The sequence below is a fragment of the Microbacterium phoenicis genome (genome assembly GCF_047302325.1).
Lineage (GTDB): Bacteria > Actinomycetota > Actinomycetes > Actinomycetales > Microbacteriaceae > Microbacterium.
This window is the reverse complement of sequence record NZ_CP154849.1, coordinates 2,875,279-2,988,159: the sequence shown is the minus strand read 5'-3', so window position 1 is coordinate 2,988,159 and position 112,881 is coordinate 2,875,279. Positions and strand designations below refer to the sequence as shown.

The window sequence follows — 112,881 nt, the reverse complement described above, 5'->3', positions numbered from 1 at the left end:
CGCCCAGCCCGGGAACGTGCTCGCCGCGGAGGTTCCGGTCGGCGAACGCTACGCAGGCGTCTGATCCCGGGCGTCCGCGCGTCGGCGTCGGGTACGCCACGCTGTCCACGCGCCTGTCGACCACAGGGCGATGATCACGAGCAGCGGTTGGAAGAGCAGACGGATGCCGCGGGCGAGGTCGGTGTCGAGCCCGAACGCGTCGGTGCCTCGCACGAACTGCTCGATGTTCCCGGGGAAGATCGCGATGAAGAACGCCGCGACCGTCCATCCGACGGCGACGCGATGACGTCCGACGAGCAGCGCGAGGCCGAGCGCGATCTCGACGATTCCGGAGGCGACGACGACGAGGTCGGTGGGGAGCGGCAGCCACCGCGGGACCTGGGCGACGAATTCCGCGCGCGCGAAGGTCAGGTGAGCGGTGCCGGTGAACACCAGCCCCGCGCCGAGGAGCAGACGGGCGATCGTTCGCGGCGCGCTCACGGCTCGAGCATGCCGAAGCGCTGTCCGCGGAGGCCGTCGGCTGCCGTAGACGCGACGGCGGGAGTCGAACCCGCTGCACATCCGGTATGACCCGGTGCCCGGGACCACCCGGACCGTCGCGATGTTGTCACGCTAACCCGGACGGCGGACGTCGCCGCAGGGGATGACCGCAGATGACGCGGCGTGTCGGCGTGTGACGAGCTCACTGATCTTTCTTGCCGTTGCCGTTGCCGTTGCCGTTGCCGTTGCCGTTGCCGTTGCCGCTACTGCCGTTGCCGTTGTTCTTGCTGTCGTGGACGGCGGAGTTTTCGTTCGCACGCTCCTTGGCCCTCTGGCTCGCGTTCTCCTGAGCCGGCTGGCCGGGGGCTTCAGTCTCGGCATCCACGGGGGCGGGGTCGGCTTCGCGCAGCGTCGATTCCTCTGCGGTCTCGTCGGTCGAGGTGTCGACGGTCACGACGGCCTGCTCGCCGCCGTCGACGACGAGCTCCGCAGGGGCGGGCGACGTCGGCTCGCTGATGGTCTGTTCGGGCGCCGGACGGCCCCCGGGGGTGCCGTCGGCCCACCATGAGCTGAGGAGGACGATGTGGATCGCGGCGATGACACCCACGGCGCCGGCGACGATCCACCCGCGCGAGCGGCGGGTGCGCCTGCGCGACCGGGTCGCCCGGCCGGAGGCTCCGCGTGTGATGACATCGGGTGCCGACGCGCTCACCGCCCGCGTCACGGGCTCGGCGCTCGCCGGGGCGATCTCGAAGGGCTGCGTCGCCTGGTCGAGGGTCGACGCGGCGGGACGCGGCACACGGACGACGTTCGTCGGAAGGGACCGCGCACGCAGCGCGACGTCACCCGCGGTGGGGCGGTCGCCGGGGTCCCGCGCGATCATGTCGCCCAGCAGCGAGGACCACTCCGGACCGAGCCACGTGGGGATCTCCGGCGTCTCGACCAGGCGCGCCATGACGCGGCCGATGCCCGACGCCTCGGGGAAAGCGCGATCGCCCGTGATCGTCTCGAGCGCGAGGAGCCCGAGCGCGTAGACATCCGCGGGCGGACCCGCGAGCTCGCCGCGCACCTGCTCGGGGGCGAGGTATGCCGCAGTGCCGATGACCGTCCCCGGCGTCGTGTGGCGGGTGCTGTCGGCGAGGTAAGCGACCCCGAAGTCGGCGAGCTTCGCCCAGAATCGGCGGCCGGGGAGTGTGGAGGGCGCGAGGAGCACATTCGACGGCTTCACGTCCCGGTGCACGATCCCGGAGCGGTGGACGACATCGAGTCCCGAGGCGAGCTCGCCGATGAGGCCCGCCGTCTCGTCGGCATCCAGCGGTCCGCTCTGCAGAGCGGCGGCGAGCGACTCGCCCTCGATGAACTCCATCACCAGGTACTCGGGTTGCCCCGGAACGATCTTGGCGTCGTAGAGCGTGACCAGGGAGGGGTGGTTCAGCGAGGCGAGCAACGACATCTCGGTGCGCGCGCGGGGGAGGATCGCCGGGTTCTCGGACTCGGCGCGCATGATCTTGATCGCGACCGTACGGCCGAGGACGACGTCCTCGGCGCGATATACCCGCGCCATCCCGCCCTGGCCGACGCAGGGACCGAGGACGTACCGTCCGTCGAGCATGCCCGACGTGACGGGCTTGTCGGACGGTTCAGTCACGGCCACTCCTGCGGATATCTCGGACACGAGTGTCCGCCCTACGCCGCCCGGCAAAAGCGACACCACGAACGTAGAGGGTCGATCGCGTCAGGTCCGGCGGGTTGACTCGCGCGTGGATTGGTGTAAGCGCCGATCCGCGAGAGATCGCTGCGCCGCACGGAGAAGACCTGCGACGCCGGCGATGGCCACGAGCCCGCCGATCACGAGCAGGCCGATCGCGACAGCGGGCCCGATCTTCGCATCCGCCACCGTATCGATCAGCGTGCTGGTCGCGCGGGTCGAGGAGGTGACGCCGTACCCCGCGGCGGCGATCGCTGCAAATGTGAGGCCCCACACAATGGCTGCCCAACGGGTCCGTGGTCCGGCGGTTCGAGGAGCGGATGCCGCGGCTTCGTCGACGGTCGGAGGCTCCAGGTCGTCGAGCGGGGTCATGGGTGCGTCGGTCATGACGGGTTCCCTTCGGAGTCGAGCCTGATATTCGATTCGATCTGGATGTAGCCGGAGTCCTGCTCGAGAACCAGCTTCTGCGTCGTTCGCGGCGCCTCGGTATCCCCCAGGGAGGCGGTGTAGCGGGTCTGGCCATCCGAAAGCGGGGTGATGATCATTCCTTCGATGTCGCTCAACCCGACGTAACCATCGGCGACGTACATGCCGCCGGTCGCGTCGGTGGTGACGATCTCGAGATCCACGCGCACTCCGTCGGCCACTGAGACGAATGTCGTACCGAGGCGCTTCTGGAGGTGAATGACGCCGCTGCGACCGGTGTCTTCGAGGCCGACCCATAGCGTGCCCCAGGGCTGCCTGAACGTGTCGGCGGGGGAGTCGCGGTTCGACAGGCTTCCCGTCCAGACGTGCAGCTCCCGCGCGACGGTGACTCCCGTGGCCGCGGCGCCTCCGAGGAGTGTGACGGCGGTGACGAAGGCGAGGAAGCCGCTGCGGCGTCGCAGAGCTCCGGAGACGGTCGTGGCGCCGGCGAGGACCAGGGCACCCGCGAACAGCCCGGCGGCGATCGGATCGCCTCCGGCCGTCGACAGTGCGACGATCGTCCCCACGATCACCGCGACGCCGACGGCGAGCGCCACGAACGCGAGCGGGGCTCGGGGAGCGGTCGCGTGCCGCTCCCGCCGCTTCGCGGCCGCCTCCGCCGCGAAAGCCGCCGCGGACTCCTGGCGCTCGCGGCGCAGCTGGTCACGGGCGGCGCGCGCGGCATCCTGCTGCTCCCGGCGCCACGCCTGATCCTGTTCCTTCCAGGCGGCGTGCTGCTCGCGCCACCGGGCGAGGTCGTCCTGCGTCGCGGCGCCGGCGGGTGTCTCGGGCTCGGCTGGGGCGTCCCGGTCCTGAGGTGGATCGGAGACGGCCGGCTCGGCCGCATCCGACTCGGTCGGGTCTGCGGTCGCCGCCCGGACGCGCCGCGCACGCCACGGTGCGGCGACCAGCACGGCGACGACCGAGAACACGATCGCCGCAGCGGCGAGGAGGATGACCACGACCCCGACATCCCCGAGGTAGGCCCCGCCGAGGACGGCGAGGCTCGGGATGCCCAGGATGAGCGGAAGCGGTGCGGGGACGAAGGATGCCGCGATGAACAGGAGTGCTCCGACTTGGCCGGCGTGGAATCGGCGGTGCCAGGCCTCCTGGGCCGGGATCCGCCCCGCGGTGTCGGGGAGGAAAGCCCACGCCGCCCCGTAGACCAGCGCCACCGGAAACCCGATGATCGCGAGGACCACGAGGATGCCGCGCACGATCAGCGGATCGACTCCCCACCGCGCGGCGGCCCCGGCAGCCACCCCTCCGAACCAGCCGTCCATGCGCATGACGCCGAGGGTCGAGGTCCACTCGAAGAAGCGGTCGCTCCCACCGGGCACGGAGGAAGGCTGATCGACGGGCTGTGCGCTGGTCTGCGGCGAAGGCATGTTCCGAGCATGGTCGGGGCGGCGTCGGGCTGCCATCAGGGGACACCCTGATCCGTCCCTGATACCTCTTCCGGAGGATGTCCGGGGGTGAGGCGCGGTGGTTTGATGTGGACATGTCCTCCCTTGCGACCGCGCCGGATGCCGCGGCCCGCCCGGTCCGCCCGGTGCGTCCGATGCGCAGGCCCGCCCGCCCGCCGCTGGCACGGCCGCGGACGATGGCGGTGACGGGTGTCGCCGCAGGCCTCGCCGACCACCTCGGCGTCTCCTCGACGCGCGCGCGGGTGCTGCTGGTGGTCGCCACCCTCGTCGGCGGCGCGGGCGTGGTGTTCTACGTCTGGTGCTGGATGTTCACGCCCATGAAGCCCGGCGAGGAGACAGCCACGCGGCGGGTGCCCGTGGCATGGCTGCTGATCGGCGGCGCGGGAGTCGCGGTCGCGGGGGTGCTCGCCGCGGCGCAGCAGGACGCGGTCGTCCGCGTCGATCTCCCGCCCGCAGGAGCGCACGGATACACCTGGGTGTTCTGGTCGATCGAGCCCTGGGTCGCCGCGGCGACGATCCTCGCGGCCGCGGCGGGCGTGTGGGCCGGCGCTATCGACCGCGTCGACCCTGCGCGCGGTCCTCGCCACGCGATAGTGGTCCGCGTCCTCGCCGCCGTCGCGCTCGCGCTCGTCTTCCTGACCGTCCTTCCGCTGGCCGACGTGCGCGGTGCCCGCGCGGTCCTGGGCGAGCTCGCTCTGCCCCTGTTGGGTGCGGTGATCATCGCGGCATCCGCGCTCCTTCAGGCCTGGCGGCACCTCGTCGACGATCGCATCGGCCGCGTGCGCGAAGAGCAACGGGCGGCCATGGCGGCCCACCTGCACGACTCGGTTCTGCAGACGCTCGCGCTCATCCAGAACCGCTCAGAGGCGTCGAGCGAGGTGTCGCGCATTGCTCGAGCCCAGGAACGCGAGCTGCGCGCCTGGCTCTACGACGGCGATGCGCCCGCCGACAGCGACCTCGTGACCGACGTGCGCGACTACGCAGGAGCCCTCGAGCTCGACTACCCGGTTCGCATCGAGGTCGTCTCCACCGGCACGTCCACTGAGCGGGCGAGCGGCGAGCTGGCGGCCGCGGCGCGAGAGGCGATGCTCAACGCCGCGCGGCACGCGGGCGGCGAGATCTCGGTGTACATCGAGGGGGCGGCATCCGCCGTCGACGTCTTCATCCGCGACCGCGGCGCCGGGTTCGACCCGGCCGCAGTCCCGGCGGATCGCTGGGGCGTGCGTGAGTCGATCATCGGGCGGATGCGACGGACCGGCGGGACCGCGGTCATCCGATCCGCTCCCGACGTCACGGGCACCGAGGTACGGCTGAGCCTGCCGACAGGAGGTCGGCATGAGTGACGCGTCGCGCGGCGGCGAACCCGTCCGGGTCGTCATCGTCGACGACCACTCGATCTTCCGATCCGGGCTCCGGGCCGACCTCGACTCCTCCGTCCGCGTCGTCGGCGAGGCGGCGGATGTCGACAGTGCCGTGGCGGTCATCGCTGCGGAGCGGCCCGATGTCGTCCTGCTCGACGTGCATCTACCCGGCGCAGAGGGCGCCGCCCATTCGCTGGGCGGCGAGGCGGTCATCCTCGGCTCGATGGGGACGTCGACGCGCTTCCTCGCGCTGAGCGTGTCGGATGCCGCCGCCGACGTCGTCCGGGTCATCCGCGCCGGGGCGCGCGGGTACATCACGAAGGGATCCTCGGGAGCGGACGTGAGCCGCGCCGTCCACGCGGTCGCGGGCGGGGACGCCGTGTTCTCACCGCGGCTGGCGGGGTTCGTCCTCGATGCCTTCGGCGCCGCGGCGGGAGAGACGGCCTCGGTCGACGACGAACTCGACCGCCTGTCCGGGCGCGAGCAGGAGGTCATGCGGCTCATCGCCCGGGGGTACGCCTACAAGGAGGTGGCGCGGGAGCTGTTCATCTCGGTCAAGACCGTCGAGACGCACGTGTCATCGGTGCTGCGGAAGCTGCAGCTGTCGTCCCGCCACGAATTGACGGCGTGGGCGTCGGAGCGGCGCCTGCTGTGACACGTCCGACGGAGCGGGCCGCGGCATCCCGGAAAAAGCATTCTATGTATACATATACTCCGTACGTGATTTCGCGATTCCGGAACCGGGTCTCGACCGTCGCGGTCGTCGCCGTCTGGTGCGCGCTCGTCGTGCCCGCGGTCCTGTGGGCCCTGGCGGAGGGGACCGCGCTCGCGATGTCCTTCGCCATCGCGAGCGCCGTCACGTGGATCGCGGGCGGACGCGCGGCGGGGCTCTGGTGGCGTTCGTCGATCGCGCGCAGTACGCCGGTCGAGCCTGCGGCGAGGGGAGCCGAGCGGATCGCCCTGCTCGTGTGCATCTGCGACGACCTCGACGAGGCGGCGATCATCCGCAGTTCGCGTCAGGACGTCCCGGTCGACGTCGTGCTGCTCGACGACTCTGCAGGCGCCGACGTGAGGACACGCGTCGATGCGCTCGCCGCCTCGCGCGGATGGCAGGTGATGCGCCGTGAACACAGATCCGGGTTCAAAGCCGGCAACCTGAACGCCGGGATCGCACGGCTCCGCGGCCGCTACGACGCCTACCTCATCTGCGACAGCGACGTCGTCCTGGACGCCGGAGTCGCACGGGTCTGCGGGGCGGAGCTCGCCGACCCGACGGTCGCCGTCGCACAGGCCTCGCCCTCGGCATCCGTCGGCAGGAGCCGCTTCGCCCGCTACTTCGGGCCCCTGCTCGCCACCCACCTCGGTGTCACCCGCCGGGGCCGGGCAGCGCATGGGGTGACCGCCTTCCTCGGACGCGGTGCGCTCGTTCGCGCCGCGGCCGTCGACGACGTCGGCGGGTTTCCCGAGGCGGTCGCCGAGGACCTCGCCATCACCGTGGGACTGCGGCGACGGGGGTGGCGGGTCGTCGATGCCGACGTCGCTTTCACCGAGGACTATCCGATCGACTACGCGGCCTTCCGGGTGCAGATGCGCAAGACCGCCGAGGGGGCGGTCGAGTTTCTGCGCCGTCCCGGGCGGATGCGCGGACTTCGTGTTCGCGAAGCGCTCGACCTAACGCTCGAGACGGCTCTGGTCCCTGTGACCGCCCTCGGCGGGGCGGCGACGCTCGTCACGGGAGCAGCGCTGGCCGGCACCGGCACGCCGCCCCCGGTCTGGGTCATGATCGTGTCCGCGCTCGCCGCGGCGGCACCGCTCCTGCCCGAGGCGGTGCGCCGGGCGCGGTCGCAGCGACTCGCCGCGGGAATCGCCTTCGCCCTCGCCGCGGGACTGCTGTACGCCTCCACGACGTTCGTCGTCCTCGCAGCCGTCGTCCGCACCGCGCTCGGCCGGCGGGCGACGTTCTGGGTGACGCCCAAGACCACGTCCCGGCGTGGGGCGGCCGAGACCGCAGCGCTCCTGCGGGACGAGATGCTCCTGGTCCCGCTCCTCGCCGTCGGCGCCGTCCTCGTCTCCGGTTCGCCGCTGGCGGCCGGCGGCCCGCTCGGTCCCGCTGCGCTGGCGGCACTGTTCACCGTCGCAATGCTGCGGCGCCGGTCGGGCGCCGATCGGGCGCTCGTGCCGATTCCGTCCACCCGACGCGCGACGGCGATGACGCACCGCTCGTCCGCGGCGGCCCTCCCGCCGCGCTCGCGGACGCTCGCTGGCTGACCGCTCGTACGTCGACCGTCGCGCGGATGCAAGGGGGAATCGCGGATGCCGGGGGCATGGGTACCGTGCACCCATGCCCCGCACCACCCCACGTCTGACGGCGGCGCAGTTAGCGCTCGGCCTGCGCCGAGCCGGCGGGGACATCTTCACCCCGCGGCGCCTGATCCTGGCCCTCAAGACGGCCATCGCCGCGGGGATCGCCTGGTTCTTCGCTCCGTTCGTGCCGTTCGCCGACGCCGAGTACTCGTACTACGCCCCCCTCGGCGTTCTCGTGAGCATGTACCCGACGGTCGCCGACTCCGCCCGGGCGGGCGTCCAATCGCTCATCGGTCTGGCCTGTGGGATCGCGATCGGCTTCGGCGGGCTCGCCCTCGTCAGCGCGGGAGCGCCCGGGATCGTCGCCCTCGGGCTCGTGGTGCTCGTCGGAGTGACGCTCGGCGGCATCCGAGCCCTCGGTGTCGGACGCGACTGGGTGGCCCTTGCCGGACTGTTCGTGCTGCTGCTGAGCAAGAACGATCCCGACGGCTTCTCGTCGTCGTACCTCGCGACGATGGCCTTCGGTGTGCTCGTCGGCGTCGTGGCGAACTTCGTGCTCGTCCCGCCCCTGTATCTGCAGTCCGCGCGCGACCGTCTGTCCGAGTTGCGCGCCGCCGTCGCCTCCGCGCTCGACCGCGCAGCTGATTCGGCGGGGAGGGCAGAGCCCGACCTCCCCAGCCTCCGAGAGGACGGCGACGCGCTCGCCGACCTGGTCGTCGCCGTGGCCGCCGATGTGGACGAGGCATCGCGGTCCGAGCGGGCCAACATCCGCGCGCGGGGCGTCGGCGGAGTCCACGATGAGAACGCGCAGCGATGGTGGGGACTGGAACGGGCGGCGTATCTCACCCGCGATCTGCTCGACGTCCTCGGGCAGCATGAGCGTCTCGACGAGCGGCACGGCGATCCCGCTCTGCTCGACGCCGCAATGCGGCGGGTCGCGGAGCTCATGGCCACGCCGCCCGCCGACAACGAGATGACAACGAGGGTGGATGCCGCATGGCAGGCCATCGACGCCTACGCGGAGTCCCTCCCCGCCCCCCATGGAACCGCCGACGCCCACGATCAGCCGGGACTGTGGCTCGCCGCGACGCTCGGACGCATCACCGACATATCGCGGCGGGTCTCCGACGCGCTGGCCTAGATCACGCGGCAAGCGGATGCCGGGCGTCGGTGTCGGCGGTCGAACGTAGACTCGTGGGGACATGAGCGACTCCATCAAGCCCGTCATCGTCGGCGCCGGAGCGCCCCGGCCTGCCGGCGGTTCCCGCCCCGACGAGGACCTTCTCGCCGGCCTGAACTCGCCGCAGCGCGAGGCCGTCACCCACCGCGGGCCGGCGCTGCTGATCGTCGCGGGTGCGGGCTCGGGCAAGACGAGCGTGCTCACGCGACGCATCGCCTCTCTGCTGCGCACGCGCGAGGCCTACCCGAGTCAGATTCTCGCGATCACCTTCACCAACAAGGCTGCGGGCGAGATGCGCGAACGCGTGCGTCACCTCGTCGGCGACAGTGCGCAGGGCATGTGGATCTCGACCTTCCACTCCGCGTGCGTGCGCATCCTGCGCCGCGAGGCGGACCAGTTCGGCTTTACGAAGAGCTTCACGATCTACGACTCCGGTGACTCCCGCGCGCTCATCAAGCGACTGGTCAAGGAGCACGAGGGCGACTCGTTCGGCTTCACCCCCGCCGCCGTGCAGGGGCGCATCTCGAAGCTGAAGAATGAGCTCGCCGATGCCGAGTCCTACGCCCGCCAGGCGAACATGAGCGACCCCGCCGAGCGCGTCTTCGTCGAGATCTTTGCGGACTACCAGCGCTCGCTCCAGAAGGCCAACGCCTTCGACTTCGACGACCTCATCGCGCAGACCGTGTATCTCTTCCGTGCCTTCCCGCACGTCGCGGACGTGTACCGCAAACGGTTCCGGCACGTCCTCGTCGACGAGTATCAGGACACCAACCACGCCCAGTACGCCCTGATCCATGAGCTGACCCGGCCCGTCGTCGGCAAGGCGGGCGATGCGTTCTCGAGCGGCGGCATGATGATCTTCGAGCCCGACGAAGCCCCTGAGATCGAGGGCGCATCGCTCACCGTCGTCGGCGACTCGGACCAGTCGATCTACGCCTTCCGCGGCGCTGACATCCGCAACATCAGCGAGTTCGAACGCGACTTCCCGGGTGCCAAGGTCGTGCTCCTCGAGCAGAACTACCGCTCGACCCAGAACATCCTGTCGGCCGCGAACGCCGTCATCGGCCACAACTTCGACCGCAAGGACAAGAAGCTCTGGACCGACGTCGGCGACGGCGACCCGATCATCGGGTTCACCGGGTACTCGCAGCACGACGAGGCGCAGTTCGTCGCCGACGAGATCGAGGCCCTGCGTCGCAAGGGCGTCGATTACTCGCAGGTGGCGGTCTTCTACCGGACGAACTCCCAGTCCCGAGCGCTCGAAGAGATCTTCATCCGCTCCGCCGTCCCGTACAAGATCATGGGCGGCACGAAGTTCTACGACCGCGCCGAGATCAAGGACGCCATGGCGTACCTCATCGCGGTGGCGAACCCCGCCGACGAGATGGCGGTGCGCCGCATCCTGAACCGGCCGCGACGCGGCATCGGCGACGTCACCGAGACCGCGATCGCCCGATACGCGGCATCCGAGGGCATCACGTTCCGCGACGCCCTCGCGAACGCGTCGGCGCTCGGCGTCGGGGCGAAGGTGCAGAAGGCGATCGCCGAGCTGGATGCCGTCCTGGCTGAGGCATCCGAGATCATGCTCCCGAGCTCGGGCGAGATCGCTCCATCGACGTCGGTCACCGAGGGACTTCGCGTCCTGCTCAACAAATCCGGCTATTACGACGCCCTGCGGATGTCGAAAGACCCGCAGGATGAGGCGCGCGTCGAGAACCTCGACGAACTCGTCGCTGTGACGCGAGAGTTCGCTCGCAACAATCCCGACGGGACGCTGCTCGACTTCCTGACGGAGGTGACGCTGGTGTCGGATGCCGATGACCTCGACGATGCCAGCGGTTCCGTCTCGCTCATGACGATGCACACGGCCAAGGGCCTCGAGTTCGACGCCGTCTTCGTGACCGGTGTCGAAGAGGACCTCATCCCGCACCGCATCTCAGCGGGGGAGCCGGGCGGCCCCCAGGAGGAGCGGCGCCTGTTCTACGTGGCGCTCACCCGGGCGCGCAAGCGACTGCACCTGTCGCTCGCGATGACCCGGGCGCAGTTCGGCGAGGTCTCGGCTGCGATGCCCAGCCGGTTCCTGCAGGAGATCCCCCACGAGCTGATCGACTGGCGGCAGTCGCCGGGCGACGTGAACTCGCGCGGCGGCACGCAGTCGCGAGCCCTGAACGGTCGGCCCGGAGGCGGCTCCCGATTCGGCGGATCCGGATCGAGCCGGTACGGCGACGACCTCGTGCCGCTCCCGAAGCGGGAGAAGTCCGACGCGCTCGCCAAGTTCGCCAACCGGATCCCGGCCAAAATCCGCGACAACGGCGACATGGAGCTCGCGGCGGGCGACCGCATCCGTCACGACGACTTCGGCGAGGGCAAGGTCGACATGGTCACGGGCGAAGGCGCAAAGCGGGTCGCCCACGTCCGGTTCGACACCGCTGGCCCGAAGAAGCTCCTCATCAAGGTCGCGCCGATCACCAAGCTCTGAGTGCACAGCCGCGTCTTTCCGGTGTGTCAGACTGTGCCCAGCGATTCGCTGGGAATTCGCTGATAGCGCGCGACGGGGGTCGCGGGACTGGGGAAATACATGGGCGCATCGCTGCGCCGTCGTTCGGTTGCGCTCGCAGCCGGCGCGGCACTTCTGACGGGTACGATCTGGGCGCTGCCGCAGGCGGCACTGGCCGACGACGCGAATCCGACCGGGTCGATCACCGGCACCGTGACAGGCGATCAGATCGCGGTCGGCGACGGTCTCGCGACCGCGTGGCTCGACGCGGGACCCCACTACGAGGTCTATTACGGATCGATCAATGCAAATGGCACGTACTCGATCACGGGACTCCCGGCGGGCACCTACCACGTCGGTTTCAACGAGCTCGGCTACGACGACGGGGAGACCGTCACCAGCTGGATCGAGTGGTACGACGACTCCTTGACGCTGGACGGCGGCACGGCTCTGGTCGTGGGCGACGGACCGGTCGCTGACATCGACGCGGATCTCGACAGGGTCGGGGGCGTCGCCAGCAACCCCGTCATCTCCGGTACCGCGACCGTCGGCAGCAAGCTGACCGTGTCCCGTGGCGCATGGCCGGCCGGTACTGAACTCCAGTACGCCTGGTATGCGGGCGATGACCTCCTGCAGGAGAGCACCTCCGCCACCCTCGTCCTCGGCGCGAACGCCGTGGGCAAGCGGGTATCGGTCGACGTCTACGCGTACCTCCACCCGACGGGCACGCCCTCGGATGACACCCTCCAGTTCAAGCGCACTCTCGACACGGCGCCCGTCAAGGCGGCCGCGCTCCAGGCGAGCACGCCGTCGGTGAGCGGGACGGCGACGGTGGGCGCCACGCTCACGGCCAAGGCAGGCACGTGGGCGAAGGGGGCATCCTTCTCGTACCAGTGGTACGCCTCGGGAAAGAAGATCAACGGCGCGACGAAGTCGACGTACAAGATCTCGTCCTCGCTCGTCGGCAAGAACATCACGGTGACGGTGACCGGCAAGAAGGCCGGCCACGTCACGACCTCGAAGGGGTCGAAGGCGACGGCGAAGGTTGCACTTTCGGCGACGCCCACGATCTCGGGAAGCGCCAAGGTCGGTCAGAAGCTGACCGCGAAGCCCGGTCGCTGGACCTCCGGCACCCGCCTGTCGTACCAGTGGTACGCGAACGGCAAGGCGATCTCGAAGGCGACGAAGTCGACCTTCACCGTGCCCTCCAACCTCAAGGGCAAGAAGATCACGGTCAAGGTCACCGGCACGAAGTCCGGCTACGCGACCGTGAGCACCACCTCGCGCGCCACCGGCGCGGTAGCGGCGAAGTCGACAGCCAAGCCGGCTGGTAGCCAGGTGGCCAAGCCCTCGAGCAAGACCTCATGCCCGAAGAGCCACCCCATCAAGGGGAACCAGACGACTCGTCACACGAAGGACTGGATCTACCACGTGCCCGGTGGGCAGTACTACAACGCCACCCATCCCGAGCAGTGCTTCGCCACAGCAGCCGCGGCACAGAAGGCTGGGTACCGCGCGTCCAAGCGCTGACGGGAAGCGGGTCGCGCAGGGCCCCAACTCTGCGCGACCCGCATCGCATCGCGCGTACGCTGAGCACATGGCTCTGTTCTCCCGCCGTCCGAAGAAGAACTCCGACGGGTCCGATGAGGTTCCCGTCGACGCGCAGGCGGACCTCGCCGACGTCCAGCAGGACGTGAGCGCCGCGGTCGCCGCGGAACAGGCGGATGCCGAGGACGTGCCGTTCGTGCCGATCTCGATGTCGACCTACGGTCAGCCGGTGCAGCGCCCCGAGCAGCAGCGTCTGCCGCAGGTCGAGGAAACCGCCCCCGAGCGGACCGAGGGGCGCCCGGGCATGCCCGACAACACCCTCCTGCTCACCGCGCTCACGGAAGCGCCCGAAGAGCCCGACAATGCGGCGATCCTCGGCGTGACGCGCCAGGCGCTGCAGGGCACCCTCTACCTGCGCATCATGGGCGACGCCCAGGCGCAGGTCGCCGCGGGCGAGCCCCTGCGACTTGCGATCTCGATCATGAACGACAAGAAGTTCCTGCTCGCGTACACGGGAGCCGCCGCGATCCAGGCGGGTCTCGGCGACGACCCCGAGGGGGCGAACACGTCCATCCTCGGCCAGCCGGCCCAGAACGTGCTCCGGAACGTCGTCGACGCGGGCTACGACGGGATCGTCTTCGACCACGCCGGTCCTGGCCGTCGCATCGTCCTGCCGACGGGACTCATCTCGCGCGCCCTCGACCAGGCCGACCCCGAATTCACGATCAAGAACCTGCTCGCAGGTCCGCGGACCCCCGAGACGGCCCGCGCCGTCGTCGATGCGCTCGTCGCCCGCGGCGGGTGGATCGCCGCCGGCAGCCGACCGGACGGCAGCATGGGCGTCGCCGAAGCGCGATCCGCCGAAGGCACCCGCTATCTGCAGGTCTTCTCCCACCCCCTCGAGATCCTCACCCTCCGTCGCGAGGACCAGCCCATGCCGCTGACCGCAGCGCAGCTGGGGCAGGCGCTCAAGAGCGAGCCGGAGCTGAGCGGATTCCTCGTCGACGCCGCCGGACCCTGGATTCGGCTCGAGCGCGGGGAGCTCGATGCGCTCGTCACGATCGCCGACGCGGCGGAAGCGGTCGACGGCGCAACCGAATCCGACGAGGACTGAACCGGCGGGGCAAGCCCCTGGCCGCGCCGGAGGCCCCCACCTAGGGTGGGCGCATGGCGTCGGAGCGGATCACCCTGCAGCTTCCGGAAGGCAGAGAGCTCTCGCTCTCGAGCCCCAACCGGATCGTCTTCCCCGAACCGGGGATCACGAAACACGAACTCGCCGAGTACGTGATCTCGGTCGCCGACCCGTTCCTACGCGCCAACGGCCACCGGCCCGTGTCGCTGGAGCGGTTCCCGGCGACGGTCGACGGCGAGAGTTTCTTCTCGAAGAACCCGCCGAAGGGCGCGCCCGAGTACGTCGACCAGGTGATGTGCACGTACAACAGCGGTCGGCGGCATCCGCAGGTCGTCCTCAACGAGACGGCTGCCATCGTCTGGGCGGTCCAGATGAACACGGTCGTCTTCCATCCGTGGGCCTCTCTCGCTGCGGACACCGACAATCCCGTCGAGTTGCGCATCGACCTCGACCCTCAGCCCGGCACGGACTTCGCCGACGCCGCCGCCGTAGCGCCGGTCCTGCGCGAGGTGCTGCGCGAGGCCGGCCTCGAGTCCTGGCTCAAGACGAGCGGCAATCGCGGCATCCACCTCTTCTGCCCGATCGAGCCCACGCACGAGTTCCTCGACGTCCGTCACGCGGTGATCGCCGCGGGCCGCGAACTGGAGCGACGGATGCCGGAGAAGGTCACCACGAACTGGTGGAAGGAAGAGCGCGGCGAGCGCATCTTCATCGACTTCAATCAGGCCAACCGCGACCGGACGATGGCCGGTGCCTACAGTCCGCGGGCCCTCCCCGGCGCCACGGTCGCCACCCCGATCACGTGGGACGAGCTCGCCGACGGCGTCGACCCCGCCGCGTTCACGGTACGGACGGTGCCCGACCGACTCGCGGCGATCGGCGACCCGTGGCAGGACCTGCAGGCATCCCCGGGGCGCATCGACACCCTGCTGGAGTGGTGGCAGCGCGACCTCGAGGCGGGGCTCGGCGAACTGCCGTTCCCGCCGGAGTTCCCGAAGATGCCGGGGGAGCCGCCGCGCGTGCAGCCCTCGCGGGCGAAGAAGGACTGACCGACGGTCAGTTCGCGGCGACGGTGTCGACCTTCTCCTCGACGGGTGGCCGGCGTCGCGCCCACCGTGCGGGGGTGTTCGGGCCGTCCCACACCTGGATGATGCCCCACGCCGCCGCGGTGAGCGGGACCGCGAGGATCGCCCCCACGATCCCGCCGAGGACCGTGCCGATCGTCAGGGCGATCAGCACAGCGAACGCATGCAGCTTCATCGACCGACCCATGAGGAACGGCTGCAGGAAGTTGCCCTCGAGCTGGTTGACCGCGACGACGATCACGACCACCCAGATCGCCGCGACCAGACCATTGGTCACGAGCGCGACGAGCGCCGCCAGGATCCCGGCGACCGTCGCTCCCACGATCGGGATGAACGCCAGCACGAACACGAGCGCGCCGAGCGGGAGGGCGAGCGGGATCTGCAGGAAGAGCAGACCGATCGTGATGCCGATCGCGTCCACTGCGGCGACGGCCGCCGTGCCGCGGAGGTACGCCCCGAAGGTCTGGACCGCCTTGTGGCCCACGCGCACGGCGCGGTCGTAGTCGGATCCGCGGAACGGGCGGATGAGGAACTCCCACAGCCTCGGGCCGTCCTTCAGGAAGAAGAACAGCGTCACGATCATGAGGACGAGTCCGGTGAGGAAGTTCGCGACAGCGCTCACGCCGGCCAGGGCGCCGGAACCGAACTGCGCGCTGGTGAGGAAGTCGGTCGCGGTGCCGACCCACTCGTCGATCTGCTTCTGGTCGATGTCGAAGGGGAGCGTCTCGGCCCACGCCAGCACGCTCTGGAACCCGTCCTGCGCCTTCTTGGACAGGTCGTCGAACTGATCGCGGACTGCGTTGACCACGAGCCAGCCGATCCCCCCGAGCACGACGACGAACGCGAGCAGCGTGAGGATGGTCGCGAACACCGACGGGATGCCGATGCGCCGCAGCCAGGCCATGAGGGGCGCCGCCGCCGACGCCACGATGAGGGCGAGAAGGACGGGGATGACGACGACGGTGAGCTGCAGCATCCCGAGGATGAGCGCAGTCGCGATGACCCCGACGATGATCACCTGCAACGACCGGGTCGCGAGGGTGCCGAAGCCGTCCGACCACATGCTCGCGGGTTTGCCGGCCGCCGCCATGCGGACGGGCCGTCCGTCGTCGAGGCGCACCGAGCGGGGAGATGACGAGAAGAGGCCCATGCTGCGACCCTACCGATCCGCCTTTTCGTGCGAGGGCCCTTGACTCAGTCGAGCACGTCGGCCAGGTCGTAGGCCGACACGGTCTCGAGCTGGTCGAATCGGCAGGAGGCGGCATCCCGATCGGGACGCCACCGCTGGAACTGCACGGTGTGGCGGAAGCGGTCGCCCTCGAGCTGGTCGTACGCGACTTCGAGCACGCGTTCGGGACGGAGTCGCACGAAGGACGTGTCCTTGGAGGCCGCGAAGCGCGACCGGTCGGACTCGCCCGTCACCGCCTCGCCGTCATCGTCGCGGACGACGAGCGGAGCGAGCTCGTCGATCAGCTCGAGCCGGCGCACATTGCTCCACGCGGCGACGCCGCCGACCTGACGCAGCGTGCCCTCGCCGTCGTAGAGGCCGACGAGAAGCGACCCGACGCCCTGGCCGCTCTTGTGGATGCGGTAGCCCACCGCCACGACGTCGGCCGTTCGCGCGTGCTTGATCTTGAACATCGCGCGCTTGTTCGGCGCGTACGGAAGGGCGAGTGGCTTCGCCACGACGCCGTCGAGACCGGCGCCCTCGAACTCCGCGAGCCACTGCTCAGCGAGGGCGGGATCGGTCGTCGTCCGGGTCAGATGGATCGGATGCGGCACGCCGCCCAGCAGGTCCTCGAGCTCGGCGCGCCGCGTCGAGAACGGCTCGTCGCGGAGGTCGCGGTCGCCGCGGGCCAACAGGTCGAAGGCGACGAACATGGCCGGTGTGGTCTCGCTGAGCATCGCGACGCGGGATGCCGCGGGGTGAATCCGCTGCGACAGGTGCTCCCACTGGAGGCGCTGGGACCCCGGCTCACCGTCGGCGACGACGATCTCGCCGTCGAGCAGGCACGGCTCGGGCACAAGCCTCGAGATCGCGTCGACGAGCTCGGGGAAGTACCGGGTGAGGGGCTTCGACCCGCGGGACCCGATCTCGACCTCCGAGCCGTCCCACCCGATCAGCGCGCGGAACCCGTCCCACTTCGGTTCGTAGAGCAGCCCGCCGGTGGTCCCCGCCGGATCGGGGACGGCGGGGACGGACTTCGCGAGCATCGGTGCGGGGATCTCGTACATGCGCTCATCCTGCCCGCCCGGCATCCGTGCCGGAACGGGGTTGCGCGCCGCGCTCAGGCGAAAGCGCTCACGCCCGTGATGTCGCGTCCGAGCAGCAGCGCCTGCACCGACTCGGTGCCCTCGTAGGTGTGGATCGCCTCGATGTCCGCCATGTGCTGCATGACGCCGTTCTCGAGGAGGATGCCGTTGCCGCCCAGCAGGTCGCGCGCCGTCGCGGCGACGCGGCGCGCGGCACGCGTGTTGTGGAACTTCGCGAGCGACGCCTGCGTCGGACGCAGCCCGCCCGAGGCCTCGAGGTCGGCCAGGCGTCGGCAGTACAGCTGCATCGCGGTGAGGTCCTCGAGCATGTGCGCGAGGCGCTCCTGCACCATCTGGAAGCGGGCGAGGGGCTTGCCGAACTGCACGCGCTGCTGCGCGTACTGCAGTGCCGCCTCGTAGCAGGCGGTGGCATGGCCGAGCGCCGACCACGCGACTCCCGAGCGCGTCGCGTAAAGGACGGTGGAGGCATCCTTGAACGTCCGGGTGCCGGGAAGGACCGCGTCGGCGGGGACGCGGACGTCATCGAGGGCGATGTGGGCCTGGTGGATGCCGCGCAGCGACGCCTTTCCGGCGATGACGGTTCCGGTGTAGCCGGGGCGGTCCTGCTCGACGAGGAAGCAGCGGACATCGCCGTGGTGCTCGCCGCCCTCGTCGTCGACACGGGCCCAGACGAAGGTGATGCCGCCGGATGCGCCGTTGCCGATCCACTTCTTCGCGCCGCGCAGCACCCACTCGTCGCCGTCGCGGCGCGCGACGGTCTCGAGCGAGACCGAGTCCGAACCGTGGTCGGGCTCGGTGAGCGCGAAGGCGGCCGGTACCTCGAAGCGGGCCACCGGGGTCAGCCAGCGCTCCTGCTGCGCGTCGCTGCCGAACAGGGCGAGGGTGCGCAGGGCGAGACCGCCCTGGACGGCGAGGACCGTGCCGAGTGAGCCGTCCCCGCGCGAGATCTCCATGTTCACAAGGCCCGCAGCCAGCGGCGAGAAGTGCGTCAGCCGCGGGTGGTCGATGCCGTCGTTCAGCAGGTCGAGTTCGCCGAAGCGCCGGGCGATATCGAGCGGGTACTCGGCGGTGTCCCACGCGTCCTGCATCCGGTCGCCGACCTCGTCCACGAAGCCCTGCGCCCGCTCCCACACGTCGCGGTCCGCGTCGGGGATGTCGGCGAAGACGGCGTAGTAATCGGTGTCGAGGCGGCCGAGCACGTCGTAGCGGCCGGACGCGCCGCCGGGCAGGTCAGTGGTCATCGCGCCAGGATACGCCCGGCTGAGATTCGGTTCCACTCCACGTGGAACGCCGTGCCAGGTCAGTCGCGCAGAGCGCCGAGCCGACGGGCGACCTCGGCGGGCGGCATCCGTCGGGGGAAGGTCGCCACGACGATGTCGTCGTCCGCCGTGGGTTCCGGATCGGGGTGCACGCCGAAGCGGCGCAGCAGCTCGTCGTAGGCGGTCTCGAGGACGGCGGCGGGAACCCGCGTGGAACCGCGCAGCAGGCGGCGCAGGACGTGATTGTGCACGGCGGTCACGGCGGCGGCGAACGCCACCGCGTCGACGGGATCGAGCCCCGGGACCGAGCGGCGCAGGTACTCGTCGAAGACGCGCTCGTAGCGGAAGACCGTGACGATCTCGCGGTCGCGCAGCGACGGCACCTGCCGGACGACGGCGTACCGGCGGCGAGCGACCTCGGGATCCGACGCGAAGTGCCGGAAGATCTGAACCGACGCCTCGCACACCGCCGCCCAGGGGTTCTCGTGCGTCTCGGAGAGGTAGGCGCGCAGTCGGTCGAGCAACAGCTCGTGGTCGGCGAAGACGACGTCGTCCTTGCCGCCGAACTGGCGGAAGAACGTCGAGCGGGACACCCCTGCGGACTGGGCGATCTGCTCGACCGAGGTCTGCTCGTAGCCGTGCTCCGCGAACAGCGCGAGCGCGGCGGCCACCACTGTGCTGCCCGTGGGACGGAGGTCGTCGGCCATGGACGGAAGCCTAGTGCGCACCCCGTTCTGTCAAGGCCTGTGCCTCTTCTCCCGGGCTCGCTTTGACTCGGCGCATGTCCTCCCTGTGGAAGCAGAATCCGTCCGAGACCGCCGGCACCCCGTTCGACCCCGATGCGCGTCACGATGTCGTCGTGATCGGCGCCGGCCTCACCGGCCTGGCGACGGCGTACGAACTGGCGCGGTCCGGGGTCGACGTCGCCCTCCTCGAACGCGGCGGTGTCGGCGAGCTGGCCTCGGGGTCCAACACGGGCAAGGTGTCGCTCCTGCAGGGCACGACGCTCTCGTCGCTGCGGTCGGGGCACCCGGCATCCCTCGTCCGCGCCTACGTCGATGCCAACCGCGACGGCTTCGCGTGGATGACGGATACCGCAGAGCGGCTCGGTGTCCCGCTCACCTCGCGCACCGCGTATACGTACGCGCAGGGCGATCAAGGACGGCGCTCGGTCGTGCGCGAGTACGACGCGGCTCGCGAAGCCGGCCTCGCCGTGCGCCTTGTGGAAGACGAGGAGCTGCGCGCCGCGGCCATGCCCATGACGGCCGCCGTCGCGCTAGACGATCAGCGGGCGATCGATCCGATGCGGATGCTCGCGGCGCTCGCCGACGCGTTCGTCGCCGCCGGCGGCACGCTCCACCTGGGCGTCGAGGTCAGCGGCGTGAAGGTCTTTCCCGAGCCGCGCGTCGAGACCGACCGGGGGACGGTGTTCGCCTCGCGCGTCGTGGTGGCCACCGGCATCCCGATCCTCGATCGCGGGCTCTACTGGGCCAAGGTGAGCGGGATGCGGTCCGCCTGCGTCTCGTTCACCCTCACCGCGCCGCTGCCGGACGGCATGTACCTCTCGGCCGACGAGCCGACGCGCTCGGTGCGCACGGTCCTCCCCGAGGACGGCCCGGCGGACGTCGCGCAGATCGTCGTCGGAGGCGCGGGCCACCCCGTCGGGCGTGCCGAGTCGGAGCGGGCGATGCTCGACGAGCTGTCCCGCTGGGCGCAGCAGACGCTGCCGGTGGGGGAGGAGACCCACCGCTGGTCGGCGCAGGACTACACCTCGCACAATCGGATCCCCTTCATCGGCACCATGCCGCGGTCGCTGGGACGGGTCCGCTTCGCGACGGGCTACGCGAAGTGGGGGCTCACGAACGCGCCGGCGGCGGCGCTGCGCATCGTCAGCGAGCTGCGCGGCGAGAAGATGAGCGAACGTCCGCGGTGGATGACGCAGATCGGCACTCGTCTCACGATGCCGGCGGACGTCGCTCGGGGCGCCCTCGAGAACGCGAAGGTCGGCCTCGCCGCGGCGAAGGGGTGGGCGGGAGCGGAGACGGAGGCCGTTCCCGTGCCGCAGCCCGCCGAGGGCGAGGGTGTCGTCGCGCAGCGTGCGGGCCGTCCGGTCGCCATCTCGACCACCGGCGGCGAGACGCGTGCTGTGAGCGCCGTCTGCCCGCACCTCGGCGGCATCCTCGAGTGGAACGACCTCGAGTGCACGTGGGACTGCCCTCTGCACGCGTCCCGGTTCACGGCATCCGGCGAACGCATCGAAGGTCCCGCGACGCGAGGGCTTCGACCGGTCGACTGAGTCAGGATGCCGCAGCAATGACACCGGTGATGATGAGGGTGACGAGCGTCGTCCACAGCACGATCGCGGTGCCCTGCCAGAAGAGAACGGTACGAGTGGGGACGCCCGTCCCCTTCAGCGCCGCCGCCGTGAACTGCGTCGGGAGGATGAGGGGGCCCAGCAGGCTCACGCCCGGCGTTCCGTACCGGTGGTAGGCCTTCTGGAACTTCTCTGAGCGCGCCGACGGTGCCTTCTCGGAAGCCCCGGCGCGGGTGGTGACCGCGCTCCGGACGCGAGCGGTCGCGAGCACGACGATCGCGACGCAGAGGAAGTTGCCCGCGGCGCCGGCGACGGCGGCGATGACGGGGTGGATGCCGCCGACGATGCCGATCGCGGCGGCACCCTCTCCCTCGATGAAGGGGACTGCGCCGGCGAGGGCGACGACCAGCGGCTGGACGAGGTCGGGCATCTGCGCCACCAGGTCCTGGAAGCCGGCGACGAGATCGGAGACGGGGTTCGACATGGTGTCCTCTCGGGAGTGGCGACCGGATCTCGTATCGCCGTGACCCCAGTCCACCGGCTGGGGCCCGAGCGCGGCAGTGCCGCCCCGTCACTCATCGGCGGGAGGTTCGGCGGGCCGAGGGGTGACATTCGTCATGGTCGTACTGTGGCCGTGTGAGCACGCCCGACCCCACCCCGACGCAGACCGCGGCCTCGCTCGCGCGCGGCGTGACGGCGACCGGGTGGTACATCGCCACCTCGATGGTGTTCTTCCTGCTCGGGACCGTCGTCGTATGGGGGCTCGTCGTCCTCATCGCCCGCGAGGGATGGCGCAACCCCGTCACCCTCCTCGTCTACGTCGCCTCGGCGGTGGTCGTCGTGGTGGCCACGGTTCTGCTCCTGACCCGCTATCGCCGCGACGGCGACCTCGACGACGGCGACCGCCCCTCCTGGCGGCGCCGGTTCCTCTCCCTCCCGGTCATCGGGGCGGTCCTCGCCTCCATCACGCTCGGCGTGGTGGCAGGCTCGGCGCTCCTTGGCGCCGCTCTCGTCGGCGCCACCCTCTGCCTCGTCCGCTGGGGCCCCGGCATCCGGTGGCGCGGTGTCGTGCTGCTGGAGATCGCCCTCGTCGCGCTCTGGCTGCTCGAGCAGGCGGGGCCGATGCCGCGGAGCGACGCGTTCGTGCTCGTGTTCTTCGCCGTCGCCCTCCCGATGACGCAGGCGCTGTCGCTCTGGTCGTGGGACGTCGTGCTCGAACTCGATCGCGCCCGCCGCACCGAGGCGCGTCTCGCCGCCGTGCAGGAGCGGCTCCGCCTCGCCGGCGAGCTCCACGACCTGCAGGGACACCACCTGCAGGTGATCGCCCTGCAGCTCGAACTCGCCGAGCGCATGATCGGACGCGATCCGGATGCCGCCGCCCGCCAGATCGCCCTCGCGCGGACCTCGGTCGACGATGCCCGTGACGGCACGCGCGCCCTCGCCGGACGTTTCCGCGGGGTGCCGCTGCCGGACGAGCTCGCCAACGCGGCCGACCTGCTTCGGGCAGCCGGTCTAGCGGTCACGCTCGACGTCGCCGGGGACGCGGCATCCGCTCCCGCCGACCTGCTGGGACCGGTGATCCGCGAGTGCACGACCAACGTGCTCAAGCACGGCGGCGGGGCCTGGGCGAGGCTCGGGCTCGAGCGGGTCGGCGACGTCTGGCGCCTCACGATGGCCAACGACCCCGGACCCGGATCGACGATCGGTTCGGGCGCGGGGCTCGAGGGCATCGCGCACCGCATCGGGGTAGCGGGCGGCGACGTCGCCTCGAGTCGCGACGACGACCGGTTCACGCTCGTCGTGACGGTGCCGGCAGACGGGAGTGCCGCATGATCCGCGTATTGATCGCCGACGACGAGGACATGATCCGGACGGCGCTGGCAACCCTCCTCGCGCTCGAGGACGATCTCGAGGTCGTCGCCGAGTGCGCCGACGGTGAGACGGCCGTCACCCGTGCGCTCGAGCTGCGCCCCGATGTCTGCCTGCTCGACCTCGAGATGCCGGGGATCGACGGCGTCGAGGCGGCTGCCCGCATCCGCCAGCGCATCCCGGCTCGATGCGTCGTCGTCACCCGTCACGCCCGTCCCGGCGTCCTGCGTCGCGCGCTGAGCGCCGGTGTCGACGGGTTCGTCCCGAAGTCCCGGCCCGCCGGCGATGTCGCCGCGGTGATCCGCGAGGTCGCGGCCGGGCGTCGCTACGTCGACCCCGAGATCGCCGCCGACGCCCTCAGCGACGAGCGTTCGCCCCTGACCGACCGCGAACTCGACGTGCTGCGCGCCGGAGCCCGCGGCGAGACGATCGCCGACATCGCGGCATCCCTCCACCTCTCGGCCGGCACCGTCCGCAACCACGTCTCGTCGATCCTCGGCAAGCTCGGGCTCGCGACGCGACAGCAGGCGGCGATCACGGCGCGCGAACGCGGCTGGATCTGACGGATGTCTCACGAAGAAGCCCCGCACGAAGAAAGCCTTTCCGGCGGCAACGCGAGCGGTGCGGTCGTCCGCATCGGCGACACCGTCCGGAAGCCCTGGGCCGCCTCGACGCCGAGTGTCGCCGCGTTCGTCGCCGCCCTGCGCGCCGGCGGTGTGGATGTGCCCGAGCCGCGCGGACGCGACGACGCGGGACGCCAGGTGATCGAGTTCGTCCCCGGCGACCTCGCGATCGAGCGCGGGACGATGGCTCCGTCCGAGCTTCGCCGCGTGGGCGCCATGGTGCGGGTGATCCACGACGCGAGCGCCGGCTACGTCGCCCCGGAGGGCAGTGTGTGGGAGACCGCGATCCCCGCGCCCGGGACCGACCTCGTCTGCCACAACGACCTGGCGCCCTGGAATCTCGTGGTGGGGGAGCGGTGGGTCTTCATCGACTGGGATGCCGCGGCCCCCAGCACGCGCCTGTGGGACCTCGCGTACGCGGCGCAGTCCTTCGCGCTGAACGATACGTCGGCGGCCCCGGTCGATGCCGCCCGCGGGCTGGCCGCCTTCGCCGACGGATACGGTGCCGATGCGGCGCTCCGGCGCGCGCTGCCCGCCGCGATGGCCGAGCGCACCGCCGCGATGCACGAGATGCTCCGCCGCTCCCACGCCGCCGGAACCGAGCCCTGGGCGTCGATGTTCCTGGAGGGGCACGGCGACCACTGGCGGCTGGTCACCGAGTACGTCGAGCGCCATCGCGAGGTCTGGGTCGCCGCGCTGCAGGAGTGAGCCGCCCCTGCCGAACGAGGGGATCGGGGCACAGGGCACTCAGGCGCGGGTAGTAGGCTTTTCGACCGGGCGATCTCTCGACATCGAGATAATTCCGCGCCCGTCACCCCCACCGTCGCCCAGCGAAGGATTGCAGTGGACCTTTACGAGTACCAGGCACGAGACCTGTTCGAGAAGTACGAGGTGCCGGTGCTCGCCGGCATCATCGCCGACACCCCTGAGGAGGCGAAGGCGGCTGCCGAGAAGATCGGCGGTGTCGTCGTCGTCAAGGCTCAGGTCAAGACCGGAGGTCGCGGCAAGGCCGGCGGCGTCAAGGTCGCCAAGACTCCCGACGGGGCCTACGCGGCAGCTGAGGCCATCCTCGGCCTCGACATCAAGGGCCACGTCGTCCAGCGCGTCATGGTCGCCCAGGGCGCCGACATCGCCGAGGAGTTCTACTTCTCCGTGCTGCTGGACCGCTCGAACCGCTCCTACCTGAGCCTCTGCTCCGTCGAGGGCGGCATGGAGATCGAAGAGCTCGCCGTCGAGCGTCCCGAGGCGCTCGCGCGCATCGAGGTCGACCCGCTGCAGGGCATCGACAAGACCAAGGCCGTCGAGATCGCGAAGGCCGCGAACTTCCCCGAGGACCTCGTCGAGAAGGTCTCGGACGTGTTCGTCAAGCTCTACGACGTCTACAAGGGCGAGGGCGCGACCCTTGTCGAGGTGAACCCGCTCGTCCGCACGGGCGCCGGTGACATCGTCGCCCTCGACGGCAAGGTCTCGCTCGACGAGAACGCCAGCGAGGTCCGCCACCCCGAGCACGAAGAGCTCGAGGACAAGGGCGCCGCCGATCCGCTCGAGGCGAAGGCGAAGGCATCCGGCCTCAACTACGTCAAGCTCGACGGTCAGGTCGGCATCATCGGCAACGGCGCGGGCCTGGTCATGTCGACCCTCGACGTCGTCGCCTACGCCGGCGAGAACCACGGCGGCGTCACCCCCGCCAACTTCCTCGACATCGGCGGCGGCGCGAACGCGCAGGTCATGGCGTCGGGTCTCGACGTGATCCTCGGCGACGAGCAGGTCAAGAGCGTCTTCGTCAACGTCTTCGGCGGCATCACGTCGTGTGTCGCCGTCGCCGAGGGCATCGTGAAGGCCCTCGAGATCCTGGGCGACGCGGCCACGAAGCCGCTCGTCGTCCGTCTCGACGGCAACCAGGTCGAAGAGGGTCGCGCGATCCTCGCCGAGGCGAACCACCCGCTCGTCACGCTCGCCGCCGGTATGGACGAGGGCGCCGACAAGGCCGCCGAGCTGGCGAACGCCTGAGACGCGCCGAGACTACTGAGATACAGGGACCACAGACATGTCTATCTACCTCAACAAGGACTCCAAGGTCATCGTCCAGGGCATCACCGGCGGTGAGGGCACCAAGCACACCGCCCTCATGCTGAAGGCCGGGACGAACGTCGTCGGCGGCGTCAACGCCCGCAAGGCCGGCACGACCGTCACCCACGAGAAGCCGCACGAGGGCGAGGTCGACCTCCCCGTCTTCGGCTCGGTCGCCGAGGCCATCGAGAAGACCGGCGCCGACGTCTCCATCGCGTTCGTACCGCCCGCCTTCACGAAGGACGCCATGATCGAGGCCATCGACGCCGAGATCCCGCTGCTCGTCGTCATCACCGAGGGCGTCCCCGTCGGCGACACCGCCGAGGCGTGGGCCTACGCGAAGAGCAAGGGCAACAAGACCCGCATCATCGGTCCGAACTGCCCCGGCATCATCACCCCCGGTGAGGCGCTCGTCGGCATCACGCCCGCGAACATCACCGGCAAGGGCCCGATCGGCCTCGTCTCGAAGTCGGGCACCCTGACCTACCAGATGATGTTCGAGCTCCGTGACCTCGGCTTCTCGACCGCCATCGGCATCGGCGGCGATCCGGTCATCGGCACGACGCACATCGACGCGCTCGAGGCGTTCGAGGCCGACCCCGAGACCAAGGCGATCGTCATGATCGGCGAGATCGGCGGCGACGCCGAGGAGCGCGCGGCCGACTACATCAAGGCGCACGTGACGAAGCCGGTCGTCGGCTACGTCGCCGGCTTCACCGCCCCCGAGGGCAAGACCATGGGCCACGCCGGCGCCATCGTCTCGGGCTCGGCGGGCACCGCGCAGGCCAAGAAGGAGGCCCTCGAGGCCGCCGGCGTCAAGGTCGGGAAGACCCCGTCCGAGACCGCCGACCTGATGCGCGCCATCATCGAGGCGCTCTAAGCCAGACCGAACGAAGGGGCGGATGCGAGCTGCATCCGCCCTTTCGTCGTTGGCGGAGCGTGCAGCGACGGCGTCGGGCGCGCGCCGGGGCCCGCTCGAGGGACGCGTCTTGTCGCCGTGTTCGCCGCGATGCGACCGTTCGAGTCCCCGGAACGAGCGTCATCGCGCCATGCCCGCGCTCCAGGGGCGGGTCGTGCCGCTGCATCCCGCATCAGGCGACAGGTCGCGTCCCTGGAACACCGCCGCCGATGACCGAGGTCCCGATCGGGCGGGGAATGCGCGAGGCATCTCCGGCCCGATCGGGACCTCGAGGGTTCCGCGGGGTCAGGCGCCGACGAGCGCCTCGATCGGTCCGCGGGCGAAGTAGATCACGAAGCCGGCGGCGACGACCCACAGCAGCCAGTGGACCTGCTTCGCCTTGCCGGCGAAGACGTTCACGACGACCCAGCTGATGAAGCCCGCTCCGATGCCGTTGGCGATCGAGTAGGTCAGGGGCATGACCGTCGCGGTCAGGAACACCGGCAGCAGGACGCTGAAGTCCGACAGGTCGATGTTCTTGATCTGCGCGAGCATGAGGGCGCCGACGAGCACGAGAGCGGCTGCCGCGACGTACCCGGGGACGATCGAGGTGAGCGGCGTGAAGAACATCGCCAGGAGGAACAGGACACCCGTCACGACGTTCGCGAGGCCGGTACGAGCGCCCTCGCCGATGCCCGAACCCGACTCGACGAACACGGTCGCCGACGACGACGAGGTCGCACCACCGGCGATCGCGCCGACACCCTCGACGATGAGCGCCGACTTGATGCGGGGGAAGTCGCCCTTGTCGTTCGCGAGGCCGGACTCCTTCGCGAGGCCCGTCATGGTTCCCATCGCGTCGAAGAAGTTCGAGAACACGAGGGTGAAGACGATCATGACGATCGAGACGATGCCGATCTTCGCCCAGTCGAAGCCGAAGTCGATCTTGCCGACGAGCCCGAAGTCCGGGAGGGCGACGATCTGCAGCCCGCTGACCTGGAGCCCGAGGGCGGTCGGCCAGATCGCGTTGACGATGTAGCTGATGACCGTGCCGCCGACGAGTCCGATGAGCAGTGCGCCCTTGACGCGGAGCGCCATCAGGATGCCGGAGAGGAAGAGCGTGACGACGAACATGACCGTGCTGATCGTCGTGATCGAGCCGCCGACGCCGAGGTCCAGCGGGGGAGAGGCGTTGCCCGTCGCGGTGACGAAGCCGGCGTTGACGAACCCGATGAAGGCGATGAACAGGCCGATGCCGACCGTGATCGCGAGCTTCAGCTGCACGGGCACGGCGTCGAAGATCATCTTCCGGAGGCCGGTCGCGGCGAGCAGCACGATGATCAGACCGTTGATGACGACGAGCGCCATGGCCTCGCCCCACGTGACCTGGCCGACGACCGAGAAGGCGAGGAAGGCGTTGATGCCGAGCCCCGCCGCGAACGCGAACGGCAGGCGCGTGACGAGTCCGAAGAGGATCGTCATGACACCGGCGGCCAGGGCCGTCGAGGTCGCGACGGCGGTGTTGCTGAGGGTCACACCGTCGACGTCGGGAGTCGACAGGATGATCGGGTTGAGGATGACGATGTAGGCCATCGTCACGAAGGTGACGATGCCGCCGCGGACCTCCGTGCCGACGGTCGAGCCGCGGCCGGTGATGTCGAAGTAGCGGTCGAGGAAAGACGGGGATGCCGGGGCTGCGGCACCGCGGGTGGCGCGGGAAGTCGTGCTGTTCACCCTCCGAGGGTAGTGGGTCGTCGCGAGCCCGGTGCGGGAGCCGGGATCGCAGGCCCGCCGCGGGTAAGGTCGGTTCGTTGTGAATCGCCTGCTCGTCTCCCTCCTCGCCGCCGTCGACGCCCTCGTGACCGTCGCGGTCGGCGTCGGTGTCGTTCTCGCGCCCGTCACGCTCGTGTGGGTGTTCGGGATCGGCGGGGATGCCGATTGGGCGGCGCTCTGGCCCGCCGCGGCGACGATCTGGCAGCTGGGACACTTCGCCCCCGTGGCCGTGTCGCTCCCGGCGGAATTGGTCGCTCTCGCAGGCCTCCCCGCGAAGGGGGCCGACTTCACGGTCTCGCTCGCGCCGACCGCGTTGGCCGTCATCACGGCCTTCTCGGCGTGGCGCTCCGGCGCTCGCGCCGCACGAGCCGGAGCGTGGCTGACGGGGGTGCTCGCCGGAACGGTCGCGGTCGCGGCCCTGTCGACGGTCATCGCCCTCACCGGTCGCGCCGACGTCGCCTCCGTCGACCTCCTCGCGGCGGTCGCCGGTCCCGCGCTGGTCTTCGCCGTGCCCGCACTGCTGGGAGCGATCGTGCGAGCGTGGAGCGACGGCGACGACGGGCTCGTCGACGCACTGTCGGAGCGCCTTCCCGACGACGTGCAGAACGCCGTCGACGCCGGTGTCCGAGGTGTCGCGATCGCGGTCGCGGTGATCGTCGGTCTCGGCGCCGTCATCCTCGCCGTCCTCTTCTTCGTCCGGGGTGGAGAGGTCATCGCGCTGACGCAGGCGGCGCAGACCGACCTCGTCGGTGTGGTCGTCCTCGCGCTCGGCAGCATCCTCTACCTGCCCACGCTCGTGCTCTGGTTCGCGGGCTTCGCGGTCGGGCCGGGTTTCGCGATCGGAACCGGCACGGCGGTGTCGCCGGCGGGAACGAGCCTGGGCGTCGTGCCCGGCATCCCGGTCCTCGGCGTCCTCCCCGACTCGACGTCGCCGTGGCTGCTGCTGCTGGCTCTGGTCGTGGTCGGTGCCGGTGCTCTCGCCGGCGCGGTGGTACGCGGATCGCTGCTCGTGGGTTCGCCGACGGATGCCGAGCCGCTGCGCCCGCGCCTCGTCGCCCTCACGGTGCTCGTCCTCGGTGCGGGTCTCGTCGTCGCGGTGCTCTCGTGGGCCGCCCAGGGCGCGATCGGACCGGGACGCCTCGCGCAGGTAGGACCCGAGCCGTGGTCGATCGCCCTGCTCGCCGCTGTCGAGATCGGTGTCGGGGCCGCCGTCGTGCTCTTCTCCCCGCGGGGCGAGGACGCCCTCGATCGGGAAGGACGCCACGCCGACGCGGATGAAGCGCACGCGGACCGAGAGCCGGCGGCGCCCGCAGCGGCGGCATCCCGTCGTGAGCCTGCGGGCCAGGCGTCGCCCGATGAGTTCCCCACGGCCCCGCTAGACTGAGCCGGTGCTCACGGTCGCCGTCCTCATCTCGGGCACGGGATCCAATCTGCGTGCGCTTCTCGACGCCGCGAACGAGCCCGGTTTCCCCGCCCGCGTGATCGTGGTCGGCGCCGACCGTCAGGCCGACGGCTTTGCTCACGCCGAGGCGTACGGCATCCCGACCTTCATGGTTCCGTTCCAGGAGTTCGAGACCCGTGAGGCGTGGGGTGAGGAGCTGCTCGCCCACCTCGACGTGTGGCAGCCGGACCTCGTCGTGCTGAGCGGCCTCATGCGGCTGCTCCCGGCCGCGGTCGTCGCCGCCTGGGCCCCGCGTCTGATCAACACCCACCCCGCGTACCTGCCGGAGTTCCCCGGCGCGCACGGCGTCCGCGACGCGCTCGCCGCCGGTGCCGCGCAGACCGGTGCGAGCGTCATCGTCGTGGACGACGGCGTCGACACCGGTCCGATCCTCGCGCAGGAGCGTGTTCCGGTCCTGCCCGACGACACCGAGCACACCCTTCACGAGCGCATCAAGCCGGTGGAGCGCCGCCTGCTCATCGAGGTCGTCCGTCGCATCGCGACGGGCGAGCTCGCGCTCACCCCCTGAACCGACACCGAACGCCCCCGACCCGAGGAGTTCCGCCATGGCCGGCCCGCAGATCGACCCGTCCCTCTACCGCGCACGCGATGTCGTGCCCGTCCGCCGCGCGCTCGTCTCGGTGAGCGACAAGACCGGACTCCTCGAGCTCGGTCAGGCGCTCGCCGCCGCCGACGTCGAGATCGTCTCGACGGGCGGTTCGGCGGCGCTCCTGCGCGACGCCGGCATCGCGGTGAAAGACGTGTCCGAGGTCACGGGCTTCCCCGAGTCGCTCGGCGGCCGTGTGAAGACGCTCCACCCCAGCGTGCACGCAGGGCTCCTGGCCGACCTCCGCCTCGAGGACCACGAGACGCAGCTGGGCGAACTCGGCATCCTGCCGTTCGAACTCGTCGTCGTGAACCTGTACCCGTTCGTCGAGACGGTGGCATCCGGCGCCCAGGGCGACGCGGTCGTCGAGCAGATCGACATCGGCGGTCCCGCCATGGTCCGTGCCTCGGCGAAGAACTTCGCCAACGTCGCCATCGCCGTCTCGCCCGAGTCGTACCCGGCGATCGTCGACGCGCTCGGCCAGGGCGGCACGACCCTCGTCCAGCGCCGCGAGCTCGCCGCCCGCGCGTTCGCCCACACGGCGGCGTACGACCGTGCCGTCGCGGCCTGGTTCGCCGAGGAGACGCTCGAGGGCGACGGCGATCTGCCGCAGCACCTGACGATCAAGGCCGAGCGCCTCGCGACGCTCCGCTACGGCGAGAACTCGCACCAGCGCGCAGCGATCTACACGCGCGTCGGCGGTCACGGCATCGCGCAGGCGACGCAGCTGCAGGGCAAGGAGATGTCCTACAACAACTACGTCGACGCGGATGCCGCGCTCCGGGCCGCGTTCGACCTCGTCAAGCCGGCTGTCGCCATCATCAAGCACGCCAACCCGTGCGGCATCGCGATCGGTGCGCCCCAGGCCCTCGACGCGATCGCGTCGGCACACCTGCGTGCGCACGAGTGCGACCCCGTGTCGGCCTTCGGCGGCGTCATCGCGGCCAACCGGACCGTGACGCTCAAGATGGCCGAGAACCTCCGCGACATCTTCACCGAGGTGATCGTCGCGCCCGACTTCGAGCCCGAGGCGCTCGAGGTGTTCCGGCTCAAGAAGAACCTGCGCGTCCTGCAGCTCCCCGCCGACTGGCGCCAGGAGCCCATGGACGTGCGCCTGGTCTCGGGCGGACTGCTGCTGCAGGATGCCGACCGGTTCCCCAACGAGATCGAATCGCTCGTGGACTCGTGGCAGCTCGTCTCGGGCGAGCGCCCCGCCGACAGCGAGCTCGAGAACCTCTCCTTCGCGTGGAAGAGCTGCCGCGCGGTCAAGTCCAACGCGATCGTCCTCGCGAAGAACTCGGCGACCGTCGGGATCGGCATGGGTCAGGTCAACCGCGTCGACTCGTGCCGTCTCGCGGTCGAGCGCGCCGGTGACCGCGCCGCCGGCTCGGTCGCGGCATCCGATGCCTTCTTCCCGTTCGCCGACGGACCGCAGGTGCTGCTGGATGCCGGGATCACGACGATCATCCAGCCGGGGGGATCCGTGCGCGACCAGGAGGTCATCGACGCCGCGCAGGCCGCGGGCGTGACGATGTACTTCACGGGCGAGCGTCACTTCTTCCACTGAGCCGTCGCCGGTCGATCGCATGAGCAACCCCGGCGCCACCGGAGCCGACTGGCTCGCCGGAGGTGCCGGCATCGGTCACGAGAGCATGGTCGCGATCGGCGGCCGGATCGTGGCGGCCGCCGAGACGCTGCTGGTTCTTCCCGCAGCGCCGCCCGTGGGCGACGTGCTGTGTGACGGCGTGCCCATCCTCTCCCGCGGCGAGGTGTGGGTCGTCCCGCTGGCGTGCCGGCGGTCGGCAGCCAGGCCGGCGGGGGAGGAGCACCGCCGCCGTGCCGGCGAGCTGTGGCGCGGCATCCGTGTCGAGTGCGAGTTCCGCCACAGCAACGGACTGTCGCTCGATCTCGAGAGCGCATCGCCGAACGCCTACGTCGCCGCGCTGCTCGCCCAGGGAGCCCGCCGCGCCGACTGGTGGGGCGCGGGCCGGAAGGCGCTGGTCCTGGTGGCTCACGGGGAGCCCGTGACGGCGTCCGCGCTGCACGTCGTCCCGCTCGGATGGGTGTCGCAGATGTCGCCGTCGCGGCGGATCCGCGCCGTCGACCTGTCCTGGGAGCCGGCGTCGGGATGACCCAGCATTGGCGGAGAAGGCCCGCGCGGTCAAGGGGGAGTTCTCCCTTCAACGCGTATTCCTCCAACCGTTAGTCTCGATGCCGGGGATTCGAGGAGGTTCGATCAGGTGATCTGGGAGATCGAGGATGGTCCGCGCGCCATCGAGGGGCTCGACGAACGCGGTCGCCCGCGTCCCGAGTACGCCGCTGGGCTGGGGCTCGTGCCCGCACCGATCGGACGACGCATCCTCGCGATGGTCATCGAGGGCCTGTTCATCGGACTGCTGCAGTTGCCGATGCTCCTCGTCGCGCTCCCCGCGATCATCGGCGCCGTCGGAACGGCGGACCCCGCTGACGCCGTCTTCGGGCGACCGGATGCCGTCTGGATCGTCGTCACCTTCGTCGTCCCCTATGCGCTGACGACCGTCTTCCTCCTCGTGCAGCTGATCCTCTTCGGCCGTCGGGGCGTGACCCTCGGCAAGGCGTTCACGGGCCTCCGCGCCGTCAACGTCAAGACGCTCGAACGTCCTCGGTTCTGGCGCGGAGCGGTGGTGCGCTACCTGGTACAGGTCGCGAGCCTCCTCGTCCCGGTCGGGCCACTGCTGGTCATCGCGTTGTCTCCGCTCTTCGACCCCGACCGTCGGCGCCGCGGATGGCCCGACCTCGCGGCGCAGACCTACCTCGTCGACATCCGCAAGGGTCTGAACCCGTACGACGCGAAGCGGATGCGCATCGCCCGGAAGACTCTTGCCACCGACCTCCGTGACGAGAAGGCCTCGCTGCCCTCGCTCGCGACCCCCGCCAGCGGTCCGGCGACCGACGTCTACATCCCCGTCGCACGCAACCGCGGCGGCGTCCTCGGCGCGCCGAAGGAACGGGCGGGGGGCGGCGAGCGGCCCGCAGCCGAGGAGGGACCCGTCGCACCCATCCAGGAGTCGCCGTTCGCCGTGGACTCCGCCCCCGCAGCGGCACCGCCGACACGGGAACCGGTCGTTCTCGCGCGGCAGGCAGCGGAGCCGCCGGCACCGGTCGCGTCGCCCGCGCCGGCCGCCGCGCCGGCACCGGGGCCCGCCTCGGCGCCGCAGCCCACCCCGCGCCCCGAGCCGATCGAGGAGCCTGCGACACCCTCGTCGTCGGTAGCCCCCGCAGAGACCCTGCTCCCCGGCGCGACCTCGTCGACGTGGTCCGCCCCGGACCTCATGCCCTCGCCGGCCGCGGCACCGACGGCATCCCTCCTGCTGGATTCGGGTGAGCAGCTCGAGGTCCCCGCCACCGGCGCGGTTCTCGGCCGCGCACCGTCCGTCGCGGGAGCGGATGCCGGTGCGGCACCGCTCGCGGTGGCCGACTCGACCAAATCCGTCTCGAAGACCCACGTCGCGCTCCGCTGGGTCGACGGCGCCCTCGTCGCCGTCGACCTCGGGTCGACGAACGGCAGCGGCGTCATCCGCGACGGCGCCGAGACCGAGCTCGACGCCGGCGTCCCCGCGACGCTCCGCTCCGGCGACACCCTGCGATTCGGCGACCGGCACGCGTCGGTCCGCCTCACCTGATCTCCGGCCGATGAGGACCCCCCGATGAGACTGAAACTCACCCTGCAGCGTCGCGACTCCCGGACGATCGACGTCGTGGTCACGGCGGACACGACGGCGACCGTGCAGGACGTCGCCCGCCGGATCATCGAGACCGACCCGGCGCGGGAGAACATCGCCGGTACCGACGACATCGTCACCCTGACCGTCGCGCCGCCGACGTCGAACGACCACGTCCTCCTCGACCCGGGCACCCTCATCAGCGATGCGGCAGTCGGGTCGGGCTTCATCGCCACCGTCGTCAACCTCGGGCCCGATCATGTCCCGAACCGCGGGGGCGGCGGTCCCGCCGCGGCCATCCTCCACATCGTCGGGGGCCCCCTCGCCGGGCGCGAGATCCCCCTGCCCAAGGGGCACTTCACGATCGGGCGCGCCGTGGGCGCCGACATCGTCCTCGACGAGCCGCTCGTCTCGAAGCGGCACGCCCGCATCGAGGTGGGCTCCGGTGGGGTGGAGGTCGTCGACCTCAACTCCGCCAACGGCATCGTGGTCGACGGCGGGCTCGTCCCGCGCCTGAACGTCATCCCCGGTCAGCGATTCACCCTCGGCGACTCGGACCTCGTCGTCCAGCTCGTGCCCGACTTCGCCCCGGTGGAGAAGGACCCCGTGCTCGAGCGCGGCGGCGCGCTGCTGTTCAACCGGAGCCCTCGCGTCGAGCCGCGTTACGTCGGCGAGGAGCTCCCCGAGCCGCGCATGCCGAAGGAGCCGATGTCGCGGCTGTTCCCGTGGCCCATGCTGGTGGCGCCGATCCTCCTCGGCATCACGATGTACTTCGTCTTCGAGCGTCCGCAGGCCCTGTTCATCGTGGCGATGACACCGATGATGATGCTCGGCAACTTCGTCTCGCAGCGCACGCAGATCGGTCAGCGCACCAAGAAGGAGGGGGAGGTCTTCGAGCGTGGGTTCGAGGAGCTCGAAGAGACCCTCTACCGCGAGCGGCCTCGTGAGCGCGAGGTGCGCAACGCCGAGGTCCCGCCCGTCGCGGTCGTCTTCGAAGAGGCCATGAAGCTCGGCGGGATGCTGTGGACCCGCCGACCCGAGCACTGGAACTTCCTCTCTGTCCGTCTCGGCAGCTGCGTCGCGCCGTCGCGCACCACGATCAAGCGCGCCGATGCACCCGAGGCTCTGCAGGAGTACGTCGAGCGCGTCGATCGCCTGCGCGATCGGTACCGCCTGATCGACGACGTCCCGGTCCTCGAATCGCTGCAGAGCGTCGGCGTCATCGGCGTCGCCGGCCCCGATCGCGAAGCGGGGGATGCCCTGCGCGGCATCTGCACGCAGCTGTTCGGGCTGCACTCGCCGAACGAGCTCGTCGCCGTCGCGCTCACCGAGCCCGAGTGGGCGAAGCAGCTGGACTGGCTGACCTGGCTCCCGCACACGTCGAGTGAACGCAGCCCGTTCCGCGACATGCCGCTGTCCGATTCGGCGTCGACCGGCAACGCCCTGCTGTCTGGGCTGGAAGAACTCGTCATGCGTCGCTCGCGCGCCGCGAGCGCACCGCGGCTGCCGTACGACGACGACTGGGATCCGATGCGTTTCGGCACCGACGTCCGTCGCGCCGCCGAAGAGGCGACGTTCCCCGGCCAGACCGCCGTCCTCGTCATCGTCACCGCCGACGCCCCGGTCGACCGCGCGCGGCTCACCCAGGTGCTCGAGCGCGGCGCCGACGTGGGCGTCTACGGGCTCTTCGTCGCGCCCGTCGTCGAAGCCCTGCCGGCAGTCTGCCGCAGCTTCGTCGATGTCTCCCGCGGGCTCGACGAGGCCCACGTCGGCGTCGTCCGCAGCGGTGAGGACTACACCCCGGCCAAGGTCGAGGGCGTCTCCAACGATCTGATGCGCGTGCTCGCCAAGCGTCTCGCTCCCGTCGTGGACTCCAGCACCGTGATCGAGGACTCGTCGGACATCCCGAACTCGGTCATGTTCCTGTCCCTGGTCGGGAACGAGACCGCTGCCGACCCCGCGTTCGCGATCGAGCGGTGGCGCGAGAACAACACGATCATCGACCGATCCGGCGCGACGCTGCCCCGGCTGAAGAAGGCGGGCAATCTCCGCGCCATCGTCGGCCAGGGCGCCACGGACGCGATGACACTCGACCTCCGCACGCAGGGGCCGCACGCGCTCGTGGGTGGAACGACCGGTGCCGGCAAGTCCGAATTCCTGCAGGCGTGGGTCCTCGGGATGGCCGCGGCGCACAGTCCCGACCGGGTCACGTTCCTGTTCGTCGACTACAAGGGCGGGTCGGCGTTCGCCGACTGCGTCGAGCTGCCGCACTGCGTCGGTCTCGTCACCGACCTCAGCCCCCACCTCGTCCGACGCGCGCTCACGAGCCTCCGGGCCGAGCTCCACTACCGCGAGCACCTCTTCAACCGGAAGAAGGCCAAGGACCTCCTCGAACTCGAGAAGCGTCGCGACCCCGACACCCCGCCCGCCCTCGTCCTCGTCATCGACGAGTTCGCCGCGCTCGCCGGCGAGGTCCCGGAGTTCGTCGACGGCGTGGTCGACATCGCCCAGCGCGGTCGCTCCCTCGGCATCCACCTCATCATGGCCACGCAGCGTCCTGCGGGTGTCATCAAAGACAACCTGCGTGCGAACACGAACCTCCGCGTGGCGCTCCGCATGGCCGACGAATCCGACTCGAAAGACGTCGTCGACGATCCGGTGGCGGCGAGCTTCCCGCCTTCGATCCCCGGTCGCGGTATCGCGAAGACGGGACCGGGACGCCTCATTCCGTTCCAGTCGGCGTACGCCGGCGGCTGGACGACCGACGAGGTCGTCGCCGCGGACGTGTCGGTCGCCGAGCTCCGCTTCGGATCCATCCGGAAGTGGGAGTTGGAGGATGCCGGCGAGAGCGACTCCCACGACGTCGATCCCGGCCCCAACGACCAGAAGCGCATCGTCTCGACCCTCATCGCCGCCTCGAACCAGGCCGGTATCCCCGCCCCGCGCCGACCGTGGCTCGATGACCTGCCGACGAACGTCGACATCCGCGAGCTGGCGGGCGGCAGCCGCGGGGCGATCCTGCTCGGCAAGGCGGACATCCCGGAGCGCCAGCTCCAGGAGGCGGTCTACTTCGAGCCCGACCGCGACGGCTCGCTGCTCGTCTACGGCACCAGCGGATCCGGCAAGTCGACCGTGCTCCGCACCATCGCGATCTCGGCGGCCATGGGACGCCGGACGGAGAACGTCGAGGTCTACGGCCTCGACTTCGGTTCCGGTTCGCTGAAGAGTCTGGAAGCCCTCCCGCACGTCGGGTCGATCATCCCGGGCGACGACAGCGAGCGCGTCCAGCGCATCATGCGCTCGCTCGGCGCGGTACTCGACGATCGCGGCAAGCGGTTCAGCGCCGCCAACGCCTCGAGCATCGCGGAGTACCGCGAGATCACGGGGCGCGACGAGGCGCGCATCGTGCTGCTGCTCGACGGTCTGCCCCAGTTCCGGGCGGAGTGGGAGTCGACGACCGCGCGAATGCCGTTCTACCAGGCGTTCATGCGGATCCTCGGCGAGGGCCGCCCGCTGGGCGTCCACGTCGTGGCCACCGCGGACCGGTCGGGTTCGGTGCCGACAGCCGTCAGCTCGAACGTGTCGCGTCGCGTCATCCTCCGTCTGTCGGATGCCAACGCGTACGCGCTGCTTAACGCCCCCAAGGACGTCCTCGACGAGCGCTCCGAACCGGGCCGGGCGATCGTCGACGGCATGGAGACCCAGATCGCCGTCCTCGGCGGGACGCCGAACGTCGCCGAGCAGACCAAGCTCCTCGACCAGCTCGCGCAGGAGCTGCGTGCGCGTGGTGCCCGCGAAGTTCCCGAGATCGGTGCGCTCCCGACGCGACTGGATGCCGCCGACCTCCCGGACCGCATCGGCGAGTTCCCCGCGCTCGGCGTCGCCGAGGACACCCTCGCGGCGCGCGAGTTCGACCCGGTGGGCACCTTCATCGTCGCCGGGCCGCCGCAGGCGGGTAAGACGACGGCGCTGAGGTCGCTCATCCTCTCGATGACGCGGCTCGACCCCTCGATCAAGCTGTTCCACTTCGGCGGGCGGCGCGCGCAGCTCAAGGAGTTCGCGCCGTGGATGCGGACCGCGACGACTCCCGACGATGCGAAGGAACTCGCGACGGAACTGGCGGAACTGGTCCTGGACGAGACGCTCGGCCAGCGGCTCATGATCGTCATCGAGGACGTCCCGCAGTTCGCGGACTCGCCGGCGGAACGCCCGCTGAAGGCCCTGTTCCAGGCGATCAACCGCAGCGACCATCTGCTCATCGGCGATGCCGACGTCAACCAGGTCACGAGCGGGTTCGGCCTCATCGGTGACTTCAAGGGCGGCCGGAAGGGCATCATCCTCAAGCCCGACGCCTTCGACGGCGACGCCGTTTTCAAGGTGCCGTTCCCGAAGATCAAGCGGGCCGACTTCCCGGCCGGACGCGGCATGTTCGTGCAGGCGGGTCGCGCTGTCGTCGTTCAGATGCCGCTCGTGGAAGCGGCGGCTCTTCCGGCGGTCGAGCCGGCGAATTCGTGAGGCGGGAGGCGGCGGCCGTCGAGGTCGCCGCCTCCTGATCCCGCCTCAGCGCAGGAGCGCCTGACGCAGCGGTGACGGCTGAGGCGCCGCGAAGAAGGCGGCGGCGATGAACCCGTCGAACAGCGACAGCATGAGGTTCTCGATGTCTCCGAGCGGCGTCGCCAGTCGCACGACGAGAAGCTGCTTCGTCTCGGGCACGGGGACCCAGTAGTCCGCGCTCAGCCGGCGCGTCCCGTGCACGTCTTCGTCCGGCCCCGCGTCCTCGACGCGGTGCGTGCGCAGCGCCGGCACCCCGGGCCCGCTCACCTCGACCGACGAGGCGTGCGCGTCGGGATCGAGGCGGGCCAGCGCCTCTCTCAGGACACCGAGGACGGTGCGCGGCTCGGTGCCGACGGCGGGGCTCATCCGCAGATCGGACGGCTCGAAGACCAGAAGGGTCACGGGCAGCGGCGTCCCCGGGGTGATCTCGTGAGCGAGCATGAGGGCGCGGATGTCTCCGGCCGAGCCTGCCGCAACCGCCTCGTGGAGACGCCGGCGCACGGTGGCTCGTTCGGTCGCGCGGTCGTCGGTCGGCCCGACGGCGTCGCGGGCGATCGCCGCGATCGACGCCGTCGTCGCTGTTTCGGTCGAGAGATCGACCGAGAACCAGCGACCCGGGAGGCGGAAGCGCAGTTCGCTGCCGGTCATTCGGGAGCGGCCCATGCGCCGTACCGCGCCGACATGTCGAACAGGCTCACGCCGCCCTGGCCGACATTGGTGAAGCCCATCGGCCCGAGGTCCGCCGCCGCGTCTCGTAGGTCCACAGGTTCCGGCTCGCCGTCCCCTGCTACGCCCGCCACGAGGGCGATCGCATTGGGCTCCCAGGGCAGAGTGCGCCAGATGGCCTGCGCTGCGGCATCCAATTCGTCAGCGGTGAACGGTTCAGCCGAATCGACCATCAGCGTCGCACTGAAGCGTTGACCGAGGCCGTTGCGAGACTGGCTCAGGCCCTCCACGCCGACGATCCGCGGGACCGCCGCCGAGAGTGCGGGGATCAGGTTTCCGTACTCCGCCACGGGAGCCTCCTCAGTGGTCGTCCCGGGTGCGGGCGGGGATGCCGTGATCGCGCATCCCGTCAGGCTGACGGTCAGAAGCGTCCCCAGCAGGGCCGCCGCTGCCGCGGGGGATCGGCGCCGCATCCGTCTCATCGGTCACTCGTTCCATCGGTAGTAGGACACATCGGTGTAGCCATCTTCGTTGAAGAAGTTCCCCAGCTCGGGGTGGGCGGCCTGGATGTCGGCGAGGTGATCCTGATACGTGGACGAATACTTCTCCGCATTGTGGGCTCCGACGTCGACGCCGAGGATCGGATCGGGATTCGGCGGGTCCACGCGGATGCTGGTCCAGTTCGGTCCGTGCTCGGTGCCGAGATCCCCGGTGACGATGTCGAGATTCGGCACGGGATCCCCGTTGTGCTGCACCGAGACGACGTCCACCGAATCGGGGATCGGCATGTGATCGATGGGAGCGCCCGATGCGACCACGGCCTGCCAGTTGTAGTCGGTGTTGTAAGCGGCGAGATGACCGGCCATGATGCCGCCCTGGCTGAAGCCGACGAGCATGACGGGATCGTCCGGGCCGATGCCCTCCTGCGCCATCGCCTCGAGGACCGCGCGCTCGTACTGCGTCTGCAGCGCGGGCGTCAGCATGAGGGCGAGGTTGCTGTCGAGATCGTTCACGGCGCCCTTGTCGCCGAAGCGGGACAGCCATTCCTGCGTGCTCGGGAGGGTCACGGTGTACTGCCACCCGTCGGGGCCCAGGACCTTCGTGATGCGGATGACTGATTCCTCCTCGCCGCCGAGGGTATCGACCTCGGCCGTCCCGTCGAGGACGGTCTGCATCGTCGGGGGGTCGGTCCGGTTCAGGGGGTCATCGGCATACGGGTCCGTCGATGTCACCGTCGGAGTGGGTTTGGTGACGTCCGAGAAGATGCTGACCAGCAGGAAGGCGGCCATGAGGCCGACGACCACGGCGGCGATGATCAGCCCGATCGTCCCGAAGATCCACCCGATCGCGAGGATGAGAAGGAAGACGAGCAGGACGCCGAGGATCGCGACGATCGTGGCGAGGATCCGCTTCAGGAGCGCGACGACGTCGGCCAGGAAATCGGTGATCCACTCGCCGATGCCGGCGAGCCAGTCCCCGATGTCCGCGAACACATCGCCGACCCGGTCCCAGAACCCTTCGTTGGTCGCGTCGATGGCATCGTCGATGCGACGGATCGCCTCCTCGGCGGCATCCATCATGTCCTGTCGTGCCGCTTCGATCCGCGCTCGCGCACCGTCGACGGCGGACTGCGCCGTCTCTGCCGCTCGGCGCGCCCCGGGAAGCTGATCCGTCAGCGAGGGCGGCGGGTCGTCGGCGGCGTCGACGCGGTTCGAGAGAGACCTCACCGCGTTGTCCGCCCGTGTCTGCTCCTCGAGTGCGTCGTCGAGGTCGTCCTGAGCTCGTTCGGCCGCATCGTGAGCCGCCGTCAGAGCGACGGCGTACTCGGTGACCGCCGACGCCGTGCCGGAGTACCGGGGATGGATGCGCTCGAGGTCCGAGGCGATCTGTTCGTTCTGGTCGCGCAACGCCTGTACGGCCTGCCCCTGGTCGTCGTCGACGATGCCGCGCATCTCGTTCACGACGGTGAGGATCACCTCGGCGGACGCCGTCAGACGGGCAGCCCGCGTCGTCAGCAGGTCGGGATCGCCGGGAAGCACCGTCACGGCTGACCTCCGTCCTCTGCCATCGCGCGGTCGAGGTCACGGAACGTGTCGACGATCGCCTGCATGAAGTCCGCCTGAGAACGAAGGCCTTCGCGGAGGTCCTCGCGGGCGATGTCCCATTTCCCGCCGAAGTCCTCGATCTTGTCGGCGAGTCCGCCGTGCCCGGTGAGCGAGCCCAGGTCATCCGCGAAGGATTCCGCGTCGTCGAACGTGGTGGCGAGCCCGCGTGCGCTCGCGGCGGCCGACTCGAGTCGGTCGAGGTCCATCCTGACGTCGGTCATGCGTGGCGTCTCCATCCCCTGTGTGAACGCCAGACTATGGGCGCGGTCATCCCCGGGTCCATGGGGCGTTCTCCCCATCGGTCGGTAGCCGGGTGGTGTTTGTCAAGTGGGGACCTCTCCCCATTGGTCAATCGGTTGGTGTTTGGTTGACTCTTGGTGTCGGCCCGGGGTGGGTCGGGTTTCTTCGATTGTGGAGGTGTGGACGATGGCCGATTTCGGTGCGTCTTATGCAGAGATGGAGCAGGTGGCGTCGTCGCTGTCGCAGGCTCGTGATGACATTCAGGGTCAGTTGGACTCGCTGAAGTCGCAGGTCGACACTCTTCTGGGTGAGGACTTCAAGACGCAGCACGCGTCGGGCAAGTTCGGTGAGGGGTACGGGGAGCTGACGACGGGGTTGAAGACCGCGACCGATGGCATCAACGACATGTCCGAGGCTCTGCTGGGCATGATGCGCGCGATCCAGGACCTCGACCAGCAGCTCGCCGGCGGCTGAACCCAGATCATGTCGATGGGGCGGGCGTAAATGCCCGCCCCATCGACTCGCGATCAGATCGACCCATGGACGGAGCACCGTGAGCGTCAAAGTCAGTTATGCCGAGCTCGGTGAATTGCAGACACAGCTCACCAGCATCATCGGCGAGTTCGAGAATGCCGGCGCGCGACGCCGTGATCTCGAAGGCGCGGTCGGTAGCCCGTATGGGAAGAACGATCTCAAAGATGTCGCCCACGACTTCGAGGGCCGCTGGGATGACCGGCGGAAGCGGCTGATGGAGAGCTGCAAAGCCGTCGCGGACCAGGTCAAGGGTCTGGTCGAGGGCTTCCAGGAATTCGATGTCGAAGCCGGCAGCCGTACCGAGGAGCGATGATGAGTGTCCTTCCCTATATGCCCTCAGAGACCCCGAGGGGCAACAACCTGATCGGTGAACTCGACGGCGACCCCACGGAGGTCAAGACCCGGGGACAGCAGATCGTCGACCTCGGAGATCAGATGGCGGACGCCTGGGCGCTCATCGAACGTCTCGTCGCGGACGGGGCGGACATGGAGGGCAACGCCGTCGAGAAGCTGCGCGAGGTCAGCGGCGAGGTCAGCAGCGACCTCTCGCAAGCGGCGTCGCTCTACGCCGCCGTGGGACCGCACATTCAGACGTACGGAGCTGCGCTCGAGGACTCGAAGGCGATCATCGACCCCATCGTGAGCCGCCTGCGGGACCTGTGGGACGAGTACTACGAGCTGTCCCGTGACGCCGACACTGCGGAGGGGGCCGTACCTCGCAAGCCCGACGATGACGCGGACGCCGATGAGCAGTCGGCGTACAACGACGCCAACACGCACGCTCAGTCCGTGCAGGGGCAGGCCGATGCGAAGAAGGGCGAGTGGGATGCCGCCGCCGGTGAGTACGACGATGCGTGGGACACCTGGCACGATGCATTCACCACTGCGGCGGCGAACATCCGCGAGGGTGTCAGCGGAAAGATCGAGGATTCGACGTCCGATGACATCAGGGGCGCGCTCGAGTTCCTCTCGAACGTGCTCGCGGTGGCTGGAATCGTCCTCGCCGTCCTGGCGGTCGTCATCGGTGGCCCGATCATCGCAGCCCTCGCGGCCATCGTCGCGGTGGCGACGCTGGTCGTGGCGCTCACCCGGAAGCTGGCGTACAACGACGGAAGCTGGGTCGACGTCGCCTTCGGCGTCATCGGAGTCGTCCCTTTCCTGGGGCCCGCTGCAAAGGGCATCCGCGGCCTTACGCAGGCGGGAGGCGGCCAAGCACTCCTGACCTCGTTCGGCGACGATGCCGTGAGACTCTTCGGTGTCGGCCGGGGCGGTATGAGCAACTACCTCTCCGGTCTGAACGGCCTGCGCGGTGCGACCTTCGTGGACCGCGCCGCCGACTTCTCGGCCGGGTTGCTGACGGGGCGGAACATCGCTGGGTGGGGGAGTATGGGCTCCGGTGCGGGTGCCGCCGTGGACACGATGGCGACCGTCTGGTCTGCTCAGCTCTCTCTGGTCGGTCAGATTCGCGATACCGCCAACGGAGCCTTCGCTGGCGCGTTCGACCCCGACCAGAATCCGTTCTCATGACGGAGGTCTCGTTTCGTGCCCATGACAGACTGAGTCGATGAGCGATCTTCGCGCGGAATTGGTCGGAGCCGGAGGTGTGTCGATACCCCGCTATCGGATGCTGCTACCACCCGGCTGGCAGGGCTACGACGTCGACATGGAGACCGAACGCGAGTTGGTGGCGGCGGCGCGCGACCGGCTCGCAGGGGCGGGGAGACCCGACCTCGCCGGTCGTCTCGGGGCGCAGGTGGGCGACGCGCTTCGGTCGCTGCGGTCGCAGAACGCATTCGCCTACGCCTTCGCAGGTGAGTCGTCACCGACGTGGGCCCTCGGCGCCGCGAGTCTGGTCGGAATCAAACGTCTCGCGAGTCCCGAGGTGCCCCTGGACGCCATCGTCGAGGATGCCATCCGCAACCGAGGCGCGGCCGCTCTCGGCGACGACCACCGGATCGTCCGCTGGACGGAAAGTAGTCCCGTCGTCCTCGACGGCGTCCGCGCCGTCTCGTTTCTCGTGCACTATCTGATCGCCATACCCGGGTCGCGGCGCACGCAGGCCGTGCAGTGGACGGCGACCGTCGCTCATGGCGAAGACCTCGCCGAAGACGATCCCGTGCTCCTGGCGTGGACGGCACTGTTCGATCACCACATCGCCACGTTCACCTGGAGTGTGCGCTGACATGGACATCACACTCACGTATCGGGACACCGACTGCATCCCGGTGTCCGACGTCGGGCTCGATCCCGCTACCTGGGCGCGCGAGAGCGCGGGCCGGTTCCGCACCGTTGCAGCGCTGGACGCCGCCGCCGGTGCGCGCGTCGCGGGAGCGCTCGAAGACATCGCCGTTCTCAACAGCACGGATCATCGCGCATTCCTGTTGGTGAGCCCGGGTGCGCGAGTTCTGGCACCGTTCGTCATCTTCGCGTCCGACGGGCCGTTGCAACGAGCCGAACAGGCGGAGTTCCTCTGGAACGGCCGGGCGCTGCTTCCGGCTACGTCCTCGCGGGTCGAGACCCCCGAACTGGGCGACGGCTTCTCGGTGTCCACAGCGGAGCGCCATGAGAGCGGGGACTTCGGATTCCGCCGATGGCTCTTCCTCGGGACCACGCGATCGGTGGGAATGGTGCTCGGCCCGGTCGCTCCGTACGGGCTCGTGGCCGTGGAGAAGATCGCTGAGGAGATCGTGAGTTCCGTTCGGGTCGCGGGCTACACCTCGGCGGCTGATCGCGAGCGTCTCGACGAGCTCGATGGTGCAGTGAGCCGTCTCGCGGAGAGCTGGCCCGCATGACGCGGCCTTCGGTTCATCAGCTCGTCGACGAGGCCGCGGCATGGGCCCCCGAGGACTGGTGGCGTCTCGAACTGCGATCCTTCCGTGGAGCGGCGGCGACCCAACGCGAACTCGCGCTCCTCGCACCCCGTGAGGTGGCGACCTCCGAGTACCGCTCCATCACCGCGGCGAGCTGTCTCCAGGGGCTCGCCTACATCGTGTCGTTCGCTGCGCCGGTGACGGCCGCTGCGGCGATGATCAGGTGGTCCCTCTCCGGCACGGCCTACGACTTCCCGCTGGGATTCGCCGGCATCCTGACTCTCATCGCCCTTATCGTGACGGTCTGGAGCGAGATCCAGGAGCGACGGCACCCCCGAGCCGCGTCGCGGTCCGCGGTGCGCACCATCGCGTTCCTTCACATCGTCCCTGGGCTCGTGACGATCGCGATCGCACTCGGGGCGGGGGAGAGGCAGATCATCGACGCGGGGTGGTGGTGGCTCGCCGTCGTCGGCGTGGACGTGCTCGTCTACGTCGTCCTCACCTTCCTCGCCCTGCGTCGGACCCGTGGGCCGCAGAATCCGCACGAGAACGTCCAGCAGAGCATCCGGGAGATTCCCGACGCCGTCGTGCGAGACATCCTTTCGGCTCGTGACGCGGCGATCGCCAGGTTGGTGGATCGCTCTCTGATCGACGCGGCTACCGCAGCGCGGGCCACCGCGACACGTGCCGGCGAGCTCGGCCTCACGATGGCACCGGAGGTCGGTTCGGACTACTACCGACCTGCTGACGAGGAGCGCCACTGAAGGCCGCCGTGCGGAGTCAGGGACGGGTCGATTCGGTGGAACCCGTATGCGCTCGGCCCCGGATCGCGCCGTCGGAGGTCGACTCATGATCGTCCGCGAGGTGATCCTGGTCGGGGAATCGGAGCAGATCACAGCGATTCTCGCGCTTGCGGTGCGCCGAGTGCCCGACGTCGACCGCGCAGGGTGGTCGACTCAGGTCTGCGGTGTCGCGAACAAGCGGGCGAAGATGGCGGTCTCTCATCCACGGACGTCTCTCACTCCGGCCGCCCCGCGATCGATCGTGTGGTGGACCGCGCTTGTGGTCGGCGTCGCTGCGGTGTTCGCGGGGGCGACCGTGCTCCTGCCGCCGCGCAACGAAGGCAATCAGGATCCCGCGCTCGCCATGGCTGTTGCGGCTCCCACGATGATCGTGGGAGCGATCATCCACCTCTTTCTCGCCGTCACGGCGGTGCCCGCAGCTGGGCGACGGAGCGCGCCGGCCGTCACCTGCGTCGTGATCGCTGCGACCGCGGCGATCGCGGGGGCGGTCTTCGCCCTGCTGCGGAGGGAGACGCTCCTTGGTGCGGGTGGCGCGCCGGCTTACGTCCTATGGTGGGTCGCCGCGGTCTCCGCCTTCGTGTCGCTGTGCTTCCTGGGGATCCGCATCTCCGAGTTCTCACCCGCTACTCGCCCGCCCCGCTCAGGCGACTCAGGCGAACAGGCTCGCGATGTCGTCGCGTCGGCCGACCGAGCCGCAGATCAGCTGAGGTACGGAGCAGCCGAGCGCCGCGCATGGCGGGAGATCCTCGCCCGCGATGCGGCATCCGTCAGCCACACCGTCCAAGCTCAGGCTGAACGTCTCGGCCCGTTCGCCTACGTCGCCTGGGCAGCGTACTGCGGGCACGTGGACGCACCAGAGCTCGAGGAGATGATCCGGCGCGGATGACGCAGCGTCGGACTCTCCGAAGACCGCCGTATCTCGGTGCAGGGTGTTCTGGGTTCGGGTGGTGTTTGTCAAGTGGGGACCTCTCCCCATTGGTCGATCGGTTGGTGTTTGGTTGACTCTTGGTGTCGGCCCGGGGTGGGTCGGGTTTCTTCGATTGTGGAGGTGTGGACGATGGCCGATTTCGGTGCGTCTTATGCAGAGATGGAGCAGGTGGCGTCGTCGCTGTCGCAGGCTCGTGATGACATTCAGGGTCAGTTGGACTCGCTGAAGTCGCAGGTCGACACCCTTCTGGGTGAGGACTTCAAGACGCAGCACGCGTCGGGCAAGTTCGGTGAGGGGTACGGGGAGCTGACGACGGGGTTGAAGACCGCGACCGATGGCATCAACGACATGTCCGAGGCTCTGCTGGGCATGATGCGCGCGATCCAGGACCTCGACCAGCAGCTCGCCGGCGGCTGAACCGTTTTCATCGCAACGAGTGGGCGTCGCTTCGGTGCCCACTCGTTGTCGTTATCGATCGGGGATCGACGGGGGCGTGACGAGTCGGATGGCGCGAGTTTCGCGGTACGTCCTATGCGCGCGCCGTAAGGGAGTGGGAGCCCCTCGACTGGTGGAGGCTCGAGGCTCGCGCACTCCACCACCTGCCGAGTGTTCGTCGCTCGCTCGCCGCCTTCGCCCCGCCTGGCGCCTGGAGGGACCTCTCGAAGGACGCGGCGCCGGCGTGGGGATGCCTCTTGACCTTGTCGCACATCGCCAGCTTCATCTTCCCGGTGACCGCCTGCCTCATGGTCGTCGCGTGGGTCCTCGACCCGGACGGGACCGCTCACCTCGCAGTGCCGGGCATCCTGGCGGCCGTTGCGGCGCTCGTCGGTGGATACGGCCTCGTGACAGAGAACCGCGAATCGCTCGGAACCGACCCCGGCATCCACCGGCTTCTCGGTGTCCTGCACCTTCTTCCCTCCGCCGTCGCGACCTTCGTCGGCACTCTCGCCATCGCCGGGGGTGCCGCTTCCGGAGCGTTCGGCCTCGCAGGGTTCATCGCGGATGTGATCGTCGGCATCCTCCACTTCGCCCTCTCCCGAGGCCCCGCGCACAGCGGCACCGACCGCTGGCGTCGCGATCTGGAGAGGTTGCAGAAGGCGGTGGCGGTGATGACGCCTGGTGAGCGGGCGCAGGTCTCCACCGACCTGCAGGCGGCGTTGACGATCCTCGCGGAACGCGGCCTCATCTCCGACGCGGAATGGGTTCGCGCACGGGATGCTCGAATCGGTCTGTTGGGCGCCTCGATGGCACCTCGGGCAGATCAGCGCCGTAGCCGGGGGGTGTTTGTCAAGTGGGGACCTCTCCCCATTGGTCGATCGGTTGGTGTTTGGTTGACTCTTGGTGTCGGCCCGGGGTGGGTCGGGTTTCTTCGATTGTGGAGGTGTGGACGATGGCCGATTTCGGTGCGTCTTATGCAGAGATGGAGCAGGTGGCGTCGTCGCTGTCGCAGGCTCGTGATGACATTCAGGGTCAGTTGGACTCGCTGAAGTCGCAGGTCGACACCCTTCTGGGTGAGGACTTCAAGACGCAGCACGCGTCGGGCAAGTTCGGTGAGGGGTACGGGGAGCTGACGACGGGGTTGAAGACCGCGACCGATGGCATCAATGACATGTCCGAGGCTCTGCTGGGCATGATGCGCGCAATCCAGGACCTCGACCAGCAGCTCGCCGGCGGCTGAACCTGATCTTGTGCGGGGGCAGCCTTCGGGTCGCCCCCGCACACCATTGCGACGGTTGGGATCTGGCAGTACCTCACGAGAAAGGCGTATCGGATGGACATCATGCTCGACCTTGAGCAACTCACGCAGGCGAGGCAAGGTCTCTCAGCGTCCATCTCTGAGTTCGACGCGGCGGCCAACGCCAATGACGACCTCGAGGGAGCGATCCAGCGTCCCGACGGGCGCGGCGATCTGCTGAACCAGGTGATCGACTTCGAGGTCGCGTGGCGCGACAAGCGCGGCAAGCTCACGGAGAATCTCACCAACATCAAGGACCAGCTCACGTCGATCATCGATGGCTGGGAAGAGTGGGACACCAGTACCGCGAGCGAGCTCGAAGGATCGACCACGACGCAGAACGTCAACGCGCCGGGAGCTGCACGATGAGATCCCCCAACACGGGCCACGAGCTCCGCCCGCTCGAGGGCACTCCTGTCGACATCTCCACCCGGGCGACTCATCTGAAGACCCTCGCGACCACCATGGAGACGACAGCCGATCAACTGAAGAACATCGGTGACTCCTCGGTGCACAAGAGCAAGGGCACCGACAAGCTCGCCGAGATGGCGAAGGAGACGCACGGCGATCTGGCGGATGCGGCGGTCCGGTACCGCGGTACCGGTGCGGCGTTGGCTACCTACGCCGACGCCCTGCATACCGCTCAGTCCTGGTTGCGATCCAACCTCGACGATGTCGAGACCGCGGAACGCGAGTTCCAGTCGGCCGTCTCCGCCAAAGCCGAGGCTGATCAGGCGGAGATGCACGCGACGAACCTCGCATCGGGTTCCGATGACGATTCGCTCTCCCAGGCGCAGACGCAGGCGGAGTCAGAAGCCAACAGCGCTGCGTCGGCGCTGACCGCGGCCACAACGCGTCGAAACGAGATGTGGACGTCTTTCGACGACATGTTCGGAACGTGGTCGGATGCCTACGATGACGCGGTCGACGGCATCGAGAACGCGATCGACACCGCCGGGAACAACGACGGGTTCTGGGAGTTCGTCGACGACCTGCTGGACGTCATCGCCATCGTCCTCGTCGTCCTCAGCATCATTGCTCTCGTCATCGGCGCGCCCCTGACCGGACTCCTGGGCATGGTCATCTTTGCGCTCGCGGCGGCGTCCTTCCTCCTCACTGCTCTGCAGTTCGCCTTCGGGCGAGCAAGCCTCAGCGACCTCGCGTGGAGCGCGGTGGGGCTCCTGCCCTTCGGAGTGGGCAAGCTGCTGGCGCGGGGCGTCCCCACGCTCGGAACCGTCGTCCAGGGTGGGCGCGGAGCCGTGACGACGGCCATCCGCGCCGGGTTGCCCCGTTTCTCCTTGCTGCGTCCCACGACGTGGGCGACGCCCGCTCAGTCGCTCTTCGCTCCGGTGCGCTCGTGGCTGGCTCTCCCGTCGCCGAGCATGCTGACGAATCCGCTCACGGCCATTCGTCTGGGCAGCGCGGAGACCGCCCAGGTGTCGACGTTCCTGAACACCATGCGCAACAGTCCCTGGGCGACGAATCCGGGGGTGCAGCAGTTCATCTCCTCGACGGTCTCCTCCCTGCCCGGGGGGCTCCGTCAGGGCGCGAACATCATCTCCTTCGGAGGTTTCAGTACCGTCGACATCCTCGGACTCGCCGATGCGCAGCCGGAGATCCCTGGTCTCCGAGACATCCGCGTAGGCTGACGCCGTGCCACAGCCGACCGCTTCCTCACGCAACGCGCACTCCGTGACCCGAACGCTCTATGTGGTGATCACCGTCATCCCACCGATCGCGCTGGTGGTCTACCTCATCGGGTCGCTTCTGCTGTCGGGCGGTCAGGTGAGCGCATCGATGGACACCAAGTGGGACCCCGTCATCCCGTACCCGCTCTTCCCCATGCCGACGGCACTCCTGGTCGGCCTCGCCGCGATCTCCGCGGTGCTCGCCCTGATCGTCGCTGTCAGCGCGCGAGCCGGTGACGAGCTCGGGCAGCGGGGTCTGTTGGGTCCGACCGCGGCGGCCATGGTCAGTGCCTTCGGTTTCTCCCTCCTCGTCCCCGATGGGGGGACCCGGTCGGGTGACACCGTTTTCGGCCAGCAGTGGGTGGCAGCAGTCGTCTACACCGCCGCACTCGTCGTGCTGCTCGTCGGCGTGGCTGCGTCGACAGCGAAGAGTCGTCGTCGCCGAGGCGCAGACGCATGACCCAGTTGTCGGGGTTTCACATCATGCTCCCGCCCGGGTGGTCCCGCTACCGCGTGGATGATGAAGGACGAAAGCAATTCACGTCGCGACTCGCCGCGCGCATGAAGGAGGTCGCCAACCCCGAGCTCGACGTCAGGATGAGGATGCTGGCCGCCGGACGGTGGAAGGAGCTCGAGCAGTCGGGGACCCACAGCATCTATCTCGCGGACCGGGAGGTCGATGGCCTTGCCCACTTGCCGATCTCGCTTGCCGTCCGTCAACATGTCGCGCCGGCCGGGGTGGTTTTCGCGGACGGCGTCCAGGCGCTGACGCGTGCGCCCGTCGATTCCATCGACTCCGCCATCGGCCCCATCCTCCGCTGGCAAGGCGAGAAGGGCGGCGACGGGGACACCGCCGGGATCACCACGCGGACAATCGGCTACGGCTTCGCCGTGCCCGATGCGGATGGGCGACGAGGCCTCGTCTTCACCGCCGCCGTCCCGTATCCGGACGGCGCGGATCCCGCGCTCATCGACGGCGCGACCGAACTCGTGGACTCGATCATGGAGACGTTCAGATGGCGGTGACCTCCGGATACGCGCTGTCGCTCCCGGCGACCTGGATTCCGATTCCGACGGGCTTCCCGTGGCAGTCGTTCGATGACCCGACTGCGTGGGCGACCGAAGTGGCCGACAGCCTTCTCGAAGGGCTCGACGCACCGCAGGAGGTGCGTTCGGGTGTGCGCGAGGCAGCGGAAGCCCTGCAGGCGATGCCCTCCCCGCTGCCGGGAGCGCTCGAGCGTTTCTGGCGCGTCGAAGGAATAGGCGGCCCGACCATCGTGGCTCACCTGTACGTCACGGAATCCGACGTCGACTCGGCCGAGGGCCTGATGGACATGGTGCGAGCGGGCATCGGGGGTCGTGTGCAGACCTGGCGAGTATGGACCGACACCGCCTTCGACCACGCCATCGAGGCAGTGATCGTCGCTGAGATCGATGGCGCCACCGTCGCTTCCGTGCGACAGATCGGCGTGCGGGACGGGCTGGTCTACCTGCTCGACTTCCTGACGGAGGACCCACTCCTCCTCGAGGCCGTGCAGTCGGAGTTGCAGGAGATCTTCCGCTCGATTCGTTTCGGCGCCGGAGTCTGACGGCGTCGTCTGCCGTGTCCGATTCCCGCGAGATCATGTCGGGGGGACGTGCCAGGCTGAGGTCATGACGATCGCGATGACCTTCGATGAGCGGTACCGCGCGATCGACGCGCGCGACGCTCGCTTCGACGGCCAATTCGTCACTGCGGTGCATTCGACCGGCATCTACTGTCGTCCGAGCTGCCCGGCGCGGACGCCGAAGGCAGCCAACGTCAGCTTCTTCCCGACGAGTGCCGCCGCGCACGAAGCGGGGTTCCGGGCATGCAAGCGGTGCCTCCCCGAAGCGACGCCCGGCTCTCCGCAGTGGAATCTGCGCGGCGACGTCGCGGGGAGAGCGATGCGCCTCATCGCGGACGGCGTGGTCGACCGCGACGGCGTCCCCGGCTTGGCCGAACGGCTCGGGTACTCGGACCGACACCTCACCCGTCTGCTGACCGCGGAGCTCGGCGCCGGGCCCCTCGCCCTCGCGCGCGCCCACCGCGCGCATACGGCGCGCACTCTCCTCGTCGACACCGACCTGTCGATGCCCGATGTCGCCTTCGCGGCGGGGTTCGGCAGCATCCGTCAGTTCAACGACACGATGACCGAGGTCTTCGCCCTGTCGCCGACCGAGCTGCGTGCGCGTCGCCGCGGGGGCACGTCGGCGATGCCGGGTCGCATCGACCTCGTCCTCCCCGTCCGAGAACCGTTCGACGCGGTGGGGCTGTTCGGGTGGATGCGGGCGCACGCGATCCCGGGCGTCGAGACCGGCGACGCGGCATCCTTCGCGCGCACGATCCGCCTCGACGGCGGTCCCGCTTGGTTCGAGGTGAGACAGGATGCCGCCGGCCCGCTGCGCCTGCGCGCCGAGCTGACCTCGCTCCGCGACCTCGCCCCGCTCATCTCCCGGGTGCGTCGCCTGTTCGATCTCGATGCCGACCCGGCGGCGATCGACGCGGGGCTGTCGCGGCATCCCGAACTGAAGCCACTCGTCGCCCGCATCCCGGGTGTGAGGCTGCCTGCGGCGATGGATGCCGACGAGATGCTCATCCGGGCGATGATCGGTCAGCAGATCAGCGTCGCGTCTGCGCGGACGGTCATGGGACGGCTGGCCGCTGCGCTCGGGGAGCCCGTCGACTCGCCCTCGGGGCCGTCGTTCCTCTTCCCGACGCCCGCCGTCATCGCCGAACGCGGCGCCGAGGTGCTGCGCGGCCCCGGGGCTCGCATCCGCGCTATCATCCACGCGGCGGGGGCGCTCGCCGAGGGGTCCCTCCGGCTGAGTCCGGGAGACGACACCCTCGAACAGCGTGGAAAGCTCCTTGCACTTCCCGGTATCGGCCCCTGGACGGCCGACTACGTGCGGATGCGGGTTCTCGGCGACCCGGACGTCCTGCTTCCGGGCGACGTGGCAGCCCGGGCGGGAGCGGCGGCGGCCGGCATCCCGTCCGACGCCACCGGACTCACCGCGTGGTCGACCCGGGTCGCACCCTGGCGCAGCTACCTGATGGCGCACCTCTGGTACGCCGCGCCCGTCACGCAGGCATGGCGTGCGGTGACCCCTGAACCCTCACCCCGGAAGGACGACCGATGAGCGCGATCCTGCAGACCCTCGACACCCCCGACGGCGCCTTCACCGTCCTCGAAGAGGACGGTCGCGTCCTCGCCTCGGGGTGGACGGCGGATGCCGACGCGATCCTCGGACGCCTGCGTCCGGGTCGCGTGCCCGCCGACGTGACGACCGGTCGAGTCGGCTCCGCGGACGCCGTCGCCGCCTACTACGACGGCGACCTCGCCGCGATCGACGACGTGCCCGTCAGCCAACACGGCACGGCGATGCAGCTCGCGGGATGGAGCGCGCTGCGCGGGATCCCGGCGGGTCGTCCCCTCACGTACGCCGAGTTCGCGGCCCATCTCGGGTCGCCGGCCGCCGTCCGGGCCGCGGCATCCATCTGCGCCCGCAACGCCCCTGCGCTTTTCGTCCCCTGCCATCGCGTGCTGCGCACCGGGGGAGCCCTCGGCGGTTTCGCCTGGGGCCTCGACGTCAAGATGCGACTGCTGGAGCGCGAAGCCGTCATCTGACCCGGTTTTTTTCGAGTAAGCGCTTGCTTACAGCGAAATCACAGGGATATCCTGGAGGGCTCCCGCACGATGCGGGCGCCCTGTCCGGCCCCATCAAGGAGGAAGCCATGTCCCCGGAGATCGTCTACACGAAGTCCGCCGCCTTCCTCGTCGCCGGACGCCCCGTCCGTCAGGGATGACACCGAAGGTCTGACTCGCGCGGAAGCTTCCCGCGCCCCTCTCTGTTCTCCCTCGACGGGTCCCCGCGACCCTGATCGTCCGCGCCTCGCTGCGCTTCTCGCCGCCCGGCATCCGCTCCTCTCCTGTGCAGGATCATGACCTCCTCGACGCATCCCCGTCTGTCCACCGCCCGCTCCCTCGCCCGCCTGATCCCCTTCGCGAAGCCCGTTCTCCCGCGTCTCGGGCTCGGCGCCCTCAGCGCGCTCATCGCGAGTCTGCTGGGCCTGTCCATCCCCCTCGTCCTCGAGCAGATCGTCGGCACGAACGGCCCGATCGCCTCCGGTGACCCGTGGCTGATCGCGCTCGGCGGCGGCGCCGTGCTGCTGCTCGGCCTGCTCGAAGCGCTCATGGTGTGGGCGCGCCGCTGGTTCGTGCTCGCTCCCGCCACCGCCGTCGAGTACGAACTGCGCACCGACTTCTACGGCCGACTGCAGCGCCTGCCGGTCGCCTTCCACGACCGCTGGCAGTCGGGGCAGCTCCTCAGCCGCATGATGCAGGACATCGGCCTCATCCGCCGGTGGATGGCGTTCGGCGTCGTGCTGCTCGTCGTGAACATGATCACGATCGTCGTCGGCTCGGCGATCCTGTTCAGCTGGCACTGGCTGCTCGGCACGATCTTCGTGGTCGTCTCGGCACCCCTGTGGATCGCGGGCTTCGTGTTCGAGAACCGCTACGGCATGCTGTCGCGGCAGAGCCAGGATCAGGCCGGCGACCTGGCGACGGCCGTCGAGGAGTCGGTGCACGGCATCCGCGTCCTCAAGGCGTTCGGCCGCGGCAGCCATGCGCTGCGCAAGTTCACCCGTCAGGCCGAGACGCTGCGCGAGACCGAGATCAGCAAGGCCAAGGCGGTCGGCTGGATCTGGTTCTGGCTCGTCCTGCTGCCCGACATCGCCTTCGCGCTGTGCTTGGGCGCGGGCATCTACCTCGTCTCGGTCGGCGAGATCGACACCGCGGCGCTCATCGCGTTCTTCGCGATGGCGACGATCCTCCGCTGGCCCGTCGAGTCGATCGGGTTCCTGTTCTCGTTCCTCGTCGACGCGCGCACCGCGACGGACCGCATCTTCGAGGTGTTCGACGAGCAGAACACGATCGTCGACCCCGAGAACCCCGTCTCGATCGCGGAGCCCCGCGGCGAGCTCGTCTTCGAGGGGGCGCGGTTCCGGTACCAGGATGCCGCGGCCACCGAGCGCGACCTGCTCGACGGCATCGACCTGTCGCTGCGACCGGGCGAGACCATGGCCCTCGTCGGTCTGACGGGCTCGGGCAAGACGACGCTGACGACTCTGCCCGGTCGCCTGTACGACGTCACTGGCGGTCGCGTGCTGCTCGACGGCGTCGACGTCCGCGACCTGCCGCTGACCGAGCTGCGCCGTCACATCGGCATGGCCTTCGAGGACGCGACGCTGTTCTCGCAGACCGTGCGCGAGAACGTCCTGCTCGGCCGAGAGGACCTCGACCCGCAGAGCGCCGAGGGGGAGCGTGTGCTCCGCGAGGCCCTCCAGGTCGCGCAGGCCGCGTTCGTCGACGACCTGCCGGGCGGCGTCGACACCGTCATCGGCGAGGAGGGGCTCAGCCTCTCGGGCGGTCAGCGTCAGCGTCTCGCGCTCGCTCGCGCCGTCGCGGCACGTCCCGCCGTCCTCGTCCTCGACGACCCGCTGTCGGCGCTCGACGTCGACACCGAGGCGCTCGTCGAAGACGCCCTCCGGGTGGTCCTGGCCGAGACGACGGCACTCGTCGTCGCGCACCGGCCCTCCACCGTCACGCTCGCCGATCGCGTCGCGCTCCTCGAGGAGGGCCGCGTCACCGCCGTCGGCACGCACTCCGAGCTCCTGCGCACCAGTGAGCACTACCGGCACGTCATCTCGAGCCTCGAGGACGAGCAGGAACGTCAGCAGAAGAGGGAGGTGTCCCTGTGAGCACCGTCACGGGCACCAGCGGGGAAGACCGCTCCGATTACACCCGCGAGGAGAGCCGGCAGATCCGGCGTCGCTCGCTGCGACTGCTCGGGTCGCTCGTCACGCCGTTGAAGATGCAGCTCGTCCTCGCGGGGATCGTGCTCGTCATCTCGACCGTCCTCCGCGTCGCCGGTCCCGCCCTGGTCGGCTGGGGCATCGCGAACGCGCTCCCGGCGGTCCAGAAGGAAGCCGACTGGATGCCGACGATCGTCGTCGTCATCATCTTCCTGATCACCGCGATCGGCGGCGCCGCGCTCATCGGCTGGTACGCCGTGGTCGTCGCACGCCTGACCCAGGCGGTCATGCTGGACCTCCGCAAGCGGATCTTCCTGCACACGCAGAAGCTCAGCCTCGAGTTCCACGAGTCGTACACGTCGGGCCGCATCATCTCGCGTCAGACGAGTGACCTCGACACGATCCGCGAGTTGCTCGACGGCGGCCTGAACGAGCTCGTGTCGGGCCTGCTCTACGGCGGGTTCACCCTCGTCGCGCTGATCCTGCTCGACTGGCAGTCGGGTCTGGTGCTCGCCTTCATGGGCATCCCGCTGTTCTTCCTCATGCGCTGGTTCTACCTGCGCTCGCAGGTCGTGTACCGCGAGTCCCGCGTCGTGAGCGCGAAGGTGATCGTCAAGTTCGTCGAGACGATGACGGGTGTCCGCGCCGTCAAGGCGTTCCGCAAGGAGCCCGCGAACGACCGCGAATTCGGCGGTCTCGCGAGCGACTACCGCGACATCAACATGCGTTCGATCCGCCTGTTCGGCACCTTCGAGCCCGCGATGATGGCCCTGGCATCCTTCGCCCTCGCGGCGGTCCTGCTCTGGGGCGGTCTGCGCGTGGTGAGCGGGGCGCTCGAGCTCGGCTTCCTGCTGTCGGCCGTCCTGTACGTGCGGAACTTCTTCGCCCCCATGCAGGAGGTGGCGTTCTTCCTGAACTCCTACCAGTCCGCTACGGCCGCGCTCGAGAAGGTGTCGGGCGTCCTCGAGGAGTCGCCGACCGTCCCCGACCCCGCGAAGCCCGTCGACCTGCGCGAGGCGACCGGTCACCTGCGCTTCGATGACGTGACCTTCGGGTATTCCGAGACGAAGACGATCCTGCCCGACTTCCGGCTCGACATCCCGGCCGGTCAGACGATCGCCCTCGTCGGCACGACGGGTGCCGGCAAGTCGACGCTCGCCAAGCTGGTCGCGCGCTTCTACGACCCGACGAAGGGCGCGGTGACGCTCGACGGCGTCGACCTGCGGGAGCTGCACCCGAAGGACCTGCGCCGAGCCATCGTCATGGTCACGCAGGAGGCGTACCTGTTCAGCGGGACCGTTGCCGACAACATCGCGCTCGGCAAGCCCGACGCGACGATGGACGAGATCGAGGCGGCGGCGCGCGCCGTCGGCGCGCACACCTTCATCGAGAGACTCCCGGACGGATACGGCACCGACGTCAACAAGCGCGGCGGCCGCGTGTCGGCGGGACAGCGTCAGCTGATCTCGTTCGCGCGCGCCTTCCTCGCCGACCCCGCCGTGCTGATCCTCGACGAGGCGACGGCGTCGCTCGACATCCCGAGCGAGCGTCAGATCCAGGAGGCCCTCGGCACCCTGCTCGCCGACCGTACGGCGATCATCATCGCGCACCGCCTGTCGACGGTCGCGATCGCCGACCGCGTGCTGGTGATGGAGCACGGGCGCATCATCGAGGACGACACCCCCGACGCGCTCATCGCGGGCACGGGTAAGTTCGCCCAGCTGCACCGCGCCTGGCGCGAATCGCTGGTCTGACGCGGCGCTGACGCGCAGACGGATGCCGGGGCCCGATGTCGGGGCCTCGGCATCCGTCGTTCGACTTGGGTGTACCCCGGATTCGGATCGCGGCGTCGGATTCGGATCAGACCGGGGGTTCGATCCGAATCCGAAGCAAGACTCCGAATCCGAGAGGGCGATGGCGCGCCTCACCCGTCGAGATGGACACCCTGAGCGATCGCGCGAGCGATGGAGCGCTCCACGATGTCCCAGCGATGTAAGACCTCCGAGTAGGTGAAGCGCAGGACCGTGTAACCGCGTGCCAGGAGTTCGCGATCGTGGGCGGCGTCGCGGGTGCGATCGGCGGCCGTCGAATGGAACGCGAATCCGTCGAGTTGCACGATGAGTCGCTCTCCGATCAACGCATCGACCCGATGCCCGGCGACAATCTGCTGGAATCGCACCGCGACGCCGCCATCCCGCATCCTCACCGCGAAGATCGTCTCGAGACCCGAGTCGTGGAGTCCTGTGATCAGCTCGCAGATTTCGCGGGCGGATGCCGACCGCCACCGCACGCGTCTCAGGTCGGCCGGTGTGAAGCGTTCGGTGCGACAGGCGGATTCCCACAGGACGGCTGCGGTCTCGGCATCGACGCACGCCGCGATGTGATCGAGTGTGTCGTGCGTCGACTCGATGAGGGACGTTCGGGCGACGGGGACGAGCGGGCGAGTCCAGTGGAGGACATGGTCCCCGCGCGGCCGCTCTGCGTGCGGGCGCACATGGAGGTGGAGCCCGGTGTCGGTGGTGGGCGGCATCCACCAACCGCGTCGCTGAGCGGCCGACACGCACGCGATCCGTGCTGTGGCCGCCGCGGCCGTCCGCAGATCGGCCGGAGCGCCCGGCGTCGCGATCCAGTAGCGACGGATGCGTTCCACTTCTCCGGTGGAGCAGGCTCGCTGCAAGCCGTGTGCCGTTCCTCCCGCGGCGAGGATCGTCGCGCGGTGCACGATCCCTGCTCGCGCGTCGACGAAAGCGCGGTAGTCCATCGCGTCAGGATGACCGGGCACGGGACCCGCTTTCGCGTCAGCGCCGCTCAGGGCGAAGGAACGGGTGCTCGACCGCCCTGTGTAGAAGGCTCGGCCGCTGCGCGGGGGCCTGGATTCGGACCGTAGCCTCGGATTCGGATCAGTCCTGGTGGCCCGATCCGAATCCGAGGCGAAACTCCGAATCCGGAGGCGACGAAGGGATGCCGAGGAGGGCGCCGGGGTCAGATCGCGCCAGCTCGGTGGACGGCTGCGCCGAGCGGGTGCGCGGGGGTGATCTCCGCGAGGGCGAGGGCACCGTCGATACCGACGCCGCGGGGCGAGACGAGGCGGAGGTCCTCGCCGAGCTCCGTCTCGAAGGCATCGTGCAGTGTGCGCGAGGCGAAGACCCCGCCGATCGCGCACACGTCGAACACCGGCTCGTCGGTGCGCACGCGGCGGACCGAGGTCTGGGCGGACGAGGCGAGTTCATGCGCGGCGCGGTGAGAGATGTCGATCGCGACCTGGTCCCCGGCATCCGCTGCCGCCGCGACTTCGCGAGCGAGCGAGGCGACCACCCGCACGCGATCGTGGTCGGCCTGCAGCGCCATGTAGGCCTGCGTGAGGTCCGGCCAGCGCGACACCGCCGCATCGGTGAGCATCGTCGCCGGGCCCCGGCCGTCGTAGGCGCGCATGACGGCATCGAGTGCCGCGCGGCCGATCCAGTAGCCGCTGCCGGCGTCGCCCATGATCCAGCCCCAGCCGTCGACCCGCGCCGTCTCGGTCTCGCCGACGGCGAGGGTGACGACTCCGGTGCCGGCCGCGACGACGGCACCGTGCCGGTCGCCGAGCGCGCCGAGGAACGACGTCGTCGAATCGTGCGCGAGCATCGTCGCCCGCACACCGTCGGAGTGGATCAGCGCGAGCAGTGCGTCGGCGTCGGCGTCCCGGTCGGTGAGTCCCGAGATCCCCGCCGTCACGACGTCGAGGTCGGAGCCCGTCCGCGTGAGGGTCTCGCGGACGACGTCGGCGAGCTGCGGCAGAAGGGGGATGCCGGTGTGGATGCCGCGGAACGTCAGGTCCTCGCGGCGGCTCCCGTCGTCGACCCGCACCTTGATGTCGCTCTGTCCCGCATCGATGGCGAGCACTCGGCGCGCGTTCATCGTCCTCCTCCGGTGGTGGCGCCCGCCAGCGCCCGGTACCGCTCGCGCAGGAACTCTCCCGCCGGCTTGCCATATGGACAGTAGTCGTCGTTGCGGTCGGCGGCGTCCGGGTCGTAGAGCTCGGCGGGCCAGTCCCAGAGGAAGTACCCCGACATCCACGACCTCTCCGCGCACGCGTCGAACATCACGCGGTAGTAGTCGAGCTGCGCCTGACCCGACGGCGCGCCCTCGAGAGCCCAGTCGTTCGGTCGCATCGGCGAGTTCTCGCGCGAGGGGCATCCTGCTTCGAGGAAGACGAACGGCTTGCCGGATGCCGCGACCACCGCTTCGATCCGGTCGAGGTTCTCCTGCCACTGATCGATCGGGTAGTAGCCGCTCGAGGAGATCACGTCGACCGCGTCCCACCAGCCGACGCGGTCCTCCTGGTATTTGTCGCAGTTGTACGTCACGAGTCCGGAGTACACCTCCCGCACCGCGCGGATCAGGTCGCGCCAGTGCGCCTCCTGCCCGTCGGCGCGCACCATCTCGCACCCGATGCAGAGCATCGCGCAGCCCTCGGCCTCGGCGATGCGCGCCGCGTCGAGGATGAAGGCGCGGTACGCGGCGAACCACTCCGTCCAGCTCGGCTCACCGGGCACATCCCAGTCGAAGAAGCCGATGAAAGCGCGCCACGTCCCGTCGGCGACGTTGACGACCGGTTTCAGGCAGACCTTCAGCCCGCGGTCGTGCGCCGCGCGTATCGCATGGACGATCTCGTCCTCGGTGACGGTCGGCTCGTCCCGGAACGGGATTTCGGTCGAGAACGCGGTCGCCTGCTGCGCGGCGTATGCGAGCGCCGTCCAGGTCACACCGTGGTCGGCCATCGCGTCGAGGGATGCCGCGGCTGCCGGAGTCGTCCACGTTCCGCGGACGCCCGTCCACCCCCACGTCATCCCGCAGACGGCTCCGCCGGGCAGGCTCATCCGGTCACCAGCTGGTTGGCGGAGCGGAGCACGCGCGGGTGCGCGAGGGCATCCGCGTCGAGCGCGACGCCGGTGTCGTGGCGCACGACGATGCGTCCGGTCTCGCCGGGCAGCAGCGTGAGCAGGCCGTCGGCCGGCTGGGCGGAGGCGTGCACCTTGTCGGCGAGCAGCGAGACGTCGCGGGCGAAGCGCTCCGCCGTGATGCTCACCTCCGTGCCGCCCTCGACGGTGCGCGTCGAGACGGTCAGGCCGGGGTCGCCGAGCGTCGACGCGCGCGGCTCGGCGAAGTACCAGACCCCGCGCGCCGCGTCGGCGTCGACCACGAGCGCCTCGGAAGCGGCATCCGTCGCCGTCGCGAGGTCGGCGTCGATGTCGGCCACCAGCGTTCCGCGGGCCTCGACGCTCACCTCGACCGTCCGGTCGGCGAGCACGTCGCCGCCGAACGTGACACGTCGGATGCGCAGGGGAGCGCTCCATGCCTCGTCGGTGTCGTTGCCGAGGACGGCGACGAGCCTGCCGTCGCGCGGCTGAACGGTCGCGACGCGGGGTGCGAAGGCGTTCTTCAGTGCGTGGAACAGCGGCTTGACGCGCTCGGCCCCGTCGATCGCGGCCCACGAGGTGACCGGCCAGCAGTCGTTGAGCTGCCAGACGACGGCGCCCATGGTGTGCGGCGCCCACGAGCGGAAGTGATCGAGCGCGGCGCCGACGGCCAGAGCCTGGTTGAGCTGCATCGCCCAGTGCCAGGTCTCCATGTCGGCCGGCATCCGGAAGTGGGGGAGCAGGCCGTTCGTGAGCTTCGCATTCCCCTCCATCGCCTTCTGATGCACGATCATGCCCGGCGATTCCGGCGTCAGCGGAGCGTCGTCGACGGACTCGACGAGCGTCGTCCACGCCGGCGGCGCCTGCCAGCCGAACTCCGCGACGAACCGCGGAGTGTGCTCGCGGTACGTCGTCCAGTCACGGCGGTTCCACTGCTCCCAGAGATGCATGCTGCCGTGCTTCTCGTCGTTCGGGTGAGGGCCCGTCTGTCGACCGGATGCCGCATCCCAGCCGGTCTCCGGGCTGAAGGGGCTGCCGGGGGCGTACGGGACGTGCGGGGCGAGCTCGGCGATGAGGGCGGGGAACAGCTCGTAGTAGTACGTCGCGCCCCAGCTCTTGCCGTCCAGGCTCAGCTTCCAGCCCCAGTCCTCGAACCCCCAGAGGTTCTCGTTGTTGCCGACGAGCTGTGCGAGCGACGCGTGCGAGGCGAGCCGGACGATGTTCTCGCGAGCCTCGGCCTCGATCTCGGAGCGCAGCGGCTCCTCCTCGGGGTACGCCGCGCAGGCGAAGAGGAAGTCCTGCCAGACGAGCAGGCCGAGTTCGTCGGCGAGGTCGTAGAAGTCGTCGGACTCGTAGAGCCCGCCGCCCCAGACTCGGATGAGGTTCACGTTCGCGTCGATCGCCTGGCGGAACCGGCGCTCGTAGCGGTCACGGTCGACGCGCACGGGGAGGGCGTCGTCGGGGATCCAGTTCACGCCCTTCACGAAGACGGGCCGGTCGTTGACGACGAGCGTGTACGGCGTGCCCGCGGCATCCGGTTCGGTGTCCCAGCGGACGGTCCGGAAACCGACCCGTCGGGTCGTCGCATCGACGGCCTCGCCCTGCGCGTGCAGCGAGACCTCGACCGTGTAGAGCGGCTGGTCGCCGTGTCCGACGGGCCACCAGCGACGTGTCGAAGGCAGCTCGACGGCGACGTGCCCGTCCTCGCCGCCGACGGTGGCGACCGCACTCGCGTCGCCGTCAAGACCTGGGCCGCGCACGACCGCGCGGACCTCGAGCGGGGTGCCACCGGCATCCGTCCGGTCGATGCGGACGTCCACCGACACCCGTCCGCCGTCGCCGTCCGGCGTCGCGACGACGCGTGTCTCGGCGAGCCGGGCCGTCGACCAGGATTCGAGGCGCGCGGGCTTCCAGATGCCGCTCGTGTAGGTCGCGATGCCCCAGTCCCAGCCGAAGCTGCAGGCGGACTTGCGGATCGCCTCGTACGGCAGCGGATACGGACGCGGCCGGGCGCCGAGCTCGAGGCTCGCCTGGTTCGCGTGCGGGACGGGTGCGCGGAAGGCGACCTCGAGGTGGTTGTCACCGTCTTGCAGGAGCGCGGCCACGTCGTAGCGGTAGGAGCGGTGCTGATTGGCGACCTCGCCGATCACCGTGCCGTTGAGGCGGACCGTGGCGACCGTGTCGAGTCCCTCGAACACGAGGTCGTGGCGCTCGTTGCCGTCGGGTGTCCAGGCGAACGTCGTCCGGTACGTCCAGTCGACGAGGCCGATCCACGCCAGCAGCGACTCGTTGTCGCCGTGGAACGGGTCGGGGATGAGGCCCTCCGCCAGCAGGTCGACGTGGATGCTGCCGGGCACCGCCGCCGGCACGGTGAGGCCTTCGAGGGTCTCTGGTGCGGGGCCGGCGGCGGCATGGACGGTCCACCCGTCGTGAAGGGGGCGGCGGGAGAGGTGGGTCACTTGACGGCTCCTGAGGTGAGGCCCTGGTAGATCCATCGTTGCAGCACGAGGAAGGCGACCAGCGTCGGGATGATCACGACGAGCGTCCCGGCTGCGATCACCTCCCACTGCGCGCCGAACGGTCCTTTGAATCGGAAGAGGGACGTGGAGATCATGCCCTCCGAGGGCAGGTAGAGGAAGGGAGCGTAGAACTCGTTGTAGACCGCGATGCCCTTGATGATGACCACCGTCGCGATCGCGGGGCGCAGCAGCGGAAGCACGACGCGCCAGTAGATCGTCCAGCGGTTGGCGCCGTCGATCATCGCCGCCTCGTCGAGAGAGATCGGGATCGACTGCATGAACTGGATGAACAGGTAGATCGCGATGATGTCGGTGCCCATGAAGAGCAGGATCAGGGCGGCCTTCGTGTCGTAGAGGCCGAGGCCGTTCACGAGCTGGAACGTCGCGACCTGACTGGTCACGCCCGGGATGAGGGTCGCGAGCAGGAACAGACCCATGACGAGCTTCTTGCCGCGGAAGGCGAAGCGGTCGAGGGCGTAGGCCGCCATCGTCCCGAGCACGATCGTGCCGACGAGGGACACGGCGAGCACGATCGTCGTGTTGATGAAGCCCTCGAGCATCTTGCCGCTCGTGAAGGCGGTGACGAAGTTGTCGAAGTTCAGCCAGTTGGACGGCGGGTCGAATGGACCCGTCGCGGCGTATTCGCTCGAGCTCTTCATCGATGCGAACAGCAGCACCGACAGTGGGAGAAGGGTGACGATCGCAGCGATCACGAGGCTCGTGTACTTGGCCGCGGTGGCGCTCATGCTGCCGAGGCGCTGGAGCGGCGTCCGCCCCGAACGGCGGCGGGGGAGCGGGGTGGGCCGCGTCGGCGGCATCAGGGTGGCGGTCATGTCAGGTCCACCTTCTCGTCGGGGAACACGCGTCGCTGGATCCAGGTCACGACCAGCACGATCGCCAGGAGGACGACGGCCATGGCCGAGGCGAGGCCCACTTGACGGAAGGAGAACGCGGTCTGCAGGGTCTGAATGACGAACGTCGCCGAGCCGTTGGCGCCACCGGTCATGATGAACGGCACCTCGAACACCGACAGGCTTCCGGCGATGGCCAGGATGAACGACAGTCCGATGATGCGACGGATGCCGGGGGCGATGATCGACCAGAACTGCTGCCACTTGTTCGCGCCGTCCAACTCCGCGGCTTCGTACAGCTCACGGGGGATCGACTGGATCGCGCCCAGGAAGAGCACGAAGTTCAGCCCGGTGTAGCGCCAGACGGACGTTCCGGCGAGCGACCAGTTGACGACGTCCGGGTCACCCAGCCACTTGGGCGGGTCGGCGAGGCCGAACCATCCGAGCACGGTGTCGAGGGTGCCCCCGGGCTGGAACAGGTACAGGAAGACGAACCCGATCGCGACGCCGTTGATCAGGTACGGGAAGAAGAGGATGCCGCGGAAGAGGTTCGAGAACCGGGTCGAGAAGCTGAGGATCACCGCGAAGTAGAGCGCGATGGCCATCTGGAGGAAGGATGCGGCGAAGTAGTACAGGCTCACCCAGAAGACGCTGAAGATGCGCGGATCGGTGAAGACCTGGATGTAGTTGTCGATTCCGACGAGATTCTTCTCGAGGTCGATGCCGTCCCAGTCGGTCACCGAGTAGTAGAAGAGGTTCAGCGCCGGCCAGTAGGTGAACAGCAGGAGGAGGCCGACCGCCCCGGAGAGGAACAGCCACGGCGTGAGCCGTTGAACGATCCCGCGTCCCGCCCGGCGCGTCCCGGCGCCGGGGGCACCGGACGCGCGGCGTGAGCCGCGCATCCGACGCCCCCGGGCGGGTGCGGACAGGACCGCAGGGGCATCCGCGGGTGCGGAGCCGGGTGCTGCGATCGCCATCGGGGAACCGTCCTCAGCCGAGCTTCTTCGCCGATGCGCCCCAGCGCTCGTTGAGTTCGGCGAAGTAGCTGTCCTTGTCGCCGTCGGCCGCGCCGCGGGCGATGTCGACGATCTTCTGACGGTAGAGCGGGCCGTACAGGTCGATCTGCGAATCGTCGGCGATCGCGTTGATCAGGCCCTCCTTGCCGGCGGGAGCGGGGTTGATCTCCATGAGTTCGACCCCCGAGTCCTCGAACCCGGCGAGGTTGGCGGGGAGCGGCTTGTCGATGACGGGCGAGAGCATGCCCTGCGCCTCGGTGTAGCCGGAGTCGGCGACCACCCACTGGATCCACGCCCACGCGGCGGCCTTCGCCTTCGAGTGCTTGCTCACGGCGAGGTTGTAGTCGCCGCCGATGACGGCGTACTGGGTGCCGTCCACGTTGGCGGGGAACGCCATGTATCCGATGTCGTCGGCTGAACCGCCGTTCGCCTCGGCGGCCGCCTGCATCTGCGAGATGGCCCAGGACCCGAGGGGCATCGTGGCGATCTTGCCGGTGCCGAGGTCGACCTTCGACTGCTCCCAGTTGGTGGTGAGCGGGTCCTCTTCGGTGAGGCCCGCCGCGACCGTGTCGTAGAGGAAGGAGTCGACCGCGTAGGTGTCGGTGCCCTCGGTCCACGGTGCGGGGTTCTCGGCCATCGTGATGGGAGCGTCGGGGTCGTGGGTGATCGAGCCGAGGTTCCCGAACGCCTGCGTCAGCGGCCAGCCGTCCTTGTAGTTGGTGTACATCGGGATCGCGTCGGTGTTGTCCTTGACCTTCTGCAGTGTCTCGAGCCAGCCTGCTTCGTCGGTGGGCAGTTCGGTGATGCCCGCCTCGTCGAAGACCTTCTTGTTGTAGACGATGCCGTTGGCGTTGCCGCCGAAGGCGATGCCGTACTGCGTGCCGTCGAAGCTCGCGGCGGGGAGGAACCGGTACGTGTCCTCGAAGGACGAGGTCTCGCCGAGCGGCTCCAGGAACTGCTCGTACTGGTCGGGCTTGATCGCCGGGATGCCGATGACGTCGCCGTAGTTCGTGGTCGACATGCGGGTGAGCATCTCGCCGGCGTAGTCCGTGATCCCCTCGAAGGTCACGTTGACGTCGGGATACTTCTTCTGGAACTCCTTCGCGTACTTGTCGAAGGTGCCGTCCTCGACCAGGTCGGTGCGCCAGGTGACGACCTTGATGTCGCCGGCCACCTCTCCGTCGATCGTGTTGTCGCCAGCGGATTGCGCTCCGCCGCCGGCGCAGCCGGCGAGGGCGATGCCGGCGACGGCGAACGTCGTGATCGCGACGCCGATCCGTGTACGTGCCATGTGTGCGTCTCCTGTCAGGTTCGTCTTCGAAACCACTCGGGTGCGGGTCGGCAACGGCGCCGACGCGGCTCACGTTAGCCCTCGAAGCTACGGCTCACAAGACACGAATGTCAGCGCTGTCTGAAGCTGTCCTGTTTCGGGAATGTGATGCCGATTTGGCTCTGATCCGGTATCTATCAATCCATACGACGATCCATTCGCGGGTTGATGTCGCAGAAATGTCTATCGTCGTCATTGTGCGGGACTGGTACTCTTATGCCGAGGAGGCACGATGACGGTGCAGCAGCGGGCCACGCTCGACGACGTCGCACGCCTGGCCGGCGTCAGTTCGAAGACGGTCTCGCGCGTGTTCGCCCAACGCGAGCTCGTCGCACCCCAGACGGTCGAGCGCGTACTCGCCTCGGCGAAACGGCTGCGGTTCCGCCCCAACAGCCTCGCGCAGGGGCTCCGTCGAGGCGGGAGCCGCACGGTCGGCTTCATCATCGGCGAGCTGAGCAACCCGTTCTACTACAAGGTCGCCGCGGGCATCGAGAAGGAGCTCTCCGCCCACGGGTTCAGCCTCGTCGTCGCCACCACGGACGACACCGAGGAAGGGGAGGGCCGCGTGGCCGACGCGCTGCTGGCGCAGCGGGTCGGAGCGCTCCTGCTCATCCCGGTCGGCGAGGACCAGTCCTACCTCGAGGGCGAACGCCAACTGGGAACCCCGGTGATCGCGATCGACCGACCGGCGCGCAACCTCGCGGCCGACTCGATCGTCCTCGACAACCGCGTCGCCGTCCTCGAGGCGACCCGGCGGCTGACGGCGCGCGGTCACCGTCGCATCGCCTACGTCTGCAACCCGGCATCCGTCTGGACGCAGTCCGAGCGGCTCGCGGGCTACCGGCAGGCGATGTCGGAGATCGGCGTCGACTCGGCGCAATGGGAGATGCTGGGCGACGACCTCACGATCCCGCCGCTCGATCTCGTCCAGCGTCTCTGGCGAGAGGATGCCGCCCCCACGGCGATCATCTCCGGGAACAACCGGGTGACGGTCGGCGCACTCCGCGCACTGCGGGCGCGCGGCGACGAGCAGACGGCGCTGATCGGCTTCGACGACTTCGACACGGCCGACGTCCTCGGTGTCTCGGTGATCTCCTACGACCCGCTCGAACTCGGCAGACGCGCGGCGACGCTCGCGATGGAGCGGATCGGGGACCCCTCGGGCTTCGTGCGCCAGATCACGCTGCCCACGTGGATCATCGAGCGAGGAACGGGCGAGCGCCCGCCCGCAGGCGACTGATCAGATCCGCGCCGCGAGGAACTCCGCCTGCCGCTGCCACTGGTAGGCCTGACCGCCCTCGTGCTCATTGAAGGGGAACACCTCGATCTCCTTGTCCGCTCCCGCCCAGGCGTTGAACGCCGCGAACACGGTCGACGGCGGGCAGATCGGGTCGAGCAGGGCGACGGAGAAGAGGGATGCCGCCTGCGCCCGCGCCGCGAAGCTCACCCCGTCGAAGTACGACAGGGTCTCGAAGACGCGCTCCTCCGCGCCGCGGTGGACGGCGAGGTAACGGGCGACCTCCTCGTAGGGGTCGCGCCCCGTCATGCCCACGGCACGCTCGAAATGGCAGAGGAAGGGGACGTCGGGCATCGCCGCGACGAGGTCGTCGCTGAGGGCAGCCGCAGCGATCGCGATGCCGCCGCCCTGGCTGCCGCCGCAGACGGCGACGCGGGCGGCATCCACCTCGGGAAGGGAGCGCACCGCGTCGATCGCCCGCACCGCGTCGGTGAAGACGCGACGGTAGTAGTAGGTCTCCGGGTCGTCGATGCCCCGCGTCATGAACCCCGGGAACGCCGGTCCGGCACCGTGCGGATCGGCGGTCGCGCCGCCCGACCCCCAGGCGCTGCCCTGACCGCGGGTGTCCATGAAGAAGTGCGCGTATCCGGATGCCGCCCACCCGAGGCGTTCGAAGGGGAGGCCGCGGCCCCCGCCGTACCCGTTGAACTCGACGACCGCGGGCAGAGCGCCGTCGCGCTGGGCCGGAAGCAGCAGCCATCCCTTCACCGGGTCGCCGGCGAACCCGGGGAAGGTGACGTCGAAGGCGTCGATCCCGCGCAGCGGGGTCTCGATCGGGGTGACGACGGGTGATCCGCCCACCTCCCGTGCACCGGCGACGGTGCTCGACCAGAAGTCGTCGAAGTCCGCGGGGATGCGGATCTCGGGGCGGTAGTCGCGGAGGTCGGACAGGGGCAGATCGAAGCGCGGCACGGCCTCACCCTAGCGGTCGGCGGTCACGGCTGGAGATATCTCGACATCGAGAGAAACGGGGGTGGTGCGATACGCTGAGACCGATCCGCGACGCCCTTTTCTTGGAGACGACACGTGCCCGATTCCACCATCATCTACACCTACACCGACGAGGCTCCCGCGCTGGCGACGGCGTCCTTCCTGCCGATCGTCGAAGCGTTCGCCGGAAAGGCGGGCGTCGGCATCGAGACGCGCGACATCTCGCTCGCGGGGCGCATCCTCGCCGCCTTCCCCCAGAACCTCACCCCCGAGCAGCAGGTCGGCGACGCGCTCGCCGAGCTCGGAGGTCTCGCGACCCTCCCCGAGGCCAACATCATCAAGCTGCCGAACATCTCGGCATCCATCCCGCAGCTGAAGGCGGCCATCGCCGAACTCCAGTCCCAGGGCTACGACATCCCGGACTACCCGGACGAGCCGAAGGACGTCGCCAAGAAGGACGTCCGCGCCCGCTACGACCGCATCAAGGGCTCCGCGGTGAACCCGGTCCTGCGCGAGGGCAACAGCGACCGCCGCGCGCCGCTGTCGGTCAAGAACTACGCGCGCAAGCACCCGCACCGCAACAAGGCGTTCGCGGAGGGCTCGAAGACCCGCGTCGCGACGCTCGGCCACGACGACTTCAAGTCCAACGAGACCTCGACGGTCATCGAGAGCGACGACGTCCTCACGATCCGCTTCACGGGGGAGGACGGCTCCGTCACCGAGCTGAAGTCGGGCCTGAAGGTCCTGCCCGGTGAGGTCGTCGACGCGACGTTCCTCTCGGCGAAGGCCCTCGACGCCTTCCTCGCCGACACGATCGCCCAGGCCGCGGCAGACGACGTGCTGTACTCCGTGCACCTCAAGGCCACGATGATGAAGGTCAGCGACCCGATCATCTTCGGCCACGTCGTCCGCGCGTTCTTCGCCGACGTCTTCTCGCGCTTCGGCGACACGCTGGCGGCTGCCGGACTCACCCCGAACGACGGACTCGGCGCGATCCTCGCCGGTCTCGGTGGCGTCGAGGGCGGCGACGAGATCCGCGCGGCGTTCGAGGCGGCCATCGCGGACGGCCCGCGTCTTTCGTACGTCAACTCCGACAAGGGCATCACGAACCTGCACGTCCCGTCCGACGTGATCGTGGACGCCTCGATGCCGGCGCTCATCCGCAACGGCGGCAAGCTGTGGGGCGCCGACGGCGGCGAGGCCGACACGATCGCCGTCATCCCCGACTCCTCGTACGCCGGCGTCTACCAGGCGACGATCGACGACGTCATCGCCCACGGTCCGCTCGACCCGGCCACCATCGGCTCCGTGCCGAACGTCGGCCTCATGGCGCAGGCCGCCGAGGAGTACGGCTCGCACGACAAGACGTTCGAGATCGCCGCGGCCGGCACCGTCGACGTCGTGAACGCAGAGGGCGAGGTCCTCCTCTCCCACGCCGTCCAGCCCGGGGACATCTGGCGCGCGACGCAGACCAAGGACGTCGCCATCCGCGACTGGGTCAAGCTCGCAGTCACCCGTGCGCGTGCGACCGGCGTCCCGGCCGTCTTCTGGCTCGACGAGAACCGCGCCCACGACGCCAACCTCATCGCGAAGGTGAAGACCTACCTCGCCGAGCACGACACCGAGGGCCTCACGATCGAGATCCTCGCTCCGGCCGACGCGACCCGCTACTCGCTCGAGCGCATCCGCCGCGGCGAGGACACCATCTCGGTCACGGGCAACGTCCTGCGCGACTACCTCACCGACCTGTTCCCGATCCTCGAGGTCGGCACGAGCGCCAAGATGCTCTCGATCGTCCCGCTGCTCGCCGGCGGCGGACTGTTCGAGACCGGCGCGGGCGGCTCCGCCCCCAAGCACGTGCAGCAGCTCGTCGCGGAGAACTACCTGCGCTGGGACTCGCTCGGCGAGTTCTTCGCGCTGGCGGCATCCTTCGAGCACCTCGCCGACTACACCGCAAACCCGCACGCGAAGGTCCTCGCCGACACGCTCGACGCCGCGACCGGAACCTTCCTCGAAGAGGACAAGTCGCCGGGCCGTGCCCTCGGCACGATCGACAACCGCGGCAGCCACTACTACCTCGCGACCTACTGGGCGCAGGAGCTGGCGCGCCAGAACGTCGACGCCGAGCTCGCGGCGGCGTTCGCCCCGGTCGCCGAGGCGCTCACCTCGAACGAGGAGACGATCGTCGCCGAGCTGGTCGCCGTCCAGGGTTCGCCCGCCGAGATCGGCGGCTACTACCGTCCCGACACCGCGCTGGTCGAGAAGGTCATGCGCCCGTCGGCCACGCTGAACGGCATCATCGACGGACTCTGATCCGACAGACGGATGCCCCGGCCGCGAGAGCGGGCCGGGGCATCCGTGCGTTCGGGGGAGTGTCAGAGGCGGATCTGCGCGACGACCTCGCCGTACTCGGTCTCGTCGACGGGGGTGAAGCCGACGCGGCGGAAGAACGCGTCCGGTCCGCCCTCGCCGGCTTCGTAGATCACGTTCACGTGATCGAAGCCGCGGGCGCGCGCTTCGTCCACGAGCTGGTCGACGGCGTAACGACCGATGCCGCGGCCCTGATCGTCGGCATCCACGTTGATCCGCCACAGCACCGAGCGGAAGTGCTCGTGCGGGGCGTCATCGTCGAAGCCGGCGCTCACGAAGCCGACGACCTCGTCGCCGTCGAGGATCACCCGCTGCCATGACGTGGCGGGATCGACGACGGTCGCTGCGATCGCATAGCTCTCGGGTGCGATGAAGCGTTCCTGGCCCGGCTTGAGCGAGAGGGTGTTCACGGCGACGATCGTCGACGCCGACAGTTCTTCCACGCGGAGGTCAGCCATGAGCACAGGCTAACCGTGATCGGTGTCCTGCGCACAGGACGGATGCCGATGATCCGGAATGTGTCAGGCGTGGATCCAGACGTCGCCGCCGTCGGGCATCCAGTCGTACAGCTTCTTCGCCAGGGCCGGCGGCATGTTGACGCAGCCGGCGCTCATCTGGTTGCCGAAGTTGTTGTGCCAGTACGCGCCGTGGAAGGCCTGGTTGCCGTTGAAGTACATGACCCACGGGACGTCGGGCTGCGTGTACTTGGATCCCGTGTCGCGCGACGTGCCCTTCATGTCCTGGAGCGGGGTGCGCCATCCGATGGAGTAGTGCCCCTGGTAGGTGATGGCGCCGTCCCGGCCGCTCGAGATGAGCCAGGTGTCGACGACCTTGCCGTTCTCCTTGAGGTACAGGCGCTGCTCGCCGAGGTCCACCTCGGCCAGACGGACAGTGCTGACCGTACCGCGCGCCGTGACATCGGCCGCCAGCTCATACGAGGCATCGCCGGCGGCGAGCTGGTCGGCGAAGTCACGCGCCACATCCGACGTGTCGCCGAGCGCTCGGCCGTCCTGCCCCTCGACGATCGTCGCGAGCACCGTCCCGGCCTCGTTCGACAGGACGTTCGCGTCGACCGGGTCCTGGTTGACCTGGTCGGGAAGGGCGTCGACGGCGGTCTGGATCGCGGCGGCATCCACCGTGAAGGAGAACGTGCCGGTCTCGTCGGCTGCCACATCCACCCACGACGCGAGCGTGTCGGCGGTCACGGGGACGGCGCGGTCGTCGCCCACGTAGAAGCCCGCCTCGGCGATCATGTCGTTCAGGCTCGAGGCGGCCGTCTCGGCCGCGGCCGTCGTGACGACCGAGGCGACGGCTTCCGGGGTGGGGTCGACGGTCGCCGTGTCGGCGCCCGTCGTCAGGGCCGACTCGAGGGCACCGCGCACGGCGTCGAGCGAGACGCCCGTCCCGTCGACGGCAGGCGTCACCGCGTAAGCGCCGTCCTGGAACGTCACCGCAGCGGGAGTCGGGTCGGTGTAGGCGTCGGGCAGGGCCGCGCGCAGCGCATTCGCCGCCCGGTCGGCGTCGAGGCTCACGTCGGGGGTGCCGTACTCGGCGAACCACGCGGTCACGTTCCACATCGGGCTGCCCGCGAACGCCGCGTCGGCCAGAGCTGAGGCGTCGACGGTCGCACCGAGGTCGGCGGCCGAAACGGTGGGACCGCCTTCGCCGAGGGTCACTTCGATGTCGGCCAGGCGGGACGAGATCGACTCCGCCGCTGCACCGGAGGTCTGGCCCCCGACAGGAACGCCGGCAGCGGTCGTGCCCGGTGCGATCAGGATGAGCGAGCACACGGTCGCTGCGGCCACGACGGCGGTCGCCGGGACGCCGATCTTCAGCCACAGGCGGCGGGGCTTGCGGGCCGGTTCGGTAGGCGCCCAGCGCACGTCGACGGGGGCGTCGGAGACGACGGCGGCGCCGGCGTCCTGGCGTGTGATGGTCTCGGACATCGATCTCCCCCGAGCTGATACCCGGCGTCCCGGACGCCACGGGGATCCGGGGTCTCGTCGCCAGGGCGAATGTCGCTTCACAAAAGGGTACGCGACCAGGGGTGCGTCCGGTTCACCGCGCGCACAGATCGTGATATTCCGAGACGCCGGAACGGATGCGGTCGGTCGCCTCGCCGAGGCCCGTTACCCCGTCGAGGTCGCCGTCCGCTGCGGCGGAGGTCGCCGTCGCGAGGACGTCGAATCCCGACCTGAGGTCGGCGACGACGTCGGCCACGCGGGCGTTGTGGATCGACGGCGCGAGCTCCTCCAACTGCGCGCGGACGCTCGCGGTGGCGTTCGCGGCGGTGGACGGGTCGGTGGCATCCGCATCGGCGAACGCCGTCATCGCATCGTCGACGGCAGTGGCGACGGCCTCGCATGCGGAGGCGACGCTCTGCCTCTCGCCGTGATGGACCGCGGGTGAACACGCCGCGCAGACGGCGGCGACGCATCCGGCGGCGAGGAACACGCCGACGGCGCGGGCGGAGCGGGATGCGGACACGTCGGGCCTCCTCGGGGTCGGGACCGTTCGAGCCTGCCACGGCTTCGCTGGAGGAACCGTGGACCCGGGTGTGCGCGGCGGGTGACATCGGTCGTCCTCCGGGCTTATGGTGTGCCCATGCAGCGCACAACGGTGTGGTCGTGGCTCTTCGGCGGGTTCCTGCTCCTCGGGCAGGGGCTTCTCGGCGTGCTCGCTGCCATTGCCATCGGATCGGGGAACGCGGCGGCCGTGCCGTACGAGGTGGGGGCCGCCGTCCTCGCTGCCGGAGCGTGCGCCCTCTACGCCTTCGGGCTGCGGCCGGCGGACAGCGTGGTGGCACGGCGACCTGCTGGTATGGCGATCCTGCTCGCTCTCGGGGGATTCGTCCTCGTCCGCGCCGTCTGGTGGGCCGGTCCGACGGGGTACGCCGCGGGCCCTGCTGCGGAGCCGACGGCAGCGCTGGGAGCGATCGTCTCCTACATCCTCGCGATCGGCGGCGCGATCGCGATCCTGCGCATCGGCGTCATCCCTCGCCCCTGGAGCTGGATCCCGCTCGCGGCGATCACGCTCGGGTTGGGGCTCGCCGTCGTCTTCGCGGCCGTCACCATCGTGGCTCCGGGCATCGGGGGCCCCGTCGGCGTTCTCCCCGCGACCATTCCCGCGGTCGTCGGCATCGTGTCGATGGTCCTCGCAGTCACGACCCAGCCGGCACCGGATCGGGGATCGCGGGCGCCGTCGAATGCGGCCGTGCGTCACGGCTGAGCAGCGAACACCTTTCCCGGGTTGAGGATGCCGGCCGGGTCGAAGACCGCCTTGATCCCTCGCTGCAGGGTCCACTGATCCGCGCCGAGTTCGTCGGCGAGCCAGCGGCTCTTGAGGACGCCGATGCCGTGTTCGCCCGTCAGGGTGCCGCCCAGGGCGATGGCCGCGCGGAACAGGGCATCCGCTGCCTGCCACACGCGTTCAGGAACCTCGTCCCCGTCGAAGATGAAGTTGGGATGCAGGTTGCCGTCGCCCGCGTGGCAGACGGTCGGGATGATCAGGTCGTACTGCGCCTCGATGCGGGCGATCTCGTCGAACATCGCGGGGAGCGCGCTCCGAGGCACGGAGACGTCCTCGATGAGCGCCGTGCCGAGGCTCTCCATCGCCGGATGCATCGCGCGACGCACCGCCCACAGCTGGGCGGCTTCCGCGTCGTCGTCGGCAAGGCGGACCGCGCCGCCGGTTGAGGTCAGGACGGCCGCGATCGCCGCCTGCTCGGCGGCGGCGGCGACGCCGTCGGTCTGCACCGTCAGCTGGGTCGCGCCGGGCGTCGGAGAGGGAAGGCCCAGGAGGGCATGCGCGGCCGCCAGGCTCACGGCATCCATCAGCTCCATGATGGCGGGCTGCGCGCCGGACGCGGTCACCGCCGCGGCCCCGGCGGCGGCCGACCGGACGTCGGGGAACTGCGCGGTCACAGTGCGGGTCTCGCCGGGGACGAGGCGGCGGAGCTTGAGCGTTGCGCCGACGACGACGCCGAGGGTCCCCTCGGATCCGATCATGAGCGCGGTGAGGTCGTATCCGGTGACCCCCTTCACGCTGCGGTGGCCGGTCGAGATGAGCCGGCCGTCGGCGAGGACGACGTCCAGGGCGAGGACCGCATCGCGGACGACCCCGTACTTCGCGCACAGGAGCCCGCCCGCCCCCGTCGCGATGTTGCCGCCGACGGTCGAGATCTCGCGGCTGGCCGGGTCGGGCGCCCACCACACGCCGTACGGTGCGAGAGCGCGTCCGAGGTCGGCGTTGAGGATGCCGGGCTCCACCACGGCGAGGAGGTCGTCGGGGCGGACCTCGAGGACCCGGTTCATGTCGCGCACCGACAGGGCGATCTCGCCCTCGCCGGTGTTCGCTCCGCCGGCCAGGCCCGTCCCGGCGCCGCGGGTCACCACCGGCGTGCCGGTCTCGGAGGCGATCCGCATCGTGGTCTGCACGTCCGAGACGGATGCCGCGCGCACGAGCGCGAGCGGCCGTCCGGCCGCGCGGTGGCCCGACTTGTCCGCCCGGGCCGCATCGAGGGCCGCCGCCGACGTGTCGACGCGCTCGCCGAGCGCATCGCGGAGGAGGGCGGCGACGTCGGTCACGACAGGCGTCGGCGTCCTGCGAGGACGCCGACCACGACGGCGACCACCGCGAAGCCGAGTCCGATCCAGGCCTGCCCCGCGCTCCACCAGGCGATCGTCGCCGACAGGTAGATGAGCAGCTCGACGAGTCCGCGCACGAAGGGGTGCACGCGGATGACGGCGCGCGGCGAGGCGAACAGGCCCCACACGATGAGCGTCGCGAGGGGCGCGGCGATGCCGAAGACGATGTTCCAGGGGAGCTCCCACGCGGTGAAGCCCCAGATCGCGAGCGACGCGACCGCGAACATCGTGCACAGGAAGCTGAGGAGATCGAGGGTCGACAGCCTCTCGGCACGGGCGGCGGGTACGGGCTCCGCGGGTCGTTCGGGCCGGACGTGGGGGAGCTCGGACATGCCTCGATTCTACGGGGGCGGGGGCGGCGGCCGGAGTGTAACGAGTTTGTTAAGACTGCTTGCAAATAGGGGTTGGGCTCTTGCGTGACGACTATTCGTAAGGCTTACTAACAAACATGCCGACGCCGACCCGATCCGCCGCCGTGACCCGTTCCCGACGCGCCGCGGGCAAGATCCTCCCGGAGCACGCCCGGGCGCACAACCGCGCGCTCGTGCTCCAGTCGCTCTTCTCCGAGGGAGCGATGAGCCGGGCCGATCTCGCGCGTGAGACCGGGCTGACGAGGGTCACCGTGTCGGACCTCGTCGGGTCGCTCATGGACGACGGATACGTCGTCGAGCGGGGTCTGCGGGAAGCATCCGGTCCCGGAAAGCCCGCCATCCTCGTGGACATCGCCCGCGACGGTCACCGCATCGTCGGGGTCGATCTGTCGGGCAGCGAGAGCTTCCTCGGCGCGGTGCTCACCCTCGACGGCGAGATCGTCGCGCGACACAGCGTCCCCGTCCCCGCACGCCCGTCCGACGTCCTCGAGGCGATCATCGGCCTCGCCCGCGCGGTCGTGGCCGACGCCCATGCGCCCGTCCTGGGGCTCGGCGTCGGGACTCCCGGCGTCGTGGACGACCGCGGCGTCGTCCTCGCCGCACCCGGGTTCGGCTGGTCGGATCTGGACCTCGCCGCAGCTCTCGAGGCGGAGGTCGGACTCCCCGTGCTCGTCGCCAACGACGCGAACGCCGCGGTCCTCGCCGAGCACACGTTCGGCGGCGCCGGCGACGACGTGATCCTCGTGCGCGTCGGCCGCGGTGTCGGTGCGGGCCTGCTGACCGGAGGAGAGCCGCTCGCAGGCGCCCGCTTCGCCGCCGGCGAGATCGGTCACGTCACCGTCGGCACCGACGGCGGCCCTGCCTGCGCCTGCGGCAAGATCGGATGCCTCGAGGCCTGGCTCGCGGTCCCCGCACTCACCGCGCGTCTCGCCGCCACCGACGACCCCGACGGCGTCCTCCGCGACGCCGGCGAGCGACTCGGCATCGCCCTGGCGCCGATCGTCGGAGCGCTCGACCTGTCGGAGATCGCTCTCTCGGGCCCTGCCGACCTCCTCGGCGGGGCTCTGGCCGAGGCCGCTGCGGAGACGGTCCGCACCCGCACTCTCGCCACCTTCCACGACGGGCTCCAGGTGCGCATGTCGACCCACAGCGAGGACATCGTCCTCCGCGGCGCGGCCGTCATGGTCCTGTCCGGCCGTCTCGGAGTCTCCTGATCCGCACCACCCGCACCATCCGCGTCACCCCGCACCACCCGCATCCGCGACGGCTCGACCGGGCCGCCGCATCCCCCACAGTGAAGGAACCGCTATGAAGAAGACCCTCGGAGCACTGTCGCTCCTCGGCGCGTCGGCCCTCGTCCTGTCCGGCTGTGCCGGCGGCGGCACACCCGCGGGCGGGAGCGCCGAGACCGGCGACCTGACCGTGTGGCTCGTCGGCACGGACACCCCGCAGGACGCGCGCGACTACCTGAAGAAGACGTTCGAAGACCAGAACGACGGCTGGACGCTCACGATCGAAGAGAAGACGTGGGCGGACACCGGTGAGGCGTACGTCGCGGCGCTCTCGTCCAACGACGCCCCCGACATCGTCGAGGTCGGCAACACGCAGGCGCCCGGGTTCATTTCGCAGGGCCTGTTCGCCGATCTCTCCGGCATCCAGGACGACCTCGGCGGCGACGACATGCTGAAGAGCTTCGTCGACCTCGGTTCCGAGGACGGCACCCTCTACGCGGCGCCGTACTACGCCGGATCGCGCGTCGTCTTCTATTCGCCCTCGACCTACTCGGGGGAGGTGCCGACGACGCTCGCCGATTACGTGAAGGCGGGCATCGACGAGACGACCGCGACGAAGTCTGGCATCTACGCCCCCGGCAAGGACTGGTACAACGCGCTGCCCTACATCTGGGCGAACGGCGGAGAGATCGCCACCCTCGACGGCGACCAGTGGGTCGGCGGTTTCTCGAGCGAAGGCGGGATCGCCGGCCTCGAGATGCTGCAGGACGTGTACACCAACGCGACGATCGCCCCCGCCGACTCCGACGAGGCCGACCCGCAGGTCCCGTTCTGCGCCGGTGAGGTCGGCTTCCTCTCCGCGCCCGCATGGGTCAAGTGGTCGATCCTCGCGGCGGCGGACGCCGAGGCTCCGGGATGCCCCGACGAGGCCGGCAAGGACCTCGCGGCGTTCGCGCTCCCCGGCATGACGGCCGGCGAGGTCGCCCCCGTGTTCGCGGGCGGCTCGAACATCGCGGTCGCCGCGAAGTCCGACGCCCAGGAGAAGGCGCAGGCGGCGCTGCAGGTCATCCTCTCGGAGGGCTACCAGAAGATCCTCGCCGAGAACGGATTGATCCCCGCGCGCACCTCGTTCGCGGAGTACCTGCCCGACGACGCCATCACCGCCGAGGCGGCGAAGGCCGCGGCATCCTCCAAGGCCGTCCCGGCCAGCCCCAAGTGGGCCGAGGTCGAGTCGGCCGGTGTCATCAAGGACGCCCTCGTGAAGATCGCGCAGGGGGGCGACGTCACCGAGATCGCCACCGCCCTCGACGGTCAGATCGAAGCGATCCTCAACTCCTGACCGGACCGGCGCAGGGGGCGGTCACCGTCCCCTGCACCGCCGACCGACCTCTCACGGAGACGACGATGTCCGGAACACTCACCCGTCCGCGGCCGCGGACCTCGCCGCGCGACCGCCTCGCGTCGACAGCCCGCGAGCGCGGCCGTCGACGCAAGGACGGCGCGGCGGCGCTCACGCTGCTCGGCCCGTCGCTCGTGATCCTCGCGGTGATGGTGGGCTACCCCGCGGTCCTCATGGTCGTCCAGTCGTTCACCGACTACTCGATCCGCGACAAGGTGCAGGGGACCCTCCCCGATGTCGTCGGCTTCGAGAACTACCTCGAGGTGTTCACCGCGTCGGACTTCCCGGCGGTGCTCGTCCGCAGCCTCGGCCTCATGCTCGTCATGACGGTGCTCATCGTCGGGCTCGGCGCGCTCGTCGCCGTGCTGATGACCCGCCTCGCCCGCGGCTGGCGGCTGCTCGTCTCGATCGGCCTGCTCCTCGCGTGGGCGATGCCGCCGCTGGCGGCGACCACCGTCTGGGGGTGGATCTTCGACGCGCAGTACGGACTCGTGAACTGGCTGTTCAACACCGTCACCGGCACGACCGACTTCACGAACCACTCCTGGCTGCTCGACCCGTGGTCGTTCTTCGCCGTCCTCACGATCATCGTCGTATGGCAGGGCGTTCCGTTCGCGGCGTTCACGCTCTACGCCGCGCTCGGCCAGGTCCCCGGCGAGGTGCTCGAGGCCGCCTCGCTCGACGGAGCGACGGGCCTCCAGCGGTTCCGACTGGTCGTCTACCCCTACCTGCGGAACGTCGTCACGGTCGTCGTCGTCCTGCAGGTGATCTGGAACCTCCGCATCTTCACGCAGGTCTACACGCTGCAGCAGCGCGGCGGGCTCGTCTCCGAGACCAACGTCCTCGGTACCTACATCTTCCGGCAGGGGGTGGGGGAGTTCGGCGTCACGAGCGCGATCGGCGTGCTGACCGTCATCCTGCTGCTCGCCCTCTCGTGGGGGTACGTCCGCACGACTCTCAAGGAGGAAGAGCTGTGAGCACGCAGATCACCCCTGCCGCGCAGTTGTCCACGGTCGGCGTCGACGAGATCGCCGGCCCCGTCGGCGACGCCCGGACGCCCCTCCCCGGCTCGCTCGCCGCGCGGCGGCGGCGCCGCTCGCCCGCCGGCCGCATCCTGCTCGACCTGGCTGCGCTGGTCGTGTTCGCCTGCTCCGTGTTCCCGGTGTACTGGATGCTGAACATGTCGTTCACGAGCGGCGAGTCGATCATCAGCCGCACGCCGAGCTTCCTGCCGCTGGACTTCACGCTCCGCAACTACGAGACGGCGTGGACGCGACCCGCAGCCCCCGGTCAGACCGACTTCGTGCACGGGCTCCTCAGCTCGAGCCTCGTCACCGTCGGCGTCCTCGTCGTCACCCTCCTCGTCGCCTTCCTCGCCTCGATTGCCGTGGCCCGCATCCGCTTCCGCGGGCGTCGCTCCTTCATCGTCTCGGTACTCATCGTCCAGATGATCCCCGGTGAGGCCATGATGTTCACGATCTACGGCATGATCGACGACTGGCGCCTCATGAACACCCTCCTGGGCCTCGGGATCGTCTACGTCGCCGCGGTGGTCCCGTTCACCATCTGGACCCTTCGCGGCTTCGTCGCAGGAGTCCCCGTCGACCTCGAGGAGGCGGCCATGATCGACGGTTGCACGCGGTCGCAGGCGTTCTGGAAGGTCACGTTCCCGCTCCTCGCCCCGGGGCTGGTCGCGACCGGCGTCTTCGCGTTCATCCAGTCCTGGAACGAGTTCACGATGGCCCTCCTCCTTTTGCGCGGCCAGAATCTGACGTTGCCGCCGTGGCTGCTGTCGTTCCAGTCCGCGACCGAGGCGACCAACTGGGGCGCCGTGATGGCGGCATCCACCCTCATCTCGATCCCCGTGGTCGTGTTCTTCCTCATCGTGCAGGGACGGATGTCCGGTGGGCTCGTCTCTGGCGCGGTGAAGGGCTGAGATGCGCGTCGGAGTGGATGTCGGCGGCACGAAGACGCTCGCCGTGGCGGTGGACGAGGCCGGTCGCGTCCTCGGGATCGAACGCCGCCCGACCGGCCGCGGTGCCGCCGCTGTCGTCGAGGGGATCGCGGCGGTCGTCGAGGTGCTCGCCGGCGGCCGAGCGCTCGACGCCCTCGGCGTCGGCGTTCCCGGCCAGATCGCGGGGGACGGCGTCGTCCGTCACGCCCTCAACCTCGGTATCGCGGAGTTCGATCTGGCCGCGGCGCTCGCCGCACGGCTCGGGCTCCGGCCCACCGTGGACAACGACGTGCGGGCCGCCGCCGTGGGGGCCCGAGCGCTCCTCCCGGGTGTCGATTCGCTCGCCTATCTCAACCTCGGAACGGGCGTCGCCGCGGGGATCGTCCGGGACGGGATGCCGTGGCGCGGCGCGCGGGGCGCGGCGGGGGAGATCGGGCATCTGAGCGTGGACCCCGCCGGTCCCGTGTGCCCCTGCGGGCAGCGGGGCTGCATCGAGTCGCTCGCCGGAGGTGCTTCGGTCGCGGCGCGATGGGGGAGGCCCTCCGCGTTCCCGGTGGCCGACGTGTTCGACGCGGCCGCCGCCGGCGACCCGTTCGGCGGGTCGCTGCAGGCGGACGTCGTGCGCGGCGTGGCCGCCGCGGCGCAGCTTCTCGTCCTCACGGCCGACGTCGACGTCGTCGTGCTCGGCGGCGGGGTCTCGCACCTCGGGGAGCGGCTGCTCGGGCCGGTTCGCACGGCTCTGCGGGCCGCGGCATCCGGGTCGGCCTTCCTCGCCTCGCTCGATCTGGCGGACCGCGTCGTGCCGGTTCCGTCCGGCGCGCCGGTCGGCGCGGTCGGCGCGGCGCTCCTGGCGGAAGCCCCTGCCGGGGTCGTGCCGGGCTGAGCGTGGCGCGGATGCCGCGGGTCAGACCATCCCGGTGAAGACCCGCCGCACCTGCAGATCGGCACTCAGGAGGACCGCGTCGGCGACGGCCCCGATGGCGAGCGAGCCGAGTTCGGGCCGGCCGATCGCGCGCGCAGGGGTCGTCGTGAGGGCCGTGACCGCCTCGGGCAGCGCAACTCCCGCGGCGACAGCGGTGCGGAGCGCGGCATCCTGTGTCAGCGTGGAACCCGCGATCGTGCCCTCGGCCAGGCGTGCGACGCCCGCCTCGACCGTCACCGGGAGCGACCCGAGCAGGTAGGTCCCGTCCGCTGCGCCGGCGGCGGCCATAGCGTCGGTGATGAGCGCGATGCGTCCGGGAGCGACCGCGAAGAGCATCCGGACGACGTCGGGGTGCACGTGCACTCCGTCGGCGATGACCTCGATCGTCACGCGCGGGTCGCCGGTCGCGGCGCCGACGGGGCCGGGGGCGCGGTGATGGAGTCCCGGCATCGCGTTGAACGCGTGGGTGAGGACGGTGGCGCCCGCATCGAACGCGCGGCGGGTGGCCTCGACGTCGGCGCCCGTGTGACCGACCGCGACGACGACGCCGGCCGCTGCGAACTGCGCGATCGCCTCGTGCGCGCCCGGTAGCTCCGGCGCGAGTGTCACCTGCACGAGCGATCCACGCGCCGCCTCGATCAGTGCCGCAACGGTCTCGGGCGCGGGGTCGAGCAGCAGCGCCGGATCGTGCGCGCCGTGGTGCCCCGGGTCGAGGAAGGGGCCCTCGAGGTGCGCGCCGAGGACCGAGGCATCCGCTTGGGCGAGGTCGGCGATCGCACCGAGGCGGGAGGCGAGGTCGGCAGGTGAGCCGGCGACCAGCGAGATGACGGCGCGCGTCGTGCCGTGTGCGAGGTGCGTCGCCCGGGCGATGCGGATCGCCTCGACGCCCTCCTCGTGCGCGCGGCCGCCCCCGCCATGCCCGTGCAGGTCGACGAACCCGGGCGTGAGCACAGCGCCCGCCCCGGCGACCGTGCCCGCGTCGACCACCTCGTCGGCGTCGAGCGCTCGCCAGGATCCGCCGGTGCCGGATGCCGCGACGCGGCCCGCCTCGATGCGGATCCACGCGTCGGGGGTCTCCGTGCCCGCATCGATCAGCCGGGCGGAGTGGATGATGCGGCTCACGTCGTCCACGTGACCTCCGCGAGCGCGGGGAAGCGGATGCCGAGCGAGGTCCACAGCGGCCCGAGCCCGCCGACCCGCGCCCGGAACGAGCGCCACGTGCGCTCCGATCCGGCTGGTGCGGACCAGGCGATCTCGGCCGCGGCGGCGATGCGCGGGAACGCGAGCGCGTCGATGTCGGCGAGGCTCGCGACCGTCTCGGTCCACAGGGGTGCCTCGATCCCGAGGATCGCGTCCTCGGGGAGGCCGTCGACGACCTCGGTCGGCTCCCATGAATACGCGCGCTCGAGGCTCGTGGGTCCGTTCGCCCAGGTGAGTCCGAGGGGCGCGTCGTCGGTCGGCTTCATGTCGAGGTAGATCGCGTCGGCGGGAGAGAGGACGACACGACCGCCGCGCTCGGCGAAAGCGCGGGCGTGCTCGGGTGCGGCATCCGTCGGCGTGACGAAGCCCCAGTACTGACCGATCGTGCCGGGAGCCAGGCCTGCGGAGGCGCCGGCCTCGTGCCAGGCGATCGGCGTCTTGCCGAGGTCGGCGATCACGGTGCTCGCGCGGGCGACGAAGTGCGCGAAGTCCTCGGGCGTCGTCCCGTGGGACTCGTCGCCGCCGAAGTGCAGCCACGGTCCCGGGGTGAGCTCCGCGAGTTCGGCGAAGACGCCGCTCACGAACGCGTAGGTGGCGTCGTCGTGCACGCGGAGCGACGAGAAGCCGACCGCGGTGCCGGTGTAAGGCTCGCCGGCGACCGGGATCGCGCCCTCGGTGATGACGTCGGTGACCGGCGCTTCGGCGATCTCTGGGTACGCGAGGGAGACGGCGTGCGTGTGGCCCGGCATGTCGAACTCGGGGACGACCGTCATGTGACGGGATGCCGCGTACGCGACGATCTCGCGGTAGTCGTCCTGCGTGTAGAAGCCTGCCGGATCGCCGTCGACCGCGGTCGCCGATGCCTTCTCGGTGAGCTCGGGACGCGATCGCAGCTCGAGCCGCCAGCCCTGGTCGTCCGAGAGGTGCAGGTGCAGGACGTTGAGCTTCAGCGATGCCGCCCGGTCGATGTACGCCGTCACCGTGTCGACCGCGTGGAAGTGCCGGGCAACGTCCAGCATGACCCCGCGGTAGGCGAAGCGCGGGGCGTCCGCGATGCGGACAGCCGGCACCACCCAGCGCTCGCCGTCACGGCGGATGAGCTGCCCGAGCGTCTGCACGCCGTAGAACAGGCCCGCGGCATCCGCTCCCGTGATCCGGATGCCGGTGGTCTCGACCTCGAGGGTGTACGACTCCATGGGGCCGCCGCCCTGCACAGCGAGCGAGATGGTGTCGCCGTCCGGCAGGTCGAGGCCGCTGCGCGCGGCGACGAGCGATCGGAGGGCGGTCGCGGCATCCGGATCGCCCTGCAGGCCGGCGCGCGACAGGTCGAAGGCGGGTGCGTCCGCGACGTCGACGTCCGCGGGGAAGGGCACGAGGGGGAGGGGGAGCATGTCCGCCGCCGATCTGTAAGGTGTCCTAACAAAACCGATCGGGCCAGCCTATCAGCGACCCCATCCGTTATGCTCGCAGTGTCGCGACTGGCGTTGAGGTGGGCTACCACCGGGGAGCGATTGACACGGCATTCGACCGCGCGCCTGGGCCGATGCGAGATTCCTCATCCCGAAAGCCGTCGTCAGGAGATCGTCATGACCGATTCGCTGTTCAACGCCCCCCTCTCCGAGGTCGATCCCGAGATCGCCGATGTGCTCGAGCGCGAGCTCGACCGTCAGCGCGGGTTCCTCGAGATGATCGCCTCCGAGAACTTCGTTCCCGTCTCGGTGCTGCAGTCGCAGGGCTCCGTCCTCACCAACAAGTACGCCGAGGGCTACCCCGGCCGCCGCTACTACGGCGGCTGCGAGGTCGTCGACGTCGCCGAAGAGCTCGCGATCGAGCGCGCCAAGGCGCTGTTCGGCGCCGGGTTCGCCAACGTTCAGCCCCACTCGGGTGCGTCGGCCAACGCCGCCGTCCTGCACGCGATCGCTCGCCCCGGCGACACGCTGCTGGGCCTTTCGCTCGACCACGGCGGTCACCTCACGCACGGCATGAAGATCAACTTCTCGGGCCGCCTGTACGACATCGTCGCGTACGGCGTCGACGCCGAGACCTCGCTCGTCGACATGGACGAGGTCCGCCGCCTCGCGATCGAGCACAAGCCGAAGGTCATCATCGCCGGGTGGTCCGCCTACCCGCGCCAGCTCGACTTCGCCGCCTTCCGCGCCATCGCCGACGAGGTCGGCGCGCTCCTCTGGGTCGACATGGCGCACTTCGCCGGTCTCGTCGCCGCGGGCCTGCACCCGTCGCCCATCCCGCATGCGCACGTCGTCTCGACCACCGTGCACAAGACGATCGGCGGCCCCCGCTCGGGCCTCATCCTCACGAACGACGCCGACATCGCGAAGAAGATCAACACCGCGGTCTTCCCCGGTCAGCAGGGCGGGCCCCTCATGCACGTGATCGCCGCGAAGGCGACCGCGTTCAAGCTCGCGATGACCCCGGAGTTCACCGAGCGTCAGGAGCGGACGCTGCGCGGTGCGGCGATCCTCGCCGACCGCCTCACGCAGGACGACGTCAAGAACGCCGGCATCGCGGTGCGCTCCGGCGGCACCGACGTGCACCTCGTGCTCGTCGACCTGCGCGACGCGGCGATCGACGGAAAGCAGGCCGAAGACCTGCTGCACGACATTCGGATCACCGTCAACCGCAACGCGGTCCCGAACGACCCGCGCCCGCCGATGGTCACCTCGGGCCTGCGCATCGGCACCCCGGCGCTCGCGACCCGCGGCTTCGGCGACGCCGAGTTCACCGAGGTCGCCGACGTCATCGCGCTCGCGCTGCTGCCGGGCGCTGACCACGAGGCGCTCCGCGCCCGCGTCGCCAAGCTCGCTGACGCGTTCCCGCTCTACCCGAGCCTCCAGCAGTGACCGCCGGCATCCGGCCCCTTCTCCGCCCGCGAGACTGCACGCACGCCTCGAGACAGTGGTCCTGGGCCGCAGTTTCGAGCTTCGGGTGCAGTCTCGCGATCGAGGGGCGACGACAGGAGGCATCATGACCGCGCAGATCCTCGACGGGAAGGCGGCCTCGGCCGCGATCAAGACCGAGCTCGCCGAGCGGGTGGCCGTGCTCAAGGAGCACGGTGTGACGCCCGGCATCGCCACCGTGCTGGTGGGCGCAGACCCGGCATCGCAGCTCTACGTCGGGATGAAGCACCGCCAGTCTGAGGCGATCGGGATGAACTCGATCCAGCGTGAGCTGCCGGCCGACGCGACGCAGGAGCAGGTCGAGGCGCTGATCGACGAGCTCAACGCCGACCCCGCCTGCCACGGCTACATCGTGCAGCTGCCCCTGCCGAAGCACCTCGACACCGACCGCATTCTCGAGCGGATCGATCCGGAGAAGGATGCCGACGGCCTCCACCCGACGAACCTCGGTCGCTTGGTGCTCAACGTCAACACGCCGATCACGTCACCGCTGCCCTGCACGCCTCGCGGCGTCATCGAGCTGCTGGTGCGCAACGGCTACGACCTGGCGGGCAAGCACGTCGTCGTCGTCGGCCGCGGTGTCACGATCGGCCGGTCGATCGGCCTGCTGCTCACGCGGCGCGAGTACAACGCGACCGTCACGCTCACCCACACCGGGACGACCGACCTCGGCGCGCACCTGCGCGAGGCCGACGTCATCGTCGCCGCGGCGGGCGTCAAGCACATCGTCTCGGCCGAGCACGTGAAGCCCGGCGCAGCCGTCCTCGACGTCGGCGTCACCCGCGAGGACGACCCCGAGACCGGCAAGAGCCGCGTCTACGGCGACGTGCACCCGGACGTCGCGGAGGTCGCCGGCTGGGTGTCGCCGAACCCCGGCGGCGTCGGACCGATGACGGTCGCCCTGCTCATGACCAACGTGGTCGAGGTCGCCGAGCGCGCTGCGGGGCTGAGGGACTGAGGCTGCTCGCGACCTCAACCGTTCGCGGATGCAGGAGTTCGCGCCCGACACGCCGACGAGGTGACGAGGGATGCCGGGTGTCGCCCGGCATCCCTCGCATCCGTCGACGCCCCGGCGGCTGCGCCGCTCAGGCGGTGAAGCGCGCGAGGAACGCCCGAGTGCGGGCCTCCTGCGGATGCCGCAGCACCGATGCGGATGGGCCCTGCTCGACGATCGTGCCGGCGTCGAGGAACACGACGCGGTCGGCGACGTCGCGCGCGAACGCCATCTCGTGCGTCGCCATCAGGATGGTCGCGCCCTCCGACGCCAGATCCCGGACGAGCTCGAGGACTTCGCCGACCAGCTCCGGATCGAGCGCCGAGGTGATCTCGTCCAGCAGCAGCACCTCGGGGTCGGTGGCGATGGCACGGGCGATGGCGACGCGCTGCTGCTGACCGCCCGACAGCCGGTCGGGGTGATCCTTCGCCTTGTCGGCGAGCCCCACCCGGGCCAGCAGCTCGGCGGCGCGGGCCTCGGCGGCGCGGCGCGGCATCCGGTGCACGACTCGCGAGGCGAGCGTGACGTTGTCGAGCACAGACAGGTGCGGGAACAGGTTGAAGCTCTGGAAGACGGCGCCGAGGCGCGCCCGCACGCGGTTGCCGTCGACCCGCGGGTCGGAGATGTCCTCGTCGCCGAGGAAGATCTGACCGTCGTCGATGGGTTCGAGAAGGCCCAGGCAGCGCAGCAGCGTCGATTTGCCCGACCCGCTCGCACCGATGAGCGCAACCACCTCGTGCGCACCGAGCGTCACGTCGACGCCCTTCAGAACGTTGCGGTCGCCGAAGGATTTGCGGATGCCGGTCGCCGTCAGGAGCCCGCTCACAGCACCGATCCTGACTGCTCGCGCTCCCGGAGCCTCGCCGTGTACCAGTCCGTCAGGCGGATCGTCGGGATCGCCAGCAGGATGAAGAGGATGCCTGCGACGACGTACGGCGTGAAGTTGTAGGTCGTCGCGACGACGCCCTTCGCCCGGGCGATCGCGTCGAGGCCCGCGATGATCGAGATGAGTCCGACGTCCTTCTGCATCGAGATGAAGTCGTTCATGAGCGCCGGGGTCATCTTGCGGAGTGCCTGCGGTAGGACCACGCGGCGGAGCGTCTGCACGTGGTTCAGGCCGAGTGCGCGCGCCGCGAGGCGCTGCGAGGGGTGCACCGACTCGATGCCCGCCCGGATCACCTCGGCGACGTACGCCGAGTAGGTGAGGGTCACCGCCAGCACGCCGAGGAACAGCTCGTCGATCCGTTCGCCGGTGATCGTCGGCAGCCCGAAGCCGACGAGGTAGAGGACGATGATGAACGGCAATCCTCGGAACAGATCGGTGTAGCCCGCCGCCAGAGTCCGCACCGGGAAGAAGACCGGGCCCCGGAGGGTGCGCAGCAGTGCGATCACGAGCGCGACCCCACCGACGGTGAAGATCGAGAGGCCGAGCACCGTCAGGTTGATGAGGAAGCCCTCCCAGACCTTCGGCAGAGCCTCGACCGCGACAGCGGGGTCGAAGAAGGCCTGCTGGACCTTCGCCCAGCCCTCGGTGTTGATGACGGTTGCCCAGACGATCACCGCGAACGCGGCCGTCGAGAGGATCGCGATGAGCACCGACCGTCGCTCGCGTCCGCGCCGGTAGGCGCGACGGTCGAGCTCGAGTGCGCTCGGGGTGCTGGTACTCACGGATCGACGCTAGCGCGTCCTCACTGGAGCTTCGTCACGCCTTCGGTGAGACCCGACAGCCATTCCTTCTCGAGCTCGGCCAGGGTGCCGTCCTCACGGAGGGCGTCAACGGCCGCGCTGACTGCGGGGGTCAACGGCGAGTCCTTGGCGAGGAGCAGGCCCCACTGGTCCTCGACGCCGACCTTCGGGAGTTCGCCGACGATGAAGGAGTCGGTGATGTACGCGGTGACCGCGACGTAGGCGGTCGGGGTGTCGAGGACGACGGCATCCACCTGTCCGGCGCTGAGGGCCGCGGTGGCGTCCTCGTTCGAGTTGTAGAGCTTCGGGGTGAGCCCGAGGTCGAGCGCGTCGAGCGTCAGAGCGCTCGTCGAGTTCGCCATGGCGCCGATCGTGATGTCCTTGAGGCCGGCGAGGTCCTTGACGCCGTCGGCCTTGCCGCCCTCGAGGGCGATGATCGACTGGCTCGCGGAGTAGTACGGCGACGAGAAGTCGACGCCCTTCTTACGGTCGTCGGTGATCGTGTACTGCTGCAGGTTCACGTCGAAGCTCTTCGGGCCGGGCGCGATCGCCGCCTCGAAGCTCGTGCGGACCCACTCGACGTCGTCCTTCGCGAACCCGAGCTCGTCGGCGACGGCGTAGGCGACGGCGGCCTCGAAACCCTTGCCCGACTCGGGCTCGTCGTCGTAGACGTACGGCTCGTAGGCGGTCTCGCCGGTGGCGACCGTGAACTTGCCCGGGGTGACGTAGTCGTCGGCCGACGGCGTGGCGCCTGCAGACGATCCGGCACCGGGTGCGGCGCTCGACGCGCAGCCTCCGAGGAGCAGGGCGAGGGCCGCGGCGGATGCAGCGAGAGCGGTGCGCAGGGCGGGACGACGGGACATGAGGGCCTCCGGGGACGCCGAGGGTGCTCGGACGAGGGGGTCGGGTGGGCAACGCCGCGTGTCGCGGGAAGCCGGAGTTCATTCTCGCGCGCAGACGGATGCCGCGGGTGCGGCGGCGTCGCTTTGTTACACGGCCGTCATCCCGCGCCACTGAGAGGATGGGGGCATGGTCCCTCCACGCACTCTTCTGGTCGGTTCCGGGCGCATCGGATCGCGGGTGGCGGAGGAGCTGCGCCGCGCGGGCGGCGAGGTCGTCACACTGCGGCGCTCGGCGGCATCCGGTGCGGACGGCGGGCGGCACATCGCCGCGGATCTGTCCCTCCCGCTCACGGAGCCGCTGCCGGCGGTCGATGCCGTCGTCGTGACGCTGCCGCCGGGGGATGAGCCGGACTTCCTCGCCGGTGCGATCAGCCGTGTCGCCGAGGCGCTGCCGGCGCGGCCGGCGCGCACGATCTGGGTGTCGTCCACGCGGGTGTTCGAGGGGTACGGCGACGAGAGGCCGCTGACCGAGAGCGACGAGCCTCGGCCGCGCAGCGAGCGGGCGCGGCAGCTCGTCGACGGCGAAGAGCGCGCGGTCGCGTTGCTGGGGGCGACGATCCTGCGACCCGCGGGCATCTACGGACCGGGACGTGACCGACTCATCCGTCAGGTGCTCGCCGGCAGGCCCGTCGACCACGATCGCCGGACCAACCGCATCCACGAGACCGACGTCGTCCGCACGATCCTGACGCTGTTGCAGGCGGACCAGGTGCCTACCGTGCTCCATGCCGTCGACCGGCGCCCCGCGACCCTCGGCGAGGTGGTTGCGTTCCTCGCCGATCGGTTGGACGTACCGGTGCCGCCGCGCGGCGAACCCGCCGGACGGCGCGGCACCGTGCTCGACGGTACGCGCTTGGGTGAGGTCGTCGACGGGCTCGCGTTCCCGACCTTCGAGGACGGCTACGGCGAGATGCTCGCGCAGCGGGGCTGAGCCCTAGCGGATGTCGGCGGCCCGCGCGAGGATGCGGACATGACTCCCACGCAGGGGACGCTGGACTGGCTGCTGGACTCGGACCCTTCGCTCCGCTGGCAGGTCGAACGCGACCTGCTCGGCGCGCCGCCCGCGCAGTGGGAGGCCACGCGTGCGCGCGTCGCGACCGAGGGAAACGGGGCGACGCTCCTCGCGCAGCAGGGGGACGACGGGCAGTGGGAGGGCGGTGCGTACTTCCCGGCCGGGTTCTTCGGCAGCCCCGAGGCCGAGATGCCGGGCCAGCCGTGGACGGCGACGACTTGGACGCTTAAAGACCTGCGCGAGTGGGGAGTGCCGGCATCCGCTCTCGGGGACACCGCGGACAAGCTCGACCGCAACAGCCGCTGGGAGTACGACGACCTGCCGTACTGGGGTGGAGAGGTGGACGTCTGCATCAACGCGTTCACGCTCGGGACGGGCGCCTGGCTCGGCGCGGACGTCTCGGCGCTGGCGCGCTGGTTCCCCGCGCATCAGCTCGCCGACGGCGGCTGGAACTGTGAGGCGGAGGAGGGGGAGTCAATACGCGGATCGTTCCATTCCACGTTGAATGCGCTGCGCGGCATGCTCGCCTACGAGACGTCCACCGGCGATACGGCGCTGCGCGACAGTCGCCATCACGGCGAGGAGTACCTCCTCGAACGGCGGCTCGCGTACCGGCTGTCGACCGGGGACCTCGTCGGATCGTTCGTGACCGATTTCGTCTACCCGAACCGGCATCGGTACAGCGCGCTCGCCGCACTCGATCATTTTCGGGACGCCGCACTGCAGGACGGCACCCCGCCGGACCCGCGGCTCGCCGGGGCGATCGAGATGGTCCGCACGGCGCGGCACGCCGACGGCACGTGGCACCAGGGGCGGACGCTCGAGGGCAGGCGCTGGTTCGACATCGACGCACCCGAGGGTCAGCCGTCGCGCTGGCTCACGTTCCTCTCGCTCCGTGTCCTGCAGTGGTGGGATGCCTCCCGCTGACGCTCAGCGCGGAACCGACCATCGAGCGGCCAGCGCCTCGGATCCGCGGGCGAGAAGGGTGACGTCGGCGCCGACGAGCACGAACGACGCCCCCTCGTCGAGGTAGCGCTGCGCGGCATCCGGATCGAAGGCGTTCACGCCGACAGGCTTGCCTGCACCGCGCACGGCTGTGAACGCCTCGAGGACGGCGGCGACGACGTCGGGGTGCGTCTGCGCACCGAGCAGGCCCATCGAGGCCGCCAGGTCGCTCGGCCCGACGAAGACCCCGTCCACGCCGTCGACCGCAGCGATCTCCGCGGCGTTCCGGACTCCCTCGGTCGTCTCGACCTGCACGAACAGCGACACGTGCCGATCGGCGTCGGCGAGGTAGTCCTCGACCCGGCTCCACCGGGCGGAGCGGGCGAGCGCCGACCCGACCCCGCGGCGACCGCGAGGCGGATAGCGGACCGCCTGGACGAGTTCCGCCGCCTGCGCGGCCGTATCGACCATCGGCACGAGGATGTTCTGCGCGCCGACGTCGAGCACCTGCTTGATCGTCACGACGTCGCCGATCGGCACGCGGACGACCGCCGTCACGGGCGCGGCGGCGACGGCCTGCAGCTGGGCGAGCACCGACTCGAGCCCGTTCGGCGAGTGCTCCATGTCGATGAGCAGCCAGTCCAGGCCCGCGCCCGCGCAGATCTCTGCGACCAGCGGCGACCCGGAGCACACCCACATGCCCGCGAGGGGACGGTCGGCATCCGCCAGTGCCTCTCGGAACGTCGGGTTCAGATGAAACGGCATTCGATGACTCCCATCGGCCCATAGTCGCAGCGCACCTCGTCGCCGCGCGACACCCACACCGGCCGCGTGAACGAGCCCGCGAGGATGATCTCGCCCGCCTCGAGCCGTGCACCGTGCTGGTGGAATTTGTTCGCGAGCCAGGCGACGCCGGTCGCGGGGTGGCCGAGGACGCCCTGGGCCACACCGGTCTCTTCGATCTCGCCGTTCCGCGACAGCACCCCCGGCACCCAGCGCAGGTCGATCTCGTCGGGGCGGCGATGCTCCGTGCCGAGGACCATCGCCCCGTACGCGGCGTTGTCGCTGATCGTGTCGACGATCGTCCGCCCCTCGAGCTCGATGTGCGAGTTCAGCACCTCGAGCGCGGGCACGGCGTAGTCGATCGCCGCGAGGGCGTCGTCGAGCGTGCAGTCGGGGCCCTCGAGGGGCCTCGCCAGCACGAAGGCCAGCTCGACCTCGATCCGCACGTTCGAGAAATGGTCGACGGGGATGCTGTCGCCCGGCCGGTAGACGGTGTCGTCGAACATAACCCCGTAGTCGGGCTCGGTGATCCCGGTCGCCTGCTGCATCGCCTTCGAGGTCAGCCCGATCTTGCGGCCGACGAGGCGCCGTCCCGACGCGATCATCCGGTCGCGCCAGACGCCCTGGATCGCGTAGGAGTCGTCGACCGTCGCCTGCGGGTAGCGCGCGGTGATCCGCGGGATGACGCCGTGCGTGCGGTCGGCCTCGGCGAGCTCATCCGCGATGCGCGAGACGTCCTCGGCGGACAGCATCAGAGCTGGTTCCCCAGCTTGTACTCGCCCTGCTTCCACGACGGCATCGCCTCGTCGTCGCCCTCGCGGGTGTACGAGAAGCCGTCGGCGCCGATCGTGACCGCCATCTCGCTGCGGTGCTCGCGGGTGCGGACCGGCTGCGGGTTGCCGTCGAGATCGAGGACGAGGGATGCCTCGGTGTACCAGGACGGGACCACCGGGTTGCCCCAGAAGTCGCGGCGCTGGTTGTCATGGACGTCCCACGTGACCACGGGGTTGTCGGGGTCGCCGGTGTAATAGTCCTGCGTGTAGATCTCCACGCGGTGGCCGTCGGGGTCGCGGAGGTAGAGGTAGAACGCGTTCGAGACGCCGTGACGGCCCGGCCCGCGCTCGATCGCGTCGGAGCGGCGCAGCGCGCCGAGCTTGTCGCAGATCGCGAGGATGTTGTGCTTCTCGTGCGTCGCGAAGGCGACGTGGTGCATGCGCGGGCCGTCGCCGCCGGTCGCGGCGGTGTCGTGCACGGTGGGCTTGCGCCGCATCCACGCCGCGTAGACGGTGCCGTCCTCGTCCTGGATGTCCTCCGTCACCCGGAACCCCAGGTCCTGGTAGTGGCGCACCGCGCGCGGGACGTCGGGTGTCACCTGGTTGAAGTGGTCGAGGCGCACGAGCTCGCCGGGGATCTGCAGGTCGTACCGCCACGACAGCCGCTCCACGTGCTCGCTCTGGTGGAAGAACTCGTACGGGAAGCCGAGCGGGTCCTCGACGCGCACCGAGTCGCCGATGCCCTTCGTGAACCCCTCGGCGCGGCGCTCGACGCGGCATCCGATCTCCTCGTAGAACGCGACCGCCCGGTCGAGGTCCTCCGGTGTGCGGACCCGGTACGAGAACGCGGCGACGGCGGCGACCGGACCCTTCCGCAGCACGAGGTTGTGGTGGATGAACTCCTCGGTCGAGCGCAGGTAGATGACCTCGTCGTCCTCCTCGGTGACGTGGAGTCCCAGGATGTCGACGTAGAACTGGCGGGATGCCGCGAGGTCGGTGACCACCAGGTCCATGTACGCGCAGCGCAGGATGTCGGGGGCGGGCGAGGTGGGCGTCTGCACCGGGTCATCGGTGCGGATGAGGGCTTCTTGCGAGACGAAGAACCCGGAGGAGGTCTTGGTCATGCCGTCGCGGTGGCTCATGTCAGAGTCCTTGCTGGTCGTGGGCGGAGTCAGTTCTTGCCGAAGGTGGGGTTGTGAACCTTGCCGAGCGTGATGTGCACGGCCTGCTGGTCGGTGTAGAAATCGATCGAGCGGTAGCCGCCCTCGTGGCCGAGTCCGGAGGCCTTCACGCCGCCGAAGGGCGTACGCAGGTCGCGGACGTTGTTCGAGTTCAGCCACACCATGCCGGCCTCGACGGCCTGCGAGAAGTTGTGGGCGCGCTTCAGGTCGTTGGTCCAGATGTAGGCGGCGAGGCCGTACTTCGTGTCGTTCGCGAGGGCGAGCGCCTCGTCGTCGGTGTCGAACGGCGTGATCGCGACGACGGGGCCGAAGATCTCCTCCTGGAAGATGCGCGCCGTTGGGGGCACGTCGGCGAACACCGTGGGCGCGACGAAGTTGCCGTCCGCGAAGCCGTCCGGGCGGCCGCCGCCGGCGACCAGTCGGCCCTCGGCCTTGCCGAGCTCGACGTAGGACATCACCTTGTCGTAGTGCTCCGGGTGCACGAGGGCGCCGACCTCGGTCGCGGGGTCGTGCGGGAAGCCGACCTTGACGCGCTGCGCCTGCGCCGCGTAACGCTCGACGAACTCGTCGTAGACCTCGCGCTGCACCAGGATGCGGCTGCCCGCCGTGCAGCGCTCGCCGTTGAGGGAGAAGACGCCGAAGATCGTCGCGTCGACCGCGGCGTCGAGGTCCGCATCGGCGAAGACGACGGCGGGGCTCTTGCCGCCGAGTTCCATCGACAGGCCCTTCAGCCACGGCGCCGCGTTCGCGAAGATCAGCTGACCCGTCGAGCTCTCGCCGGTGAAGGAGATGAGCGGAACGTCGGGGTGCTTCACGAGCGCATCGCCCGCGTCCTCGCCGAGCCCGTTCACGAGGTTGAAGACGCCCTGGGGGAGTCCCGCCTCCTCGAAGATCCCGGCCCAGAGGGATGCCGACAGCGGCGTGAACTCGGCGGGCTTCAGCACCACCGTGTTGCCCGTGGCGAGCGCGGGGCCGAGCTTCCAGGACTCGAGCATGAACGGCGTGTTCCACGGCGTGATGAGCCCCGCGACGCCGATCGGCTTGCGGTTGACGTAGTTGATCTGACGTCCCGGAACCTTGAACGTGTCGTCGGACTGGGCGACGATCAGGTCGGCGAAGAAGCGGAAGTTCTCGGCGGCGCGACGTGCCTGCCCGAGCGCCTGCGTGATCGGCAGGCCCGAGTCGAAGGACTCGAGCTCGGCGAGCCGGGCGTCCCGGGACTCGACCAGGTCGGCGATCCTGTGCAGGATGCGCGACCGCTCGCGGGGCAGCATCTTCGGCCACGGGCCGTCGGTGAAGGCGCGGCGCGCGGCGGCGACCGCGGCATCCACATCGGCTTTCTTGCCCGCAGCGGCCTGCAGGTAGACCCGGTTCGTGACGGGATCGAGGACGTCGAACGTGTCGCCGTCCGCCGAGTCGACGAACGCGCCGTCGATGTAGTGCTGGATGCGGGTGGGCAGGTCCGCGGGCGTGTGCGGCGCGGCCAGGGTGGGATCCGTCATGTCGTGCGTCCTCGCTCGATGGGTCAGAAGTTCGGCAGGCCGAGGGCCTGGTCGGGGTGTTCGTGGGTCATATAGGCGTCGAGGGTCGCCGAGCGGTGCCGACGTGCGGCGTGCTCGATCTCGCTGAGCGGGGCGCTCCGCTCGATGAGCGCGAGGATCTGCTCGTGCTCGCGGACCGACTCCTGCGCGCGACCCGGCACGAAGCTGAACGTGGAATCGCGGAGGTGCCCGAGCCTCGCCCACTCGGTCTGGACGAGCTCCAGCATCCGCGGGTTCGCGCAGCGTTCGAAGAGGGTCGCGTGGAACTCCTGGTTCAGCCGCGTGAACGCCCGGGGGTCGAAGTGGTCGAGCGTCTCGATCATGAGCTCGTTGATCTCCCGCGCCCGGCGGACGTCGGACTCGGTGAGCGCCCGGGCCGACAGCGCGGTGGCGGCGCCTTCGAGGATCGACAGCGCCTGCATGCTGTAGCGGTACTGCGAGTCGTCGACCATCGAGACGCGCGCCCCGACGTTGCGCTCGAAGGTCACGAGTCCCTCGGCCTCGAGCTGGCGGATCGCTTCGCGCACCGGGACGACGCTCATATCGAGCTCGCTCGCGATGCTGCCGAGCACCAGGCGGTAGCCGGGCGTGAAGGTCTCGTCGACGATCCGCTCCTTGAGCCACGCGTACGCCTGCTGCGACTTGCTCGGCGCGGCGACACCGCTCATCGCCTGCTCCGCTCGGCCTCGTACCGCTCGCGCCACTGCGCGTTCATCGGGAACAGGCCGTCGACCGGCTCGCCCTCGGCGACGCGGGCGGCGATCCAGGCATCCTCGTCCTCCTGCGCGAGGGCCGCGTCGGCGACCTCCTCGGCGAGCGCGGGCGGCAGCACGATGACGCCGTCGCGGTCGCCCACGATGATGTCGCCGGGCTGCACGGTCGTGCCGCCGCAGGCGATCGTGCCCCCGGCATCCCACGGCACGTGCTTGCGACCGAGAACCGCCGGGTGCGCGCCCGCGGTGTACACCGGGATGCCGACCGCGGCGACCGCGGCGGCGTCGCGCACGCCGCCGTCGGTCACGATGCCGGCCGCGCCCTGCGCGTGCGCACGGATCGCGAGGATGTCGCCGAGCGTGCCGGAACCGGCCTCGCCGCGCGCCTCGATCACGATGACCTCACCCTCGCGGACCGCGTCGAACGCGCGCTTCTGCGCGTTGTAGCCGCCGCCGTGGCTCTGGAACAGGTCCTCGCGGTTCGGCACGAAGCGGAGCGTCGCGGCGACGCCCACGAGCTTCGCGTCGGGGTGGAGCGGGGCGACGCCGTCGATCGTGACGTTGTCGAGGCCGCGCTTTCGCAGTTGCTGCGACAGCCCCGCGACCGGGACGCGCTCGAGCTTCTCGCGGAGGTCCGGGGAGAGGGCGGATGCCGCGGCCAGCCCGGCGGCCTCGCGGGAGCCCCACGCCTCTTCGCGCTGCGTGTCGTCGACCTGGGGAAGTGAACCGAGCGCCCGGTCGAAGGGGACGTCGGGGCCGTCGACCACTGCCGTCGTCAGCCGGCCCGTGGACGCCCCGGTGTCGGGGGCGTCGACCTCGACCTCGACGACGTCGCCGGGGACGATGACCGACGAGCCCGCCGGCGTCCCGGTGAGGATGACATCGCCTGGCTCGAGCGTCATGTGCTGCGACAGGTCGGCGACGATCTGCGGGAGGGGGAAGAGGAGGTCGTCGGTGGAGCCCTCCTGGGCGAGCTCGCCGTTGACCCAGGTGCGCACGCGCAACCGGGCCGGGTCGAGCAGGCGGGCGTCGAGGACGACGGGGCCGAGCGGGGTGAAGCCGTCGCCGCTCTTGGAGCGGACGTTCGATCCCTTGTCGTTCGCGCGCAGGTCGTACAGACCGAGGTCGTTGGATGCCGTGACCCCCGCGACGTGCTCCCATGCCCGGTCGGCGCTCACGCGGCGGGCAGGGGCGCCGATGACGAGCGCGATCTCACCCTCGAAGGCGAGCAGTTCGGTTCCGGCAGGGCGTTCGACCGTGCCGCCGGAGGCGGCGACCGAGCTCGAGGCCTTGAAGAAGTAGGACGGCGCCGCCGGGGTGCGACCGCGCTGTGCGGCGCGCGAGCAATAGTTCAGGTGGACGGCGATGATCTTCCCCGGTCGGCCGGGAAGGGCCGCGAAGCGCGGGTCGGCGGTCGCGGCATCCGTCACCGTGTCGTCGTTCTGCATCGTCTGAGCTCCTTCGCCCTTGCGTCGTATCTCAAATCGTATATGATCGTGCTGCCCCGGACAACCGGATATCGACGAAGACGTCGGATGACACAGGAGTCAGCATGAGCACTTCCCCCGCCCGTGACGGGTTCACTCCCACCGGGACCATCGCGACAGCCGCGGACCGCCGGCGCGTCGTGTTCGCCACCGTCGTCGGGACCACCGTGGAGTGGTACGACTTCTTCATCTACGCCACCGCGGTCGGCCTCGTCTTCGGCCAGCTCTTCTTCGCGCCGCTCGGCAAGGACAGCGTGCTCATCGGGTTCGCGACCGTCGGGGTGAGCTTCCTCTTCCGGCCCCTCGGTGCATTCCTCGCCGGGCACCTCGGCGACAAGTACGGTCGCAAGGTCGTGCTCATGTGGACGCTCATCCTCATGGGGATCGCCACCGCGCTCATCGGCGTGCTGCCGAGCTACGAGTCGATCGGCCTCGCCGCGCCCATCATCCTCGTGCTCCTGCGCATCCTGCAGGGCATCTCGGCCGGCGGCGAGTGGGGCGGCGCCGTGCTCATGGCCGTCGAGCACGCCCCCAAGACCCGCCGCGGCGCGTTCGGCGCGTCGCCGCAGATCGGCGTGCCGCTCGGCCTCCTGCTCGCCTCGGGCGTCATGGCGCTCATGTCGGCGATCGCACCGGGGGAGCAGTTCCTCCAGTGGGGCTGGCGCGTGCCGTTCCTGCTCAGCGTCGTCCTGATCCTCGTCGGCTGGTACGTCCGTCGCCGCGTGGAGGAGAGCCCCGTCTTCCTCGAGCTCGCCGAGCGCAAGGAGCACAGTCGGATGCCGATCGTCGAGCTGTTCCGCAAGCACGCGGTGCTCGTGATCATCGCCGCCTTCGTCTTCGCCGGGAACAACGCCGTCGGCTACATGACCACCGGCGGGTACATCCAGGGCTACGCCACGAACCCCGAGGGTCCCCTCGGCTTGGACCGCGCCCCGGTGCTCTGGGCGGTGACGGGATCGGCGGTCACGTGGCTGCTCTCGACCCTCGTCGCCGGTTTCGTCTCCGACCGGATCGGGCGCCGCACGACGTACATCGCGGGCTGGATCATGCAGCTCGTGGGTGTGTTCACGCTCTTCCCGCTGGTCAACACAGGGAACGTCTTCGTCCTCTTCCTGGGGCTCGCGATCCTCACGATCGGCCTCGGCTTCACGTACGGCCCCCAGGCCGCGCTCTACGCCGAGCTGTTCCCCGCGTCGATCCGCTTCTCGGGCGTCTCGATCTCGTACGCCATCGGTGCGATCCTCGGCGGAGCGTTCGCACCGACGATCGCAACGGCGCTCGTCGCCGCCTTCGGCTCGACCACCCCGGTCACCTGGTACCTGGCCGGCATGACCGTGCTCGGCCTTGTGGCGACACTGCTGCTGCGCGATCGCAGCGGCATCCCGCTCGACCCCGATCACGAGGCGGAGCAGGCGGTCAGCCCGGTCCGCGGCCTCACCCGCGCCTGACGCTCGAGGAGAACCATGCAGTTCCACCACCACGGCTACGTCTCAGGCGACCCTCGGGTCCTGCCCGCCGCCGGGACCGGGGTCGACCGCCCCGCGGAGCTCCCCGACGAGACCGACGTGCTCATCGTCGGCTCGGGCCCGGCGGGGATGCTGCTGGCCGCCCAGATGTCGCAGTTCCCGCAGGTCTCGACGCGTCTCATCGAGCGGCGCACCGGCCGGCTCGAACTGGGTCAGGCGGACGGCATCCAGCCGCGGTCGGTGGAGACGTTCCAGGCGTTCGGGTTCGCGGAGCGGATCATCGCCGAGGCGTACAACATCGGCTACATGAACTTCTGGGGCCCCGACCCCGCCGATCCGAGCCGCATCCGGCGCACGTCGCGGACGGACGACTACGGCCTGAAAATCAGTGAGTTCCCGCACCTCATCGTCAACCAGGCGCGTGTACTCGACTACTTCGCCGAGGCCGCCGCACACGGCCCCGGACGGATCGTGCCCGACTACGGCGTCGAGTTCGTCGGGCTGGAGGTGCCCGAGGATGCCGCGGCTCCCGTCGCCGTCACGGTCCGCCACGTCGGCGGCCCGCGGGCGGGGGAGGAGCGCGTCATCCGGGCGCGATACGTCGTCGGATGCGACGGCGCCCGGAGCGGTGTGCGCCGGGCGATCGGTCGCGTGCACGTCGGCGACGCGTCGAAGCACGCCTGGGGCGTCATGGACGTGCTCGTCGACACCGACTTCCCCGACTGGCGCATCAAGTGCGCCATCAACAGCTCGGCGGGGAACATCCTCCACATCCCCCGCGAGGGCGGGTACCTCAGCCGCATGTACATCGACCTCGGCGCGGTCGCCGCGGACGACAACCACCGCGTCCGCGAGACGCCCATCGAGGAGGTCGTCCGCCGGGCGAACGAGATCCTCCACCCGTACACGATCGACGTGAAGCAGGTCGCCTGGCACAGCGTCTACGAGGTCGGGCACCGCGTCACCGACGGGTTCGACGACGTCCCCGAGGGCGTCGATCGCGATCCGCGGGTCTTCCTCACCGGCGACGCCTGCCACACCCACAGCGCCAAGGCCGGGCAGGGCATGAACGTCTCGATGCAGGACGGGTTCAACCTGGGGTGGAAGCTCGGTCACGTGCTGACGGGGCTGGCCCCGGCATCCCTTCTTGCCACCTACGGCGCCGAAAGGCGACCCGTCGCGCAGCAGCTGATCGACTTCGACAAGGAGTGGTCGTCGCTGATGGCGCGTAAGCCCGAGGAGATCACCGATCCCGAGGACCTCGCGACCTATTACCTCGCGACCGCCGAGTTCCCGTCAGGGTTCATGACGCAGTACGGGGCCTCGGCGATCGTCGCAGGGGCTGAGCATCAGGACCTCGCGACGGGGTTCCCCCTCGGCAAGCGACTGAAGTCGGCCGAGGTCGTCCGGGTCGCGGACGGCAACGTCGTGCACCTCGGCCACCACGCGACGGCCGACGGGCGGTGGCGCGTGTACGCCTTCGCCGATGAGTCGGGCGAAGATCTCTCGGCCTGGGCGGAGTGGTTCGCCTCGGCATCCGGTCCGATCTCCCGGCACACGCCGGCGGGCGCCGATGCCGACGCCGTCTTCGACGCGAAGGTCGTCTATCCGCGGGGGTACGAGGAGGTCGAGATGGCGGGCGTGCCCGCCGTGTTCCGGCCGCACTCGGGGCCGCTCGGGCTCATGGACTGGGAGAAGGTCTACGCGACCGGACCCTCGACCTGGACGGATGCCGACATCTTCGCCGAGCGCGGGATCTCGCCGCGCGGCGCGGTCGTCGTCGTCCGCCCCGACCAGTACGTCGCCGCCGTCCTGCCGCTGACCGCGACCGCCGAGCTCGGCGAGTTCCTGGCCGGCGCCTTCCGTCCCGCCGGGTGAGTCCCACCACGTCGAACCGTCGCAGATGGTCGCTTTCGCGGCATCCCGCCGACCATCTGCGACGTCTCGATCTGGTAGAAACGCGGCATGCGCCTTCCTGACCTGCCCTTCGAACTGCACGCGGCCGACGAGTCCGGGTGGACGCTGACCGGCACGGTCATCGAAGGGGCCGCCCCAGGTGGCACGGACCTCTTCGTCGACCCCAGCGGGACGACCGGGGTCGCTGCGGAGACACTGCTCAACGCGAACACGCTCCTCGGCGCGCCCCCCGAGGGCGATTTCACCCTCGTCGCTCGGGTGCGTCCCGAGCATCATGCGACGTTCGACGCCGGCGTGCTCCTCGCGTGGGTCGACGACACGAACTGGGCCAAGCTCTGCGTCGAGCGGTCCCCGGCGGGCGAGTCGATGGTCGTCTCGGTCGTGACCAAGGGGACCTCCGACGATGCCAACGCGTTCCTCCTGGATTCTTCCGAGGCTCGGCTGCGGATCGCGCGGGTGGGGAACGTCCTGGCGTTCCACGCCCACGACAGGGGCGTCTGGACCTTCGTGCGCGCGTTCACGCTGCCGGGTGTCTCGGACCGGCTGCAAGTGGGTTTCGAGGTGCAGAGCCCGACCGGCGAGGGATGCCGCGCCGCGTTCGACGAGATCGCGTTCGAGCGCCGCACCGTCGCGGACCTGCGCAGCGGCGACTGAGCGCCGCCCCGACGTCTCGGCGTGCCGAACCGACGCGAACTGCACCCACCCGACGGGAATGAGCGCCGTTCGCGTCGGGTCGAGCGCCGCTAGGGTCGGGGTGTGGACACCGTGAACCCCCTGCTGCCGGCCGGATACGACATCGTCTGGTCGGTCGTTGCTCTGATGGCGGCCGTGCTGGCGATCGTCGCCCTGGTCTCGCTCACGCGGTCGGCTCGGCGGCTGACGTCGACGCAGGCGCTGTTGTGGGTGCTCGTGGTGCTGCTGGTCCCGGTTGCGGGTCCCCTCGCGTGGCTCGCAGTGGGCCGACGAGGAGGGATGCCGCGCCGCGAGGCGTGAGCGGGCGACCACCCATGGCGAGGGACCGGCACTCCGCCGCGCTGGCTCGGTTCGGCGAACCGCCTCCTCCGCTGCCTGCATCAACGCAGTAGCCGCCCAACGCCGCCGCCGAGACGTCGCACATGGTCGCCGGTGCGGCGTTTGAACGACCATCTGCGACGTCTCGACGAACCGAGACGCCTTGCCGGCGCCTCAGCGCCGCAGGTTCACCTGCAGGATCTCCTCCTGGTACGGGGCGCGGACGGCGCCGGAGACCCTCAGGTCGAGCAGGAGGAACGGCCGCTCATCGGCGGGGAGCTCGCGCCAGCGCGCGAGCGCCTGCAGGTCGTCGAGCGTCCGCACGATGACCCCCTCTGCGCCGACGGCGCGCGCGAGGCCGGCGAAGTCGACCTCGGGGATCTCCATCGGCCCGCGGGCGAGGCCCATGACGCCGTAGAGGTGGACCTCGGCGCCGTACGCGCCGTCGTTCCACACCACCGCGAGCCCGCGTCCGCGCGCCACGCGCACGGCCGACTCGAGGTCGGCGATCGCCATCAGCCCGCCGCCGTCGCCGGTGGTCAGGACGATGGTCGACTCCGGCCGTGCGCGAGCGGCACCCGGCACCGACGGGAAGCCGAGGCCGATCGACTGGTACGCCGTGCCGATCATCATCATCCGGTCGGGCGAGGCCACTGGCCAGAACATGTTCGCCCAGCCGATGAAGTGCCCGCCGTCGGAGACGACGACCCGGTCCTCGGGCAGCAGCTCCGCGATCGCCGCAGCGGCGCTTCGGGGGTCGAGTCGCCCGTCGGGCGCGAGACCGTCGCCGGCGTCGTACGTCCGGAGCCCCGCGACGTCCACCGCCTCTCGCCACCCCGACGGCGTCGCCGCGAGCTGCTCGAACTCGTCGGCGAGGGCGCGCGCCGCGAGGGCGGCATCCGCCCGCAGGTACCGGCCGACCTGCGGATGCGTCGCCGCGGCCGCCACATCGACCTGCGCGATCGTGGCGCCCGGGGAGAAGAGCTCGCCGAACCGCATCGTGAACTGATTGAGCGACGCCCCGAACACCACGACGACGTCGGCCTCGCGGATCGTGGCCATCGCGCCTTCCGCCCCGAATCCGCCGGTGACCCCCAGGTCGTACTCGCTGCGCGGGAACACCCCACGGCCGAGCGCGGTGGATGCCGTGAGTGCCCCGACCGCGTCGGCGAGGCGTCCGAGCTGCTCACCGGCGCCCGCCGTCCACGCGCCGCGGCCGGCGAGCAGCAGGGGGCGCTCGGCCGTCGCAAGCGCACGGGCGACAGCGGTGACCGTCGCGAGCGCGTGCGGTCCGGTCGGGGCGAGGGGCGCGGGCAGGACGGGATCGGGCGTCGCCGGGATCTCGCCCGCGTCGCGCCCGCCGACGTCGTAGGGGATCGCCAGGACGACGGGGATGCGGAACGACAGTGCGTGCTCGATTGCGATGACCGTCGTGGCTGCGGCATCCGTCCGTCCGACGGTGTACGTGCGTACTCCGACGGCCGACGCGAGCGAGAGCTGGTCGACGTCCCACGGCCGCGGGCCGGAGGTCGGCTCGTCGCCGACGACGAGCACGAGCGGCACGCGCGCCTGCGCGGCCTCGGCGAGCGCGGTGAGCGTGTTGGTGAAGCCCGCCCCGTACGTCGATGTCGCCGCGGCGAGTCCGCCGCCGGCGCGGAAGTGCGCGTCGGCGGCGACGACCCCGCCCGCCTCGTGGCGGACTGCGGTGAAGGTCACGTCGTCGCGACGCTCGAGCGCGTCGAGGACGAGGGCGTTGCCGTTGCCCATCACCCCGAAGACGTGATCGATGTGCGAGGCGAGGGCGGCGGCGACGTGGGCGGCGACGGTGGGCATGACAACTCCTGGAGACGATGACGACGGATGCCGTATGTGTCTCGCGCTCCGCGACGATGCGGGTGGCTGCGTGCCCCTTTTCCGAGCACCAGGACCTCGAGCGGTCCCGGACGCCACAAGTATAGGCACGCGCAAGAGCGCGCCGTGGCACACTGCGATCATGCTGCAGACGATGGAGATCAGCCTCACGCCGTTCGACGCTGCCCGGATCGTCCTCGACCACGTGCAGTCGTCGGGGATGACGGTCGAGTGCGTGGGACAGCACGCGACGGCGACGGATGCCGGGCATCAGAGCGCGCTGCTGATCTTCGAGAAGTACTACATGCGCACGAGCAGTCGGGCCTCGCTGACGGTGCTCCTCGAGAACCTGGCGGGTCCGTCGAAGGTCGTGTTCCGCGGCTCGGGCGGCGGGGAGGGCGCACTGTTCCGCTTCGACTGGGGCGCGAACGCCGATTTCGCCGCCACCGTCGTCGACGCTCTCCAGCCGTACGCGACGGCCTGACGCGGGCCGACGAATGGATGCCGCAGAGGTCCGCAGTCGGCGACTCCGGTCGCACCTGCTCGCCGAGCCGGCGGCGACCGTCACCGACGTCGCGGGCCGCCTTTTCGCGGTGCAGGCGCAGGATTTCGCCGCGGGCCGGTGGGCCCTCGGCATCCGTACCTCCGGCGAGGTCACCGTCGGCGAGGTCGACCGGGCGTTCGACGACGGACGCCTCGTGCGCGCCTGGACGCAGCGCGGGACCCTGCACATCGTCGAGCCGGCCGCCGTCGGCACCATCCTCGCCGTCACGGGCGAACGGCAGGCGCGCGCGTACGGGATCGACGCGGAGCTTCTCGATCGCGGCGAACGCGTCTTCCGGACCGCGCTCGCCGCGGCAGGGTCCCTGACCAGAGCGGCGTTCGTCGACGCGCTTCAGCGAGACGGCATCGCCGGGTCGGTCACGGCGGGCAGCCGCATCCTCACCGCGCTGTCGATCCGCGGCGTCCTCGCCCTCGGCCCCGTCGTCCCGCGCGAGGAGGGCGTCGCGCGGGAGCAGTACCTCGTCGCCCTTCCTCCCCCCGGCGCCGCCTCGGAAGATCCGACGACGGACCTCCTGATCGCCTACCTCCGCGGGCACGGGCCTGCGTCGAGCAGCGACTTCGCGTGGTGGGCCGGCCTGCCTGCGGGTGCAGCCCGCGCCGCCGCCGAGCGGGCCGAGGAACGGCTCATCGCGCTCGGCGACGGGCTGCTCGCCCTGCCCGACACGGGAGGGGCATCCCTCGTCGGGACCGTGGCCCTTCCCGCCTTCGACGAGTACGTCCTCTCCTACGCCGACCGGTCGATCGGGATGGGCGCCGGCGACCGGCTCACGGTCGGACCCACCGCCAACGGGATGGTGCGTCCCGTTCTCCTGCGCGACGGTGTCGCCGTCGGAACGTGGGCTCTGTCGCTCGCTGCCGGCAGCCGCGGCATCCCGGAAGCGACACTCTTCCCCGCCGAATCGGATGCCGGAGTCAGCGAGGCGCTCGCCCGGGTTCGCGGCTTCTTCGGATTCGCTTAGCGATCCTGGCGTCGTTGCGCAAGAAGTTCTCGCTCTCTTCCGGCCGGATTACCGTCCTCTCATGCGCGCCGATCCCGGCGGGCCCGTCGAAGGGAGAGCATGATGCCCTCTCTTCCGCGCGATGTTCCCGACCGGATCCTCGTCGAGCGGGCCATCGATGGCGACGCGGTGGCGTTCGGTGAGTTGCTCCGGCGTCACTCCTCGCTGGTCCGCGCCTACGTCTACCGCATCGTCGGCTCGATGGCTGACACGGACGACGTCGTGCAGGATGCGTTCGTCACGGCCTGGAAGCAATTGCCGACCCTCCGGGACCCGGCGGCGTTCCGGTCGTGGCTCATGCGCATCGCCGGCCGCGAGGCACTCGCCGTCGCCACGCGCAGGTCGAAGGAGGATCCGCTCGATGAGGCGATCCTCCCGGCGTCGTTGCAGGCGCAGCCGGAGCGGGCGGCCATCCAGAACGACCGCTTGGCAGCCCTGTCGAGAGCGCTCGATCGACTGAAGGAGGATCAACGCCGATGCTGGTTGCTGCGGGAAGTCGCAGAACTGAGCTACGCCGAGATCGCAGAAGAGATGACCATGACCGAGAGCACCGTCCGGGGAGTGCTCGCCCGCGCGCGGGCGAGCATCGCGATCGAGATGGAGGGATGGCGATGACCGACGACGATTCCGCGCTCGACTGCGGCCGCACCATCGAGCACCTCAGCAGGTACGTCGAGGCGGGTCGCACGCCGCGCGACCCCCACATCGAGTCGTGCCCCGACTGCCTGAACGCGATCGAAGCGCTCGAGCGCGTCGGCCAGTTGTCCCGCGACCTGCTGGCGGATGACGCCGAGCGGATGCCGCGCCCTCCCGAGAGCTGGTTCGAAGGGATCCTCTCCGTCATCCACTCCGAGCTCCGCGCCGGTCGCAGCTTCCCCATCCATCACCCCGACCCCCGCGTCACCATCACGGTCACCGAGGGCGCCGTCCGCTCCCTGGTGCGATCGAGCGCCGACGAACTCGACGGAATCTACCTCGGCCGAACCGAGATCGTCGGCGACGCCGAGACCCCGGGTGCTCCGGTGCGCATCGAGCTCACGGCATCCGTCGCCTGGGGGAAGTCCATCCCGGAACTCACGAGTTCCCTGCGCACCCTCGTCTACCGGGTCCTCGCCGAGCACACCGAACTGAACATCACCGCCGTCAACGTCGCCGTGGATGAGCTCCACGGAACAGAAGGGAAGGAGTGAGCACATGACCGGACCGCTCTCCACCGACCGCCCCGCGGACAACCCCGACGGACAGGCCGACCAGCTCGACCTCGTCGCGCGCGTCCGCGCCGTCGACGGTGTGACCGACGTCTACTCGCCCCGATCCGCCATCAGCCGCGTCCCCGGGCTGATCGCGGCGGCCGCCGGAGCCGCCGACGACCGCATGGCGGAGATCGCGGTGACAGTCCGGGACGGGACGCCGCTCGTCGCCGCACGGATCGCGACAGCCTCGCACGACAACACGCCCGCTGCTGCCCGCCGCGTCGCCGATGCACTCCTGACGAACACCCCGGAGGACGCGCAGATCAGCATCCAGATCGCTCGGATCCACTAGGCCGAACCTCTCCTCGAGATTCTCCGAACTTTTTTGTGACGAATCGGGACGCCGGTCCCTCTTATGTACGAGGCCGAAAGCAACGGCCCGAGACGCGGAACCCGCGTCGACAAGATCGTTCGAGAAAAAGGAGACATCATGGCCACCGAGACCCCGAAGACCACCACCCCCGCCGTGACCGGAACCGGCCGCGTCGACCGCACCTCCCCCACCGCGGAGGAGACCTCGTCCGCGACGAGCGGCACGACCGTCATCGCCGATGGCGTGGTCGCCAAGGTCGCCGGTATCGCCGCACGTGAGATCCCCGGCGTTCACGCTTTGGGTGGCGGCGGAGCCCGTGCTCTCGGTGCCATCCGCAACGCGATCAACGCGACGGACCTGGGCCAGGGCGTGAAGGTCGAGGTCGGCGAGACGCAGGCTGCCGTCGATCTGACGATCGTCGTCGAGTACCCGACGCCCGTTCACCAGGTCGCGTCGCAGGTCCGGGACGCCGTCGCCGGCGCCATCACCCGCCTCGTCGGACTCGAGGTCGTCGAGGTCAACGTGACCGTCGACGACGTGCACATCCCGGGTGACGAGGACGAGGAGCACGAGGAGTCGCGCGTCTCATGAGTGCCACTGTCATCGGCGCTCTGACCGGCGCCATCCTGGCCGTCGTCGGTCTCGTGTTCGGGTTCTGGGGATTCCTCCTCACCGCCCTGTTCATGGCCATCGGGGCCGTGATCGGCCGTATCGCGTCGGGCAAGCTCGACGTCCGGGCCGTCACTGACGCCTTCACGGGACGGCGCACCTCCTGATGCGTACCGACACCGACGGAACGGCGGGCGGCGGGTCCGTGCGACCCGCCGCCGCGGCCCCCGGCGTCGCCGGCCGTACCGATGTCGCCGAGCGTGTGCTCGTCGGCGTCGCGCGGGCGGTGTCCGCCGATGTCATCGGCGTCCCGCGGGGCGAGGTCTCCGTGGGTGTCGCCGATCGGCGGGACGGCATGGCTCTCAAGGTTTCGAGCCCCCTGCCCGTCCCCGACCTCGATGACCCGGACGCGGTGCGCAGCACCGTCCCCGTCCTCGAGCGCGCTGCGCAGATGCAGGAGCAGCTGCGCGAGCGACTGACTCATCTCCTCGGGCGCGATGTCGCCCGTGTCGACATCACCATCACCGGTGCCCGGATGCCGGAAAGGAAGCGTGTGCGATGACCACCCCCGTGCTGCGTCGCGTCGTCCGCCGCGAGACCCACTCGCCGCGCAGCGTCGCGTTCGCCGTCGTCGTCCTCGTCGGGATCGTGCTGGCCCTGTACGTCGCGGTCGAGCTGATCCTCGCCCTCGCGTCCCAGACTCCGCTGCTCGTGCGGCCGATGACCGCCCTGGAGTGGCTGGCGGGGCTCCCGGGCAACGCGCCCGTGGCAGCCGGCGTCGCCGGAGGTGTCGTCGTGGCGGCTGTGGGCCTCTGGCTCGTCATCCTGGCCATCTCGCCAGGGCGCCTGTCCAAGCACGAAGTGGATGCCGGCGGCCGCGTCGCCGTCATCGACAACGGAGTGCTCGCCTCGGCGCTGGCACAGCGGGTGAGCGACGAGACGGGGATCGCCCGCGACCGTGTGACCGTCGGGGTCGCCCACCGGAGCGTGGATGTCTCCGTCCGGCCGGGAGCAGGCATCCCGATCGAGAAGTCCCAGGTCGCGTCGTTCGCAGAGGCGGAGGTCGCCTCGCTAAAGCTCGCGCGCCCCGTCCGCACCCGCGTTCGCATCGAGCGCACCGATGAAGAGGAGAAGGTGGCATGAACGACACGAACCGTGCGCTGAACCGCACCGTGCTCCTGATCGTCGGACTCGTCCTCCTGATCGGCGGGGGAGCGGCGGCAACGGCAGCAGCCGTCCCGGCCGTGGCCGACGTGTGGACCACGACGGGTAAGACCGTCGTCGACGGGCTCCGTGCCGCCGGCGACGCCACGACGATCGCCGGCACCACGCTCAGCTGGGCCGTGATCGGTGCGACAGCCGTCGCGATCGTCATCGCGGGCGTGCTGTTCGCGAGCCTCACCACCCTCGTCAGCCGTCGCACCCGCACGGTCCTGCGTTCGAGCGGATCGCAGACACCACTCGGCCGGGTCACCGTCACCGAGGGATTCGCCGCCGACGCGGTCAAGAACTCGCTCGCCCGTCAGGACGGCGTGCTCTCTGCCTCCGTCACGGCCCACGCGGTCAAGCAGGAGCCTGTCCTCCACGTGAGCGTGACAGCTCGCCAGGGGGCCGACCCCCGGAGCCTCGTCGACGACGTCGACCGCGTCATGGACGGGCTGGCGGCTGTGACCGGCACGGAAACCGCTGCGTACATCTCCGTCCACGGCGGGCTGCGAAGCAGACTCGCCACCGACGCACCGCGGGTCAGCTGACCCGCCCCAAGCCCCGGTCCAGGCGCCGGTTCACCACCCACCACACAGAAAGGAGACCCTCATGGGACTCGACGACAAGATCAAGAACGCCGCTCAGGACATCACCGGCAAGGCGAAGGAAGCGATCGGCAAGGCCACCGACAACGACAAGCTCGTTGCCGAGGGCAAGGCCGACCAGACCAAGGCCGACGCGAAGAAGGCCGGCGAGAACGTGAAGGACGCCTTCAAGAAGGACTGATCTTCACCACTCGCGCCATCGGGCAACGGGGGGCGGCGCGAAAAGGGCGGGGAGCACGAGGGGACCGTGCTCCCCGCTTTCGCGCGCCGGCGGGGCGCACACGTCGAACCGAGGTCGTCCTCAGCCGAACAACCCCGCTCCCACGAACGATCCGCTCTTCGCGCCGGGCGGGATCACCCAGGTGCCGGACGCGATGTGCCGGACGTACTCGTTCATGAGGTCGGTCGAGAGGGCCCGCTGGAGCGTGACGAACTGGTCGGGGCTCCGCTGGTAGGACAGGAAGAACAGGCCGGCATCGAGGCGTCCGAGACCGGTGTTGCCGTCGACGTAGTTGTACCCGCGCCGGAGGATGCGGATGCCGCCGTTGAGGTCCGGATGGGCGAGGCGCACGTGCGAGGCGTGGTCGATGGCGGGGGAGCCGGCGGCATCCTTCGTGCGGAAATCGGGCGCCGTCGTCTCTTTCCCGCCCGACAGCGGCGCGCCCTCTGATTTGTCGCGGCCGATGATGCGCTGCTGCTCCGAGAGCCGCACGCGGTCCCAGGTCTCGATGAGCATCGCGACCTTCCGCGCGACGAGGTACGAGCCGCCGGCGAGCCAGGCGGGATCGTCCTTCGCGCCGACCCACACGTGGTCGGCGAGCGCGGCGGTGTCGTCGGCCAGGATGTTCGCGGTGCCGTCCTTGAACCCGAAGAGGTTGCGGGGTGTCGCCTGCGCGGATGTCGTCTTCGAGGTCTTGCCGAATCCCAGCTGCGACCACCGCAGGCGCGCACGCCCGAACGCGATCCGGCTCAGGTTGCGGACCGCGTGCACGGCGACCTGCGGATCGTCGGCGCAGGCTTGGATGCAGAGGTCGCCGTTCGACGCGTCGGGCGCGAGGTCGTCGCCGAGGAAGGCGGGAAGCTTCGCCAGACCGCGCGGTCGCTGCGACGCGATTCCGTAGCGGTCCTTCCCGTCCTCCGTCTCGAAGAGGGTGGGCCCGAAGCCGATCGTGATGGTGAGGCCGGATGCCGGCAGCCCGAGAGCCTCGCCGGTGTCGTCCGGCGGCGCCTCGGGCGACCCGCCGACCGCGCCGGTCGCGCTCACCTGCAGCCCTTGCGTCATCCGGGCTGCGGCGTAGCTCCAGTCGGCCAGGAGCGACCGCAGGTCATCCCGGCTCGTGCCCTCCATCATGTCGAACGAGGCGAAGTGCAGGTGGTCCTGCATCGGTGTCGTGATGCCCGCCTGATGCGTGCCGAAGAATGGGTGGACGGATGCCGCCCCCTCCTGCTCTGCACGCTCGCGCCCGACCGCGACGCCGACCGCCGAGCCCGCACCCGCGCCGAGCGCGAGGCCCGCGGCGCCGACCCCGGCGGCCAGGCTGAACAGGCCGCGCCGGCTGAGCGACGGTCGAGCGGCCTCGTCGGGTGACGATTCCTCGGTGCTCATTGCAGCACGGTCGAGGTGAGACGGGACAGGGGCTCGGCGAGAGCGTTGATCAGGTCGGTGAATTCGCGCTTGTCGTCCTCGGTGAGGGTCTTGTAGGCGACGAAGCCCTCATCGAGGGAGCCGTGGGCGGCGAGTGCGGCGTCCAGGTCGTCGTAGCGACGAGCGATCTCGGTCGAGAGCTTCTTGCCGTCCGAGCCTGCGGCCGCGGCGAAATCCTGCACGAGGGAGAACGCCATCTTGGAGCCTTCGACGTTCGCCGCGAAGTCGGACAGGTCGGTGCCCGACCACCAGTCCTCCTCGCCGCTGATCTTCCCGGTGGCCACCTCGTCGAGCAGCGCGATCGCCCCGTTGGAGATGCCGGCGACGCCCTGGGCGTCGAGAGCCTTCTGGAACGCCTCGGAGTGCACGTAGTCGTTGAGTTCGCCGACGTCCGCGATCAGCTTGTCGCCGTACGTGGCGCGTTCCTTCGTCGTCGACGGAGCCCAGTCCTGCCACGCCGGCGTCTCGCCGTCCGCGTTCAGCGCATCCTTCTTCGGGACCCACAGGTCCTTCTCGATCCGGTGGAAGCCGGTCCAGTCGAGGCCTTCCGCGACGGCATCCACCTCGCGGTAGTCGATGCGCGGGTCGAGGTCGCCGAGGGACTCGGCCACCGGCTCGATGCGCTCATAGAACGCGCGCACCTTCGGGAACTGCGCGCGGGCATCGTCATCCTCGCCCGACTCGTACGCCGTCGTGAACGCGTCGACGGCGGGCACGAGCTGTTCGACCTGGTCCTTGACGAACGCCGCGTACAGGTCGACGGCCTTCTGCTTCTGCTCGGCGTCGTCGCCGGTGGCGGCGACCGTCCCGCCTGTCACGCTGAAGTCGGCTCGTCCCACTCCCTCGCCGACCATGCCCGGCTTGCAGAGCGTCTTGTACTGCCCCGGCTGCGCGACGACGGTGAGCGTGCGCTCGGCACCGGGGGCGATGTTCTCGACCTCGCCGATGATGCGCAGCCCGTCTTCGGCGAGGAGGTAGAACTCGCTGATCTGCGAGCCGGTGTTGGACACCGCGAACGTCAGCGTCCCGCTCTGCGCCGACGCGGCCGAGACGTCGCACGTCGAGTCGGTGGAGGTGACGGTGAGTGCATCCGCGTTCGCGACCTCGGACTTCGCGACGCATCCCGAGAGGACGAGTGCACCGACGGCGGCGAGGGCGAGGGCGGCGTGCACCTTCGTGAGACGGGGGCGGGTCATGATGCTCCTAGGGATGCGTGACGGGATGCGATGGTGTCGGTGGATGCGGCGGGAGCCTGGCGCGGGCGCCCGATCAGGCCGCGGACGAAGAAGGTGCCGACGACGGCGAGGTAGAGGGCCCAGGCGATCACCTGGAGCCAGGTCATCTCGGGCATGAAGCCGACGGTCGCCTGCAGGATCGCGGCGAGCGCGCTGCCGGGAGGGATCTGCCCGCTGACATCGAACGCCCATCCGAAGGGGAACCCGGCCCATCCCACGCCGACGGCCCCCGTCGCTGCGTCGATCGTCGCCGCGTCGGAGAACGGCCCGGGGAGGACGCCGGCTTCCTGCAGATCGTGGAATGCGTAGGCCAGGACGCCGGCCGCGACGATGACGAGGAACCCGCCGGTCCAGGCGAAGAACCGTCGGAGGTCGAGCCGCACGGCCCCGCGGGCCAGCAGCCACCCGAGGACGACGGCG

General features: G+C 70.1%; 108 protein-coding genes and 1 riboswitch (2 of these 109 cut by a window edge). Of the genes, 66 read left to right on the top strand and 42 right to left on the bottom strand.

Annotated elements, in window-relative coordinates; all coding sequences use genetic code 11:
* Positions 1-64, top strand: the final stretch of a protein-coding gene (locus ABCU91_RS14680) for a DUF1684 domain-containing protein (RefSeq protein ID WP_406923447.1). Its footprint begins 566 nt before the window's first position; 64 of the gene's 630 nt are visible here — the last part of the coding sequence; the start codon falls outside the window, past its left edge; its stop codon occupies positions 62-64.
* Here the strand turns inward: ABCU91_RS14680 and ABCU91_RS14675 are convergent.
* From ABCU91_RS14675 to ABCU91_RS14660, 4 genes are all read right to left on the bottom strand, one after another.
* Complete coding sequence (locus ABCU91_RS14675; protein ID WP_413354280.1) at positions 49-480, bottom strand: hypothetical protein; 432 nt, start codon at positions 478-480, stop codon at positions 49-51. The genes ABCU91_RS14680 and ABCU91_RS14675 overlap by 16 nt on opposite strands.
* 202 nt (positions 481-682) lie before the next feature.
* The gene (locus tag ABCU91_RS14670) at positions 683-2,128 is read right to left on the bottom strand and encodes a serine/threonine-protein kinase (RefSeq protein ID WP_413354278.1); all 1,446 of its coding nucleotides are present in this window, start codon (positions 2,126-2,128) and stop codon (positions 683-685) included.
* Positions 2,129-2,215: 87 nt separating this feature from the next.
* Positions 2,216-2,575 (bottom strand): hypothetical protein, encoded by a 360-nt coding sequence (locus ABCU91_RS14665; protein WP_413354277.1) that lies wholly within the window; start codon positions 2,573-2,575, stop codon positions 2,216-2,218.
* On the bottom strand, positions 2,572-4,041 hold the full coding sequence (locus ABCU91_RS14660; RefSeq protein WP_413354276.1) for a PspC domain-containing protein: 1,470 nt from the start codon (positions 4,039-4,041) through the stop codon (positions 2,572-2,574). The genes ABCU91_RS14665 and ABCU91_RS14660 overlap by 4 nt, the downstream gene beginning before the upstream one ends.
* A 113-nt stretch (positions 4,042-4,154) precedes the next feature.
* Here ABCU91_RS14660 and ABCU91_RS14655 point away from each other — a divergent pair, with 113 nt between their 5' ends.
* The 8 genes from ABCU91_RS14655 to ligD all read left to right on the top strand — a co-directional run bounded on the left by ABCU91_RS14655 (position 4,155) and on the right by ligD (position 15,151).
* Positions 4,155-5,423 (top strand): PspC domain-containing protein, encoded by a 1,269-nt coding sequence (locus ABCU91_RS14655; protein WP_413354275.1) that lies wholly within the window; start codon positions 4,155-4,157, stop codon positions 5,421-5,423.
* Positions 5,416-6,096, top strand: a complete 681-nt coding sequence (locus ABCU91_RS14650; RefSeq protein WP_413354274.1) for a LuxR C-terminal-related transcriptional regulator — start codon at positions 5,416-5,418, stop codon at positions 6,094-6,096. Before ABCU91_RS14655 ends, ABCU91_RS14650 begins: the two co-directional genes overlap by 8 nt.
* Before the next feature lie 65 nt (positions 6,097-6,161).
* Complete coding sequence (locus ABCU91_RS14645; protein WP_413354273.1) at positions 6,162-7,709, top strand: glycosyltransferase family 2 protein; 1,548 nt, start codon at positions 6,162-6,164, stop codon at positions 7,707-7,709.
* 73 nt (positions 7,710-7,782) lie between these two features.
* On the top strand, positions 7,783-8,886 hold the full coding sequence (locus ABCU91_RS14640; RefSeq protein WP_413354272.1) for an FUSC family protein: 1,104 nt from the start codon (positions 7,783-7,785) through the stop codon (positions 8,884-8,886).
* Between the two features lie 61 nt (positions 8,887-8,947).
* Positions 8,948-11,404, top strand: a complete 2,457-nt coding sequence (locus tag ABCU91_RS14635) for an ATP-dependent helicase (protein WP_413354271.1) — start codon at positions 8,948-8,950, stop codon at positions 11,402-11,404.
* 99 nt (positions 11,405-11,503) lie between these two features.
* Positions 11,504-12,952 carry a hypothetical protein gene (locus tag ABCU91_RS14630; protein ID WP_406923457.1) on the top strand — a complete coding sequence of 483 codons (1,449 nt, stop codon included), beginning with the start codon at positions 11,504-11,506 and terminating at the stop codon, positions 12,950-12,952.
* A 67-nt stretch (positions 12,953-13,019) separates the two neighbouring features.
* Positions 13,020-14,084, top strand: coding sequence for a hypothetical protein (locus tag ABCU91_RS14625; protein WP_406923458.1), 1,065 nt, complete (start codon positions 13,020-13,022; stop codon positions 14,082-14,084).
* Positions 14,085-14,137: 53 nt separating this feature from the next.
* On the top strand, positions 14,138-15,151 hold the full coding sequence (gene ligD, locus ABCU91_RS14620; protein WP_091356425.1) for a non-homologous end-joining DNA ligase: 1,014 nt from the start codon (positions 14,138-14,140) through the stop codon (positions 15,149-15,151).
* A 7-nt stretch (positions 15,152-15,158) separates the two neighbouring features.
* On the opposite strand, the gene ABCU91_RS14615 is transcribed toward ligD, so the two are convergent.
* From ABCU91_RS14615 to ABCU91_RS14600, 4 genes are read right to left on the bottom strand one after another with little or no spacing between them, the layout of a single operon-like run.
* Positions 15,159-16,337 carry an AI-2E family transporter gene (locus tag ABCU91_RS14615; RefSeq protein ID WP_406923460.1) on the bottom strand — a complete coding sequence of 393 codons (1,179 nt, stop codon included), beginning with the start codon at positions 16,335-16,337 and terminating at the stop codon, positions 15,159-15,161.
* A 44-nt stretch (positions 16,338-16,381) separates the two neighbouring features.
* Positions 16,382-17,422: an ATP-dependent DNA ligase gene (locus ABCU91_RS14610; protein ID WP_413354270.1), complete on the bottom strand. Its 1,041-nt coding sequence runs from the start codon at positions 17,420-17,422 to the stop codon at positions 16,382-16,384.
* Positions 17,423-17,475: 53 nt separating this feature from the next.
* Complete coding sequence (locus tag ABCU91_RS14605) at positions 17,476-18,702, bottom strand: acyl-CoA dehydrogenase family protein (RefSeq protein ID WP_413354269.1); 1,227 nt, start codon at positions 18,700-18,702, stop codon at positions 17,476-17,478.
* Between the two features lie 59 nt (positions 18,703-18,761).
* Complete coding sequence (locus tag ABCU91_RS14600) at positions 18,762-19,427, bottom strand: TetR/AcrR family transcriptional regulator (protein WP_413354268.1); 666 nt, start codon at positions 19,425-19,427, stop codon at positions 18,762-18,764.
* Between the two features lie 74 nt (positions 19,428-19,501).
* Here ABCU91_RS14600 and ABCU91_RS14595 point away from each other — a divergent pair, with 74 nt between their 5' ends.
* The gene (locus ABCU91_RS14595) at positions 19,502-21,016 is read left to right on the top strand and encodes an FAD-dependent oxidoreductase (protein ID WP_413354267.1); all 1,515 of its coding nucleotides are present in this window, start codon (positions 19,502-19,504) and stop codon (positions 21,014-21,016) included.
* A gap of 1 nt (position 21,017) precedes the next feature.
* Here the strand turns inward: ABCU91_RS14595 and ABCU91_RS14590 are convergent, their stop codons facing one another.
* Complete coding sequence (locus ABCU91_RS14590; RefSeq protein ID WP_091356388.1) at positions 21,018-21,518, bottom strand: small multidrug efflux protein; 501 nt, start codon at positions 21,516-21,518, stop codon at positions 21,018-21,020.
* A gap of 152 nt (positions 21,519-21,670) precedes the next feature.
* Here ABCU91_RS14590 and ABCU91_RS14585 point away from each other — a divergent pair, with 152 nt between their 5' ends.
* The 5 genes from ABCU91_RS14585 (at position 21,671) to sucD (ending at position 26,476) form a co-directional block, all read left to right on the top strand.
* Positions 21,671-22,867 carry a sensor histidine kinase gene (locus tag ABCU91_RS14585; protein ID WP_413354266.1) on the top strand — a complete coding sequence of 399 codons (1,197 nt, stop codon included), beginning with the start codon at positions 21,671-21,673 and terminating at the stop codon, positions 22,865-22,867.
* The gene (locus ABCU91_RS14580) at positions 22,864-23,466 is read left to right on the top strand and encodes a response regulator (protein WP_413354265.1); all 603 of its coding nucleotides are present in this window, start codon (positions 22,864-22,866) and stop codon (positions 23,464-23,466) included. Before ABCU91_RS14585 ends, ABCU91_RS14580 begins: the two co-directional genes overlap by 4 nt.
* Before the next feature lie 3 nt (positions 23,467-23,469).
* The gene (locus ABCU91_RS14575) at positions 23,470-24,234 is read left to right on the top strand and encodes a phosphotransferase (protein ID WP_413354264.1); all 765 of its coding nucleotides are present in this window, start codon (positions 23,470-23,472) and stop codon (positions 24,232-24,234) included.
* 135 nt (positions 24,235-24,369) lie between these two features.
* Positions 24,370-25,536, top strand: coding sequence for an ADP-forming succinate--CoA ligase subunit beta (gene sucC, locus ABCU91_RS14570; protein WP_413354263.1), 1,167 nt, complete (start codon positions 24,370-24,372; stop codon positions 25,534-25,536).
* A 37-nt stretch (positions 25,537-25,573) separates the two neighbouring features.
* Positions 25,574-26,476, top strand: coding sequence for a succinate--CoA ligase subunit alpha (sucD, locus tag ABCU91_RS14565; protein WP_064001264.1), 903 nt, complete (start codon positions 25,574-25,576; stop codon positions 26,474-26,476).
* Between the two features lie 324 nt (positions 26,477-26,800).
* Here the strand turns inward: sucD and ABCU91_RS14560 are convergent, their stop codons facing one another.
* On the bottom strand, positions 26,801-28,228 hold the full coding sequence (locus ABCU91_RS14560) for an NCS2 family permease (RefSeq protein WP_413354261.1): 1,428 nt from the start codon (positions 28,226-28,228) through the stop codon (positions 26,801-26,803).
* 79 nt (positions 28,229-28,307) lie between these two features.
* Here ABCU91_RS14560 and ABCU91_RS14555 point away from each other — a divergent pair, with 79 nt between their 5' ends.
* The 6 genes from ABCU91_RS14555 to ABCU91_RS14530 all read left to right on the top strand — a co-directional run bounded on the left by ABCU91_RS14555 (position 28,308) and on the right by ABCU91_RS14530 (position 38,531).
* On the top strand, positions 28,308-29,651 hold the full coding sequence (locus ABCU91_RS14555) for a DUF6350 family protein (RefSeq protein WP_413354260.1): 1,344 nt from the start codon (positions 28,308-28,310) through the stop codon (positions 29,649-29,651).
* 4 nt (positions 29,652-29,655) lie between these two features.
* On the top strand, positions 29,656-30,237 hold the full coding sequence (gene purN, locus ABCU91_RS14550; protein WP_413354259.1) for a phosphoribosylglycinamide formyltransferase: 582 nt from the start codon (positions 29,656-29,658) through the stop codon (positions 30,235-30,237).
* Positions 30,238-30,274: 37 nt separating this feature from the next.
* Positions 30,275-31,882 (top strand): bifunctional phosphoribosylaminoimidazolecarboxamide formyltransferase/IMP cyclohydrolase, encoded by a 1,608-nt coding sequence (gene purH / locus ABCU91_RS14545; protein ID WP_133400315.1) that lies wholly within the window; start codon positions 30,275-30,277, stop codon positions 31,880-31,882.
* Between the two features lie 19 nt (positions 31,883-31,901).
* Complete coding sequence (locus tag ABCU91_RS14540; RefSeq protein ID WP_413354258.1) at positions 31,902-32,447, top strand: hypothetical protein; 546 nt, start codon at positions 31,902-31,904, stop codon at positions 32,445-32,447.
* 108 nt (positions 32,448-32,555) lie between these two features.
* On the top strand, positions 32,556-33,977 hold the full coding sequence (locus ABCU91_RS14535) for an RDD family protein (protein WP_413354257.1): 1,422 nt from the start codon (positions 32,556-32,558) through the stop codon (positions 33,975-33,977).
* Positions 33,978-34,001: 24 nt separating this feature from the next.
* Entirely contained in the window at positions 34,002-38,531 is a 4,530-nt protein-coding gene (locus ABCU91_RS14530; protein WP_413354256.1) for an FtsK/SpoIIIE domain-containing protein, read from the top strand.
* Between the two features lie 45 nt (positions 38,532-38,576).
* Here the strand turns inward: ABCU91_RS14530 and ABCU91_RS14525 are convergent, their stop codons facing one another.
* Genes ABCU91_RS14525 through ABCU91_RS14510 form a run of 4 tightly spaced genes read right to left on the bottom strand, consistent with a single transcriptional unit; the run spans position 38,577 to position 41,562 of the window.
* Entirely contained in the window at positions 38,577-39,233 is a 657-nt protein-coding gene (locus ABCU91_RS14525; protein WP_413354255.1) for a hypothetical protein, read from the bottom strand.
* Positions 39,215-39,709 (bottom strand): hypothetical protein, encoded by a 495-nt coding sequence (locus tag ABCU91_RS14520; protein WP_413354253.1) that lies wholly within the window; start codon positions 39,707-39,709, stop codon positions 39,215-39,217. The genes ABCU91_RS14525 and ABCU91_RS14520 overlap by 19 nt, the downstream gene beginning before the upstream one ends.
* 12 nt (positions 39,710-39,721) lie before the next feature.
* On the bottom strand, positions 39,722-41,281 hold the full coding sequence (locus ABCU91_RS14515) for a hypothetical protein (RefSeq protein ID WP_413354252.1): 1,560 nt from the start codon (positions 41,279-41,281) through the stop codon (positions 39,722-39,724).
* Positions 41,278-41,562 carry a hypothetical protein gene (locus ABCU91_RS14510; RefSeq protein ID WP_413354251.1) on the bottom strand — a complete coding sequence of 95 codons (285 nt, stop codon included), beginning with the start codon at positions 41,560-41,562 and terminating at the stop codon, positions 41,278-41,280. Before ABCU91_RS14510 ends, ABCU91_RS14515 begins: the two co-directional genes overlap by 4 nt.
* A 205-nt stretch (positions 41,563-41,767) precedes the next feature.
* Between ABCU91_RS14510 and ABCU91_RS14505 the strand changes: the two genes are divergently transcribed.
* The 18 genes from ABCU91_RS14505 (at position 41,768) to ABCU91_RS14420 (ending at position 57,669) form a co-directional block, all read left to right on the top strand.
* Positions 41,768-42,055: a WXG100 family type VII secretion target gene (locus tag ABCU91_RS14505; RefSeq protein WP_083199385.1), complete on the top strand. Its 288-nt coding sequence runs from the start codon at positions 41,768-41,770 to the stop codon at positions 42,053-42,055.
* Between the two features lie 79 nt (positions 42,056-42,134).
* Positions 42,135-42,428: a hypothetical protein gene (locus ABCU91_RS14500; RefSeq protein ID WP_406923480.1), complete on the top strand. Its 294-nt coding sequence runs from the start codon at positions 42,135-42,137 to the stop codon at positions 42,426-42,428.
* Between the two features lie 17 nt (positions 42,429-42,445).
* Complete coding sequence (locus ABCU91_RS14495; protein WP_413354249.1) at positions 42,446-43,642, top strand: hypothetical protein; 1,197 nt, start codon at positions 42,446-42,448, stop codon at positions 43,640-43,642.
* 37 nt (positions 43,643-43,679) lie between these two features.
* Positions 43,680-44,297, top strand: a complete 618-nt coding sequence (locus ABCU91_RS14490; protein WP_413354248.1) for a hypothetical protein — start codon at positions 43,680-43,682, stop codon at positions 44,295-44,297.
* 1 nt (position 44,298) lies between these two features.
* Complete coding sequence (locus ABCU91_RS14485; protein ID WP_413354247.1) at positions 44,299-44,907, top strand: hypothetical protein; 609 nt, start codon at positions 44,299-44,301, stop codon at positions 44,905-44,907.
* The gene (locus tag ABCU91_RS14480) at positions 44,904-45,689 is read left to right on the top strand and encodes a hypothetical protein (RefSeq protein WP_413354246.1); all 786 of its coding nucleotides are present in this window, start codon (positions 44,904-44,906) and stop codon (positions 45,687-45,689) included. Before ABCU91_RS14485 ends, ABCU91_RS14480 begins: the two co-directional genes overlap by 4 nt.
* Before the next feature lie 85 nt (positions 45,690-45,774).
* On the top strand, positions 45,775-46,614 hold the full coding sequence (locus ABCU91_RS14475) for a hypothetical protein (RefSeq protein ID WP_413354245.1): 840 nt from the start codon (positions 45,775-45,777) through the stop codon (positions 46,612-46,614).
* Between the two features lie 171 nt (positions 46,615-46,785).
* The gene (locus tag ABCU91_RS14470) at positions 46,786-47,073 is read left to right on the top strand and encodes a WXG100 family type VII secretion target (RefSeq protein WP_083199385.1); all 288 of its coding nucleotides are present in this window, start codon (positions 46,786-46,788) and stop codon (positions 47,071-47,073) included.
* A 973-nt stretch (positions 47,074-48,046) separates the two neighbouring features.
* The gene (locus tag ABCU91_RS14465; protein ID WP_083199385.1) at positions 48,047-48,334 is read left to right on the top strand and encodes a WXG100 family type VII secretion target; all 288 of its coding nucleotides are present in this window, start codon (positions 48,047-48,049) and stop codon (positions 48,332-48,334) included.
* A gap of 93 nt (positions 48,335-48,427) precedes the next feature.
* Complete coding sequence (locus ABCU91_RS14460; RefSeq protein WP_406923487.1) at positions 48,428-48,760, top strand: hypothetical protein; 333 nt, start codon at positions 48,428-48,430, stop codon at positions 48,758-48,760.
* Positions 48,757-50,040 (top strand): putative T7SS-secreted protein, encoded by a 1,284-nt coding sequence (locus tag ABCU91_RS14455; RefSeq protein WP_413354244.1) that lies wholly within the window; start codon positions 48,757-48,759, stop codon positions 50,038-50,040. Before ABCU91_RS14460 ends, ABCU91_RS14455 begins: the two co-directional genes overlap by 4 nt.
* 43 nt (positions 50,041-50,083) lie before the next feature.
* On the top strand, positions 50,084-50,539 hold the full coding sequence (locus ABCU91_RS14450; protein WP_406923489.1) for a hypothetical protein: 456 nt from the start codon (positions 50,084-50,086) through the stop codon (positions 50,537-50,539).
* 143 nt (positions 50,540-50,682) lie between these two features.
* Positions 50,683-51,105, top strand: coding sequence for a hypothetical protein (locus ABCU91_RS14445; protein ID WP_413354243.1), 423 nt, complete (start codon positions 50,683-50,685; stop codon positions 51,103-51,105).
* Complete coding sequence (locus tag ABCU91_RS14440; RefSeq protein WP_406923491.1) at positions 51,096-51,668, top strand: hypothetical protein; 573 nt, start codon at positions 51,096-51,098, stop codon at positions 51,666-51,668. The genes ABCU91_RS14445 and ABCU91_RS14440 overlap by 10 nt, the downstream gene beginning before the upstream one ends.
* 64 nt (positions 51,669-51,732) lie before the next feature.
* The gene (locus ABCU91_RS14435) at positions 51,733-53,238 is read left to right on the top strand and encodes a DNA-3-methyladenine glycosylase 2 family protein (protein ID WP_413354242.1); all 1,506 of its coding nucleotides are present in this window, start codon (positions 51,733-51,735) and stop codon (positions 53,236-53,238) included.
* A complete protein-coding gene (locus ABCU91_RS14430) occupies positions 53,235-53,726 on the top strand; it encodes a methylated-DNA--[protein]-cysteine S-methyltransferase (RefSeq protein WP_413354241.1) in 492 nt (163 codons plus the stop codon). The genes ABCU91_RS14435 and ABCU91_RS14430 overlap by 4 nt, the downstream gene beginning before the upstream one ends.
* A 314-nt stretch (positions 53,727-54,040) precedes the next feature.
* A complete protein-coding gene (locus ABCU91_RS14425) occupies positions 54,041-55,861 on the top strand; it encodes an ABC transporter ATP-binding protein (protein WP_413354240.1) in 1,821 nt (606 codons plus the stop codon).
* Entirely contained in the window at positions 55,858-57,669 is a 1,812-nt protein-coding gene (locus tag ABCU91_RS14420) for an ABC transporter ATP-binding protein (RefSeq protein WP_413354239.1), read from the top strand. The genes ABCU91_RS14425 and ABCU91_RS14420 overlap by 4 nt, the downstream gene beginning before the upstream one ends.
* 170 nt (positions 57,670-57,839) lie before the next feature.
* Here ABCU91_RS14420 and ABCU91_RS14415 read toward each other — a convergent pair whose 3' ends face one another.
* From ABCU91_RS14415 to ABCU91_RS14385, 7 genes are all read right to left on the bottom strand, one after another.
* Positions 57,840-58,676: an endonuclease domain-containing protein gene (locus ABCU91_RS14415; protein WP_413354238.1), complete on the bottom strand. Its 837-nt coding sequence runs from the start codon at positions 58,674-58,676 to the stop codon at positions 57,840-57,842.
* A gap of 221 nt (positions 58,677-58,897) precedes the next feature.
* Positions 58,898-59,815 (bottom strand): N-acetylglucosamine kinase, encoded by a 918-nt coding sequence (locus ABCU91_RS14410; protein WP_413354237.1) that lies wholly within the window; start codon positions 59,813-59,815, stop codon positions 58,898-58,900.
* The gene (locus ABCU91_RS14405) at positions 59,812-60,777 is read right to left on the bottom strand and encodes a glycoside hydrolase family 113 (protein ID WP_413354236.1); all 966 of its coding nucleotides are present in this window, start codon (positions 60,775-60,777) and stop codon (positions 59,812-59,814) included. Before ABCU91_RS14405 ends, ABCU91_RS14410 begins: the two co-directional genes overlap by 4 nt.
* Positions 60,774-63,275: a glycoside hydrolase family 2 protein gene (locus ABCU91_RS14400; RefSeq protein WP_413354235.1), complete on the bottom strand. Its 2,502-nt coding sequence runs from the start codon at positions 63,273-63,275 to the stop codon at positions 60,774-60,776. Before ABCU91_RS14400 ends, ABCU91_RS14405 begins: the two co-directional genes overlap by 4 nt.
* The gene (locus tag ABCU91_RS14395) at positions 63,272-64,168 is read right to left on the bottom strand and encodes a carbohydrate ABC transporter permease (RefSeq protein WP_406923500.1); all 897 of its coding nucleotides are present in this window, start codon (positions 64,166-64,168) and stop codon (positions 63,272-63,274) included. Before ABCU91_RS14395 ends, ABCU91_RS14400 begins: the two co-directional genes overlap by 4 nt.
* Positions 64,165-65,163: a carbohydrate ABC transporter permease gene (locus ABCU91_RS14390; RefSeq protein ID WP_091356290.1), complete on the bottom strand. Its 999-nt coding sequence runs from the start codon at positions 65,161-65,163 to the stop codon at positions 64,165-64,167. Before ABCU91_RS14390 ends, ABCU91_RS14395 begins: the two co-directional genes overlap by 4 nt.
* A 13-nt stretch (positions 65,164-65,176) precedes the next feature.
* Positions 65,177-66,493, bottom strand: coding sequence for an ABC transporter substrate-binding protein (locus ABCU91_RS14385; RefSeq protein WP_413354234.1), 1,317 nt, complete (start codon positions 66,491-66,493; stop codon positions 65,177-65,179).
* 271 nt (positions 66,494-66,764) lie between these two features.
* On the opposite strand from ABCU91_RS14385, the gene ABCU91_RS14380 reads away from it, so the two are divergent.
* Entirely contained in the window at positions 66,765-67,772 is a 1,008-nt protein-coding gene (locus ABCU91_RS14380) for a LacI family DNA-binding transcriptional regulator (protein ID WP_413354233.1), read from the top strand.
* Here the strand turns inward: ABCU91_RS14380 and ABCU91_RS14375 are convergent, their stop codons facing one another.
* A complete protein-coding gene (locus ABCU91_RS14375) occupies positions 67,773-68,741 on the bottom strand; it encodes an acetylxylan esterase (protein ID WP_413354232.1) in 969 nt (322 codons plus the stop codon).
* A gap of 114 nt (positions 68,742-68,855) precedes the next feature.
* Here ABCU91_RS14375 and ABCU91_RS14370 point away from each other — a divergent pair, with 114 nt between their 5' ends.
* The gene (locus ABCU91_RS14370; protein WP_413354231.1) at positions 68,856-71,072 is read left to right on the top strand and encodes an NADP-dependent isocitrate dehydrogenase; all 2,217 of its coding nucleotides are present in this window, start codon (positions 68,856-68,858) and stop codon (positions 71,070-71,072) included.
* A gap of 62 nt (positions 71,073-71,134) precedes the next feature.
* Here ABCU91_RS14370 and ABCU91_RS14365 read toward each other — a convergent pair whose 3' ends face one another.
* The 3 genes from ABCU91_RS14365 to ABCU91_RS14355 all read right to left on the bottom strand — a co-directional run bounded on the left by ABCU91_RS14365 (position 71,135) and on the right by ABCU91_RS14355 (position 73,616).
* Positions 71,135-71,587 (bottom strand): GNAT family N-acetyltransferase, encoded by a 453-nt coding sequence (locus ABCU91_RS14365; RefSeq protein WP_065570145.1) that lies wholly within the window; start codon positions 71,585-71,587, stop codon positions 71,135-71,137.
* A gap of 63 nt (positions 71,588-71,650) precedes the next feature.
* On the bottom strand, positions 71,651-73,075 hold the full coding sequence (locus ABCU91_RS14360) for a L,D-transpeptidase family protein (RefSeq protein ID WP_413354230.1): 1,425 nt from the start codon (positions 73,073-73,075) through the stop codon (positions 71,651-71,653).
* A gap of 112 nt (positions 73,076-73,187) precedes the next feature.
* Positions 73,188-73,616: a hypothetical protein gene (locus ABCU91_RS14355; RefSeq protein ID WP_413354228.1), complete on the bottom strand. Its 429-nt coding sequence runs from the start codon at positions 73,614-73,616 to the stop codon at positions 73,188-73,190.
* 117 nt (positions 73,617-73,733) lie between these two features.
* On the opposite strand from ABCU91_RS14355, the gene ABCU91_RS14350 reads away from it, so the two are divergent.
* Positions 73,734-74,357, top strand: a complete 624-nt coding sequence (locus tag ABCU91_RS14350) for a hypothetical protein (protein WP_413354227.1) — start codon at positions 73,734-73,736, stop codon at positions 74,355-74,357.
* Here the strand turns inward: ABCU91_RS14350 and ABCU91_RS14345 are convergent.
* Together ABCU91_RS14345 and ABCU91_RS14340 are read right to left on the bottom strand one after the other, a co-directional pair.
* Positions 74,348-75,715, bottom strand: coding sequence for an FAD-binding oxidoreductase (locus tag ABCU91_RS14345; protein WP_413354226.1), 1,368 nt, complete (start codon positions 75,713-75,715; stop codon positions 74,348-74,350). The genes ABCU91_RS14350 and ABCU91_RS14345 overlap by 10 nt on opposite strands.
* Positions 75,712-76,107, bottom strand: a complete 396-nt coding sequence (locus ABCU91_RS14340) for a YrdB family protein (RefSeq protein ID WP_406923510.1) — start codon at positions 76,105-76,107, stop codon at positions 75,712-75,714. The genes ABCU91_RS14345 and ABCU91_RS14340 overlap by 4 nt, the downstream gene beginning before the upstream one ends.
* Before the next feature lie 116 nt (positions 76,108-76,223).
* Between ABCU91_RS14340 and ABCU91_RS14335 the strand changes: the two genes are divergently transcribed.
* From ABCU91_RS14335 to ABCU91_RS14315, 5 genes are all read left to right on the top strand, one after another.
* A complete protein-coding gene (locus ABCU91_RS14335; protein WP_413354225.1) occupies positions 76,224-77,360 on the top strand; it encodes an ROK family protein in 1,137 nt (378 codons plus the stop codon).
* Between the two features lie 94 nt (positions 77,361-77,454).
* Positions 77,455-78,717, top strand: a complete 1,263-nt coding sequence (locus ABCU91_RS14330) for an extracellular solute-binding protein (RefSeq protein ID WP_413354224.1) — start codon at positions 77,455-77,457, stop codon at positions 78,715-78,717.
* 65 nt (positions 78,718-78,782) lie between these two features.
* Positions 78,783-79,754 carry a carbohydrate ABC transporter permease gene (locus ABCU91_RS14325; protein ID WP_413354223.1) on the top strand — a complete coding sequence of 324 codons (972 nt, stop codon included), beginning with the start codon at positions 78,783-78,785 and terminating at the stop codon, positions 79,752-79,754.
* Complete coding sequence (locus ABCU91_RS14320; protein ID WP_413354222.1) at positions 79,751-80,713, top strand: carbohydrate ABC transporter permease; 963 nt, start codon at positions 79,751-79,753, stop codon at positions 80,711-80,713. Before ABCU91_RS14325 ends, ABCU91_RS14320 begins: the two co-directional genes overlap by 4 nt.
* Before the next feature lies 1 nt (position 80,714).
* A complete protein-coding gene (locus ABCU91_RS14315; RefSeq protein ID WP_406923515.1) occupies positions 80,715-81,614 on the top strand; it encodes an ROK family protein in 900 nt (299 codons plus the stop codon).
* A gap of 21 nt (positions 81,615-81,635) precedes the next feature.
* Here ABCU91_RS14315 and nagA read toward each other — a convergent pair whose 3' ends face one another.
* On the bottom strand, positions 81,636-82,784 hold the full coding sequence (gene nagA / locus ABCU91_RS14310; protein WP_413354221.1) for an N-acetylglucosamine-6-phosphate deacetylase: 1,149 nt from the start codon (positions 82,782-82,784) through the stop codon (positions 81,636-81,638).
* Positions 82,772-84,244, bottom strand: a complete 1,473-nt coding sequence (locus ABCU91_RS14305) for a family 20 glycosylhydrolase (RefSeq protein ID WP_413354220.1) — start codon at positions 84,242-84,244, stop codon at positions 82,772-82,774. The genes nagA and ABCU91_RS14305 overlap by 13 nt, the downstream gene beginning before the upstream one ends.
* Before the next feature lie 73 nt (positions 84,245-84,317).
* Positions 84,318-84,401: riboswitch (ZMP/ZTP riboswitch) on the top strand.
* 38 nt (positions 84,402-84,439) lie between these two features.
* Here ABCU91_RS14305 and glyA point away from each other — a divergent pair.
* Complete coding sequence (gene glyA, locus ABCU91_RS14300) at positions 84,440-85,714, top strand: serine hydroxymethyltransferase (protein WP_413354218.1); 1,275 nt, start codon at positions 84,440-84,442, stop codon at positions 85,712-85,714.
* 124 nt (positions 85,715-85,838) lie between these two features.
* Positions 85,839-86,729 (top strand): bifunctional methylenetetrahydrofolate dehydrogenase/methenyltetrahydrofolate cyclohydrolase, encoded by an 891-nt coding sequence (locus tag ABCU91_RS14295; RefSeq protein WP_413354217.1) that lies wholly within the window; start codon positions 85,839-85,841, stop codon positions 86,727-86,729.
* 127 nt (positions 86,730-86,856) lie between these two features.
* Here ABCU91_RS14295 and ABCU91_RS14290 read toward each other — a convergent pair whose 3' ends face one another.
* From ABCU91_RS14290 to ABCU91_RS14280, 3 genes are read right to left on the bottom strand one after another with little or no spacing between them, the layout of a single operon-like run.
* Positions 86,857-87,591: an amino acid ABC transporter ATP-binding protein gene (locus tag ABCU91_RS14290; RefSeq protein WP_413354216.1), complete on the bottom strand. Its 735-nt coding sequence runs from the start codon at positions 87,589-87,591 to the stop codon at positions 86,857-86,859.
* Positions 87,588-88,433, bottom strand: coding sequence for an amino acid ABC transporter permease (locus tag ABCU91_RS14285; RefSeq protein WP_413354215.1), 846 nt, complete (start codon positions 88,431-88,433; stop codon positions 87,588-87,590). The genes ABCU91_RS14290 and ABCU91_RS14285 overlap by 4 nt, the downstream gene beginning before the upstream one ends.
* A 20-nt stretch (positions 88,434-88,453) precedes the next feature.
* Positions 88,454-89,314: an ABC transporter substrate-binding protein gene (locus ABCU91_RS14280; RefSeq protein WP_406923522.1), complete on the bottom strand. Its 861-nt coding sequence runs from the start codon at positions 89,312-89,314 to the stop codon at positions 88,454-88,456.
* A gap of 166 nt (positions 89,315-89,480) precedes the next feature.
* On the opposite strand from ABCU91_RS14280, the gene ABCU91_RS14275 reads away from it, so the two are divergent.
* Both ABCU91_RS14275 and ABCU91_RS14270 read left to right on the top strand, forming a co-directional pair.
* Positions 89,481-90,284: a sugar nucleotide-binding protein gene (locus tag ABCU91_RS14275; RefSeq protein WP_413354214.1), complete on the top strand. Its 804-nt coding sequence runs from the start codon at positions 89,481-89,483 to the stop codon at positions 90,282-90,284.
* A gap of 39 nt (positions 90,285-90,323) precedes the next feature.
* On the top strand, positions 90,324-91,292 hold the full coding sequence (locus ABCU91_RS14270) for a squalene cyclase (protein WP_413354213.1): 969 nt from the start codon (positions 90,324-90,326) through the stop codon (positions 91,290-91,292).
* Positions 91,293-91,295: 3 nt separating this feature from the next.
* On the opposite strand, the gene ABCU91_RS14265 is transcribed toward ABCU91_RS14270, so the two are convergent.
* The 6 genes from ABCU91_RS14265 to ABCU91_RS14240 are packed head-to-tail and all read right to left on the bottom strand — an operon-like array spanning position 91,296 to position 97,749.
* Complete coding sequence (locus ABCU91_RS14265) at positions 91,296-92,075, bottom strand: HpcH/HpaI aldolase family protein (protein ID WP_413354212.1); 780 nt, start codon at positions 92,073-92,075, stop codon at positions 91,296-91,298.
* Entirely contained in the window at positions 92,060-92,845 is a 786-nt protein-coding gene (locus ABCU91_RS14260) for a 2-keto-4-pentenoate hydratase (RefSeq protein ID WP_413354211.1), read from the bottom strand. The genes ABCU91_RS14265 and ABCU91_RS14260 overlap by 16 nt, the downstream gene beginning before the upstream one ends.
* Positions 92,845-94,008, bottom strand: coding sequence for a 3,4-dihydroxyphenylacetate 2,3-dioxygenase (gene hpaD, locus ABCU91_RS14255; RefSeq protein WP_406923527.1), 1,164 nt, complete (start codon positions 94,006-94,008; stop codon positions 92,845-92,847). Before hpaD ends, ABCU91_RS14260 begins: the two co-directional genes overlap by 1 nt.
* 29 nt (positions 94,009-94,037) lie before the next feature.
* Complete coding sequence (hpaE, locus tag ABCU91_RS14250; protein ID WP_406923528.1) at positions 94,038-95,549, bottom strand: 5-carboxymethyl-2-hydroxymuconate semialdehyde dehydrogenase; 1,512 nt, start codon at positions 95,547-95,549, stop codon at positions 94,038-94,040.
* 23 nt (positions 95,550-95,572) lie between these two features.
* On the bottom strand, positions 95,573-96,256 hold the full coding sequence (locus tag ABCU91_RS14245) for a GntR family transcriptional regulator (RefSeq protein ID WP_406923529.1): 684 nt from the start codon (positions 96,254-96,256) through the stop codon (positions 95,573-95,575).
* Complete coding sequence (locus ABCU91_RS14240; RefSeq protein ID WP_413354210.1) at positions 96,253-97,749, bottom strand: fumarylacetoacetate hydrolase family protein; 1,497 nt, start codon at positions 97,747-97,749, stop codon at positions 96,253-96,255. Before ABCU91_RS14240 ends, ABCU91_RS14245 begins: the two co-directional genes overlap by 4 nt.
* 104 nt (positions 97,750-97,853) lie before the next feature.
* On the opposite strand from ABCU91_RS14240, the gene ABCU91_RS14235 reads away from it, so the two are divergent.
* From ABCU91_RS14235 to ABCU91_RS14220, 4 genes are all read left to right on the top strand, one after another.
* Positions 97,854-99,236 carry an MFS transporter gene (locus ABCU91_RS14235; protein WP_413354209.1) on the top strand — a complete coding sequence of 461 codons (1,383 nt, stop codon included), beginning with the start codon at positions 97,854-97,856 and terminating at the stop codon, positions 99,234-99,236.
* A gap of 15 nt (positions 99,237-99,251) precedes the next feature.
* Positions 99,252-101,132, top strand: a complete 1,881-nt coding sequence (locus ABCU91_RS14230; protein WP_413354208.1) for an FAD-dependent monooxygenase — start codon at positions 99,252-99,254, stop codon at positions 101,130-101,132.
* Positions 101,133-101,219: 87 nt separating this feature from the next.
* Positions 101,220-101,825 (top strand): DUF1349 domain-containing protein, encoded by a 606-nt coding sequence (locus tag ABCU91_RS14225; protein ID WP_413354207.1) that lies wholly within the window; start codon positions 101,220-101,222, stop codon positions 101,823-101,825.
* A gap of 102 nt (positions 101,826-101,927) precedes the next feature.
* On the top strand, positions 101,928-102,164 hold the full coding sequence (locus ABCU91_RS14220; protein ID WP_413354206.1) for a PLDc N-terminal domain-containing protein: 237 nt from the start codon (positions 101,928-101,930) through the stop codon (positions 102,162-102,164).
* Between the two features lie 192 nt (positions 102,165-102,356).
* On the opposite strand, the gene ABCU91_RS14215 is transcribed toward ABCU91_RS14220, so the two are convergent.
* Positions 102,357-104,015: a thiamine pyrophosphate-binding protein gene (locus ABCU91_RS14215; protein WP_413354205.1), complete on the bottom strand. Its 1,659-nt coding sequence runs from the start codon at positions 104,013-104,015 to the stop codon at positions 102,357-102,359.
* A 160-nt stretch (positions 104,016-104,175) separates the two neighbouring features.
* On the opposite strand from ABCU91_RS14215, the gene ABCU91_RS14210 reads away from it, so the two are divergent.
* From ABCU91_RS14210 to ABCU91_RS14160, 11 genes are all read left to right on the top strand, one after another.
* The gene (locus ABCU91_RS14210) at positions 104,176-104,517 is read left to right on the top strand and encodes a DUF6054 family protein (protein WP_413354204.1); all 342 of its coding nucleotides are present in this window, start codon (positions 104,176-104,178) and stop codon (positions 104,515-104,517) included.
* A gap of 13 nt (positions 104,518-104,530) precedes the next feature.
* On the top strand, positions 104,531-105,556 hold the full coding sequence (locus tag ABCU91_RS14205; RefSeq protein WP_413354202.1) for a winged helix DNA-binding domain-containing protein: 1,026 nt from the start codon (positions 104,531-104,533) through the stop codon (positions 105,554-105,556).
* A 102-nt stretch (positions 105,557-105,658) separates the two neighbouring features.
* Entirely contained in the window at positions 105,659-106,210 is a 552-nt protein-coding gene (locus ABCU91_RS14200) for an RNA polymerase sigma factor (RefSeq protein WP_133400272.1), read from the top strand.
* Positions 106,207-106,785: an Asp23/Gls24 family envelope stress response protein gene (locus tag ABCU91_RS14195; RefSeq protein ID WP_413354201.1), complete on the top strand. Its 579-nt coding sequence runs from the start codon at positions 106,207-106,209 to the stop codon at positions 106,783-106,785. The genes ABCU91_RS14200 and ABCU91_RS14195 overlap by 4 nt, the downstream gene beginning before the upstream one ends.
* A gap of 4 nt (positions 106,786-106,789) precedes the next feature.
* Positions 106,790-107,140: a hypothetical protein gene (locus tag ABCU91_RS14190; RefSeq protein WP_413354200.1), complete on the top strand. Its 351-nt coding sequence runs from the start codon at positions 106,790-106,792 to the stop codon at positions 107,138-107,140.
* Positions 107,141-107,278: 138 nt separating this feature from the next.
* Positions 107,279-107,752 (top strand): Asp23/Gls24 family envelope stress response protein, encoded by a 474-nt coding sequence (locus ABCU91_RS14185; protein WP_406923538.1) that lies wholly within the window; start codon positions 107,279-107,281, stop codon positions 107,750-107,752.
* Complete coding sequence (locus ABCU91_RS14180; RefSeq protein ID WP_413354199.1) at positions 107,749-107,937, top strand: DUF2273 domain-containing protein; 189 nt, start codon at positions 107,749-107,751, stop codon at positions 107,935-107,937. The genes ABCU91_RS14185 and ABCU91_RS14180 overlap by 4 nt, the downstream gene beginning before the upstream one ends.
* Positions 107,937-108,332 carry a hypothetical protein gene (locus tag ABCU91_RS14175; RefSeq protein WP_091356174.1) on the top strand — a complete coding sequence of 132 codons (396 nt, stop codon included), beginning with the start codon at positions 107,937-107,939 and terminating at the stop codon, positions 108,330-108,332. The genes ABCU91_RS14180 and ABCU91_RS14175 overlap by 1 nt, the downstream gene beginning before the upstream one ends.
* Positions 108,329-108,913, top strand: coding sequence for a DUF6286 domain-containing protein (locus ABCU91_RS14170; RefSeq protein WP_413354198.1), 585 nt, complete (start codon positions 108,329-108,331; stop codon positions 108,911-108,913). The genes ABCU91_RS14175 and ABCU91_RS14170 overlap by 4 nt, the downstream gene beginning before the upstream one ends.
* The gene (locus ABCU91_RS14165) at positions 108,910-109,524 is read left to right on the top strand and encodes a hypothetical protein (protein ID WP_133400267.1); all 615 of its coding nucleotides are present in this window, start codon (positions 108,910-108,912) and stop codon (positions 109,522-109,524) included. Before ABCU91_RS14170 ends, ABCU91_RS14165 begins: the two co-directional genes overlap by 4 nt.
* Before the next feature lie 61 nt (positions 109,525-109,585).
* Positions 109,586-109,762 (top strand): CsbD family protein, encoded by a 177-nt coding sequence (locus ABCU91_RS14160; protein ID WP_091356164.1) that lies wholly within the window; start codon positions 109,586-109,588, stop codon positions 109,760-109,762.
* 120 nt (positions 109,763-109,882) lie between these two features.
* Here the strand turns inward: ABCU91_RS14160 and efeB are convergent, their stop codons facing one another.
* The 3 genes in view from efeB to efeU are tightly spaced (each overlapping or abutting the next) and all read right to left on the bottom strand, a layout consistent with a single transcriptional unit that may run on beyond the window.
* Positions 109,883-111,187: an iron uptake transporter deferrochelatase/peroxidase subunit gene (gene efeB, locus ABCU91_RS14155; protein WP_413354197.1), complete on the bottom strand. Its 1,305-nt coding sequence runs from the start codon at positions 111,185-111,187 to the stop codon at positions 109,883-109,885.
* Entirely contained in the window at positions 111,184-112,422 is a 1,239-nt protein-coding gene (gene efeO / locus ABCU91_RS14150; RefSeq protein WP_413354196.1) for an iron uptake system protein EfeO, read from the bottom strand. The genes efeB and efeO overlap by 4 nt, the downstream gene beginning before the upstream one ends.
* Positions 112,419-112,881, bottom strand: the end of a protein-coding gene (gene efeU / locus ABCU91_RS14145; protein WP_413354194.1) for an iron uptake transporter permease EfeU. It continues 488 nt past the right edge of the window; 463 of the gene's 951 nt are visible here — the last part of the coding sequence; its start codon lies off the right edge, out of view — the gene reads right to left on this strand; the stop codon is at positions 112,419-112,421. Before efeU ends, efeO begins: the two co-directional genes overlap by 4 nt.

Bases quoted from the DNA above. Each gene is read 5' to 3' on its own strand.
- ABCU91_RS14665 (WP_413354277.1), bottom strand. From the start codon at position 2,575: ATGACCGACGCACCCATGACCCCGCTCGACGACCTGGAGCCTCCGACC.
- ABCU91_RS14660 (WP_413354276.1), bottom strand. From the start codon at position 4,041: ATGCCTTCGCCGCAGACCAGCGCACAGCCCGTCGATCAGCCTTCCTCC.
- ABCU91_RS14655 (WP_413354275.1), top strand. From the start codon at position 4,155: ATGTCCTCCCTTGCGACCGCGCCGGATGCCGCGGCCCGCCCGGTCCGC.
- ABCU91_RS14650 (WP_413354274.1), top strand. From the start codon at position 5,416: ATGAGTGACGCGTCGCGCGGCGGCGAACCCGTCCGGGTCGTCATCGTC.
- ABCU91_RS14640 (WP_413354272.1), top strand. From the start codon at position 7,783: ATGCCCCGCACCACCCCACGTCTGACGGCGGCGCAGTTAGCGCTCGGC.
- ABCU91_RS14635 (WP_413354271.1), top strand. From the start codon at position 8,948: ATGAGCGACTCCATCAAGCCCGTCATCGTCGGCGCCGGAGCGCCCCGG.
- ABCU91_RS14630 (WP_406923457.1), top strand. From the start codon at position 11,504: ATGGGCGCATCGCTGCGCCGTCGTTCGGTTGCGCTCGCAGCCGGCGCG.
- ABCU91_RS14625 (WP_406923458.1), top strand. From the start codon at position 13,020: ATGGCTCTGTTCTCCCGCCGTCCGAAGAAGAACTCCGACGGGTCCGAT.
- ligD (WP_091356425.1), top strand. From the start codon at position 14,138: ATGGCGTCGGAGCGGATCACCCTGCAGCTTCCGGAAGGCAGAGAGCTC.
- ABCU91_RS14615 (WP_406923460.1), bottom strand. From the start codon at position 16,337: ATGGGCCTCTTCTCGTCATCTCCCCGCTCGGTGCGCCTCGACGACGGA.
- ABCU91_RS14610 (WP_413354270.1), bottom strand. From the start codon at position 17,422: ATGTACGAGATCCCCGCACCGATGCTCGCGAAGTCCGTCCCCGCCGTC.
- ABCU91_RS14605 (WP_413354269.1), bottom strand. From the start codon at position 18,702: ATGACCACTGACCTGCCCGGCGGCGCGTCCGGCCGCTACGACGTGCTC.
- ABCU91_RS14600 (WP_413354268.1), bottom strand. From the start codon at position 19,427: ATGGCCGACGACCTCCGTCCCACGGGCAGCACAGTGGTGGCCGCCGCG.
- ABCU91_RS14595 (WP_413354267.1), top strand. From the start codon at position 19,502: ATGTCCTCCCTGTGGAAGCAGAATCCGTCCGAGACCGCCGGCACCCCG.
- ABCU91_RS14590 (WP_091356388.1), bottom strand. From the start codon at position 21,518: ATGTCGAACCCCGTCTCCGATCTCGTCGCCGGCTTCCAGGACCTGGTG.
- ABCU91_RS14580 (WP_413354265.1), top strand. From the start codon at position 22,864: ATGATCCGCGTATTGATCGCCGACGACGAGGACATGATCCGGACGGCG.
- ABCU91_RS14575 (WP_413354264.1), top strand. From the start codon at position 23,470: ATGTCTCACGAAGAAGCCCCGCACGAAGAAAGCCTTTCCGGCGGCAAC.
- sucD (WP_064001264.1), top strand. From the start codon at position 25,574: ATGTCTATCTACCTCAACAAGGACTCCAAGGTCATCGTCCAGGGCATC.
- purH (WP_133400315.1), top strand. From the start codon at position 30,275: ATGGCCGGCCCGCAGATCGACCCGTCCCTCTACCGCGCACGCGATGTC.
- ABCU91_RS14540 (WP_413354258.1), top strand. From the start codon at position 31,902: ATGAGCAACCCCGGCGCCACCGGAGCCGACTGGCTCGCCGGAGGTGCC.
- ABCU91_RS14530 (WP_413354256.1), top strand. From the start codon at position 34,002: ATGAGACTGAAACTCACCCTGCAGCGTCGCGACTCCCGGACGATCGAC.
- ABCU91_RS14525 (WP_413354255.1), bottom strand. From the start codon at position 39,233: ATGGGCCGCTCCCGAATGACCGGCAGCGAACTGCGCTTCCGCCTCCCG.
- ABCU91_RS14520 (WP_413354253.1), bottom strand. From the start codon at position 39,709: ATGCGGCGCCGATCCCCCGCGGCAGCGGCGGCCCTGCTGGGGACGCTT.
- ABCU91_RS14510 (WP_413354251.1), bottom strand. From the start codon at position 41,562: ATGACCGACGTCAGGATGGACCTCGACCGACTCGAGTCGGCCGCCGCG.
- ABCU91_RS14505 (WP_083199385.1), top strand. From the start codon at position 41,768: ATGGCCGATTTCGGTGCGTCTTATGCAGAGATGGAGCAGGTGGCGTCG.
- ABCU91_RS14495 (WP_413354249.1), top strand. From the start codon at position 42,446: ATGCCCTCAGAGACCCCGAGGGGCAACAACCTGATCGGTGAACTCGAC.
- ABCU91_RS14490 (WP_413354248.1), top strand. From the start codon at position 43,680: ATGAGCGATCTTCGCGCGGAATTGGTCGGAGCCGGAGGTGTGTCGATA.
- ABCU91_RS14485 (WP_413354247.1), top strand. From the start codon at position 44,299: ATGGACATCACACTCACGTATCGGGACACCGACTGCATCCCGGTGTCC.
- ABCU91_RS14480 (WP_413354246.1), top strand. From the start codon at position 44,904: ATGACGCGGCCTTCGGTTCATCAGCTCGTCGACGAGGCCGCGGCATGG.
- ABCU91_RS14475 (WP_413354245.1), top strand. From the start codon at position 45,775: ATGATCGTCCGCGAGGTGATCCTGGTCGGGGAATCGGAGCAGATCACA.
- ABCU91_RS14470 (WP_083199385.1), top strand. From the start codon at position 46,786: ATGGCCGATTTCGGTGCGTCTTATGCAGAGATGGAGCAGGTGGCGTCG.
- ABCU91_RS14465 (WP_083199385.1), top strand. From the start codon at position 48,047: ATGGCCGATTTCGGTGCGTCTTATGCAGAGATGGAGCAGGTGGCGTCG.
- ABCU91_RS14460 (WP_406923487.1), top strand. From the start codon at position 48,428: ATGGACATCATGCTCGACCTTGAGCAACTCACGCAGGCGAGGCAAGGT.
- ABCU91_RS14455 (WP_413354244.1), top strand. From the start codon at position 48,757: ATGAGATCCCCCAACACGGGCCACGAGCTCCGCCCGCTCGAGGGCACT.
- ABCU91_RS14445 (WP_413354243.1), top strand. From the start codon at position 50,683: ATGCTGGCCGCCGGACGGTGGAAGGAGCTCGAGCAGTCGGGGACCCAC.
- ABCU91_RS14440 (WP_406923491.1), top strand. From the start codon at position 51,096: ATGGCGGTGACCTCCGGATACGCGCTGTCGCTCCCGGCGACCTGGATT.
- ABCU91_RS14435 (WP_413354242.1), top strand. From the start codon at position 51,733: ATGACGATCGCGATGACCTTCGATGAGCGGTACCGCGCGATCGACGCG.
- ABCU91_RS14430 (WP_413354241.1), top strand. From the start codon at position 53,235: ATGAGCGCGATCCTGCAGACCCTCGACACCCCCGACGGCGCCTTCACC.
- ABCU91_RS14425 (WP_413354240.1), top strand. From the start codon at position 54,041: ATGACCTCCTCGACGCATCCCCGTCTGTCCACCGCCCGCTCCCTCGCC.
- ABCU91_RS14415 (WP_413354238.1), bottom strand. From the start codon at position 58,676: ATGGACTACCGCGCTTTCGTCGACGCGCGAGCAGGGATCGTGCACCGC.
- ABCU91_RS14410 (WP_413354237.1), bottom strand. From the start codon at position 59,815: ATGAACGCGCGCCGAGTGCTCGCCATCGATGCGGGACAGAGCGACATC.
- ABCU91_RS14405 (WP_413354236.1), bottom strand. From the start codon at position 60,777: ATGAGCCTGCCCGGCGGAGCCGTCTGCGGGATGACGTGGGGGTGGACG.
- ABCU91_RS14395 (WP_406923500.1), bottom strand. From the start codon at position 64,168: ATGACCGCCACCCTGATGCCGCCGACGCGGCCCACCCCGCTCCCCCGC.
- ABCU91_RS14390 (WP_091356290.1), bottom strand. From the start codon at position 65,163: ATGGCGATCGCAGCACCCGGCTCCGCACCCGCGGATGCCCCTGCGGTC.
- ABCU91_RS14385 (WP_413354234.1), bottom strand. From the start codon at position 66,493: ATGGCACGTACACGGATCGGCGTCGCGATCACGACGTTCGCCGTCGCC.
- ABCU91_RS14380 (WP_413354233.1), top strand. From the start codon at position 66,765: ATGACGGTGCAGCAGCGGGCCACGCTCGACGACGTCGCACGCCTGGCC.
- ABCU91_RS14365 (WP_065570145.1), bottom strand. From the start codon at position 71,587: ATGGCTGACCTCCGCGTGGAAGAACTGTCGGCGTCGACGATCGTCGCC.
- ABCU91_RS14360 (WP_413354230.1), bottom strand. From the start codon at position 73,075: ATGTCCGAGACCATCACACGCCAGGACGCCGGCGCCGCCGTCGTCTCC.
- ABCU91_RS14350 (WP_413354227.1), top strand. From the start codon at position 73,734: ATGCAGCGCACAACGGTGTGGTCGTGGCTCTTCGGCGGGTTCCTGCTC.
- ABCU91_RS14340 (WP_406923510.1), bottom strand. From the start codon at position 76,107: ATGTCCGAGCTCCCCCACGTCCGGCCCGAACGACCCGCGGAGCCCGTA.
- ABCU91_RS14335 (WP_413354225.1), top strand. From the start codon at position 76,224: ATGCCGACGCCGACCCGATCCGCCGCCGTGACCCGTTCCCGACGCGCC.
- ABCU91_RS14330 (WP_413354224.1), top strand. From the start codon at position 77,455: ATGAAGAAGACCCTCGGAGCACTGTCGCTCCTCGGCGCGTCGGCCCTC.
- ABCU91_RS14325 (WP_413354223.1), top strand. From the start codon at position 78,783: ATGTCCGGAACACTCACCCGTCCGCGGCCGCGGACCTCGCCGCGCGAC.
- ABCU91_RS14315 (WP_406923515.1), top strand. From the start codon at position 80,715: ATGCGCGTCGGAGTGGATGTCGGCGGCACGAAGACGCTCGCCGTGGCG.
- ABCU91_RS14305 (WP_413354220.1), bottom strand. From the start codon at position 84,244: ATGCTCCCCCTCCCCCTCGTGCCCTTCCCCGCGGACGTCGACGTCGCG.
- glyA (WP_413354218.1), top strand. From the start codon at position 84,440: ATGACCGATTCGCTGTTCAACGCCCCCCTCTCCGAGGTCGATCCCGAG.
- ABCU91_RS14295 (WP_413354217.1), top strand. From the start codon at position 85,839: ATGACCGCGCAGATCCTCGACGGGAAGGCGGCCTCGGCCGCGATCAAG.
- ABCU91_RS14280 (WP_406923522.1), bottom strand. From the start codon at position 89,314: ATGTCCCGTCGTCCCGCCCTGCGCACCGCTCTCGCTGCATCCGCCGCG.
- ABCU91_RS14275 (WP_413354214.1), top strand. From the start codon at position 89,481: ATGGTCCCTCCACGCACTCTTCTGGTCGGTTCCGGGCGCATCGGATCG.
- ABCU91_RS14270 (WP_413354213.1), top strand. From the start codon at position 90,324: ATGACTCCCACGCAGGGGACGCTGGACTGGCTGCTGGACTCGGACCCT.
- ABCU91_RS14265 (WP_413354212.1), bottom strand. From the start codon at position 92,075: ATGCCGTTTCATCTGAACCCGACGTTCCGAGAGGCACTGGCGGATGCC.
- ABCU91_RS14260 (WP_413354211.1), bottom strand. From the start codon at position 92,845: ATGCTGTCCGCCGAGGACGTCTCGCGCATCGCGGATGAGCTCGCCGAG.
- hpaD (WP_406923527.1), bottom strand. From the start codon at position 94,008: ATGAGCCACCGCGACGGCATGACCAAGACCTCCTCCGGGTTCTTCGTC.
- hpaE (WP_406923528.1), bottom strand. From the start codon at position 95,549: ATGACGGATCCCACCCTGGCCGCGCCGCACACGCCCGCGGACCTGCCC.
- ABCU91_RS14245 (WP_406923529.1), bottom strand. From the start codon at position 96,256: ATGAGCGGTGTCGCCGCGCCGAGCAAGTCGCAGCAGGCGTACGCGTGG.
- ABCU91_RS14240 (WP_413354210.1), bottom strand. From the start codon at position 97,749: ATGCAGAACGACGACACGGTGACGGATGCCGCGACCGCCGACCCGCGC.
- ABCU91_RS14235 (WP_413354209.1), top strand. From the start codon at position 97,854: ATGAGCACTTCCCCCGCCCGTGACGGGTTCACTCCCACCGGGACCATC.
- ABCU91_RS14230 (WP_413354208.1), top strand. From the start codon at position 99,252: ATGCAGTTCCACCACCACGGCTACGTCTCAGGCGACCCTCGGGTCCTG.
- ABCU91_RS14225 (WP_413354207.1), top strand. From the start codon at position 101,220: ATGCGCCTTCCTGACCTGCCCTTCGAACTGCACGCGGCCGACGAGTCC.
- ABCU91_RS14215 (WP_413354205.1), bottom strand. From the start codon at position 104,015: ATGCCCACCGTCGCCGCCCACGTCGCCGCCGCCCTCGCCTCGCACATC.
- ABCU91_RS14210 (WP_413354204.1), top strand. From the start codon at position 104,176: ATGCTGCAGACGATGGAGATCAGCCTCACGCCGTTCGACGCTGCCCGG.
- ABCU91_RS14205 (WP_413354202.1), top strand. From the start codon at position 104,531: ATGGATGCCGCAGAGGTCCGCAGTCGGCGACTCCGGTCGCACCTGCTC.
- ABCU91_RS14200 (WP_133400272.1), top strand. From the start codon at position 105,659: ATGCCCTCTCTTCCGCGCGATGTTCCCGACCGGATCCTCGTCGAGCGG.
- ABCU91_RS14195 (WP_413354201.1), top strand. From the start codon at position 106,207: ATGACCGACGACGATTCCGCGCTCGACTGCGGCCGCACCATCGAGCAC.
- ABCU91_RS14190 (WP_413354200.1), top strand. From the start codon at position 106,790: ATGACCGGACCGCTCTCCACCGACCGCCCCGCGGACAACCCCGACGGA.
- ABCU91_RS14185 (WP_406923538.1), top strand. From the start codon at position 107,279: ATGGCCACCGAGACCCCGAAGACCACCACCCCCGCCGTGACCGGAACC.
- ABCU91_RS14180 (WP_413354199.1), top strand. From the start codon at position 107,749: ATGAGTGCCACTGTCATCGGCGCTCTGACCGGCGCCATCCTGGCCGTC.
- ABCU91_RS14175 (WP_091356174.1), top strand. From the start codon at position 107,937: ATGCGTACCGACACCGACGGAACGGCGGGCGGCGGGTCCGTGCGACCC.
- ABCU91_RS14170 (WP_413354198.1), top strand. From the start codon at position 108,329: ATGACCACCCCCGTGCTGCGTCGCGTCGTCCGCCGCGAGACCCACTCG.
- ABCU91_RS14165 (WP_133400267.1), top strand. From the start codon at position 108,910: ATGAACGACACGAACCGTGCGCTGAACCGCACCGTGCTCCTGATCGTC.
- ABCU91_RS14160 (WP_091356164.1), top strand. From the start codon at position 109,586: ATGGGACTCGACGACAAGATCAAGAACGCCGCTCAGGACATCACCGGC.
- efeB (WP_413354197.1), bottom strand. From the start codon at position 111,187: ATGAGCACCGAGGAATCGTCACCCGACGAGGCCGCTCGACCGTCGCTC.
- efeO (WP_413354196.1), bottom strand. From the start codon at position 112,422: ATGACCCGCCCCCGTCTCACGAAGGTGCACGCCGCCCTCGCCCTCGCC.